The organism is Actinoplanes sp. CA-252034, from assembly GCF_050956125.1.
Lineage (GTDB): Bacteria > Actinomycetota > Actinomycetes > Mycobacteriales > Micromonosporaceae > Actinoplanes.
The window spans coordinates 7690187-7805254 of record NZ_CP191846.1; the positions used below are offsets into that span (position 1 = coordinate 7690187).

General features: G+C 71.7%; 102 protein-coding genes and 5 pseudogenes (1 of these 107 running past the window's edge). 47 read left to right on the plus strand and 60 right to left on the minus strand.

Going from position 1 to position 115068, the window contains the following annotated elements:
* The 3 genes and pseudogenes from ACQPZW_RS34940 to ACQPZW_RS34950 form a co-directional block, all read left to right on the plus strand.
* Nucleotides 1-660 (plus strand): annotated as a pseudogene (locus ACQPZW_RS34940) (ATP-binding cassette domain-containing protein); its annotated part reaches 309 nt to the left of the window's first position; the annotation flags it as partial.
* A gap of 241 nt (nt 661-901) precedes the next feature.
* The gene (locus tag ACQPZW_RS34945; RefSeq protein ID WP_433790279.1) at nt 902-1687 is read left to right on the plus strand and encodes an ABC transporter permease; all 786 of its coding nucleotides are present in this window, start codon (nt 902-904) and stop codon (nt 1685-1687) included.
* A gap of 714 nt (nt 1688-2401) precedes the next feature.
* On the plus strand, nt 2402-2929 hold the full coding sequence (locus tag ACQPZW_RS34950) for a hypothetical protein (RefSeq protein WP_433790280.1): 528 nt from the start codon (nt 2402-2404) through the stop codon (nt 2927-2929).
* Nucleotides 2930-3493: 564 nt separating this feature from the next.
* Here the strand turns inward: ACQPZW_RS34950 and ACQPZW_RS34955 are convergent.
* Entirely contained in the window at nt 3494-4135 is a 642-nt protein-coding gene (locus ACQPZW_RS34955) for a response regulator (protein ID WP_433790281.1), read from the minus strand.
* Nucleotides 4132-5370 carry a sensor domain-containing protein gene (locus ACQPZW_RS34960; protein ID WP_433790282.1) on the minus strand — a complete coding sequence of 413 codons (1239 nt, stop codon included), beginning with the start codon at nt 5368-5370 and terminating at the stop codon, nt 4132-4134. The genes ACQPZW_RS34955 and ACQPZW_RS34960 overlap by 4 nt, the downstream gene beginning before the upstream one ends.
* Before the next feature lie 109 nt (nt 5371-5479).
* On the opposite strand from ACQPZW_RS34960, the gene ACQPZW_RS34965 reads away from it, so the two are divergent.
* Together ACQPZW_RS34965 and ACQPZW_RS34970 are read left to right on the plus strand one after the other, a co-directional pair.
* Nucleotides 5480-6235 carry an ABC transporter ATP-binding protein gene (locus ACQPZW_RS34965; protein WP_433790283.1) on the plus strand — a complete coding sequence of 252 codons (756 nt, stop codon included), beginning with the start codon at nt 5480-5482 and terminating at the stop codon, nt 6233-6235.
* A complete protein-coding gene (locus tag ACQPZW_RS34970; RefSeq protein ID WP_433790284.1) occupies nt 6232-9096 on the plus strand; it encodes an FtsX-like permease family protein in 2865 nt (954 codons plus the stop codon). The genes ACQPZW_RS34965 and ACQPZW_RS34970 overlap by 4 nt, the downstream gene beginning before the upstream one ends.
* 574 nt (nt 9097-9670) lie before the next feature.
* Here the strand turns inward: ACQPZW_RS34970 and ACQPZW_RS34975 are convergent.
* Complete coding sequence (locus ACQPZW_RS34975) at nt 9671-10771, minus strand: EAL and HDOD domain-containing protein (protein WP_433790285.1); 1101 nt, start codon at nt 10769-10771, stop codon at nt 9671-9673.
* Between the two features lie 292 nt (nt 10772-11063).
* On the opposite strand from ACQPZW_RS34975, the gene ACQPZW_RS34980 reads away from it, so the two are divergent.
* The 8 genes from ACQPZW_RS34980 (at nt 11064) to ACQPZW_RS35015 (ending at nt 21665) form a co-directional block, all read left to right on the plus strand.
* Nucleotides 11064-12611 (plus strand): long-chain-fatty-acid--CoA ligase, encoded by a 1548-nt coding sequence (locus ACQPZW_RS34980; protein WP_433790286.1) that lies wholly within the window; start codon nt 11064-11066, stop codon nt 12609-12611.
* 126 nt (nt 12612-12737) lie between these two features.
* Nucleotides 12738-14015, plus strand: a complete 1278-nt coding sequence (locus tag ACQPZW_RS34985; protein ID WP_433790287.1) for a hypothetical protein — start codon at nt 12738-12740, stop codon at nt 14013-14015.
* Between the two features lie 146 nt (nt 14016-14161).
* On the plus strand, nt 14162-15097 hold the full coding sequence (locus ACQPZW_RS34990) for a glutamate ABC transporter substrate-binding protein (protein WP_433790288.1): 936 nt from the start codon (nt 14162-14164) through the stop codon (nt 15095-15097).
* Entirely contained in the window at nt 15094-16293 is a 1200-nt protein-coding gene (locus ACQPZW_RS34995) for a hypothetical protein (RefSeq protein WP_433790289.1), read from the plus strand. Before ACQPZW_RS34990 ends, ACQPZW_RS34995 begins: the two co-directional genes overlap by 4 nt.
* Nucleotides 16290-18605 (plus strand): tetratricopeptide repeat protein, encoded by a 2316-nt coding sequence (locus ACQPZW_RS35000; RefSeq protein ID WP_433790290.1) that lies wholly within the window; start codon nt 16290-16292, stop codon nt 18603-18605. Before ACQPZW_RS34995 ends, ACQPZW_RS35000 begins: the two co-directional genes overlap by 4 nt.
* Before the next feature lie 19 nt (nt 18606-18624).
* On the plus strand, nt 18625-19740 hold the full coding sequence (locus ACQPZW_RS35005) for a PP2C family protein-serine/threonine phosphatase (RefSeq protein WP_433790291.1): 1116 nt from the start codon (nt 18625-18627) through the stop codon (nt 19738-19740).
* A 12-nt stretch (nt 19741-19752) separates the two neighbouring features.
* Complete coding sequence (locus ACQPZW_RS35010) at nt 19753-21018, plus strand: VWA domain-containing protein (RefSeq protein WP_433790292.1); 1266 nt, start codon at nt 19753-19755, stop codon at nt 21016-21018.
* A 2-nt stretch (nt 21019-21020) separates the two neighbouring features.
* A complete protein-coding gene (locus tag ACQPZW_RS35015) occupies nt 21021-21665 on the plus strand; it encodes an FHA domain-containing protein (protein WP_433797704.1) in 645 nt (214 codons plus the stop codon).
* A gap of 9 nt (nt 21666-21674) precedes the next feature.
* Here ACQPZW_RS35015 and ACQPZW_RS35020 read toward each other — a convergent pair whose 3' ends face one another.
* Nucleotides 21675-22460 (minus strand): inositol monophosphatase family protein, encoded by a 786-nt coding sequence (locus ACQPZW_RS35020; protein WP_433790293.1) that lies wholly within the window; start codon nt 22458-22460, stop codon nt 21675-21677.
* Between the two features lie 131 nt (nt 22461-22591).
* On the opposite strand from ACQPZW_RS35020, the gene ACQPZW_RS35025 reads away from it, so the two are divergent.
* Together ACQPZW_RS35025 and ACQPZW_RS35030 are read left to right on the plus strand one after the other, a co-directional pair.
* The gene (locus tag ACQPZW_RS35025; RefSeq protein WP_433790294.1) at nt 22592-22981 is read left to right on the plus strand and encodes a VOC family protein; all 390 of its coding nucleotides are present in this window, start codon (nt 22592-22594) and stop codon (nt 22979-22981) included.
* A gap of 57 nt (nt 22982-23038) precedes the next feature.
* The gene (locus ACQPZW_RS35030; RefSeq protein ID WP_433790295.1) at nt 23039-23791 is read left to right on the plus strand and encodes a hypothetical protein; all 753 of its coding nucleotides are present in this window, start codon (nt 23039-23041) and stop codon (nt 23789-23791) included.
* A 209-nt stretch (nt 23792-24000) separates the two neighbouring features.
* Here ACQPZW_RS35030 and ACQPZW_RS35035 read toward each other — a convergent pair whose 3' ends face one another.
* The 3 genes and pseudogenes from ACQPZW_RS35035 to ACQPZW_RS35045 form a co-directional block, all read right to left on the minus strand.
* Nucleotides 24001-24339 carry an STAS domain-containing protein gene (locus ACQPZW_RS35035; RefSeq protein ID WP_433790296.1) on the minus strand — a complete coding sequence of 113 codons (339 nt, stop codon included), beginning with the start codon at nt 24337-24339 and terminating at the stop codon, nt 24001-24003.
* Nucleotides 24333-25160 (minus strand): ATP-binding protein, encoded by an 828-nt coding sequence (locus tag ACQPZW_RS35040; protein WP_433790297.1) that lies wholly within the window; start codon nt 25158-25160, stop codon nt 24333-24335. The genes ACQPZW_RS35035 and ACQPZW_RS35040 overlap by 7 nt, the downstream gene beginning before the upstream one ends.
* Nucleotides 25161-25559: 399 nt before the next feature.
* Nucleotides 25560-28285: pseudogene (locus tag ACQPZW_RS35045) on the minus strand (DEAD/DEAH box helicase); the annotation flags it as partial.
* 80 nt (nt 28286-28365) lie between these two features.
* Here ACQPZW_RS35045 and ACQPZW_RS35050 point away from each other — a divergent pair.
* Nucleotides 28366-29109 (plus strand): HAD family hydrolase, encoded by a 744-nt coding sequence (locus ACQPZW_RS35050; protein WP_433797706.1) that lies wholly within the window; start codon nt 28366-28368, stop codon nt 29107-29109.
* A gap of 13 nt (nt 29110-29122) precedes the next feature.
* On the opposite strand, the gene ACQPZW_RS35055 is transcribed toward ACQPZW_RS35050, so the two are convergent.
* The 7 genes from ACQPZW_RS35055 to ACQPZW_RS35085 all read right to left on the minus strand — a co-directional run bounded on the left by ACQPZW_RS35055 (nt 29123) and on the right by ACQPZW_RS35085 (nt 34006).
* Nucleotides 29123-29314, minus strand: a complete 192-nt coding sequence (locus ACQPZW_RS35055; RefSeq protein WP_433790298.1) for a hypothetical protein — start codon at nt 29312-29314, stop codon at nt 29123-29125.
* Nucleotides 29315-29355: 41 nt separating this feature from the next.
* Nucleotides 29356-30255 (minus strand): diacylglycerol kinase family protein, encoded by a 900-nt coding sequence (locus ACQPZW_RS35060; RefSeq protein WP_433797707.1) that lies wholly within the window; start codon nt 30253-30255, stop codon nt 29356-29358.
* A gap of 11 nt (nt 30256-30266) precedes the next feature.
* Nucleotides 30267-31223: a twin-arginine translocase subunit TatC gene (gene tatC / locus ACQPZW_RS35065; protein ID WP_433790299.1), complete on the minus strand. Its 957-nt coding sequence runs from the start codon at nt 31221-31223 to the stop codon at nt 30267-30269.
* A 9-nt stretch (nt 31224-31232) separates the two neighbouring features.
* A complete protein-coding gene (tatA, locus tag ACQPZW_RS35070; RefSeq protein WP_433790300.1) occupies nt 31233-31580 on the minus strand; it encodes a Sec-independent protein translocase subunit TatA in 348 nt (115 codons plus the stop codon).
* A 132-nt stretch (nt 31581-31712) separates the two neighbouring features.
* A complete protein-coding gene (locus ACQPZW_RS35075; RefSeq protein ID WP_433797708.1) occupies nt 31713-31955 on the minus strand; it encodes a hypothetical protein in 243 nt (80 codons plus the stop codon).
* A 16-nt stretch (nt 31956-31971) separates the two neighbouring features.
* Nucleotides 31972-32961, minus strand: a complete 990-nt coding sequence (locus tag ACQPZW_RS35080) for a helix-turn-helix transcriptional regulator (protein WP_433790301.1) — start codon at nt 32959-32961, stop codon at nt 31972-31974.
* A 55-nt stretch (nt 32962-33016) separates the two neighbouring features.
* Nucleotides 33017-34006: a helix-turn-helix transcriptional regulator gene (locus ACQPZW_RS35085; RefSeq protein ID WP_433790302.1), complete on the minus strand. Its 990-nt coding sequence runs from the start codon at nt 34004-34006 to the stop codon at nt 33017-33019.
* Nucleotides 34007-34178: 172 nt separating this feature from the next.
* On the opposite strand from ACQPZW_RS35085, the pseudogene ACQPZW_RS35090 reads away from it, so the two are divergent.
* Nucleotides 34179-34955 (plus strand): annotated as a pseudogene (locus tag ACQPZW_RS35090) (cation diffusion facilitator family transporter); the annotation flags it as partial.
* A 183-nt stretch (nt 34956-35138) separates the two neighbouring features.
* On the plus strand, nt 35139-36221 hold the full coding sequence (locus ACQPZW_RS35095; RefSeq protein ID WP_433797710.1) for a DUF3866 family protein: 1083 nt from the start codon (nt 35139-35141) through the stop codon (nt 36219-36221).
* On the opposite strand, the gene ACQPZW_RS35100 is transcribed toward ACQPZW_RS35095, so the two are convergent.
* The 8 genes and pseudogenes from ACQPZW_RS35100 to ACQPZW_RS35135 all read right to left on the minus strand — a co-directional run bounded on the left by ACQPZW_RS35100 (nt 36197) and on the right by ACQPZW_RS35135 (nt 42240).
* Nucleotides 36197-37675, minus strand: coding sequence for a GGDEF domain-containing protein (locus ACQPZW_RS35100; protein WP_433790303.1), 1479 nt, complete (start codon nt 37673-37675; stop codon nt 36197-36199). The genes ACQPZW_RS35095 and ACQPZW_RS35100 overlap by 25 nt on opposite strands.
* Before the next feature lie 62 nt (nt 37676-37737).
* Nucleotides 37738-38388: an O-methyltransferase gene (locus ACQPZW_RS35105; protein WP_433790304.1), complete on the minus strand. Its 651-nt coding sequence runs from the start codon at nt 38386-38388 to the stop codon at nt 37738-37740.
* 87 nt (nt 38389-38475) lie between these two features.
* Nucleotides 38476-38676, minus strand: a complete 201-nt coding sequence (locus ACQPZW_RS35110) for a hypothetical protein (protein ID WP_433790305.1) — start codon at nt 38674-38676, stop codon at nt 38476-38478.
* Nucleotides 38677-38697: 21 nt separating this feature from the next.
* Nucleotides 38698-39153, minus strand: a complete 456-nt coding sequence (locus tag ACQPZW_RS35115; protein WP_433797711.1) for a LamG domain-containing protein — start codon at nt 39151-39153, stop codon at nt 38698-38700.
* 228 nt (nt 39154-39381) lie between these two features.
* Nucleotides 39382-39729 (minus strand): annotated as a pseudogene (locus tag ACQPZW_RS35120) (LamG-like jellyroll fold domain-containing protein); the annotation flags it as partial.
* Nucleotides 39714-40985, minus strand: a complete 1272-nt coding sequence (locus tag ACQPZW_RS35125; protein WP_433790306.1) for a LamG-like jellyroll fold domain-containing protein — start codon at nt 40983-40985, stop codon at nt 39714-39716. The pseudogene ACQPZW_RS35120 and the gene ACQPZW_RS35125, both read right to left, overlap by 16 nt.
* Nucleotides 40967-41488 carry a hypothetical protein gene (locus tag ACQPZW_RS35130; RefSeq protein WP_433790307.1) on the minus strand — a complete coding sequence of 174 codons (522 nt, stop codon included), beginning with the start codon at nt 41486-41488 and terminating at the stop codon, nt 40967-40969. The genes ACQPZW_RS35125 and ACQPZW_RS35130 overlap by 19 nt, the downstream gene beginning before the upstream one ends.
* Before the next feature lie 101 nt (nt 41489-41589).
* Nucleotides 41590-42240 carry a helicase gene (locus ACQPZW_RS35135; RefSeq protein WP_433790308.1) on the minus strand — a complete coding sequence of 217 codons (651 nt, stop codon included), beginning with the start codon at nt 42238-42240 and terminating at the stop codon, nt 41590-41592.
* Between the two features lie 32 nt (nt 42241-42272).
* On the opposite strand from ACQPZW_RS35135, the gene ACQPZW_RS35140 reads away from it, so the two are divergent.
* Complete coding sequence (locus ACQPZW_RS35140) at nt 42273-42932, plus strand: signal peptidase I (RefSeq protein WP_433790309.1); 660 nt, start codon at nt 42273-42275, stop codon at nt 42930-42932.
* On the opposite strand, the gene pafA is transcribed toward ACQPZW_RS35140, so the two are convergent.
* The 7 genes from pafA to arc form a co-directional block, all read right to left on the minus strand.
* Nucleotides 42893-44251: a Pup--protein ligase gene (gene pafA / locus ACQPZW_RS35145; RefSeq protein ID WP_433790310.1), complete on the minus strand. Its 1359-nt coding sequence runs from the start codon at nt 44249-44251 to the stop codon at nt 42893-42895. The two genes, ACQPZW_RS35140 and pafA, sit on opposite strands and share 40 nt — an antisense overlap.
* A 109-nt stretch (nt 44252-44360) precedes the next feature.
* Nucleotides 44361-45155 (minus strand): proteasome subunit alpha, encoded by a 795-nt coding sequence (gene prcA / locus ACQPZW_RS35150; protein ID WP_433790311.1) that lies wholly within the window; start codon nt 45153-45155, stop codon nt 44361-44363.
* A gap of 31 nt (nt 45156-45186) precedes the next feature.
* Nucleotides 45187-46026, minus strand: coding sequence for a proteasome subunit beta (gene prcB / locus ACQPZW_RS35155; protein WP_433790312.1), 840 nt, complete (start codon nt 46024-46026; stop codon nt 45187-45189).
* 142 nt (nt 46027-46168) lie between these two features.
* Nucleotides 46169-46384, minus strand: coding sequence for a ubiquitin-like protein Pup (locus ACQPZW_RS35160; RefSeq protein WP_360292182.1), 216 nt, complete (start codon nt 46382-46384; stop codon nt 46169-46171).
* A 102-nt stretch (nt 46385-46486) separates the two neighbouring features.
* Nucleotides 46487-48004 (minus strand): depupylase/deamidase Dop, encoded by a 1518-nt coding sequence (dop, locus tag ACQPZW_RS35165; RefSeq protein ID WP_433790313.1) that lies wholly within the window; start codon nt 48002-48004, stop codon nt 46487-46489.
* Between the two features lie 47 nt (nt 48005-48051).
* Nucleotides 48052-49242 carry an acyltransferase family protein gene (locus tag ACQPZW_RS35170; RefSeq protein WP_433790314.1) on the minus strand — a complete coding sequence of 397 codons (1191 nt, stop codon included), beginning with the start codon at nt 49240-49242 and terminating at the stop codon, nt 48052-48054.
* A 56-nt stretch (nt 49243-49298) separates the two neighbouring features.
* Nucleotides 49299-51080: a proteasome ATPase gene (gene arc / locus ACQPZW_RS35175; protein WP_433790315.1), complete on the minus strand. Its 1782-nt coding sequence runs from the start codon at nt 51078-51080 to the stop codon at nt 49299-49301.
* 174 nt (nt 51081-51254) lie between these two features.
* On the opposite strand from arc, the gene ACQPZW_RS35180 reads away from it, so the two are divergent.
* The gene (locus ACQPZW_RS35180; RefSeq protein WP_433790316.1) at nt 51255-51548 is read left to right on the plus strand and encodes a ferredoxin; all 294 of its coding nucleotides are present in this window, start codon (nt 51255-51257) and stop codon (nt 51546-51548) included.
* A 2-nt stretch (nt 51549-51550) separates the two neighbouring features.
* On the opposite strand, the gene ACQPZW_RS35185 is transcribed toward ACQPZW_RS35180, so the two are convergent.
* The 3 genes from ACQPZW_RS35185 to ACQPZW_RS35195 all read right to left on the minus strand — a co-directional run bounded on the left by ACQPZW_RS35185 (nt 51551) and on the right by ACQPZW_RS35195 (nt 54291).
* Nucleotides 51551-52141: a hypothetical protein gene (locus tag ACQPZW_RS35185; RefSeq protein ID WP_093611934.1), complete on the minus strand. Its 591-nt coding sequence runs from the start codon at nt 52139-52141 to the stop codon at nt 51551-51553.
* A gap of 101 nt (nt 52142-52242) precedes the next feature.
* Nucleotides 52243-53178 (minus strand): tRNA (adenine-N1)-methyltransferase, encoded by a 936-nt coding sequence (locus tag ACQPZW_RS35190; RefSeq protein ID WP_433790317.1) that lies wholly within the window; start codon nt 53176-53178, stop codon nt 52243-52245.
* A 21-nt stretch (nt 53179-53199) separates the two neighbouring features.
* Nucleotides 53200-54291, minus strand: coding sequence for a site-2 protease family protein (locus ACQPZW_RS35195; RefSeq protein WP_433790318.1), 1092 nt, complete (start codon nt 54289-54291; stop codon nt 53200-53202).
* A 613-nt stretch (nt 54292-54904) separates the two neighbouring features.
* On the opposite strand from ACQPZW_RS35195, the gene ACQPZW_RS35200 reads away from it, so the two are divergent.
* From ACQPZW_RS35200 to ACQPZW_RS35210, 3 genes are all read left to right on the plus strand, one after another.
* Nucleotides 54905-55738 carry a RecB family exonuclease gene (locus tag ACQPZW_RS35200; protein WP_433797712.1) on the plus strand — a complete coding sequence of 278 codons (834 nt, stop codon included), beginning with the start codon at nt 54905-54907 and terminating at the stop codon, nt 55736-55738.
* On the plus strand, nt 55690-56019 hold the full coding sequence (locus ACQPZW_RS35205) for a PD-(D/E)XK nuclease family protein (protein WP_433790319.1): 330 nt from the start codon (nt 55690-55692) through the stop codon (nt 56017-56019). The genes ACQPZW_RS35200 and ACQPZW_RS35205 overlap by 49 nt, the downstream gene beginning before the upstream one ends.
* A gap of 696 nt (nt 56020-56715) precedes the next feature.
* Nucleotides 56716-57333, plus strand: a complete 618-nt coding sequence (locus ACQPZW_RS35210; RefSeq protein WP_433790320.1) for a LuxR C-terminal-related transcriptional regulator — start codon at nt 56716-56718, stop codon at nt 57331-57333.
* A gap of 313 nt (nt 57334-57646) precedes the next feature.
* Here the strand turns inward: ACQPZW_RS35210 and ACQPZW_RS35215 are convergent, their stop codons facing one another.
* The 4 genes from ACQPZW_RS35215 to ACQPZW_RS35230 all read right to left on the minus strand — a co-directional run bounded on the left by ACQPZW_RS35215 (nt 57647) and on the right by ACQPZW_RS35230 (nt 60520).
* Nucleotides 57647-58441: a DUF4097 family beta strand repeat-containing protein gene (locus ACQPZW_RS35215; protein ID WP_433790321.1), complete on the minus strand. Its 795-nt coding sequence runs from the start codon at nt 58439-58441 to the stop codon at nt 57647-57649.
* 304 nt (nt 58442-58745) lie between these two features.
* Nucleotides 58746-59213: a hypothetical protein gene (locus tag ACQPZW_RS35220; protein WP_433790322.1), complete on the minus strand. Its 468-nt coding sequence runs from the start codon at nt 59211-59213 to the stop codon at nt 58746-58748.
* 50 nt (nt 59214-59263) lie between these two features.
* Nucleotides 59264-59920: an HAD family hydrolase gene (locus ACQPZW_RS35225; RefSeq protein ID WP_433797714.1), complete on the minus strand. Its 657-nt coding sequence runs from the start codon at nt 59918-59920 to the stop codon at nt 59264-59266.
* A gap of 69 nt (nt 59921-59989) precedes the next feature.
* Nucleotides 59990-60520, minus strand: a complete 531-nt coding sequence (locus ACQPZW_RS35230) for a neutral zinc metallopeptidase (RefSeq protein ID WP_433790323.1) — start codon at nt 60518-60520, stop codon at nt 59990-59992.
* Between the two features lie 369 nt (nt 60521-60889).
* Here ACQPZW_RS35230 and ACQPZW_RS35235 point away from each other — a divergent pair, with 369 nt between their 5' ends.
* On the plus strand, nt 60890-61657 hold the full coding sequence (locus ACQPZW_RS35235) for an ABC transporter ATP-binding protein (protein ID WP_093611954.1): 768 nt from the start codon (nt 60890-60892) through the stop codon (nt 61655-61657).
* Entirely contained in the window at nt 61657-64191 is a 2535-nt protein-coding gene (locus tag ACQPZW_RS35240) for an ABC transporter permease (protein ID WP_433790324.1), read from the plus strand. The genes ACQPZW_RS35235 and ACQPZW_RS35240 overlap by 1 nt, the downstream gene beginning before the upstream one ends.
* A gap of 204 nt (nt 64192-64395) precedes the next feature.
* On the opposite strand, the gene ACQPZW_RS35245 is transcribed toward ACQPZW_RS35240, so the two are convergent.
* The 3 genes from ACQPZW_RS35245 to ACQPZW_RS35255 all read right to left on the minus strand — a co-directional run bounded on the left by ACQPZW_RS35245 (nt 64396) and on the right by ACQPZW_RS35255 (nt 65780).
* On the minus strand, nt 64396-64836 hold the full coding sequence (locus ACQPZW_RS35245) for an SRPBCC family protein (RefSeq protein ID WP_433790325.1): 441 nt from the start codon (nt 64834-64836) through the stop codon (nt 64396-64398).
* Nucleotides 64833-65162: an ArsR/SmtB family transcription factor gene (locus ACQPZW_RS35250; protein WP_433790326.1), complete on the minus strand. Its 330-nt coding sequence runs from the start codon at nt 65160-65162 to the stop codon at nt 64833-64835. Before ACQPZW_RS35250 ends, ACQPZW_RS35245 begins: the two co-directional genes overlap by 4 nt.
* Before the next feature lie 63 nt (nt 65163-65225).
* Complete coding sequence (locus ACQPZW_RS35255; RefSeq protein ID WP_433790327.1) at nt 65226-65780, minus strand: hypothetical protein; 555 nt, start codon at nt 65778-65780, stop codon at nt 65226-65228.
* A 124-nt stretch (nt 65781-65904) separates the two neighbouring features.
* Between ACQPZW_RS35255 and ACQPZW_RS35260 the strand changes: the two genes are divergently transcribed.
* Nucleotides 65905-66774 (plus strand): PAC2 family protein, encoded by an 870-nt coding sequence (locus ACQPZW_RS35260; protein ID WP_433790328.1) that lies wholly within the window; start codon nt 65905-65907, stop codon nt 66772-66774.
* 68 nt (nt 66775-66842) lie between these two features.
* Here ACQPZW_RS35260 and ACQPZW_RS35265 read toward each other — a convergent pair whose 3' ends face one another.
* From ACQPZW_RS35265 to ACQPZW_RS35275, 3 genes are all read right to left on the minus strand, one after another.
* Entirely contained in the window at nt 66843-67034 is a 192-nt protein-coding gene (locus ACQPZW_RS35265; protein WP_433790329.1) for a DUF397 domain-containing protein, read from the minus strand.
* 23 nt (nt 67035-67057) lie between these two features.
* Nucleotides 67058-67981: a helix-turn-helix domain-containing protein gene (locus ACQPZW_RS35270; protein ID WP_433790330.1), complete on the minus strand. Its 924-nt coding sequence runs from the start codon at nt 67979-67981 to the stop codon at nt 67058-67060.
* Nucleotides 67982-68096: 115 nt separating this feature from the next.
* Complete coding sequence (locus ACQPZW_RS35275) at nt 68097-68507, minus strand: DUF6232 family protein (protein WP_433790331.1); 411 nt, start codon at nt 68505-68507, stop codon at nt 68097-68099.
* Between the two features lie 303 nt (nt 68508-68810).
* Between ACQPZW_RS35275 and ACQPZW_RS35280 the strand changes: the two genes are divergently transcribed.
* The gene (locus tag ACQPZW_RS35280; RefSeq protein ID WP_433790332.1) at nt 68811-69602 is read left to right on the plus strand and encodes a GntR family transcriptional regulator; all 792 of its coding nucleotides are present in this window, start codon (nt 68811-68813) and stop codon (nt 69600-69602) included.
* Between the two features lie 197 nt (nt 69603-69799).
* On the opposite strand, the gene ACQPZW_RS35285 is transcribed toward ACQPZW_RS35280, so the two are convergent.
* Nucleotides 69800-71170 (minus strand): alpha/beta fold hydrolase, encoded by a 1371-nt coding sequence (locus ACQPZW_RS35285; RefSeq protein ID WP_433790333.1) that lies wholly within the window; start codon nt 71168-71170, stop codon nt 69800-69802.
* A gap of 110 nt (nt 71171-71280) precedes the next feature.
* Here ACQPZW_RS35285 and ACQPZW_RS35290 point away from each other — a divergent pair, with 110 nt between their 5' ends.
* A complete protein-coding gene (locus ACQPZW_RS35290) occupies nt 71281-73359 on the plus strand; it encodes a sensor histidine kinase (RefSeq protein WP_433790334.1) in 2079 nt (692 codons plus the stop codon).
* Between the two features lie 7 nt (nt 73360-73366).
* On the plus strand, nt 73367-74014 hold the full coding sequence (locus tag ACQPZW_RS35295; protein ID WP_433797715.1) for a response regulator transcription factor: 648 nt from the start codon (nt 73367-73369) through the stop codon (nt 74012-74014).
* Nucleotides 74015-75129: 1115 nt separating this feature from the next.
* On the opposite strand, the gene ACQPZW_RS35300 is transcribed toward ACQPZW_RS35295, so the two are convergent.
* The 6 genes from ACQPZW_RS35300 to ACQPZW_RS35325 all read right to left on the minus strand — a co-directional run bounded on the left by ACQPZW_RS35300 (nt 75130) and on the right by ACQPZW_RS35325 (nt 80255).
* Nucleotides 75130-75414: a hypothetical protein gene (locus ACQPZW_RS35300; RefSeq protein ID WP_433790335.1), complete on the minus strand. Its 285-nt coding sequence runs from the start codon at nt 75412-75414 to the stop codon at nt 75130-75132.
* Nucleotides 75415-75625: 211 nt separating this feature from the next.
* Nucleotides 75626-76870 (minus strand): cysteine--1-D-myo-inosityl 2-amino-2-deoxy-alpha-D-glucopyranoside ligase, encoded by a 1245-nt coding sequence (gene mshC / locus ACQPZW_RS35305; RefSeq protein WP_433790336.1) that lies wholly within the window; start codon nt 76868-76870, stop codon nt 75626-75628.
* 119 nt (nt 76871-76989) lie between these two features.
* Complete coding sequence (locus ACQPZW_RS35310; RefSeq protein WP_433790337.1) at nt 76990-77805, minus strand: SCO1664 family protein; 816 nt, start codon at nt 77803-77805, stop codon at nt 76990-76992.
* Complete coding sequence (locus tag ACQPZW_RS35315; protein ID WP_433790338.1) at nt 77802-78401, minus strand: DUF3090 domain-containing protein; 600 nt, start codon at nt 78399-78401, stop codon at nt 77802-77804. The genes ACQPZW_RS35310 and ACQPZW_RS35315 overlap by 4 nt, the downstream gene beginning before the upstream one ends.
* A gap of 109 nt (nt 78402-78510) precedes the next feature.
* A complete protein-coding gene (locus tag ACQPZW_RS35320) occupies nt 78511-79203 on the minus strand; it encodes a histidine phosphatase family protein (RefSeq protein ID WP_433790339.1) in 693 nt (230 codons plus the stop codon).
* On the minus strand, nt 79203-80255 hold the full coding sequence (locus ACQPZW_RS35325; protein ID WP_433790340.1) for an LLM class F420-dependent oxidoreductase: 1053 nt from the start codon (nt 80253-80255) through the stop codon (nt 79203-79205). Before ACQPZW_RS35325 ends, ACQPZW_RS35320 begins: the two co-directional genes overlap by 1 nt.
* 139 nt (nt 80256-80394) lie before the next feature.
* Between ACQPZW_RS35325 and ACQPZW_RS35330 the strand changes: the two genes are divergently transcribed.
* The 3 genes from ACQPZW_RS35330 (at nt 80395) to ACQPZW_RS35340 (ending at nt 81999) form a co-directional block, all read left to right on the plus strand.
* Nucleotides 80395-81393, plus strand: a complete 999-nt coding sequence (locus ACQPZW_RS35330) for an aldo/keto reductase (protein ID WP_433790341.1) — start codon at nt 80395-80397, stop codon at nt 81391-81393.
* A 109-nt stretch (nt 81394-81502) separates the two neighbouring features.
* Nucleotides 81503-81727 carry a hypothetical protein gene (locus ACQPZW_RS35335; protein ID WP_433790342.1) on the plus strand — a complete coding sequence of 75 codons (225 nt, stop codon included), beginning with the start codon at nt 81503-81505 and terminating at the stop codon, nt 81725-81727.
* A gap of 80 nt (nt 81728-81807) precedes the next feature.
* On the plus strand, nt 81808-81999 hold the full coding sequence (locus ACQPZW_RS35340) for a DUF5703 family protein (protein ID WP_433790343.1): 192 nt from the start codon (nt 81808-81810) through the stop codon (nt 81997-81999).
* Between the two features lie 45 nt (nt 82000-82044).
* On the opposite strand, the gene ACQPZW_RS35345 is transcribed toward ACQPZW_RS35340, so the two are convergent.
* Entirely contained in the window at nt 82045-82728 is a 684-nt protein-coding gene (locus ACQPZW_RS35345) for a hypothetical protein (RefSeq protein ID WP_433790344.1), read from the minus strand.
* A 22-nt stretch (nt 82729-82750) separates the two neighbouring features.
* The gene (locus ACQPZW_RS35350; RefSeq protein WP_433790345.1) at nt 82751-84058 is read right to left on the minus strand and encodes a M20/M25/M40 family metallo-hydrolase; all 1308 of its coding nucleotides are present in this window, start codon (nt 84056-84058) and stop codon (nt 82751-82753) included.
* Between the two features lie 90 nt (nt 84059-84148).
* Between ACQPZW_RS35350 and ACQPZW_RS35355 the strand changes: the two genes are divergently transcribed.
* Both ACQPZW_RS35355 and ACQPZW_RS35360 read left to right on the plus strand, forming a co-directional pair.
* The gene (locus ACQPZW_RS35355; RefSeq protein ID WP_433790346.1) at nt 84149-84721 is read left to right on the plus strand and encodes a hemerythrin domain-containing protein; all 573 of its coding nucleotides are present in this window, start codon (nt 84149-84151) and stop codon (nt 84719-84721) included.
* Between the two features lie 125 nt (nt 84722-84846).
* Nucleotides 84847-85827 (plus strand): LysR family transcriptional regulator, encoded by a 981-nt coding sequence (locus tag ACQPZW_RS35360; protein WP_433790347.1) that lies wholly within the window; start codon nt 84847-84849, stop codon nt 85825-85827.
* 41 nt (nt 85828-85868) lie between these two features.
* On the opposite strand, the gene ACQPZW_RS35365 is transcribed toward ACQPZW_RS35360, so the two are convergent.
* On the minus strand, nt 85869-88406 hold the full coding sequence (locus ACQPZW_RS35365; protein ID WP_433797716.1) for an ATP-dependent Clp protease ATP-binding subunit: 2538 nt from the start codon (nt 88404-88406) through the stop codon (nt 85869-85871).
* Nucleotides 88407-88571: 165 nt separating this feature from the next.
* Here ACQPZW_RS35365 and ACQPZW_RS35370 point away from each other — a divergent pair, with 165 nt between their 5' ends.
* The 5 genes from ACQPZW_RS35370 to ACQPZW_RS35390 all read left to right on the plus strand — a co-directional run bounded on the left by ACQPZW_RS35370 (nt 88572) and on the right by ACQPZW_RS35390 (nt 94652).
* The gene (locus ACQPZW_RS35370) at nt 88572-89207 is read left to right on the plus strand and encodes a hypothetical protein (RefSeq protein WP_433790348.1); all 636 of its coding nucleotides are present in this window, start codon (nt 88572-88574) and stop codon (nt 89205-89207) included.
* Nucleotides 89208-89867: 660 nt separating this feature from the next.
* The gene (locus ACQPZW_RS35375) at nt 89868-90128 is read left to right on the plus strand and encodes a hypothetical protein (RefSeq protein WP_093612004.1); all 261 of its coding nucleotides are present in this window, start codon (nt 89868-89870) and stop codon (nt 90126-90128) included.
* 4 nt (nt 90129-90132) lie between these two features.
* Nucleotides 90133-91053 carry a hypothetical protein gene (locus tag ACQPZW_RS35380; protein ID WP_433790349.1) on the plus strand — a complete coding sequence of 307 codons (921 nt, stop codon included), beginning with the start codon at nt 90133-90135 and terminating at the stop codon, nt 91051-91053.
* A gap of 45 nt (nt 91054-91098) precedes the next feature.
* On the plus strand, nt 91099-93942 hold the full coding sequence (locus ACQPZW_RS35385) for an FtsK/SpoIIIE domain-containing protein (protein ID WP_433790350.1): 2844 nt from the start codon (nt 91099-91101) through the stop codon (nt 93940-93942).
* A complete protein-coding gene (locus tag ACQPZW_RS35390) occupies nt 93939-94652 on the plus strand; it encodes a hypothetical protein (protein WP_433790351.1) in 714 nt (237 codons plus the stop codon). Before ACQPZW_RS35385 ends, ACQPZW_RS35390 begins: the two co-directional genes overlap by 4 nt.
* Here ACQPZW_RS35390 and ACQPZW_RS35395 read toward each other — a convergent pair.
* On the minus strand, nt 94639-94788 hold the full coding sequence (locus ACQPZW_RS35395; protein ID WP_433790352.1) for a hypothetical protein: 150 nt from the start codon (nt 94786-94788) through the stop codon (nt 94639-94641). The genes ACQPZW_RS35390 and ACQPZW_RS35395 overlap by 14 nt on opposite strands.
* Nucleotides 94789-94819: 31 nt before the next feature.
* Here ACQPZW_RS35395 and ACQPZW_RS35400 point away from each other — a divergent pair, with 31 nt between their 5' ends.
* Nucleotides 94820-95608, plus strand: coding sequence for a DUF72 domain-containing protein (locus tag ACQPZW_RS35400; RefSeq protein ID WP_433790353.1), 789 nt, complete (start codon nt 94820-94822; stop codon nt 95606-95608).
* Nucleotides 95609-95715: 107 nt separating this feature from the next.
* Here ACQPZW_RS35400 and ACQPZW_RS35405 read toward each other — a convergent pair whose 3' ends face one another.
* From ACQPZW_RS35405 to ACQPZW_RS35430, 6 genes and pseudogenes are all read right to left on the minus strand, one after another.
* A complete protein-coding gene (locus tag ACQPZW_RS35405) occupies nt 95716-96138 on the minus strand; it encodes a TraR/DksA family transcriptional regulator (protein ID WP_433790354.1) in 423 nt (140 codons plus the stop codon).
* A 198-nt stretch (nt 96139-96336) separates the two neighbouring features.
* Nucleotides 96337-96968 (minus strand): annotated as a pseudogene (locus tag ACQPZW_RS35410) (uridine kinase).
* 3 nt (nt 96969-96971) lie between these two features.
* Complete coding sequence (locus tag ACQPZW_RS35415) at nt 96972-97538, minus strand: winged helix-turn-helix domain-containing protein (protein WP_433790355.1); 567 nt, start codon at nt 97536-97538, stop codon at nt 96972-96974.
* A 276-nt stretch (nt 97539-97814) separates the two neighbouring features.
* Complete coding sequence (gene secA2 / locus ACQPZW_RS35420; protein ID WP_433790356.1) at nt 97815-100106, minus strand: accessory Sec system translocase SecA2; 2292 nt, start codon at nt 100104-100106, stop codon at nt 97815-97817.
* A gap of 57 nt (nt 100107-100163) precedes the next feature.
* On the minus strand, nt 100164-101249 hold the full coding sequence (locus ACQPZW_RS35425; RefSeq protein WP_433790357.1) for a zinc-dependent alcohol dehydrogenase: 1086 nt from the start codon (nt 101247-101249) through the stop codon (nt 100164-100166).
* Nucleotides 101242-102216 carry a Gfo/Idh/MocA family protein gene (locus ACQPZW_RS35430; RefSeq protein ID WP_433790358.1) on the minus strand — a complete coding sequence of 325 codons (975 nt, stop codon included), beginning with the start codon at nt 102214-102216 and terminating at the stop codon, nt 101242-101244. The genes ACQPZW_RS35425 and ACQPZW_RS35430 overlap by 8 nt, the downstream gene beginning before the upstream one ends.
* 149 nt (nt 102217-102365) lie before the next feature.
* On the opposite strand from ACQPZW_RS35430, the gene ACQPZW_RS35435 reads away from it, so the two are divergent.
* The 7 genes from ACQPZW_RS35435 (at nt 102366) to ACQPZW_RS35465 (ending at nt 108889) form a co-directional block, all read left to right on the plus strand.
* On the plus strand, nt 102366-103361 hold the full coding sequence (locus ACQPZW_RS35435; RefSeq protein WP_433790359.1) for a glucosyl-3-phosphoglycerate synthase: 996 nt from the start codon (nt 102366-102368) through the stop codon (nt 103359-103361).
* A complete protein-coding gene (locus tag ACQPZW_RS35440; RefSeq protein WP_433790360.1) occupies nt 103358-104458 on the plus strand; it encodes a glycosyltransferase in 1101 nt (366 codons plus the stop codon). The genes ACQPZW_RS35435 and ACQPZW_RS35440 overlap by 4 nt, the downstream gene beginning before the upstream one ends.
* Before the next feature lie 80 nt (nt 104459-104538).
* Complete coding sequence (locus tag ACQPZW_RS35445) at nt 104539-105279, plus strand: ATP-binding protein (RefSeq protein ID WP_433790361.1); 741 nt, start codon at nt 104539-104541, stop codon at nt 105277-105279.
* Nucleotides 105276-106250, plus strand: a complete 975-nt coding sequence (locus ACQPZW_RS35450) for a chemotaxis protein CheB (RefSeq protein WP_433790362.1) — start codon at nt 105276-105278, stop codon at nt 106248-106250. Before ACQPZW_RS35445 ends, ACQPZW_RS35450 begins: the two co-directional genes overlap by 4 nt.
* A gap of 21 nt (nt 106251-106271) precedes the next feature.
* The gene (locus ACQPZW_RS35455) at nt 106272-107219 is read left to right on the plus strand and encodes a CheR family methyltransferase (protein WP_433790363.1); all 948 of its coding nucleotides are present in this window, start codon (nt 106272-106274) and stop codon (nt 107217-107219) included.
* Nucleotides 107216-108109, plus strand: a complete 894-nt coding sequence (locus ACQPZW_RS35460) for a PAS domain S-box protein (RefSeq protein WP_433797717.1) — start codon at nt 107216-107218, stop codon at nt 108107-108109. The genes ACQPZW_RS35455 and ACQPZW_RS35460 overlap by 4 nt, the downstream gene beginning before the upstream one ends.
* Before the next feature lie 159 nt (nt 108110-108268).
* Nucleotides 108269-108889 (plus strand): ATP-binding protein, encoded by a 621-nt coding sequence (locus ACQPZW_RS35465; RefSeq protein ID WP_433790364.1) that lies wholly within the window; start codon nt 108269-108271, stop codon nt 108887-108889.
* A 26-nt stretch (nt 108890-108915) separates the two neighbouring features.
* On the opposite strand, the gene ACQPZW_RS35470 is transcribed toward ACQPZW_RS35465, so the two are convergent.
* Nucleotides 108916-110052 carry a SigB/SigF/SigG family RNA polymerase sigma factor gene (locus tag ACQPZW_RS35470; RefSeq protein WP_433790365.1) on the minus strand — a complete coding sequence of 379 codons (1137 nt, stop codon included), beginning with the start codon at nt 110050-110052 and terminating at the stop codon, nt 108916-108918.
* Nucleotides 110053-115068: the final 5016 nt, after the last annotated feature.

Sequence of the window (115068 nt, forward strand, 5' to 3'; positions counted from 1 at the left end):
TTCGGGCGCCTGCACCACCTGGGCGTACGCGACGCCCGTCGGCGCGCCGACGAGTTGCTCCACCGGTTCGGGCTCACCGACGCGGCCGGCCGGTCCGCGAAGGACTACTCCGGCGGCATGCGGCGGCGCCTCGACCTGGCCGCCAGCCTGATCCGGCGGCCGCGGGTGCTGTTCCTCGACGAGCCGACCACAGGCCTCGACCCGCGCAGCCGCAACGAGGTGTGGGACGCCGTCCGCGGTCTGGTCGCCGACGGGACGACGGTGCTGCTGACCACCCAGTACCTGGAGGAGGCGGACCAGCTGGCCGACCGGATCTCGGTCGTCGACGCCGGCCGGGTCGTCGCCGAGGGCACCCCCGACCAGCTGAAGTCGGCCCTCGGCGCGGACCGTCTCGAAGTCGTCATCCGCGACGCCGACCGCCTCGACGACGCTGCGGGTGTGCTGGCCCGCATCACGGGCGCGGCGCCGGACATCGACACCGACCGGCGGCGGTTGCGCGTACCCCTCCGTAAGGACCGGGTGGAGACGCTGACCGCAACCGTCCGGGCGTTGCAGGAGGCCGCGATAACCGTCGCCGACGTCGGCCTGCACCGTCCCACCCTCGACGAGGCGTTCCTCCACCTCACCGCGGGCGACTCGACCGCGTCGTCCGCCGGCATGCCGCCCTCCCGCTCGTCCTCACCGACCCCGTCGCCTCACTCACCCACCTCTCCCCCATCGCCTTCGCGCACCTCCACGTCCTCGCCTCCGGCAACCCACCACCCCTCGCCCCGGCTGGCTCCGCGTCACAATCTGCGGCGTCTTCCTCAGGGCCTTCCTCGGCGCCTTCCTCGGCGTCTTCTTCGGCGCCTTCCTCGGCGCCTTCTTCCGCGCCTTCTTCGGCGTCTTCGGAGGTGGGGGCATGAGCGCGGCCCTTGCGGATGGTCGGGTGATGGCCGGGCGTTACCTGCGGCATGTGGTGCGGGCGCCCGAGGAGATCGTCATCTATTTCAGCCTGCCGATCATGTTCGTACTGGTCTTCGGCTATGTCTTCGGCAGCGGCATGTCGGTGCCGGGCGGCGGCGGATATCGCGAGTTCCTGATCCCCGGCGTCTTCGTGATGACCATGCTGTACGGCATCGGCGCGACCGCCACCGGCATCGCCGTCGACGTGGGCCGTGGAGTGCTGGACCGCTTCCGTTCGATGCCGATGGCGAGATCCGCGTTGATCACCGGCCGGGTCACCGCGGACCTGGCCCGTGCCCTGCTGGAGACCGCCGTGCTGGTGGTGTGTGGACTACTCGTCGGCTGGCGCTGGCATCTGGGTCTCGGCAACGTCCTGGCCGCGATCGGCCTGCTCCTGCTGCTGCGCCTGGCCCTAAGCTGCGTCGGCGTGGCACTCGGCCTGGCCACCCCGAACCCGGACACCGTGTCGATGATCGTCTTCCCGCTGGCGTTCCCACTGAGCGCCGTCTCGAACGTCTTCGTAGCCCCCGAGCTGATGCCCGGCTGGCTCGGCACCGTCTCCGAATGGAACCCGATCTCCGCGACCACCACCGCCCTGCGCGACCTGTTCGGCAACCCCGGCCTCGGCTCCGACTCGTGGCCTGCCGAACACGCGCTGCTGCTGGCCGTCGCCTGGCCGATCGCGTTGATCGCCGTCTTCGGGCCGCTCTCGGTCCGCCTCTACCGCCGCGTGGGCCAGTGACGCCGCCCTTCCGCCCGGGCACGCCCTCCGCACCAACCCGAACCGCGTGGTCATCTGCGGTGCCCAACCACGCCACAGGCCACCGAGCCGGCCATGACCGGCGGATTCATTTGCGGTGCCAGCCGCACCACGGACCGACCGAGCCAACCATGACCGGCGGGCTGATCTTCGGCGCCAACCACGCCACGGACCGACCGAGCCGACCGTGATCGGCGTGAGGATCTGCGGTGGCCGGCACGTGCAGTTGTGGGTGGCCATGGAGCCGGGATGCAAAGGAGCGGCAACCGGGGCCGAAGCCGACAGGTGAAGGAACGGCAACCGGGACCGGAGCCGGGATGTCGATGAGCGGCGACAGGGCCTGGAGCAGGCGCGGTTGACACGCTGCAGGCGGGCGGACGCGGCAACGCCCCGCCCGCCCGCAGCGTTTCCGGGACACTCGGGTGGAAGCGTCCCGGTGGGACCGCACTCCGGCCAGGCGGTCCGGATCGACCACGCTCAGGGCGGTGAGCATGGCCACGCCTTTGCCAGGCAGTGTGCGCGCCCTGTGTTACGGAACGCCACCCCTATCACAGCGGACAAATAACTCAAAAACCCACGGAGTAGTCAATTCCCCTGCGAAGATCAACTCGTTGACGTGATCTACAGCGGGGGTTTGCCGTGCGCAACGAGGAGAGCCGGAGCACGCCGGTCATCAGCAGGCCGGTGCCGCGACCGGTGACGAGAGGGCCTCAACCGGCCCGCCTCCCTCGCGCCGAACCCGGCCGAACCGGCACTCTCCCCTTCGAGCTGGTCCGCCGCGACATCGCCGGAGATCACCCCGGCGTCCCGCTGATGCTGCGAATTCGCGTCCTCGACGCCTTCGACACGACCCCGGTCTCCTCAGCCGTGGTGGACCTCCGCCACCGCGAGCCCACCGGCGACGGCGAAGTCCGTGGCGCCCAGGTGACCGACACCGACGGCTACGCCGAGTTCCGCACCGTCCACCCCGGGCGCGAACCAGGAAAGCCGGTCCACATCACCACCTCGGTCCACGTAGGCGGTTACCTCGCCGGAGGCCGAACGGTGACCTACTCCGGCCCTCTCTACATCCCGGAACAGATCGCCGGCCAGGTAGCCGAAGGACTTCCCCCCGCCGAAGACCGTGAGCCCACAGCCGGAAACCTTCTCCACGTGGTCCCCCGAGACCGTTTCGACCTGTCCGCAGGCTTGCTGGCCACGATCACGGTAACCGTCGGCGACTGATCCCACTAAAGCCGAGCCGCCAGCCACCCCGGCTCCCCCGCCGCGACTCAACCGCGCTGAGCCCCAGCAGGCAGCCCGAGCACACCCACCGCGACAACGAGCTCGTGCCCAGCACCCGACAGCCGGCCCGAGCCGCCTGCCAGCTCGATCCCCACCACAGCAACGAGCCGCGCAAGGCACCCCAGCAGCCGATCCCGGACCGCCAGCCGGCTCGGCACCCACCAACAGCAGCAGACCGCCCTCAGCACCCCAACGGCCGCCCGGTCCACCACGCCAAGCCCAAGCCACCCCACCAACCACCAAGCCCCGCCCACCACCCTCACGGCAGGCGCGGACCGCGCCACCAACCACCAAGCTCGGTCCACCACGCTCACGGCAGGCGCGGACCGCGCCACCAACCACCAGGCCCAAGCCACCCCACCAATCACCAAGCCCCGTCCACCACCCTCACGGCAAGCGCGGACCGCGACACCAGCAGCGGGCCCGATCGCCGGCGGCCGGGCTCATGCGCCGCATCTGCGGCGGGTAGTCGGCCCGCCTCGTATATCGGCTGGGGCGCGACGATCAGCCGCGAAGATAGGCCAGGACGGCGCGGACCCGACGGTGATCGTCGCTGTCGGGTGGGAGCTCCAATTTGGCGAGCAGGCTGTTGATGTGCTTGGCGACCATCGCCTCGGTGACGACCAGTTCCCGGGCGATTCCGGTGTTGGAGCGCCCCTCGGCCATCAGTGCAAGGACCTCGCGCTCACGAGCGGTGAGTCGGTGCAGTGGGTCGCGACGGCGGCTCAGCAACTGGCGAACCACCTCCGAATCGACCACCGTGCGCCCGGCGGCCACGTCCTCGATCGCCTTGACGAACTCGGTGACCTCACCGATGCGGTCCTTCAGCAGATAGCCGACGCCCGCCCCGTGATCGGAGTCGATCAGCTCGGCGGCGTAGGTCTGCTCGACATACTGGCTGAGCACCAGCACGGGAAGTCTCGGGTCGGTCGTCCGCATCTCGATCGCCGCTTGAAGGCCCTCGTCGCTGAACCCCGGTGGCATCCGCACGTCGGTGACGACCACATCGGGCCGATGCTGGGCGACCGCCTCCCGTAGGGCGACTGCATCCCCGACGGCGGCGACCACGTCGTGGCCGAACCGCCGCAACATGCCGGCCACCCCCTCCCGGACGATCACACCGTCCTCCGCAATGACCACCCTCATGCGACCGCCTCCGATACCGGGATCTCCACGCGCAGCAGCGTCGGGCCACCGGCTGGGCTGGACAGGCTGACCGAGCCGTCGAGGACCGCCACCCGGTCGGCGAGCCCCATCAAGCCGGAGCCGCTCGCTGGGTCGGCCCCGCCACGGCCGTCGTCACGAATTTGCACGATCAGGCGGTCGCCCGTCAGGGACGCCTCAACGCTTGCCCGCTCCGCCCCGGCGTGTTTGGCGACGTTGGTGAGCGCTTCGGAGACCACGAAGTAGGCGGTCACCTCGACGGCCGACGGCAACCTGCCGGGCAGGCGCAGGTCCAGGTCGACGGGTAGGGGCGCGACGGAGGCGGCCTCCCCCACAGCCGCGGCCAGGCCACGGTCGGTCAGAACCTTCGGATGAACGCCCCGGATGAGCTCCCGCAGATCGGTGAGCGCCTGCTTGGCCAGCAGATGTGCGGCTTCGAGCGGCTCGGCGCCGGGCGTGCCGGCCGGCACCTCCAGTCGTGCCATGCCGAGCTGCAGGCTGAGCGCGACGAGCCGCTGCTGGGCGCCGTCGTGCAGGTCGCGCTCGATGCGCCGGCGCTCCACCTCGAAGGCGTCGACCAGCCGCGCCCGGGAACGGGCCAGCTCTCTCAGACGGGTGTCGTCGGGCGGCGTCAGCATGGCGCGGGCCATCGCCGCGCGGGCACCGGCCCAGGCGATCACCGGATAGGCCAGGATGGGGCCCAGCAGCAGCCCGGCGACGACAGCCGGAAGAGTGGCGGACAGCGGCTCGTCCGCGATGGTCCACGGCGCACCGATCGAGATCGCCAGCGTGTAGCCGACACCCACGAGGACGAGTAGATCCATCCAGCTCAGCATCGCCGCCGCGAGCGCCGCGTAGAACAGCTCCCGCCACGTCGCCTCCTCCCGCAGGCGCAGAGTGACCCACGCGCGGAGGCCCGCCCCCGGAGGCGGCAGGTGCGGGTCGGGCAGTTCCGCACGGTCGACCAGCCGGAGCCGCCGCCGCTCGACGCGGGCCACCACGATGCCGGACAGCAGACACCCCACGTAACCGGCGACGCCGACGACCACCGCGGCCAGCAGCGTGCCGACGACGAACATGACCACGACCGCCGCGATGGTGGCGGCGCCGAGCAGTGAGCCGCTCGCCAGATATGCGAGGGAACGCCATGGCCAGGACGAACGTAACAACGCGACCGGCCGCAGGGTGAGCGCCTCGAGCGCGTTGCGGGGTTGCATGTCCGGCACGCTACCGGCCGGGCGAGCCGCTGTCGGTAGTGCAGGGTTTACCTTCGAGTGTGGACTCCGCGTGACTGTGCCGGGCCCGCCGGAACGGTTTGCTGGTCGCATGACGGATCACGGAATACCAGCGGTCGAGCTGCGGGCGGCGACCAGGACGTATGGAACCGGCGAGCGCGCGGTCACGGCGTTGGACCGGGTGGACGCCCGGTTCGAGCCGGGCACCTTCACCGCGGTCATGGGCCCCTCCGGGTCGGGCAAGTCCACGCTGCTGCACTGCGCGGCCGGGCTGGATCGGCTGTCGGACGGCGAGGTCGTCATCGACGGGGTCCCCGTCCGTGGTCTGAGTGAGCGTGCTCTGACCCGGCTGCGCCGCAGCCGTGTCGGGTTCGTGTTCCAGGCGTTCAACCTGGTGCCGGCGTTGACCGCGGCGCAGAACGTGGCGTTGCCGCTGCGGCTGGCCCGCCGCCGCCCCGAGCCGGGCGCCGTGACGGCGATGCTGGCCGAGGTGGGCCTGGCCGGCCGTGAGGGGCACCGGCCGTCCGAGCTCTCCGGTGGCCAGCAGCAGCGGGTGGCGATCGCCCGGGCCCTGGTCTCCCGACCGGCGGTGCTTTTCGCTGACGAGCCGACGGGCGCGCTGGACGCAGCGTCAGGTGCCGCGGTGCTGCACCTGCTGCGTGAGGCCGTGGACCGCCATCGGCAGACGATCGTCATGGTGACCCATGACCCACTGGCCGCGGCCACCGCCGACCGGGTGCTGTTCCTGGCGGACGGCCGGGTGTTCGACGAGTTGCCCGGTGCCGCCGGCGCCGAGCGGATCGCCCTGCACATCGCCCACGCACAGCACACGGTGGTGACCCGATGACCGCGGCGTGGGCGATGGTCCGGCACCGGTTCGCGAGTTTCGCCGGCACGTTCGTAGCGGTGTTCCTGGGAGTCGCCGTCGTCGCCGGGTCCGCGGCGCTCCACCTCAGCTCTCAACCGGAGGCTCCGGCCCGTTACGACCTGGCCCCGGTGCTTGTCACCCCGCCGGATCCGGGCACCGGCGACGACCGCGACCGGCCAGCCTGGACCGCGGTGCAGGCGGCCGATCTGGCCACCCGGCTCAGACAGTTGGCCGGTGTGACCGCGGCCGTCCCGGATCCTTGGTTCTACGTGCAGCGTCTCGATGCCGGCCGGCCGGTCGGCGACTCACAGGCATCCCTGCTGGACGGGCACGCCTGGTCGTCCGCCGCTCTCGGTGGTTACCGGCTGACCAGCGGCCGCGCTCCGTCCGCCCCGGACGAGGTGGTCCTCGGCACAGCGTCGACTCCGTCCTCGCCGCCGAAAGCCTTAGCCACCACGGCTTCCGACGGCACTGCTTCCAACGGCACTGCTTCCAACGGCACTTCAGGCGGTGACGCCACAACCGTCACACCAGGCACGAAACCCACGGCGAGAGCATCGAGCTCGGAAAAGGTCACGGCAAAAGAAGCCACCACGGAAAAGGCCATACCGGAAGGGGTCACCACTGGACAGGCCACGGCGGGAGACGCCGCGGCCAGCATGACCACTGGGAGTAAGGCAACAGCGGGAGAAGCCCCTGCAGGGAAGGCCATCACGGGAAAGGTAACCCCAGGAGACGCCGCACCTGGCATCGCCACCAAGGGTAAGACCACCGCGGGGAAGGCAACCGCGGACGACGCCACAGTTGGCATCGCCACCACGAGGAAGACCACCGCGGGGAAGGCAACCGCGGACGACGCCACAGTTGGCATCGCCACCACGGGGAAGACCACCGCGGGAGACGCCGCAGCGGGCATGGCCGCCACGGGAAAGGCCACCGCCGGAGAAGCGGCCGTCGGTAAGGCGACGGCGGGAGAAAGCACGGCTCCGGGGACAGTGATGGTGCTTACCTCCGTCGGCCAGGAGGAATGGCGGGTCACGGGGACCGTCGACGGGCCCGGGTTCTACGTGACTGACAGGGCGGCCGCGCAGCGGGCGTCCGGCGTTCGGGTCATCGGTTTGACCGTGAACGGGGATGCCCAGCGAGTGGCCGATGCGGCCGCTTCCGTGGTCGGGGCGGCGGGAGTGGTGCGGTCGGGTGCGGAGCGGGACGCTCTCGAGCCGGGTTCCGTCACGCGGATCCGGTGGATCGGTGCGCAGCTGCTGATCGCGCTGGTCAGCCTGGGTGCGTTCGCGACCGTGTTCGTCGTGTCGTCGACATGCGCGCTGAGTGCGGCGCAGCGGCGGCGTGAGCTGGGATTGCTCCGGGCGGTCGGCGCGACGCCGGGACAGGTGCGGCGGATGATGTATGCCGAGACGGCACTGATCGCTGTGATCGCCGGCCTTCTCGGAGCTCCGGCCGGCATGATGACCGCGCCGTTGCTGGCCGAGCCGATGATCCGGACCGGCCTGGAGCCCGCCGGTTTCACCGTGACCTGGCAGCCGGCGGCGTTCGCGGGGGCGGTCGTGCTGGGTCTGGTCGTGGCGCTGGCCGGTGTGACCGCGGCGGCACGGCGGGCCAGCCGGATCCCACCGCTTGAAGCGCTGCGCGAGGCGGCGGCTGACCCGCGTTCGATGACTCCGGCCCGTTGGGTGGCGGGGCTGCTCTGCGGCGCTGCCGGGGCGGCGTTGCTGGTGATGATGCCGTCGCTGCCGCTGGAGACCCGCAGCACTGCCGGGTTGGGTGCGGCGATGTTCCTGTTGTCCTCGGCCGCTCTGCTGTCGCCGGTGCTGATCGTCCCGCTGGTCCGGGTGGTGGCACGGCCGTGGCAGAGCACCGCCACCGGAATGCTCGTCCGGGAAGGCACGCTGACCGGGGTTCGCCGGGTCGCGTCGACGGCGGCGCCGGTGCTGGCGACGGTCGGGCTGACGGTTCTGCTCGCGGGGACTGTCGCGACGATCGAAGTGGCCACCGGAATCGACGAGACCGCCCGGTATCCGGCGGGGAACGTGCTCGTTCCGGACGGCACGCCCGGGCTGTCGGCGGCCGCGGTCCGTGCTCAGGGCATCGAGCCGGAACTCACCACCAGGGTGCTGATCACACACGGCGACCGGACCGCGGGCAGGCCGGTGACCGGTCGCGGCGAGGCCCTCGTCCTGGACCGGATCACCGCGGCAGAGCTGGGCGCCACGGTCGGTGACACGGTCACGATCCGATTCGCCGACGGGGCCGAGACGAGACTGCCGGTCGCCGCCGTGGCCGACGAGGTGAGCATTCCGCGCGGTCTGGTCCGGGAGCATGATCCCGATGCGCTGACCAGCATGGTCGTGTTGACGAAGCAGGCGGTGGCGGTTCCCGGAGCACGCGTCCTCCCGATTCACGACTTCGTCATGGAGGAGGTCGACGAGGAGGGGCGCCTGGTCGATCTGTTCCTGCTGGTGCTGATCGGGCTAACGGCGGGATACACAGCGATCGCCGTAGGTAACACGCTGCTCATGGCCACCGCCGCGCGCCGGACCGAGTTCCAGGCGCTCCGCCTCGCCGGCGCCGGGACCGGCCAGGTGTTATGGGTGGTCACCGTGGAGGCGCTGCTCGCGGTCGTGGTGGGTGCCGTCCTCGGCGGGCTCGTCGCGGTCGTCTCCCTGGCCGGGGTTCGAGCCGCTGTGGAGGACGAGATAGGCCGAGACATTTCGCTCGTTCTACCGTGGGGCGTGACCGCGGCGGTGACCACTTTGTGCACGGTCCTGGCTTTGATCGCGGCAGCGTTCCCGATTCTCCGGCGCAGACCCACCAGCACATGACAAGCCGCGGCGAGCCGGACCGACAGGCTCGGCCGGGCCACCGGGCGGACGGACCGGCCGGCCGGGCGGGCGGGCGGGCGGACGGACGGACGGATGAGCGGGCGGACCGCATTTGAGGAGGCGGGCCGCATGCACCGAACAAGCCGGGACGACTCGGAGGACCCGAACGGTTCGGCTGGCCGGAGCGATCCGGCAAGCCGAAACGGCCCAGCAAACCGGAGGGAGCGGATACGGCCCGGCGGGTGGGGCGAGCCGGGTGAAGAGCAGACCGGACGCGGCGGGCACGACCGGCGACCGCCCTCGGACCGGGCGCGGGACGACCGCCCACAGTCAGACCGGACGAGACAATCGCCCGCAGTGAGACCGCAGACGAAGGCAACCGCCAGCCTTCGGACCGGGCACAGAGGCAGCCGCCCGAAGTCGGGCCGGACGCGAAGGCAACCGCCCGCAGCCGGGCCGGACGCGAAGGCGACCGCCCGGAGTCGGACCGGACGCGAAGGCAACCGCCCGCAGCTGGGCCGGACGCGGAGGCGACCGCCCGGAGTTGGGCCGGATGCGGAGGCGAGCCCTGAGGTCAGACCGGGCGCGGGGCCGCTGGGCCGCGGCGGCGCTTGGACGGGGTCGGGGAGAAGCGGTGGGCGGCGGTGAGGGTTCGGGTGGACCAGCGCATCGCGTCGAGGGACAGGCCGGCCAGGTCGCCGGTGCCCCACTCGCCGTTCTCGTAGGCGCGGACCGCCCGCAGCACGTCGCCGAGGCGGCCGGTGCCCACGGTCAAGGCGTCGGACACCTCGATGGTGAGGGGCAGTTGCTCGGCCATGGCGGCGGGCGTCATGGCCATCAGGCGTGCCATGCCGGTGACCAGGCCGGCCACGAAGGCGGCACCGGGGTCGGCACGGAAGCGCGGGGCCAGGCTCTCGCACAGACGGGCCTGGGCGAGCGCGGTGAGCAGCTGCTCCTCGGGGGCTTCGCCGACGTCGTCGACGACCATCAGGGTGGCCCAGCGGCGGATCCGGTTCAGGCCGACGAGCATGACGGCCTGACGGACCGAGGAGATGCGGCTGACCACGCCGGCCGCGACCGAGTTGCTGACGCGCAGCACTCGCAGGGCCAGGGCGGGGTCGCTGACGATGATCGAGGTGATCTTCTCGAGGGGGACGTCGGGGGACATGAGGGCGGCGACGAGCTCCAGGCGGCGCAGCCGGGACGGCGACAGGCTGGGGGTGCTGAGGACCTGGGGGCGGCTCAGCGCGTACCCCTGTCGCAGCTCCATGCCGTGCCGGTCGGCGATGGCGACCTGTTCCTCGGTCTCCAGACGTTCGGCGACCAGCTCGATGCCGGGGTAGGCGCGGCACGCGGCGACGATCTCGTCGAGGCGGCTCAGGTCGCCGTCGAGGAGGTCGAGTTTGACGTACGACGCCAGGCCGAGGAGTTGTTCGTGGCCGGAGCCCCAGACGAAGTCGTCGAGGGCGATCTTGTAGCCGGCCTCGCGAAGGGCGGTGAGCCCGGCGATCACCTCCTCGTCGACGAAGACCGTCTCCAGCACCTCGAGGACCACCTGTTCGGGGCCGAACGGCAACGGGAGCCGCCCGGTCACGAACTCGCGGGTGAGGTTGATGAAGCACGGTCGGGTGCCGGCCACTTCGGCGATACCGAACTCGGTGAACGCGTTCACCATGACGGCGCTGGTGGCGTATGTATCCTGCCGCCCTGACGCGACGTCATCCATACGGCCACGGAACAGCAGTTCGTAAGCCACGACGACGCCATGGACGTCGAAGATCGGCTGACGTCCCACGTGTACCGCATCCAACACCGGGATTCCCACGCCGGTGCATTCGGCAGGGAAACAGCCGACCTAAAGGAAGAGGGGCGGAAACAAAGACGAAACGGAGCCTTCCACCGGCGCGGGCACGCATGTTGGGATGAGACTGCAGTCGCAAACTCACCGGTGAGAAGGGTGTCACCACATGCTCAACCTCTCCGTGCTCCTGGAGGACAGCGCCCGTAACCATCCGGAGCGCGCCGCTGTGGTGCTCGGCCCGCAGCGCCTGACCTATGCGCAGGTGAACGCCGCGGCGAATCAGGTGGCCGGGATGCTGCGTTCGCGTGGCGTGCAGCCGGGCGACAAGGTGGCCCTGACCTGCCCCAACCTGCCGTACTTCCCGATCGTCTACTACGGCATCCTGAAGGCCGGCGCGGTCGTGGTGCCGCTGAACGTGCTGCTCAAGGGCCGGGAGATCGCCTATCACCTGCGGGATTCGGGCGCGAGGGCGTACTTCTGCTTCCAGGGCACTCCGGAGCTGCCGATGGGCGCCGAGGGGTTCGCCGGCTTCAACGAGGTCGACGCGGTTGAGCATTTCTTCCTGATCACCGCGGATCCGGCGGCGGCGTCGCCGATCGAGGGCGCGGAGACGCTCGGCGCGGGTCTGGCCGGGCAGCCGCCGGTGTTCGAGACGGTGCAGCGGGCCGAGACGGACGCCGCGGTGATCCTCTACACGAGCGGGACGACCGGCCAGGCCAAGGGTGCCGAGCTGTCACACTCGAACCTGGTGCTGAACGCGCTGACCTGCAACCGGTTGTTCGGCACGCAGCCGGCCACCGACACGCATCTGCTGGTGCTGCCGCTGTTCCACTCGTTCGGCTCGACGGTGAACATGAACGCCGGTTTCTCGACGGCGTCGACGCTGGTGCTGCTGCCCCGGTTCGACCCGGATGCCGCGGTGCAGTTGCTGCAGAGCGAGAACGTGACGTTCTTCGCGGGCGTGCCGACCATGTACTGGGGTCTGCTCAACGCCCTCAAGGAGGGCGTGGACGTCGAGCGGATCGCGGCGAACATGCGGGTCGCGGTCTCCGGCGGGTCCAGCCTGCCGGTGGAGATCATCAAGGCGGTCAAGGAACGGTTCGGCGTCACCATCCTCGAGGGGTACGGCCTGTCCGAGACGTCCCCGGTGGCCACGTTCAGCGCGCCGGGCAGCGAGCCGCGTCCCGGGTCGATCGGCATCCCGATCTGGGGTGTCGAGGTCAAGCTGATCGACGGCGACTGGAACAGCATCGACAACCCGGACGAGATCGGCGAGATCGCGATCCGTGGCCACAACATCTTCCGCGGCTACATCGGCCGGCCGGAGGCGACCGCCGAGGTGATGCGGGACGGCTGGTTCCGTACGGGTGACCTGGCCCGGCGGGACAAGGACGGCTGGTACTACATCGTCGACCGGGCCAAGGACATGATCATCCGGGGTGGCTTCAACGTCTACCCGCGGGAGATCGAGGAGGTCCTGCTCATGCACGAGGCGGTGTCGCTGAGCGCGGTGATCGGCGTGCCGCACGAGCAGCACGGCGAGGAGATCAAGGCTTTCGTGATCCTCAAGCCGGGCGCCACGGTCACCGAGGAGGAACTCGTGGCGTGGAGCCGGGAGCAGATGGCCGCCTACAAGTACCCTCGGATCGTCAAGATCGTCGAGTCCCTCCCCATGACCGCGACCGGCAAGTTGCTCAAGCGCGAACTGAGCTGATCACCCGCGTGTGAACGAGGCGCCCGGCGGTTCCCGCCGGGCGCCTCTTCGACAGCGGAGGCTTGCGCCCATGACGCACAGTGGACGTGCGGTCCCACAGCGAGAAACAGTGAGAGGCGACCCAGCGTGACAGCAGTTCAGGCGCCACCGCGCGCGGCGTTGACCCGCCTCGCGGGGCTGCGGCACACCTCGCCCGGCCGCCTCCAGCTACTGCTCGCCGTCGTGCTCGTCCTCACCGCCCTGACCGGCCTGGTCGCCGGCCTGACCGCGGGCTCGGCCGCCACCGGCACCACCGATCTGCGCGACCGCGCCCAGCCGCTGCTCGCCGAGGCCGAGACGGTCTGGTCGTCGCTGGCCGACGCCGACGCCACCGCCGCGCAGGCGTTCATCACCGGCGGTCTGGAGCCGCCGGCGCTGACCCGGCGCTACGACGAGAAGCTGGCCGCCGCCGCGACCGCCCTGACCTCGGCCGCGCGCCGGGTGCCGGAGGGCAGCGAGGGCGCCGAGGCGATCCGGGCCATCTCGACCGGTCTGGGCGACTACACGGCGCTGGTCGCCACCGCCCGGGCGCTGAACCGGCAGGGCAAGCCGGTCGGCGCCTCCTACCTGCAGGCCGCGTCGCAGCTCAACCGGGACACCCTGCAGCCGCAGGCGCAGGCGCTGTTCCAGCAGGCCCGGCGGGAGGCGGCGGCCGGCTACACCGATGCCCGCAGCTCCTGGTGGCTGGTGCTGCTGCTGGTCCTGATCATCGGCCTCGGCGTCGCCCTGGTCGTGACGCAGGCCCATCTGAGCCGCACCACCCACCGCACGTTCAACGTGCCGCTGCTGACCGCCTCGGCGCTGACGGTGCTGCTGGCGGTGCTCTGCGCCGGGTTCTTCGCGCACCAGCGGGCCCGGCTGGACAGCGCGGACCGGGACGGCTCGGCACCTGCCGAGGCGCTGGCCGAGACCCGCAACCTGGTGCTGCGGGAGCGGGCCGACGAGGCGCTCACCCTGGCCGCCCGGGCCGGGCGCGGCAAGCTGGAGGACGACTTCGCGTCGCTGCGGCAGCGGTTCTCGGTGACCGGGCCGCGGTTCGACGACGTGGCCGGGCTGATGACGACGGCCACGCGACAGCACGACGCCTACCTGGCGGCGCACGACGAGATCCGCCGGCTGGACGACAGCGGCGACTACGAGGGCGCGGTGCGCAAGGCCGTCAGCGCGGAGACGGCGACGACGTTCGACGGTCTGACCGCCGTTCTGGACGAGGCGCTGAGTGACCGGCGGGCCGCGTTCGACGACGAGATCCGCTCGGCGGGACGCGGCCTGGGCGCGCTGACGATCCTCGGCCCGTTGCTGGCACTGGCGGTCGGCGTGTCCGCGGCCCGGGGACTCCGCGTCCGGCTGGAGGAGTACCGGTGAGCGGAAAAGGCCCGGGGACCCCGCGCCCGGCTGGAGGAATACCGGTGGGCAGGCAGAGCCCGGGGACTGCGGAATCGGCTGGGGGAACACCGGTGAGCGGATTGATGAGCGGGACGGGGACTGCGCCTCGGACTGGGTGGGGGCGCGTGGCCCGTACCCCCCTTGTGGTTGCTCTGATGCTCGCCGCGGCCGGGCTGACCGCCTGCACCACCGCCGAACCGACGGCCGAGCCGACGGCGAAGCCGGAGGCGAGCGCGGCGCCCTCCGGAAGCGCCGCACCCGCAGCGGTTCCGACCTGCGACCCGCGGGCCAGCCTGCGGCCCACGACGGGCCTGCAGATCCCGGCCGGCAGCCACATGCAGAAGATCAAGGACCGGGGGCGGCTGATCCTCGGCACCAATCAGGGCACCGTCCTGTTCAGCTCCCGTGACCCGTTCACCGCCCGGATCGAGGGCTTCGACGTGGACATGGGCCGGGAGATCGCGAAGGCGATCTTCGGTGACCCCGATCGCCTGGCGATCCGGGTGATCCCGAACGCCGAGCGGATGGACCGGGTCGAGGACGGCACCGTCGACCTGGTGATCAGCACCATGACCACCAACTGCGCGCGTCTGCAGCGGGTCGACTTCTCCACCGTCTACTACGAGGCGGGGCAGCGGGTGCTGGTCGGCAAGGACTCGCCGGTGCAGCGGATCGAGGACCTGGGCGGCCGGCCGGTCTGCTCGGTCGCCGGCTCCACCTCGCTGGACAACCTGCAGAAGGTGGATCCGAAACCGGCGCTGGTCGTCCGGGCCGACTACGGCGCGTGCCTGGTCGCCTTCCAGCTGGGCGAGGCCGAGGCGGTCTCCACCGACGACACCATCCTCGCCGGGATGGCCGCGCAGGACCCGTACGCGAAGGTGGTCGGCCCGAGGTTCACCGAGGAGCCGTACGGGATCGCGATCGCCAAGACGCACCCGGAGTTCACCCGTTACGTCAACGCGGTGCTGGAGCGCATGCGTGCCGACGGCACCTGGGCGCGGATCCACGACCGCTGGCTGGGCGGTACCGCCCCGCAACCTCCCGCGGCACGGTACCGATGACGATGCATGCCGCCGAGACCGAGTTGGCGCGCCTGGAGAAGGCGGTCGCCGCGATCGCCGCGAACCTGGTCGAGCTGGATCAGAACCCGGACCGTCAGGAACTGGGCCGGATCAAGCTGACCGGCCGGACCGCGACCGCGTGGGCCGACGCCGGGGACGCTCTGGCCCGGCTCTGGCAGGGGCATCGGCAGCTCGGCGAGGTGATCGAACGCGCGCGGGCGCTGCGCTCGCAGCGGCGGATGAGCGACGCCGACCGGGCCGCCTTCCAGCAGGAGGTGCTGGGCAGCTCGATCACCCTGTCGACCGCGACGGTGCCGCTGGCCCAGCGCGGGCTGCTCGGTGCCGGCCAGGTGGTCTCGACCTGCACGCCGGCCGAGCTGCTGGCCGCGATGGAGGCGGCGTTCGCCACCGCGGTCGCGGTCGTGACCAGCGCCGGGGACGCGTGGCGGCGGGCGACGCCGGCCGCCGCCGAGGCCGCCGACGCGCTGCTGCACGTGCGCGATCTGACCCGGCAGACTGCGGTCGGGCTGGCCGCCGAGACGGATCGGCTGCTCGACGAGGCGGACCGGCTGCTCGGTGATCTCACCGGGACGCTGCTGTCGGATCCGCTGGGCGCGGACGTCTCCGGCCTGGACCGGGTGCGGGCGCTGATCGCGCGGGCGGACGCGGAGCGGACCTCCGCGGCCGAGCTGCGGGCCCATCTGTCGCAGCGGCTGCGCGACGCCCGGTCGGTCGTCGCCGAGATCGAGGCGGCACAGACGTCCGCGGACGCGGCCCGCGAGGCGGTCGCCGGGCGTTTCCCCCAAGAAAAGATCATCGTGGTACGGGGTGCCGACCCCCGCCCCGAGCTGGCCGCGATCGACGCGCTGGCCGCCGCCGGCCACTGGGCGCTGATCAGCCCGCGGCTGTCGGCGTGGAACCGGCAGGCCCGGGAGCGGCTGGCGGCGCTGCGGTCGGCCCAGGCCCACCACGCCGGGCTGCTCGCCGAGCGCAACGAGCTGCGTGGCCGCCTCGACGCCTTCCGTGCCAAGGCACTGAGCCGGGGACTCGGCGAGGACCCGGTGCTCAGCCCGCTCGCCGAGACCGCACGTGACACCCTGCACCAGGCGCCCTGTGATCTCGCCGCGGCGCGGGCCGCCGTCGAGAGATATCAGGACGCGCTCTCCGCCACCATCGCCGCCCGGGAGGCCCGATGACCTGCCAGCGCCCCAACTGCTCCGGAACGATCGAGGACGGCTACTGCGACACGTGCGGCCTGGCGCCCGCCGCGGCGCCGACACCGGTCCCGGCCACGTCCGGTCCGGCCACTCCCGTTCCGGCCGCTCCCGTCTCCGGCCGGTGTGCCCGCGGCGACTGCGGCGGGACGATCGAGGACGGGTACTGCGACACCTGCGGCCTGGCCCCGGTCGCCGGCACGCCCGCCCCGGTGCCCACGCCGCGGCCGGGCACCGCCTCCTCCTCCCGCAGCAGCGCGCTCTCCACCCGTACCCGGGGAAGCGGCCGGACCTCCGGAAGCTCCCGGACCGGCTCGGCCCGCCGCTTCGGCGGTGGCCTCGTCGAGATCGCGCCGATTCGCAGCGCCGACCCGGCGACCGCGGTGCTGCAGGTCGCCGAGGTGCCGGAGAGCAAGCGCTACTGCGCCAAGTGCGGCAACGCGGTCGGGCGGGCCCGCGGCGACCGGCCGGGACGCACGTCCGGGTTCTGCCCGAACGACGGCGTCGCGTTCAACTTCACCCCCAAGCTGGTCAAGGGCGACCTGGTGGCCGGGCAGTACGAGGTGGTCGGACCGCTGGCGCACGGCGGCCTGGGATGGGTCTACCTGGCCGTGGACAAGAACGTTTCGGACCGCTGGGTGGTGCTCAAGGGCCTGCTCAACTCGGGTGACGAGGACGCGCTGGCCGCCGCGGTCGCCGAGCGGCGGTTCCTGGCCGAGGTCGAGCACCCGAACATCGTCAAGATCTACAACTTCGTCGAGCACGACGGCGCCGGCTACATCGTGATGGAGTATGTCGGCGGCAAGTCGCTCAAGGACCTGCTCAAGGAGCGCCGCAACAACGGGGCGGCCGACCCGCTGCCGGTCGATCAGGCGCTCGCCTACGTGCTGGAGATCATGCCGGCCTTCGGCTACCTGCACGAGCGTGGCCTGATCTTCTGCGACTTCAAGCCGGACAACGTGATCCAGTCCGGCGACCAGATGAGGCTGATCGACCTGGGCGGCGTCGTGCACGTCGACGACCAGGAGGCGGCGATCTACGGCACGGTCGGCTATCAGGCGCCGGAGATGGCCACCGACGGCCCGTCGGCGCAGTCCGACCTCTACACCATCGGCCGTACGCTGGCCGTGCTCACCACCGACTTCCGCGGCTACCAGACCACGTACGCGCGGAGCCTGCCCGAGCGTGGCGAGTTCGAGGTGTACCGGAAGCACGAGAGCTTCTACCGGCTGCTGCGGCAGGCCACGCACACCGACCCGGACCAGCGGTTCGCCGACGCCGCCGAGATGGCCGAGCAGATGCTGGGCGTGCTGCGGCAGGTCCTGGCCACCGACGGCACCCCACGGCCGGCGATCTCCCGGTTCTTCACCGGCGAGCTGCGCACCGACCTGCGGGACGACCGGGCCCGCCGGCAGGACCTGCCGACCCCGCTGGTCGACCTCAGCGACCCGGCGGCCGGCATGATCGCCTCCATCACCGCGGCCGACCCGAAGACCGTGCTGTCCCAGCTCGACGCCGCCCCGCAGGACTCGGCCGAGGTGGGGCTGCGACGGATGCGGGCGCACATCGACCAGGGCGACGCCGAGGCCGCGGCCCGGGTCCGCGACGCGATGGAGCCGGACTGGCGGGTGGACTGGTACGACGGCCTGCTCGCGCTCGCCACCGAGGACTACGCGCGCGCCCGGCAGCGGTTCGACGCCGTGTGGGCGGCGCTGCCCGGCGAGCTGGCCCCGCAACTGGCGCTCGGTGTCACCGCCGAGCTGGCCGGTGACATGACCACGGCGTGCGGCTACTACGACGTGGTCAGCCGCACCGACCCGGCGTACACGACGGCGGCGGCCGGGCTGGCCCGGTGCCGGATGGAGAGCGGGGACCGGACCGGGGCGGTCGAGGCGTACAACCGGGTTCCGGGGACGTCGTCGGCGTACCCGATCTCGCAGATCGGCGCGATCCGGGCGCTGGTCCGGGCACACCAGGCCGCGGTCGTCGACGTGGGCTCGCTGACCCAGGCGGCCGGGCTGATCTCGCGGCTCGAGGTGGAGGCGGCGCAACTGGCCACCCTCCGGGCGGAACTGCTCGAGCAGGTGCTGCGTACTCTCGGCGGCGGCACCAAGATCACCGGGGGCGACCTGGCCGCGGTGATCGGCGCCGAACCGGCGGAGAAGCAGCCGGAACGAGACGTGCGGTTCGCCCTGGAGTCGGCGTACCGGGAGATGGCCCGGGCGACGCACGGCACGGAGAAGATCCGCCTGGTGGACCTGGCGAACGCGGTGCGCCCGCGGACGCGTACGTGAGAGGGGCGGAACCGCGCTCATGACCCTGACGACCGACTGTGCCTCCTGTGAGGACGAGCTGGCCTCCGGCGCTACCTTCTGCGAGGCGTGCGGGCGTAGGCTCGCCGAACCGCCCGTTCCTGACGTGGCCCCGGCCCCGGCGCCGGCCGGCAAGGACTGCACGCGGTGCGGAGCGGCGGGCTCCGTGGGCGACGACGGGTACTGCGAGGAGTGCGGCATGATGGCCGGCCGATCCCGCGATCATCTGGAGGCCGACGGCGGTGCGGTCGGCGCGGCGGTGAGCGACCGCGGGCGGCGGCATCACCGTAACGAGGACGCCATGTGGCTGGCGGTCGGCGACGACGCCGCCGACGTGGTGGTCTGCGACGGTGTGTCGGCGTCGTTCGACCCGGACGCCGCCTCCGACATCGCCGTCCGCGCGGCCGGCGAGCTGCTGGCCGGCGCGCGGCACCCGGACCTCCCGTTCGTCACCGACGGCACCGACGAGACCGTCGACCTGGAGGGTCTGGAACGGCCGGCGGGCGCGGTCGGGCTGGCCGGCGCGGTCGCGCACGCCATCACCGGCGCCGCCGCCGCGGTCGCGTCGCTGGCGCACACCGGCGATCCCCGCCGTGCCGCCGCGAACCCGGCCTGCACGATCGTGGCCGCCGCGGTGCGCGGCCCGCACGTCGGCTACGGCTGGGTCGGTGACAGCCGGGTCTACTGGATCGGACCGGAGGGCCCGGCCGAGCAGCTCACCGAGGACGACTCGTGGGCGACCCACGTCATCGCGCTCGGCGCCGACCCGATGACCGCGATGAACGATCCGAAGGCGCACGCCATCACCGCCTGGCTGGGCGCCGACGCCGGGCCGGTCCGGCCGCGGGTGCGGTCGTTCACCGCGACCGAGCCGGGGCACCTGCTGCTGTGCAGTGACGGCCTGTGGAACTACCTGGTCGACCCGGCCGAGTTCGGCGGCCTGGTACGTGAATGCCTCACCGCCGCGAACAGCCTGCTCGGAGCAGCGCGGGCGATGGTCGCGTACGCGAACGCGGCCGGCGGCGCCGACAACATCACGGTCGCGGTGATCCCGGTCCGGCCGGCGCTCACCGATCCGGAGCCCGAGACCACCGACCTCGACACCACCAACGCGTAAGGAGTCCCGAGAGTGTCCTACACCGCCGAGACCTTCCAGAACGAGTACCTCGCCCTGGGCGCGAGTGAAGTCAACGCGATCGTGACGGTCACGTCGAGCGGTGGCGAGGGCGGCCGCCGTACCGGTGGCGCGACCGAGATCATCATCGTCGACGCGTCCGGCTCGATGCAGGCCGAGGGTCGCATCGGCGCCGCCCGCCAGGCCGCCAAGGCCGCCGTCGAGTGCATCGACGACGGTGTCCATTTCGCCATCATCGCCGGGGTCAGCACCGCCCAGCAGCTCTTCCCGGACCCGGGCCAGCTGGCCGTCTCCTCGCCGCAGACCCGGGCCACGGCCGCGGCGGCCATCGACCGGCTGCAGGCCAACGGCGGCACCGCGATGGGCGCGTGGCTGCTGCTCGCGGCCCAGCTGTTCGGGCAGCGGCCGGGCGACATCAAGCACGCCATCCTGCTCACCGACGGCGACAACGGCGAGCGGTACGGCTACCTGGACAGCGTTCTGGACCAGATCAAGGAGCAGTTCACCTGCGACTGCCGGGGCGTCGGCGCGAACTGGAAGGTCGCCGAGCTCCGCAAGATCGCCGACAAGATGCTCGGCACCGTGGACATCGTGGCCAAGCCGATGGAGCTGACCGCCTCCTTCCAGCAGATGATCACAGCGGCGATGGGTAAGACCGCCGCCGACGTGCAGCTGAAGGTGTGGACGCCGGTCAACGCCTCGGTCCGGTTCGTCAAGCAGGTCGAGCCGCAGGTCGCCGACCTCACCGGCAAGCGCGTCGAGGACGGTCCGCGGGCCGGCCGCTTCCCGCTCGGCTCGTGGGGCCGGGAGAGCCGCGACTACCACCTCTGCATCGACGTGCCGGCGGGCGCGGCCGGCGACGAGATGCTGGCCGCCCGGGTGCACATCATGGAGGGCGACACCGAGCACGCCCGTGCCCTGGTCCGGGCGGTGTGGACGGACGACACGGCACTGTCCACCCGGATCAACCGGCAGGTCGCCCACTACACCGGGCAGGCCGAGCTGGCCGACGCGATCCAGGAGGGCCTGGCCGCGCGGGAGGCCGGCGACGACCGTACCGCGACGATCAAGTTCGGCCGGGCCGCGCAGCTCGCGCACGCCAGCGGCAACAAGGCGACCGAGGATCTGCTGGCCAAGGTGGTCGAGATCGAGGACGCGGTGACCGGTACGGTCCGGCTGCGGCGCAAGGTGGCGGCCGAGGACGAGATGGCCCTGGACACCCGCTCGACCAAGACCGTGCGGGTCGGGCGCGGCCAGTGACCATGTACACCTGCCCGAAGGGTCACGCCTCGGCGGAGGGTGACTTCTGCGACACGTGCGGGGCGCGCATCGACGGCGCCCCCGCCGTGCCGCTGGTGACGGCGCCGCCGACCGAGGCGATCGCCCCGGCCAAGGAGAAATGCCCGAACTGCGGCTATCCGCGCAGCGGCCCGTTCCGGTTCTGCGAGGACTGCGGGTACGACCACAGCACCGGCCGGGTCCCGCAGATCGACCCGCAGCCGGTGGCGGCGCCGGCCGGCCCGTGGACCGCCACGGTCGCCGCCGACCCGGAGTACTTCGCGCTCAACGACATCGAGGGCGTGGTGTTCCCGGCGGGATCGATCCCGCAGACCATCACGCTGGCGCCCCCGCAGGTGCGGATCGGGCGGACCAGCACGTCCAAGGGCACCACCCCGGAGATCGACCTGGGCGCCGCCCCGTCCGACCCCGGCGTGTCACACAACCACGCGCTGCTCACCTTCAGCATCGACGGGACATGGCTGGTCTCCGACGTCGGCTCGTCGAACGGCACCTGGATCAACGACGAGGACCAGCCGCTCGGCACCGGCATGCCCCGAACGCTCAAAGACGGCGACCAGGTGCACGTGGGCGCCTGGACCACCATCACCCTGCACGCGCCGAACTGACCGGCGGCCCTACCTCAGCACGGCCAGGGCGGCGTCGCCGAGCTCAGCGCTCCGGCTGTAGAGCGACGCCCCCGGGCCGGGTGTGGTCCGCCCGTCGAGGCCGCGGTAGTCGCCACCGGCCTCGGTGACGATCAGCGACGTGGCCGCGAAGTCCCAGATCTTGCCGCTGGTCTGCACCGCCACGTCCAGGTCGCCGCGGGCCACCAGCAGGCCGGGGTGCAGCGACCAGGGCCGCTCGGCGGTGGCCTCGATCAGGGCCGCGACGTCGGCCCGGTCCCAGTCGGGGACCACGCCGAGGCGGCTGATCGCCAGGTCGGGCGCGCCACCCCCGGCGACCGCGATCTTCTGCTCACCGGTGATCCGGCCGTCGTGGAACTCGGCTTCGCGGGCGCCTCCCCCGCGGACCGCCCAGAAGATCCGGCCCTGCGCCGGCAGCGCCGCGACGCCGACGGTGACCTCGCCCTTCTCCTCGAGGGCGATCAGCACCAGCCAGCGGTCGTCGCCCTCGACGAACAGGTGGGTGCCGTCGATCGGGTCGATGATCCACCGGCGGCCACCCTCACCGGCGGTCTCGCCGTGCTCCTCGCCGAGGATGGTGTCACCGGGGCGGGCGGCGGACAGGACCTCACGGATCCGGTCCTCGACGGCCCGGTCCGCGGCGGTCACCACACTGCCGTCCTGTTTCAGCTCGCGAGGCAGCCCGGCGAGCGCCGCGAAGTGCCGCAGGCCCTCGGCGGCGCCGGTGAGCGCGGCCTCCAGGGCGAGTTCCCGATCGTCAAGCGTGTAGTCGGCCACGAACCCATCCTGCCCCGGACCGCCGTACGGGGTTGTCAGGTGACCGATAAGTTCATGAGAATTCTGCTCGTCTCACCGGTGGCGATCGTCACGTGTCGCAATTGGACGATACCGGTCAGTAGGGTGTGATCATGCATCGCAGCCGCCTCTTCGGCATCTTCATCGACACCCCGTCCGCCGAGACGCCCGCCGCCGCGTCGTTCTGGGCCGGCGCCTTCGGGGCCACCGCCACGCCCGTGCCCGGCGAGGAGGAGTTCATCGCCCTGGTCGGTGCGCTGCCGGGACTGGCCGTGGACGTGCAGTCGGTCGACGACGCGCCGCGGTACCACGTCGACATGGAGACCGACGACGTGCCGGCCGAGACCGCCCGCCTGCTGGCGCTCGGCGCGACCGTGGTCGCCGACCACGGCGGCCACAAGACGCTGCGCGCGCCCGGCGGCCACCTGCTCTGCGTGGTCCCGGTCCAGAGCGACCAGCATCTGTTCGATTCCACCGCGCGCACCTGGCCGTCGATCGATTAGGCTCACCGCCGCAATCGATCATGGGGGTCCCACTTGAAGCCGTACCACCCTTTCCTGGTGGCCGTCGCCGTCCTGCTCACCGCGGGCTGCACCACCCCGTCCACACCCGCCGCACCGGCCACGGCCCCCACGGTGTCCGCCGACGCCAGCGTGGCGGCGTCACCGAGCCCGGCCGGCCCCGGCGCCCGGGAGCTGCTGCTGGCCGCGCTGGAGAAGTCGAAGAACGCGACCTACCGGTTCTCGACCAGCGGTCAGGTGCCCGACTCCAAGAAGATCACCGGGTCCGGCACCTACGACCCGAAGGCCAAGCGGATCTCGGTGAAGTACAAGGTCACCGGCGGGGGCGCGAAGACCGAGGCGACCCAGCGGATCGTGGTCGGCACCGACCTGTACTCACGGTCGAAGGACGGCGAGACCTGGGTGCATCTCAACCTGAAACGGCTCAAGAAGGACTCGCTGTACGCGTACGACATGAGCGATCCGACTGGCATGTCCCGTTTCGTCGAGTCGATCGAGAAAGTCACCAGCACCGGACCGAACACCTTCAGCGGCACCCTGGACATCGAGGGCGACCGTTTCAACGAAGGTTTCCTGCCGATCGGCACCCCGGCCATCTCGGTGCTCTTCGGCGGTAACGCCACCTTCACCGCGACCACTGACGCGGCCGGCTGGGTCACCTCGATCAAGGTGTCACTGAAGGACAGCGAGGACTCCCTGCAGATGACCACCACCCTGAGCGGTCACGGCAAGGCGTCCGGCATCAAGAAACCGTCGAACTTCGGCGAGGCGATGGACTTCTACTACGACTGACCGATCTCGTACGGCTACGCCTCACCCGTCTCGGCTCGGCCGTCTCGGCTCGGCCGTCTCGGCTCGGCCGTCTCGGCTTGGCCCTTTCGGCTCGGCCGTCTCGGCTCGGCCCTTTCGGCTCGGCTCGGCCGTCTCGGCTCGGCCCTTTCGGCTCGGCCGTCTCGGCTCGGCCGGCTCCTGCTCTCCGCTCGACCTTTTCGGTGCATCGTTCATAGGCCGTCGAAGAGGTCGGCGGCGCGGGTGGCCTGCAGCAGCCACCGCAGGTGCGGCTGCGGGTCGTGCAGATGGCAGGTGGCCCGCCGGGACTCGGCCACCCGCCGGGCCGCCACCAGCATGCGCAGCCCGGCCGCGTCGCAGAAGTCCACCCCGGCCACGTCGATGTGGATGTGCCGGACCGGCCCGGTCAGACCGAGCAGGTCGTGCAGCCGGGTCAGGTCGTAGAGCTGGCTCTGCAGGGCGTCCACCGACATCGCGTCGAGGCTGCCCCGCAGGGTGATCAGCAGGCGGTCGCCGTCACGTGCCCCGTCGATCCGGGTTGCGCTCACCACGGCGCCTCCTCCGGCCGGGAACGGACGATGGCCCACACCAGTTTGCCGCCGCGGGCCGGCAGCGCGCCCCACGACGAGGCCGCCGCGCTCACGATGCGCAGTCCCAGCCCGCGGTCGGACAGCGACGGCCCGAGCAGCCCCGGCACCGGGTCACGCACTCGCGGCAACACCGGGTCGCCGTCGTAGACGGCCAGGTGCAGGGCCGCCCCGGCGCCGCGCGACGACACGATCACCTCGACATCGGTACCCGCATGCTCGGCGGCATTCACCACCAGCTCGGAAATGACCAGCCTTGCCCGTTCACGCAGATGGCCGAGACCCCAGCCGGCGCAGGCATCGGTCACCAGCGAGCGGGCCGGCAGTGCCGCAGCCGGGTCGGGCGGCAGGGCCAGGTGCATCCGGTCCGGCAGCGGATGCCCACCCGCCATGGCGTCCCGCGCCTGCGGCACCGTCGCATACAGCACCAGCCAGTCCCGTGCGCCGAGCCGCCGCAACCGGCGGGCCAACGGCGCGGTCGCCGGCACGCAGACGGCGACGGCGATCGGCGGCTCCATGGCGGCGCCCTGCGAGCACGCGGTCAGCCACAGCGAGGCGCTCACCGCGTGCGGGTCACGCAACTGGTGCAGGTCGACGATCACGCCGGTGGGGTGCTCGGCCAGGCACTTGTCCAGCACCGTACGGGCCTGTGCGGCGAGCCGGCGATCCCAGCCGCCCCACACCGAGAGCTCGATGACCGCGGTGTCCGCGTCGATGACCGCCAGCACCGACTCCGCCACCGCGTCACCGGACCACCCGATCAGATGCGGTGAGCCCGCGCTCATGTCCCCTACTTCCGGACCTCCGGTGTCTCGCGGTGCGCCGCGACAACAGATGAACCCCGCCAATGCCGCCGCCGCAATTCTTGAATCATCCCAATGACAGCGTCAACGGAGATTCACCATCCGCGATGATCGCTCCATCACCGGCAGCCCCCAACCGGCGCGGTCCGGCGTCCCGGATCGCCACGCCCGACCCGACAGCCCGGACCCGACAAGCCCGATCCAACAGCCCCACCCGGGTGGGCGGCCTGGGTAGGCGGCCCGGGTAGGCCAGGCCAGCCAGGCGGGCGGGCCAGGCCGGGCCGGGTGAGCCCGGTGGCCCAGGTGAGCCAGCCAGCCGGGCGGCCCGGGTGACCGGGCGGCCCGGGTGACCGGATCAGATCGCGCCTTGCAAGGCCAGCACCCCCGATTCACCGCGGTGATCGCCTTACGCGCCGTCTCCTTGACGCTCGGCGAAGCCGCCGACGCCTCCCTGACCTGGCCGAGCAGATCGAGGACCTGCCGCGCCCACCGCACGAAGTCACCGGCCGGCATGTCGGCGTCGTTGTGCCCGCTGGCCAGCACCCGGGCCAACGGCTCGCCCCGGGCCCAGCGGAACATCGGCCACACGAACCCGGGATCGGGCTCGCGGGTCAGCGACAGCCCGTACTCGCTCTCGTCGGCGGCGATCTCGCCCCACAGCTTGGCGCAGGCGTCGACGGCGGCGCTGATCGGGCCCTTCGGCACCGACGCACGGTCGTCGCCCTCACGGCGCGACTCGTAGAGCACCATCGACACGGCCGCGGCCAGCTCGTCGGGCGCCAGACCGTCCCACACGCCCTGCCGCAGGCACTCGGCGACGAGCAGATCGGCTTCCGACCAGATCCGGCCGAGCATCCGGCCGGCGTCGGTCACCTCGCCGTCGCCGGAGAGATAGCCGCGGGTGGTCAGCACCGCGCACACCTGGTCGAAGGTGCGGGCCAGCGACCCGGTCCGCCCGGCCACCTTGTCGCGCAGCGCGTCGGTGTCACGCAGCAGCCGGTGCCGGCGCTCGGCCCAGCGGGCGTGATCCTCCCGCTCCGGGCAGGCGTGGCACGGGTGCTGGCGCAACTGCACCTTGAGCAGGGCGACCTCAGCGTCCTCACCGGGGTTGGCCCGGCTGCGGCCACTGCGGCGACGGTCCGGATGACGGTCCAGCCCGGTGTCGCTGATCTGGGCGGCGAGATCGCGGCGGGCACCCGGCGAGCGGTGGTTGAAGTTGCGCGGCACCCGCACGCGGGCCAGCACCTCCACCTCGCCGCCGAAGTCGCCGGGGCTGACCCGGCCGGACCACCTGTCCTGGGTGAGCACCAGCGGCCGCGGCTCGCCGAATCCGGTGGCGGCCGGCTCGAGCACGACGGCCAGCCCGGCCCGGCGGCCCTGCGGAACCCGGATCACGTCACCGATCCGCAGTTTCTCCAGGGAGGAGACGGCGGCCGAGCGGCGCTGCTGCACACCTTGGCGGGACAGTGCCTTCTCCCGGTCGGCGATGGCCACGCGGAGCCCGAAATACTCGTCGAAGTCGCCGTGGTGACAGGCGGCGTCCTGTCCATACGTCTCCATGGTCTCGACGTTGCGCTGGACCTGACGGGCCAGGCCGACCACCGACCGGTCCGCCTGGAACTGGGCGAACGACGACTCCAGCAGCTCCCGCGACTTCTCCGCGCCGACCGAGCCGACCAGGTTGACCGCCATGTTGTACGACGGGCGGAACGACGACCGCAGCGGATAGGTGCGCGTGGAGGCGAGCCCGGCCACGTGGCGCGGATCCACGTCGGGGCTCCACAGCACCACGGCGTGGCCCTCGACGTCGATGCCGCGGCGCCCGGCACGGCCGGTCAACTGGGTGTACTCCCCGGGGTGAGGTCGACGTGCGCCTCGCCGTTGAACTTGACCAGCCGCTCCAGCACCACGCAGCGGGCCGGCATGTTGATGCCCAGCGCCAGCGTCTCGGTGGCGAACACCGCTTTGACCAGGCCCTTGACGAAGCACTCCTCGACCGCCTCCTTGAAGGCGGGCAGCATGCCGGCGTGGTGGGCGGCGACCCCGCGCTCCAGCCCGTCGAGCCACTCCCAGTAGCCCAGCACCGACAGGTCGTCGGCCGGCAGGTGGGCGACCTTGGCTGACACGATGCGCCGGATCTCGGCCCGCTCGTCCGGGTCGGTGAGCCGCAGACCGGCGTTGAGGCACTGCTGGACGGCGGCGTCGCACCCGGCCCGGCTGAAGATGAACAGGATCGCCGGGAGCAGACCGGCCCGCTCCAGCCGGTCGACCACCTCGGCCCGGGGCGGCGGCTGCCAGCGCTTGCCCCGGCCGCCGCGCCAGCCGGACGCGGCCCGGTCGGTGAACTCCATCCGCCGGTCCATCTCGCGCGTGTAGCGCAGCAGCTCGGGGTGGACGTCGTGTTTCCGTGCCGCGTCGGCGTCGTGGAACAGGTCGAACATGCGCCGGCCGACCAGCATGTGCTGCCAGAGCGGGACCGGCCGGTGCTCGCTGACCACCACCTCGGTCTGGCCGCGGACCGTCACCAGCCAGTCGGCGAACTCCTCGTAGTTGCTGACCGTCGCCGACAGGGAGACCAGCGTGACCGAGGCCGGGAGGTGGATGATCACCTCTTCCCAGACCGCGCCGCGGAACCGGTCGGCGAGGTAATGCACCTCGTCCATCACCACATAGGCGAGGTTGCGCAGCTGGTCGGAGCCGGAATAGAGCATGTTGCGCAGCACCTCGGTGGTCATCACCACCACCGGGGCGTCGCCGTTGATCGCGTTGTCGCCGGTCAGCAGGCCGACCTTGTCGGCGCCGTAGCGCGACACCAGGTCGTGGTATTTCTGATTGGACAGCGCCTTGATCGGCGTGGTGTAGAAGCATTTGCGCTGCCCCGAGCGCAGCGCCAGGCTCACCGCGAACTCACCGACCACGGTCTTGCCGGCGCCGGTCGGGGCGCAGACCAGCACGCCGCTGCCCCGCTCCAGGACCTCGCAGGCCTCGCGCTGGAAGTCGTCTAGGTCGAAGCCCACGTCGAGCATGAAATCTTCGAGCGCCGGATAGGTGGCGACCCGCGCCGCCCGCCGCTTGGATGCCGAATATTTCTCGGCGGGACTCGTCATGAACACAAGGCTAGTTCGTGGGTATGACAAAACGCAGCACGGTTATGGGGCCGTCAGCGCTGCCGACACGGGTCGGTAAGGTGCACCACGTGCCGCATGCCTCGAATCCACCTGTCCCACCGGCGCGGCCCGTCGAGGCCGTCCTGTTCGACTTCCACGGCACGCTGGCTCAGGTGGAGGACGCGCTGGCCTGGGTCATCGCCGCGGCGGCCGCCTGCGGGGCCGAGCTGGACCGGGGTCGGGCGACCGTCCTGGCCGACCGGCTGACCACGGCGGGCCGGGCCGGTGGGCCGCTGCCGCACCGGGTTCCGCCGCACCTGGCCGAGCACTGGGCCGACCGCGATCTGTATGCGCACAGCCACCGGGCCGCCTACACCGGGCTGGCCGCGACCGTGCCGACCGACGTGGAGGGCCTGGCCGACGCGCTGTATGAGAGGTTGCTCGTGCCGGACGGTTGGGTCCCGTACCCGGATGCCGAGCCGACCCTGCGCAAGCTGCACGAGGCCGGGGTGAAGGTGGCCGTCGTCAGCAACATCGCGTTCGACGTCCGGCCGCTGTTCGACGCGTGGGGGCTGACCGAGCTCGTCGACGCGTTCGCGCTCAGCTACGAGGTCGGGCGGATCAAGCCGGACCCGGCGATCTTCTGGCGCGCGTGCGGCATGCTCGGCGTGGACGCGGAGCGGGCGCTGATGGTCGGTGACAGCCCCGCCGACGCGGGCGCGGTCAAGGCCGGCTGCGCCGCGTACATCGTGCCGGCCGCGGATGCCGGCAAGGCGAACAACCTGTCCGCCGTCCTGTCACTGGCGCTGCCGCCGCAGGCGTGAGACCCCGGCAGGCTCAGGCGTAACGGTCCAGCACGGTGCCGCGGCGGCCCTTCCTCGCGGCGGTCTCGGCGATGGCGGCCGGCGACTCGCCCTGCGTGTTGACGGCGGCGTCGGCCATCGCCTTGAAGGCGTCCTTGGTGCTGCCCAGCAGCGAGGTGGCGTTACCGAAGAGCGAGGCGGCGCGAGGTCCGATCGAGTTCGTCATGCCCTACCGTTCGGCCCGCCCCGGCAAATCTGACCCTCGACTCAACGGAGCAACCGAACCGCACCCGGCACACAGCTCACCTCCAGCGGCAGAGGACCGAGCCGCTCGCCGTCCGCGTACGCGACGATCCCGGCGGCCACGATGCGCACCTCGCGCGCCCGCACCACGGTGACCCGCGGATCACGCACATGGGTTCCGAGGCGCAGCCGCGGCTTGAGCCGCATCAGGTCGAGCCGCCCCAGCGGCGCCGCGAACAGCACGTCCAGCAGCCCGTCGGCCGGATCGGCGTCCGGCAGCATCCGCATCCCGCCGCCATAGCTCGCACAGTTACCCACCGCGACGATCTCGGCCGGGAAGGCGTGTTCCTCCCCGTCCAGCGTCAGGGTGTAGTGCCGGGCGCGCAGCCGGGCCAGCTCCAGAACGATCGCCAGGTCGTAGCGCCGCGGGCCACGCGGGCGGCGCATCCGGTTGGCGCGCTCGTTGACCAGCGCGTCGAACCCCGCGGCCAGGACCGCACAGAACCACCGTCGCTCCCCGTGGGCATCAACGGTTCGGGCGAGATCAAACCGGTGGGCACGGTCATCCCGCAGCGCCGCGGCGATCCCCTTCGCGGCCTCCAACGGATCAGGGGGTACGCCCACCGCGCTCGCGAAGTCGTTGCCGGTCCCGGCCGGCACCACCCCGAACCCGACCGGCTGCCCGGCGACCGACTGCAGGGCCCGGTGCACCGTGCCGTCCCCGCCGACCGCCACGACGGCCGCCGCCCCGTCCGCGACCGCCGCGTGACAGGCCTCCTCGGCCTCGATCCCGCTGCCCGCGGTGAGGATCCGAACGGCGCGCCCGGTCGTCCCGAGAGCCTCCACGACCCCCGGAAGCAGACCGCGGTGCCGGCCGCGCCCCGCTGAGGGATTGGCCAGCACCGCGATGAAGTCACTCACGATCCGGAATTAGATCAGGTCATGTCGTCGAATCTGCGCTCGATCGACCGAGGCTGTGCGACCGGCGCCGGAGCGTCGATCGCCGTGGGAGCCTCGATCGGGTCGGAGGCGCCGACCGGCACCCGCTCCTCCGGCAACTCCGAGATCTCGTCGTCGTCGAGCCCGGCGTAGATCTCCTTGCCGCGGCCCTTGCGCTTGTCGTTGACCGCCGCGACGCCGCAGGCGATGAAGTAGAGCGCCGAGAGGCAGGCTGCGAGCAGCGTCATGCCGAACGGGCCCGGATCCGGGGTGGCGACGGCAGCGAACGCGAAGGACAGGAACACCACGGTCCGCCACCAGCTCAACAACCGCTTGGCCGAGGCCACGCCGGTGAAGTTGAGCATCAGGAGCACTAGCGGGAACTCGAACGCGACCCCGAACAGCAGGATCATGCTCGTCACGAAGTCAACGTAGGCCGATGCCTCGAGTGTGGTCCCGGCACCGGTGACACCGGCATCCAGGAGGAACTCCAGGCCCTTGTCCACCACCGCGTAGGCCAGGACAGCGCCACCGGCGAACAGCGGCGCCGCGAGAGCGACGAACACATAGGCCCACTTGCGCTCGTGCCGGTGCAGGCCCGGCGCGATGAAAGCCCACAGCTGGTAAAGCCAGACCGGCGCGCTGACCACGATCCCGACCCAGAGCGCGATCTTCAACTTGATGACGAAGCCGGTCGCCGGTGACAGCTGGACGAACTGCCGACAGACGCCGTTGGCATCAGTCGCGTCCGGCAGGCTGCAATACGGCTCTTTGAGTAGGTCGAACGTCGGCTGGGACAGGACGAAACCGACGATGAGACCCGCGACCAGGCCCACCGATGCGAGGAACAGCCGGTTACGCAACTCCCGAACGTGCTCGATGAGCGTCATGGAGCCGTCGGAAGCCTGCTGGAACTTCGTAGGTCCCTTTTTCTTACGCAGGCTCAGAGCCATCGGGCTGGATCAGCGGTCGTTGGTGCGGTGCTGCACCGGGTCGACGAAGGGCTGCGCCGGCGGCGGCTGGTAACCCTGCGGCGCCTGCTGCTGGTAGCCGGCCGGCGGCGGGGGCGCCTGCTGGTAGCCCGGCTGCTGGTAGGGCTGCTGGACCTCGCCCTGCAGCGGGGTGCGGCTGTGCTGGGGCTCCGCTTTCTCCGCGATGTTGTCGTCGTCGACGAGGCCCTTGGTCTCCGCCTTGATGATCCGCAGGGAACGGCCGAGGGAGCGCGCCGCGTCCGGCAGCCGCTTCGCGCCGAAGAGCAGGATCAGCACGACAACGAGGACGATGATGTGCCATGGCTTGAGGGCGCCCATGGGATGACTCCAGTCGGTCGGATCAGTTTGCGGGGTCCATCGTACGTGTGGATCCTGACGATTTTGCCGTGCGGATCCCTCAGGTTTCTTATGATCTTGGTAAGGCCAGGACAACAGGGCGGTAACTGCCCGTCACCGGCCGCGGCCCGCCTTGATCACCTCGACCTTCGCCTGCGCGCGCTCGGCCCGCTCCTGAAGGCCCTGCACGGTCGCCTGCAGCCGCTCCGCGCTCTGCTGCAGCACCAGGGCCTCGTCACGGCGGCGCTCCAGCTTGCCCGCGGCCCGGCGCAGCGCGGGCAGCCGCCCGATCACCCGGGACGCGGCGAAGATCAGGACGAACAGCGCGATCACCACGACGGCGATCCAGACCCACATCAGCACGCGGCCCACCCTATCGGCCCGCGACCGGGTCCGCTCCGAGGCCGGTCGGCGCGGCGTACTGATCGAGGGCCGTCGCGGCCTGCGCCCGGATGCGGTCGAGCAGCTCCGGCGGGCCGATCACGGTGACGTCGCGGCCCTGGCCGGTGAGGAAGCGCTGCGCCCATCCGAGGTCGGTGACCCGCATCGTGACCAGCCACTCGGTGCTGTCCTTGACCACCTCCTCGACCGGGTAGTACTCGGTGATCCAGCGGCCGCCGCGGCCCACCCGCAGAGTGACCAGCGGCAGCTCCGGGCCGGGCCGGAAGACTCCGCCGGTGACGTCGTGCGGCACCGCCTCGACCGGGGGCGCAGCCGACTCGTCCAGCTCGGTGAACCCGTCGATCCGGTCGATCCGGAAGAGCCGGGTCGCCTCGGCCCGACGGCACCACGCCTCCAGGTAGTTGAAGCCGCCGACCATCAGCATCCGCATCGGGTCGATGACCCGGTCGGTCGTCTCGTCGCGGGCGGCCGTGTAGTAGGTGAGCCGCAGCGCGTGCCCGGAGTCGACGGCGGCGCGGACGGCGGCCAGCTTCTTCTGGTTCGCCGGGAGGCGGACCGCGACCGGAGCGTCGGCCAGGTCGCCGGCCGCGCTCTCGATCTTGGCGAGGGCCCGCTCGATGGCGTCGCGGGTGCCGATGCCGGGCGTCTCCGCGAGCATCCGCAGTGCCACCACCAGGGCCAGCGCCTCGTCGGGATTGAGGCGCAGCGGCTTGTCCATGCCGGCGTCGTGGCTGATCGTCACGTGGTCGCCGTCGATGGCCATGTCGATGAGGTCGCCGGGGCCGTAACCGGGCAGCCCGCACACCCAGAGCAGCTCCAGGTCCTCGCGCAGCTGCTTGTCGGTGACGCCCAGGTCGGCGGCCGCCTCGGAGATCAGGATGCCGGGCCGGGCCAGCAGATAGGGCACCAGATTGAGCAGGCGCCCGAGCCGGTCGCCGGACGGGGTCCGCACGGTGCTCACGCTGTGCCTCCCTGGGAACGCTCGACCGGCACCCGCCCGTGGCGGCGCCGGCGGATCATGCCGTCACCGCCGGGAGCTCGTGGCGGGTGATGAGCTCTTTGAGGTGCTGGACGACGGCGTCGCGCAGCTCGGGCGGGCCGTCGGCGCGTGCGTCCGGACCGTACCCGGCGATGCGCGAGGCCAGCCAGTCGACGTCGCCGTAGACGATGGTCAGCCGGTCGCCCTCCGGGCCGGGGACGACGTCGGCGGCGAGCCGGCGCAGCCCGGCGGCCCGGCCGTGGCGGACCGTGACGGTGGCCCGGCCGTTGCGGGCGATCGGGCCGGACGAGCGGGCCACGTGGCTGATCAGGTCGGCGCCGGCGGGCGGCTCGAAGGCGTCGCCGCGGCCGGTGGCGCGCACGTCGCCGACGATGCGGGACAGCCGGAAGCAGCGGGTGGCGTCGCGGTCGCGGTCGTGGCCCACCACATACCACCGGCCGCGCCAGCAGACCACGCCCCACGGCTCGAGACGGCGGGTGCTGGGCTCGTCGACCTCGGGAACCCGGTACTTGAAGGTGACCGCGCGGCGCTCCCGGGCGGCCGAGGTGAGCGGCCCGAACGCGGGGTCGACGGTGACGACCGGCTCCACGCCGAGGGTGGCCTGCGGGTCCACCTCGACCCCGGCGGCGCGGAGTTTGGCCAGACCGGACGATGCGGCGGCGGCGAGACCGGCGTGCTGCCACAGCCGGGCGGCGATGCCGACGGCCGCGGCCTCGTCCGGTTCGAGGAGGATGTCGGGCAGCGCGTACTCACGGTGCGCGATCCGGTAGCCGGGCTCCTGGTCGAAGATGCTGGCCGTCCCGGTCTCCAGCGGCACGCCCAGGTCACGCAGCTCGGCCTTGTCCCGCTCGAACTTGCGCTGGAACGCCTCGTGATCGCGTGGGTCGGACGGATCGTGCTCATATCCGGGCACGGTCGCGGCGATCTGCGCGGCGGTGAGGAACCGTCGTGTGGACAGGAGGCAGATCACCAGGTTCACCAGGCGCTCGGTGCGAGTGCGCGACACGGGCGCAACGCTAGCAGGCGCCCCCGGGCGACGGTTATCCGTCACTGCGCCGGGGAAGACCGCATTCGTGACCTCCACTGAACCGTCCGTGCCCGCGCCCGCGGAGCCCCCCGCCGAGTCGGAGAGTGTCGGCACCGTCCTGGTCGCCGGCGCCGCCAATCTCGCCATCTCGGTGGCCAAACTGGTCGCCGGCCTGCTGTCCGGGTCGGCCGCGATGCTGTCCGAGGCGGCCCACTCGCTCGCCGACACCGTCACCGAGGTGTTCCTCTACGTCGCGCTGCGGCGGGGTACCAAACCGGCCGACGAACAACACCCGTTCGGGTACGGCAAGGAGAGCTGGGTCTGGGCGTTCATCGCCGCGATCTTCACCTTCGTCGCCGGCGCCGGGTTCTCGATCTACCACGGCATCGTGACGGTCATCGAGGGCGAGCACACCGGGGACTACCTGGTGTCGTACATCGTGCTGGCGGTGGCGTTCGCGGCCGAGAGCGTCTCGTTCGCCAAGGCGCTGAAGCAGGTCCGCGGGGCCGCCCGCCGTTGGGAGACCACACCCGCCCGGTATCTGCGGTACACCTCCGACACCACGGTGAAGGCGGTCTTCTTCGAGGATCTCGCGGCGCTGGCCGGGCTGGTGCTGGCCGCCGCCGGACTGGGGCTGGCCCAGGTCACCGGCTCGGAGGCGTGGGACGGCGCGGCGTCGATCGTGATCGGCCTGCTCCTGCTGGTGGTGGCGATCGTGCTGGCCCGCAGCAACATGTCGCTGCTGGTCGGCCGGGCCGTGCCGCCGCGGGTGCACGACACGATCGCCGCCGAGCTGGCCGCGATCCCGGTCGTCATGGGTGTCCCGACGCTGCTGACGATGCAGATCGGGCCGGGCGAGATCCTGGTGGCCGCAAAGGTCGACTTCGCCGACGACGTGCCGGCCGGCGAGATCGAGACGGCATGCGACGAGGCCGAACGACGATTGCGGGCGGAGTTCTCCGGCATCCGCTACGTGTTCCTGGACCCGACCCGGGGAAGAACAGACCCGACCCGGGGAAGCACGGACTCGACCCGGGAAGAACAGACCCGGCCGGCGGAACGACGGACCCGACCCGGGGACGGCCCGCCGCCGGCGGATAGGGTCGCGGCCATGGTGCGATGGCGGTCCGGGACGGTGCGGAAGGTACGGCGGAGCTGGCACGGAGCCGTCGAACTCGACGTGGACACCGCCGACGGACCGGTGCGCGCCCTGGCGTACCCCGATCTGGTCGGTGTCCCCGAGCCCGGCGACCGGGTGCTGCTCAACGTGGGTGCGCTGGTGATGGGCCTGGGCACCGGCGGGTACGCCCTGGTGGTGGCGATCCCCGACCGGCTGCCCGCCGACCCGGCCGACGACGGCGCCACCCGCGACGCGGGCCATCTGGTGAAAGCGCGGTACACCCCGCTGCAGCCGATCCGTCTCGGCGTCGACGAGGAGGCCTCCCCGCATCGCGCGGTGCTGGCCGCCGCCGAGTCGATCGACGGCATGCCGGTGGTGACCGCCGACCTGCATTCGGCGCTGCCGGCGATCCTGGCCGGGATCCACGCCGACCGGCCGGGCGCGCGGGTCGCCTATCTGATGACCGATGGCGGGGCGCTGCCGGCCTGGTTCTCCCGCACGCTCGACGGGCTGCGCGGGCACCTGGCCGGGACGGTCACCACCGGTCAGGCGTTCGGCGGCGACCTGGAGGCGAGCACCGTGCACACCGGGCTGCTGGCCGCCCGGCATGTGCTGCACGCCGACGTGACGATCGTGGCGCAGGGGCCGGGCAATCTGGGGACCGGTACGACCTGGGGTTTCTCCGGGGTGGCGCTGGGCGAGGCGGTCAACGCGATCGCGGTGCTGGGCGGGCGGCCGGTCGGCTCGTTGCGGATCTCCGACGGCGACGGGCGGGAACGGCACCGCGGGGTGTCACATCACAGTCTGACGGCGTACGGCAAAGTCGCTCTCGTCCCCGCCGACCTGCCGGTGCCGGACGGCCTGCCGGAACCGCTCGCCGAGGCGGTCGACGCCGCGCTCGCGCCGCTGGCCGCACGGCACCGCATCGTCCGCGTGCCCTCGGCGGGCCTGGACCGGGCGCTGCGCGAGTGCCCGGTGCCGCTGTCGACGATGGGCCGCAAGCTGGACCAGGACCACGGCTATTTCCTGACGGCCGCGGCCGCCGGCCGTCACGCCGCAAGCCTGCTGGGCTGATCGGCGGTCTCCACCCGGTTGCGGCCGGCCGCCTTGGCCGCGTAGAGCGCCGTGTCGGCCCGCTGGAGCAGCTCGTCGGAGGTCTCGACGCCGTCCCAGACGGCAAGCCCGGCGGAGAAGGTCTGCCCGAGCGGGGTGGCCTCCAGCGCCCGGGCCATCGCGCGGCGCCCGTCGCCGGCGTCGGCGTCGGGCAACAGCACGACGAACTCCTCGCCACCGAAGCGGGCGATCACGTCGACGTCGCGCAGCGCCGCGTGCCAGGCCGCGCTGGCGGCCTTGAGCAGCTGGTCGCCGGCCGGGTGACCGTAGGTGTCGTTGTACTTCTTGAAGTGGTCGAGGTCGAGGATCGCGACGGCGACCGGCTCACTGTTACGGCGGGCGCGCTCCAGGGCGCGGGGCAGCTCGTCGTTCCAGGCGCGCCGGTTCGGCAGTCCGGTCAGCTCGTCGGAGCGGGCCAGCTCCCGCACCTGGCGGGCCTGCCGTTCGACGTGCCGCAGGAGCAGCGCCATCCGGGCGACGACCAGCAGGAACAGCACGGCCGAGCAGATCGCGATGCTCCAGCCGTCGGTCACCTCACCGGAGGCGGTCTGTGCGGCCAGCACCGCGGGGGCGATCAGCGACGCGCCGGCGAGCAGCGCCAGCAGGCCCTTGCCGAGGCCGGCCGGGCGGGCCTCGGCGGGCGCCGCCACCTCGCGGGCGCCGCGGTGCAGGCAGGCGACGCCGAACAGCACGAACGCCACGAGGAATACCGATTCCAGCGCGTGCGCGAACCAGGGGGTCTCGGCGAGGGCCTCACCGGCGTCGCCGAGGTTGCCGAGCACCACCCAGGCGCAGTCGCCGATCAGGAACGCGGCGAGCGAGCCGGTGATCCACCAGAACGGGGCGCCCCGGCTGCCTCCGCTGCGCAGCAGGCGGGTGGTCATCGCGATCAGCAGGAGGTCACCGATCGGGTAGGCGACCTGTGTCGCCCGTGCCCACCGGTCCATCAGGTCGCCCAACTGAACCGGCGAGATCACGTAGACCCAGGCGAGCAGACCGAACCCGGTGGTGATGGTGGCCGCGTCGACCAGGGCCGCCGAGTCCACCCGCCGGTCGCGGCCCCGGATCAGGACGGCCAGGCCCGCCACGGCCGCCGGGTAGAGGCCGAGGAAGAACGGGTCGGCCGGCGTCGGAAGGTCCACCAGCCCGTATTCCGCCGAGACGGCCGCGACGCCGATGCCGGTGGAGTTGGCGAGCACGCCGGCCGCGAACAGCCACCACGGCAGCCGCTCGGGGCGGGGCAGCCGGGAGGCGCCGATCAGGATCGCCGCGACCCCGGCCCAGCCGATCCCGACCTGCCAGACGGCGTGCCACCAGCCCTCCTCCGGGAGGAACTGGTATGCGGCGATGGCGGCAGCCGCCATCGCCGCGAAGACCGTCGCGGCCCGACCGGCCCGCACGCGCTGTTCCGACACGCAGTCCAGGAGACGTCATGGCGGGGGCGCCCGAGGTCGCCGGGCCGGTGCGAACGGGTTGCTCAGCTCCGCTTGCGGATCAGCGTGACCCCGTCGCGGACCGGCAGCATCACCGAGTCGACCCGCTCGTCGGTGACGATCCGGTCGTTGAGGCCGGCGACCACCCGGTCCGGCTCGTCCTGCGGAGCGAGGACCCGCCCGCCGCGCAGCACGTTGTCGAAGACCATCAGGCCGCCCGGGCGCAGCCGCGGCACCAGTTCGTCGTAGTAGTCCGGATAGCCGGTCTTGTCGGCGTCGACGAATGCGAAGTCGATCACCGGGTCGGAGGGGAGCGACCGCAGCGTGTCGAGAGCCGGGGCGATCCGCAGCTCGATCCGGTCGGTCAGCGCGGCCCGCTGCCAGTAGTCACGCGCGATCGAGGTCCACTCCTCGGAGACGTCGCAGGCCAGCAGCCGTCCCCCCGGTCGCAGCCCGCGCGCGATGCAGATCGACGAGTAGCCGGTGAACGTGCCCACCTCGACGGCGCGCTCCGCACCGGTGAGCCGCACCAGCATGGTGAGCAGCGCACCCTCGTCGTGCGAGATCTGCATCCCGGCGGCACCGGGCGGGAATTTCGCCCAGGTCTCGGCGGCCAGGTCGCGCAGCACGTCGTCGGCGGGCGTGCAATGGGTCAGCAGGTAGTCGCCGACGGCGGGATCGATGATGTCAGCCATACCGGACAGCCTGCCGCAAACCCGACGGGCTTTTCAAACCGCGGCAAGGGTACGGCCACACCTGCACCACCTGTCTCCAAGGCGTGCTCAGGCGCTGAGGATCAGGTATGCCCACCCGGCCACGAAGAGGACGAGCACAAGCGCGAGCACCCAGGTCGGAACCCGGTGGTTGCCCTCGCGGTTCTCCTCGATCTCACGCCGGATCTTGTCACGACGGCGGTCGAGCCGGTTGAGCCGCACCTCGGCCTCGGTGCGCTCGGATGGTTCAGGCAGATCAGGTGTCGTCATAGCCGGGCCAGCGTAGCCTGCCTAGTAATTGGCGTACACCCGCCACAGGTTCTCCTGGTCACTGAGCTGACGGCTGTAGGCGGCGAGCTCGTCGACCGTCCCGGTGAGGTAGGGATTCGGTGGCTCGGACGGCCAGCCGGCGAGCGGCAGGAGCGGCAGCCCGCCCCACCGCCAGTACCCTGTCGCCGACGCCGACGTGGTGATCGCGGTGTTCGCCACTCGCACGCCGTCGACGTAGAGCTTGAGCCCGTCGGCGCCCACACTGCCCATTACGTGGTGCCAGCCGCCGTCGGTCACCGTCGCCGCGCCGACCACGGTGACCGGGACGCCCCCGCTGATCACCCCGAACCGTGCCTTGCCGGCGGTGTCGACGTAGAGCATCCGGTCGGTGGAGGCGCTGCCCAGACCGCTACTGGTGTCCGCGAAGCCGGCGATCACCCCGCTGTCCCCGGCGGCCACCCGGATCAGGCACTCCACGGTGAACGCCGACGGGGCCGCGGCACCGGAGTACTTGCCGTTCCACCCGTTGGCGACGCCACCGAACGCGACCGCCGTCGAGTTGGCGTGGCCCGTCTTGGTGGTGCCGTCGAGACCGCCGAACTCCTCGACCGCGAGGCCGCCGAGCAGCTGGGTGAGGCCGGCGGTGGTCAGGGCGTACCCGTTGAGGATCCGGACGTCGTCGATCCGGCCCTGCCAGCCGGCCGCGGTGGCCCCGCCGGTGAGCCGCCGGCCGATCTGCACCGCGCCCGACGAGGTCCAGTCGGTGGTGTGCGCGGTGGCGGTGCCCGAGGACCGGCCGTTGACGTAGAGCCGGATCTCGTTGCCGGCCTGGTGGACCCCGGCGACGTGGGTCCACTGGTCGAGCACCACCGAGCCGGCCGCGCTGTAGGTGACCGTCGGGGTGGCCGCCGCCGAGTCGCTGGGCCACAGTCGCATCGCCCACCGGTTCTGGGCCTGGTCGTAGCCGATCGTGAAGGCCGTCGTGTTGGTGCCGTTCTGCGAGATGATCGTGCGGTCGGCGCTGGTGTTCGTCAGTTTCACCCAGGCTCCGGCGGAGAAGCTGCCGTTGGTGTCGACCTGCCCGGCGGGGCCCTGGAGGTATCCGTTGGAGCCGCCGTGGGGATGCTCAGACCGTTACCGGTGCGACCGGTGGCGAGCGAGGCGGCCGACCCGAGAGTCACGCCGGTCGTGGACCGGGCGCTGACCGTGCCACCGCCGGTGCCGGCGGCGCTCGCCGTGTACCCGGGGGTTCCGGACGCCTCGTCGAAGGCCCAGCGGGCGGTGGCGCGTACCGGAAGCTCGGCGACCTCGGCCGCCGACAACGCCCGCCGCCAGGTCCGCGCCTCCCCGATGATCATGCCTGTCCCGGTGTCCCGGCCACCGTAGGAGGACCACGCGTTGGCGATCCGATACCGTCCGAACCCGATGTTGCGGCCGGTCGCGGCGTTCACCGGGACGGTGTGCGCGGCGGTCGCCGCGGCCGCGGCACCGTTGACGTAGAGCGTCATCGTCCCGGTGCCGGATTTGAACACCCCGGTCAGCAGCGCCCACGTGTTGATCACGGCGGTCGGGCCGTGAACCGTGTCCCAGCCGGTGACGCCGGTCAGGGTGCTCGGGTCCTTCGCCATCGTGAAGGTCCAGCACGGCGGCGCCGCACAGGAGGCACTGTGGTCGGCGACCAGGGCGACGTCGCTGCGCGGGTACGAGCTGTTCGTCAGGTGGGCGACGGCCGCCCGCGTCCCGTTCGTGGCCGGCGCGGTGTCGCCGAGGTTGGCCCACACCGACACGGTGAAGCTGCGGTCGGCGCGGAACGGTGACAACACCGACGAGAGCGCGGCTTGGGGGAACGAGGGGTTCGAGGACGCGCCCAGCATGTACGCCCCACCGGTCGGCCCCGGGCTCGCGGTGATCGTCATGCCGCTCGCCGTGTGCTGGCCGGTGTTGGTCGCCCCCGAGGCGTCGGCGAACCTGGTGGCTCCGCTGCCGTCGTCCATCCGCCACCACATCGACGACCCGTTCGTCGGGCCGGCGTAGGTGCCGTTCTGGCTGTTGCCCGACGAGTCGGCGGCGACCGACGTGACCGCCCCGGACTGGAGGTCCTCGCCGCGGTGATAGAAGACCGGGCCGCCGCCGGTGATCACCTCGGGCACGCCGGGGAAGTTCGCCGACGCCGCCACGGTGGCCGGCGCCGACGCGGTCGCGGTCCACGCGCCGCCGGCCGTGCCCCAGAGCCACGGGCCGGCGGCCAGGAGGACGCCGGCCAGCACGATCAGCAGCATCCGGCGCACGGTCAGCTCCGGGCTTCCCATACGGCGGTGAAGGTGCTGGTCAACCCGGTGGCGGTGTCGTCGCTGGGCAGCAACAGCTCGAAACGCCAGGCCCGGGTGGCGTTCTGGGTGGCCGCCCAGGAGCCGTCGCCGGTGGCCCAATCGGTGTGCGCGGAAAGGTAGGCGTCGAGTTTCAGGGTGCCCGACGCGTTGTAGAGCACTCCGGCCGAACTGAAGTCGCCGCAGTCGGTCTGGGTCCCGGTCCCGTAGCGGACGCGGGCGATCAGCTTGGCGCCGAGACCGCCGCTCACCGCCGGAAAGAACATCCGGACCGTCGCCGGGATCGAGCCGGTGTACTGGGTGATCACGCAGGTGACCGGATTGCTGCCGGGGATGGCACCGGTCACCGCGAAGACCTTGCTGCCGGGTGCGTCGGCGGTGATCGCGACGGACCCGGCGGTGAAGCTGTTGGCGTCCGAGGACGTGGTCTTGACGAACGCGGCGTCGACCAGCGGCAGTTGTAGCCCTGCCACTGCCGCCAGCACCAGGGCATGAGGCCACCTACCTCTCGCCATGCCCCTCTGTTCGGCCGTTCCCGCGGCGGCGTTAACGTCCCGGGCGGTAGCCGCCCGCCCGGGACGTCGGGTCAGTTGACCTGTGCTTCCCAGGTGAACGTGGCCGTCGCGGACTGGCCGGACGACGCGTTGCCGGTTCCGGCGGGCATCAGCCAGGAGATGCGGTACCAGGCACTGTCGTTGCCGGTCACCGTCCACTCGGTGCCCGACGAGGAGTTGAACGTGGCCGGGAACCCGCTCAGGACACCGCCGGCCGCCGTGCCGAGGGTGTTGTAGACGTCCGCGGCGGTGGTGTAGCTCGCGCAAGCCGAGTTGGTGGCACCGGTGCCCCGGTCCACCTTCACGATCAGGGCACCCTGCAGGGCCGCGTTGCCGCCGAGGGTCGCGTACATCCGGATCTTCGCCGCCCCACCGGTGTAGACAACCTCCACACAGCGGGTTTCACCGGTGTAGACATTGTCCGGCGCGAACGGGTAGGCGATCGTCGTGTCCGTGCTGTCCGGGCGGATGTTGCTGACCGTCCAGTTCACGCCGCCGGTCATGGTGTTGGTGATGTTCGTGACCGAGCCCGAGTTCCAGGTGTTCACCGCGCTGTTCGTGGTGGCCGAGTAGGCGGCTTGCGACGACTGCCAGACCAGCAACGAACCCAGCAGGATGCTCAGCGGCACCGCCACACCGGTGACACGGCGCCGTCGACGGCGTCCGTCGGCAGATTCGGTCATGTCTTGACTCCTCGTGGGTACCGATGACTCCGATGACCACGATCGGTAGCGACCAGGGCACTTTAAGCGAACGCCGGACGGGACACAGTGAGTGGCACGCCTGGGCCAGGCTCGTCTCGATCCTCGCCGCCCGGATCATCATCGGCACCGCGGCGGTGGGCGTGTTGTGGTCGATCCTCCCGGTCGCGTTCGGCTGGACCAGCGTGGTCGTGACGTCCGGTTCGATGGGCCCGCGGATCCGCACCGGTGACGTGGCCATCGCCAGCCCGGCGACCAGCGCCCAGATGGTCCCCGGGCAGCCCGTACTGGCCGACAATCCGGTGCGCGCCGGAAACCTGCTGCTGCACCGGGTGATCCGCCGCAACGCCGACGGCGCGCTCGTGACCAAGGGCGACGCGAACCCGGCCGAGGACTCGACACCCGTGCCGCCGAGCTCGGTCGTCGGGCGGCCCCGGTTGCTGGTCCGCTACATCGGGCTGCCGGCCTACTGGCACGGCATCGGCGAACATCGCAAGGTGGCCGCCACCGCCGTTGTGGGGGCGTTGCTCCTCCTCGTCGCCATGCGTCGCACCGACGAGGAGGAGCTCACCCCGGAGCATGTGCCGGCCCGGCACCGGCGCCGGTCACCCGCGCACCGGCGCCGCCGGGGTCCCTACATACTGGCGATCAGGCGCTCCACCCGCTCGTCGTAGGCACGGAACGGGTCCTTGCAGAGCACGGTCCGCTGTGCCTGGTCGTTGAGCTTCAGGTGCACCCAGTCGACGGTGAAGTCGCGCCGCTTCTCCTGGGCGTGCTTGATGAACTCGCCGCGCAGCCGGGCCCGGGTGGTCTGCGGCGGCGTCTCCTTGGCCTCGAAGATCTGCAGGTCGTTGGCGATCCGGTCGACCTGCTTGCGCTTCTCCATCAGGGCGTAGAGGCCGCGGCCCCGGCGCACGTCGTGATAGGCCAGGTCGAGCTGGGCGATCCGCGGATGCGACATCGGGATCTCGTGCTTGGCCTGGTAGCGCTCGATCAGCTTGTATTTCGACACCCAGTCGATCTCACGGGAGACGGTGTCGAGGTTGTCGCTCTCGACCGCGTTGAGGACCCGGCCCCACAGCTCGACGACCCGCTTGGCGACCGGGTCGCCCCCGCGCCGCTCGACGAACTCCGTCGCCTTCGCCAGATACTCCTGCTGGATCTCCAGCGCGGAGACCTCCTTGTTGTTGGCCAGCCGGATCTTGCGGCGGCCGGTGACGTCGTGACTGACCTCGCGGATCGCCCGGATCGGGTTTTCCAGGGTCAGGTCACGCATCACCACGCCCGCCTCGATCATGCGCAGCACGATGTCGGCGGACCCCACCTTCAGCAGGGTGGTGACCTCGTTCATGTTCGAGTCGCCGACGATCACGTGCAGCCGCCTGTACCGCTCGGCGTCGGCGTGCGGCTCGTCGCGGGTGTTGATGATCGGCCGGGAGCGGGTCGTCGCGCTGGAGACGCCCTCCCAGATGTGCTCGGCACGCTGCGACAGGCAGAACACCGCGCCCCGCGGCGTCTGCAGCACCTTGCCTGCGCCGCAGATCAGCTGGCGGGTCACCAGGAACGGGATGAGCACATCGGCGAGCCGGCCGAACTCGCCGTGGCGGCTCACCAGATAGTTCTCGTGACAGCCGTACGAGTTGCCGGCGGAGTCGGTGTTGTTCTTGAAGAGGTAGATCTCCCCGGCGATGCCCTCGTCGTGCAGGCGCTTCTCTGCGTCGACGAGAAGGCCCTCCAGGATCCGCTCCCCCGCCCGGTCATGGGCGACCAGATCGGTGACGGAGTCGCACTCGGGCGTCGCGTACTCGGGGTGGGAACCGACATCGAGGTAGAGGCGGGCGCCGTTACGAAGGAACACGTTGCTGCTGCGTCCCCAGGAGACCACTCGGCGGAACAGGTAGCGGGCCACCTCGTCGGGCGACAGCCGCCGCTGTCCCCGATAGGTGCACGTGACTCCGTACTCGGTCTCGAGGCCGAAAATTCGCCGTTCCATGTCAGAACACTACCGGCAGAAACCGGTTCAGCGGCACCCACAACCGGCCCTTTCCATGATTGCGGGGCGTGGTCACCCTGACCACGCCCCGCAATCGTCACGCAAATCGCTACTCGGTGTCCTCCGAGGCGGCCGATTCGGTCGGCTTGCCCTCGGACGGCGCGGGCGGGGCCGCGTCGACCTCGCCGAGCTCCGCGTCCGCCACCGCCTCGTGCCCGAGCAGGGTGGTCAGCGCCGCCCCGGTGAGCCGCCGGAACGCCCTGCCCGGCCGGCGCCGGTCCAGCACCGCCACCTCGAGCTGCTTGTCGGTGAGCTGGCGGGGCTGCCCGTTCTCGCCGCCGACGCTGCCGAGCGCCTCCGACGCGAGGGCCAGCGCGACGGTCAGCTCGGCCGTCGCGTCGTGCCGGTCGCGCAGGACGTTGCCGATCGCCTCGGCCTGCCCGCCCATCGCCATGAAGCCCGGCTCGTCCATGACCGAGCCGTCGTAGGTGATCCGGTACAGCTCGTCGGACTCGGGCGAGGCGCCGACCTGCGCGACGCAGATCTCCACCTCGTACGGTTTCTGCGTCTCGGAGAAGATCGCACCGAGCGTCTGGGTGTACGTGTTGGCCAGCGACCGGGCGGTCACGTCGCGCCGGTCGTAGCTCAGGCCGACCATGTCGGCCATCCGCACCCCGCCGCGGCGCAGCGCCTCGAACTCGTTGTACCGCCCGACGGCAGCGAACGCGATCTTGTCGTAGATCTCGCTGATCTTCCGCAGGGTGGTGATGTTCTCGGCGACCAGCAGGATGCCGCCCTCGTAGGTGAGCACCACGGCCGACCGGCCGCGGGCGATGCCCTTGCGGGCATACTCCGAACGGTCGCGCTGGACCTGCTCGGGTGATGCGTAGAACTGCATGGCCACAGGTGGCTACCTCTCTTCCTCGAAGTGCGGGTCAGCCGCCCGGGTTCTCGTTACGCCCCGCGACGACCCGCTCGGCCACCGTGGTGATCTCTTCGTCGCTGAGCCGGTGCGTGCCGGCCGCCGTGGCGGTCATCACCACCGGGTAGATCTTGCGGATCACGTCCGGCCCGCCGGTCGCGGTGTCGTCGTCGGCCGCGTCATACAGCGCCTCGACCGCCAGCGTGATCGCGTCCTCGGTGCTGACGCCGGGACGGAAGCGCTTCTTCAGCGCCGCCTTGGCGAACAGCGAGCCCGAGCCGATCGACTCGTAGCCGGTCTCCTCGTAGATGCCGCCGGCCACGTCGAAGCTCCAGATCCGGCCGGGGCCCACACCCTCGGCCGGCGCCAGGTCGAACCCGGCGAACAGCGGCACCACGGCCAGGCCCTGCATGGCCGCGCCCAGGTTGCCACGCACCATCGCGGCCAGGCGGTTCGCCTTGCCGTCGAGGGAGAGCATGGCGCCCTCGATCTTCTCGTAGTGCTCCAGCTCGACCTGGAACAGGCGGATCAGCTCGATGCCGATGCCCGCCGTCCCGGCGATGCCGATCAGCGAATACGCGTCGGCGGGGTGCACCTTCTTGATGTCCCGGCTGGCGATGAGGTTGCCCATGGTGGCCCGGCGGTCACCGGCCATCACCACACCGTCGGCCGTCGCGATCGCGACGATCGTGGTGCCGTGCGGCGCGATGTCGGCGGACAGACCCGGCGGCAGCGGCCGGCGGCCCGGAAGAAGCTCCGGGGCGGCCTGACTCAGGAACTGCGTGAAGGAGGACGTCGAAGTGCTGGTGAAGAAATCCGGTAGACGCCCGGATGGATCAAAGCCCGTCGCCACGTGGTTCCTTTCAGGTACGTGCAGTTGAGGCACACTATCCCGCCGGAGCGTGCGGGGCGCTCAACATCATCGACATGTCTTGGGGAAATGGCGGACGCCGCCGAAGCGGCGGCGCCCGGTCATTCAGAAACGGACAAAACCCTTACTGGCCGCCCTTTTGGACATAGCCTCGGACGAACTCCTCAGCGTTCTCCTCCAGGACGGAGTCGATCTCGTCCAGGAGGTCGTCGACGTCCTCGGTGATCTCGGCGTGCCGTTCCGCTACCTCGGGATTGGCCTCGACGGTGACGTCCTCGATCTCCTGGTCGCTGGAGCCCTTACTGCTCTGCGACTGACCACCTGTGTCTCGGGTTGCCATGGATGTCCCCCTTCTCAGCCGTCCCCGAAGTCCTGCAACATCGGGTTGGGAAAAACCTACCTCGCGCCTATGACGAAACGGCCCGCCGGAACGGGTGTTTTATTACCGGCTCGTGATCACCTCGAGCAGATCCTTCGCGCTCTCACACTTGTCGAACAGCGCGCCGACATGCTTCCTGGTACCGCGTTCCGGCTCCATCATGGGCACCCGGACCAGAGACTCCCGGCCCACGTCGAAGATCACCGAGTCCCAGCTGGCGGCGACCACCTCGGAGGCATACTGCGCGAGGCAGCGGCCCCGGAAGTAGGCGCGGGTGTCCTCCGGCGGCTCATACATGGCGCGGTGGGTCGCCTCCGGGTCGAGCAGGGTCTTCATCGATCCCCGCGCCACCAGGCGGTGGTAGAGGCCCTTCTCCGGCCGCACGTCGGAATACTGCAGGTCGACGAGCTGCAGTTTCGGCGACGACCAGCCGAGGCTCTCCCGCTCCCGGTAGCCCTCGAGCAGGCGCAGCTTGGCCACCCAGTCCAGGCTGTCGGAGAGCAGCATCGGGTCGCGGCCCAGCTTGTCGAGCGCGTCCTCCCACCGGTCGAGCACGTCGGCGGTCTGCTCGTCGACGTCGGCGCCGAGCCGGTCGTCGACGAACTGGCGGGCCCGCTCGAAATACGCCCACTGCAGGTCCAGAGCGGTGAGGCGGCGGCCGTCGCGCAGCCGCATGAGGTGCTTGAGCGCCGGGTCGTGGCTGACCGCCTTGAGCTCGCTGACCGGGTCGGCGATGCCCAGCTCGCCGGTGAACACCTTCTCCTCGATCATGTTGAGGATCAGAGCGGTCGTGCCCACCTTGAGGTAGGTGGAGATCTCCGACAGGTTCGCGTCGCCGATGATCACGTGCAGGCGGCGGTACTTGTCGGCGTCGGCGTGCGGCTCGTCGCGGGTGTTGATGATCGGCCGCTTGAGGGTCGTCTCCAGACCCACCTCGACCTCGAAGAAGTCGGCGCGGGAGGAGATCTGGAAACCGGCGCCGCTGCCGTCCTGGCCGATGCCCACGCGACCGGCGCCGCAGAAGATCTGCCGGGTCACGAAAAACGGCGTGAGGTGGGCGACGATGTCGGCGAACGCGGTCTGCCGGCGCATCAGGTAGTTCTCGTGCGCCCCGTACGACGCGCCCTTGTTGTCGGTGTTGTTCTTGTAGAGCTGGATCCGGTGGGCGCCCGGGATGGTGGCGGCGCGGCGGGAGGCCTCGGCCATGACGCGCTCGCCGGCCTTGTCCCACTTGACGATGTCGAGCGGGTTGGTCACCTCGGGCGTGCTGTACTCCGGGTGGGCGTGGTCGACGTAGAGGCGGGCACCGTTGGTCAGTATCACGTTGGCCAGGCCGAGATCCTCGTCGGCGAGCGCCTCGGCCGGATCGTAGGCGGCCCCGGAGTAGGTGAAACCGCGAGCGTCACGCAGCGGCGACTCCTCCTCGTAGTCCCAGCGGGCGCGGCCTTTGCTGCTGAGCTCGGGGCGGGCGCCGTAGGCGTTGACCACCTGGGAGGACGTGACCATCGGATTGGCACCGGGCTGACCGGGAACCGAAATGCCGTACTCGACCTCGGTCCCCATAATCCGTCGAACGCTCATGCGACCACCCTGTCCGCCACGAAGCTGCGCCTGCTCATGCATCGAGCCTAGACGCTTTCGTATCGCTTTCCGAAGCTCCCCGTACGCGCGTCTGTACCTTGCGTGGCGATGTTGATCACGATGTCCCGGCGGGCGAGAGCCTGAGCGGGCCGTTCGACCCAGCGATGACCTGCCCAGGCCACGGCCGGTGCGCCGATCAGAAAAGCGACCGCGGAGATCATCGGGTCCGGCGTGCCCCAGCGGATCACCGCCAGGACGGGGAGGTGGAGCAGATAGAGCGAATAGCTGATCGCGCCGAGCCGGACGAGGCCCCCCGGCACCCACCGCTCCCGCAGGAGGAACGCGATCGCGAACGTCGCACCCACCGCGACCGCGACGCTCGGCGAGGTCCGCATCGCCACACCCACGGCGACCAGGGCGAGAACGGGGATCGCCACCCGGCTCGAGCTCTCGCGGTGCTGCGCCCGGTAGATCACCGTCCCGGCGAACATGACCGCGAGCATCTGCGTGGCCTGCGCCGACGACGCGCTGGTCACCATGTCGGTGGCATGGCCATTGAGCAGCGGCAGGGCGATGGCGGCGAGCCCGGCGGTCCCGGCCGCCAGGGCGAGACGTCGCTTCCCGGAGAGGTACGCCCAGAGCACCGCCCCCAACAGCACCGCCGCAGCCACCGCGGTGATCCGGCGGGCCGCCGGGCTCCCGCCGAGCAGATCGCTGGGCGGCCCGATCACCGCCGCCAGGGTGAGCCCGGCAGCCCACCAGGCGCTGTCGCGGTGCCGCCCCCACACGAAGAGCCCGGCCACGACGAGGTAGAAGACCATCTCGAAGGAGAGCGTCCAGAACGGCCGGAGCACGCCGCGGGTGCCGATCAGGTCCTGGAGCATGGTCAGGTGCCCGAGGACGCTGGCCGTCGTCTCACCGGCCAACTGATCGGGCATGCGCACGATGCCGGCCGCCGCGAGACCGATCGTGACGAGGACGGCGAAGAGGTAGGCCGGGTAGATCCGCAGCAGCCGGCCGGTCCAGAACCGGCGCAGGTCGCCGTGCCGCTCCAGCGACATCGGGATGACGTAGCCGCTGACCAGGAAGAACAGCAGGACGCCGTACTTGCCGAGGTCGATGATCGCGAAGATCCGCAGGTGCAGGTCGCGACCGAGGACCACGGGGCTGAGGTGGAACACGGCGACGACGGCAGCGGCCCAGCCGCGAAGAGCGTCGAGCCAGGCCAGACGGGTCATACGGGATGAACGAGAGCGGGGCCGGAGGGAAACCCCCGGCCCCGTTCGTGGAGCTGTTACAGGTACTGGCCGGTGTTGGACGCGGTCTCGATGGACCGGCCGGCCTCGGCGCCCTTGCCACCGGAGACGAGCGTGCGGATGTAGACGATCCGCTCACCCTTCTTGCCGGAGATACGGGCCCAGTCGTCCGGGTTGGTGGTGTTCGGCAGGTCCTCGTTCTCCCGGAACTCGTCGACGCAGCTGTCGAGCAGGTGCTGCAGGCGCAGCCCCTTCTTGCCGGAGGTGAGGAACTCCTTGATCGCCATCTTCTTGCCGCGGTCGACGATGTTCTGGATCATCGCGCCGGAGTTGAAGTCCTTGAAGTACAGGACCTCCTTGTCACCGTTGGCGTAGGTGACCTCCAGGAAGCGGTTCTCCTCCGTCTCCGTGTACATCCGCAGCACGACCGCCTCGATCATCGCGGCGACCGTCGCGTCCCGGTTACCGCCGTGCTCGGTGAGGTCGTCCCCACTGAGCGGCAGCTCCGACAGGATGTACTTGGCGAAGATGTCCTTCGCCGCCTCCGCGTCCGGACGCTCGATCTTGATCTTCACGTCGAGCCGGCCGGGCCGCAGGATGGCCGGGTCGATCATGTCCTCCCGGTTGGAGGCGCCGATCACGATCACGTTCTCCAGGCCCTCGACACCGTCGATCTCGCTGAGCAGCTGGGGAACGATGGTGTTCTCCACGTCACTGGAGACACCCGAGCCACGGGTCCGGAAGATCGAGTCCATCTCGTCGAAGAACACGATCACCGGGGTGCCCTCGCCGGCCTTCTCACGAGCCCGCTGGAAGACCAGGCGGATGTGCCGCTCGGTCTCACCCACGTACTTGTTGAGCAGCTCCGGGCCCTTGATGTTGAGGAAGTAGCTGGTGTGCTTCTCCTCGCCACGCCGCTCGGCGATCTTCTTGGCCAGCGAGTTGGCCACCGCCTTGGCGATCAGGGTCTTGCCACAGCCGGGCGGGCCGTAGAGCAGGATGCCCTTCGGCGGGCGCAGCTGGTGCTCCCGGAACAGGTCGGCGTGCAGGAACGGCAGCTCGACCGCGTCGCGGATCTGCTCGATCTGCGAGTGCAGGCCACCGATGTCGCTGTAGTCGACGTCGGGAACCTCCTCCAGGACGAGCTCCTCGACCTCGCTCTTCGGGATCCGCTCATAGGCGTACGCCGAGCGGGGCTCGATCATGAGCGAGTCACCGGCGCGCAGCTTGTCGACGTCGAGCGAGTCGGCGAGGAACACGATGCGCTCCTCGTCGGCGTGCGACATCACCAGCGCCCGGTCGCGGGGGCCGCCGGACGGGTTGTCCAGCACCTCCTTGAGCGAGACGACCTCGCCGGTGCGCTCGAACCCGAACGCGTCGACGACGTTGAGAGCATCGTTCAGCAGGACTTCCTGTCCCCGCTGAAGCTCGTCGGCCGCGAGCGACGGCGAGACCGCCACCCGCAGCTTGCGGCCACCGGTGAACACGTCCACCGTGCCGTCCTCGTGCGCTGCCAGAAAAACGCCGTAGCCGCTGGGCGGCTGGGCGAGCCGGTCAATCTCTTCCTTGAGAGTGACGATCTGGGCTCTGGCTTCCTTGAGGGTCGCCACGAGCCTCTCGTTGTTCTCGGTCACTCGGGAGAGCTGCGCCTGCGTCGCCGCAAGCCGTTCCTCGAGCTGCCGGACGTGTCGGGGGCTCTCCGTCAACTTCCGCCGAACCAGAGCGAGTTCTTCTTGCAAGAACGCGACCTGACTGGAGAGATCGTTGACTTCCTTCTCCGCTCGCGCGGCGCGGGAGTCCGCTTCGTCGCTACGTGCCACGTCCCACCTCCCCGGGGGGCTCGAACGTTATGGCTCAACACTAGCCGTTCAGAAACCGTTTTTGACCCATGCAACACCCTCGTCACCGACTCTTGATCGATTGGTGCGACCGCGGCTGAGCCGGTCGGTCAGAGTTCGGGTACCGTCGGCCCCGACGGGTTGCGGGAGGTAGATGTGTCGGCTGACACTGATGAGCTGCGGGTCTGGATCGATCAGGATCTCTGTACCGGTGACGGACTCTGCGTTCAGTACGCCCCGGAAGTGTTCGAACTGGACATCGACGGCCTCGCCTATGTAAAAGACCACACCGGCGAGTTGCTGCAGGCTCCAGGCCTGCGCGCGGACGTGCCGCGGCAGTTGCTGCTGGAGGTCATCGACTCCGCCAAGGAGTGCCCCGGCGACTGCATCCACGTGGAGCGGGCCGCCGACGGCATGGCCGTCGCCGGCCCCTTGAGTGAATCGGACTGAGCTCAGAGAGTGGGACGGCCGACCAGCGAGGCGACCACCCGGGAGAACTCCTCGAGCCGGGCGATCTGACCGGCGCCACCGTCGTCCAGCGTCTTGCCGAAGCGCAGCGCGTCGTGCCGCAGCGGCGCCCGGCCCTCGTCCTCACCCACCCCGGGCGGCGGGACGGCGTCGTCGACCGAGCTGAGCAGCAGGTAGACGTCGATACTGTCGACCCGCGCCTGCCCGTTCGGTGTGCGGGTCAGCCGCCGCCGGCAGCCCACCTCGGTCACCGTCGACAGCGGCACCACCCGTAGCGACGACGTCATCGCCCCGACCGGGCCGTCGCCGGGCGCCACGTCCTCGCCGTGCCACAGGACCAGGCGGCTGCCGTCACACACGACGACCTCCTGCCACACCCCGTTCACCTCGTTGACGAAACGCTCCAGCGTGAAACACAGCACCTGGGCGCCCCGCAGGACCCCGAAGAGCGCCTCCAGGGCCACCTCGGGGTCACGCAGATAGGCGCGGGCGGCCGAGTCCAGGTCCGGGTACGGCGACCAGTCCGGGAAGACCGCCGGCATCTCGTTGCTACCGCCGAACGGTGGAGAACTCATCGCGCCGCCTTCGGTTCGCTCGCGAGCTCGCTCAACGCGCCCACTCCTGTCCTCCCGAGGCCTGGGCCCCCAAGGAACCTACCGGACGAAAGATACGGCGGTCACTCCCCCGCCGCTTCGACGGCCTGCACCGCCAGCGCCGCCTGGGTCGCCTTGCGAATCGCGTACGCCTCCGCGCCCTTGCTGGGTTTGCGCCGCCGCGGCGGCGCGGTGACGCCCGGGGCGAGCTTGCGGGCCGACACCAGGAAGGCGGTGTGCGCGATCATCCGGTGATCCGGCCGGACCGCGAGCCCGTCGGCGTGCCAGTCGCGGACCAGCGACTCCCAGGCCCGCGGCTCGGTCCAGCCGCCGCGCTCACGCAGCGCCTCGACCAGCTCGGACAGCTGCGGGGTGGTCGCCACGTAGCCGATGAACACGCCACCCGGGATCAGTGCCTTCTCGACCATGTCGAGGGCCTCCCACGGGGTCAGCATGTCCAGGATGATCCGGTCGAAACCGGTGATGTCGTTGCCCGCCACGTCACCGTTGTGCAGATGCCACGCCGGGTGCGGACCGCCGAAGAAAGCCTCCACGTTCTTCCGGGCGATCGCCGCGAAGTCGTCGCGCAGCTCGTAGCTGTGCACCTCACCGGAACTGCCGACGGCCCGCAGCAGCGAACAGGTCAGCGCACCCGAGCCGGCACCCGCCTCCAGCACCTTCGCGCCCGGGAAGACGTCGCCCATCGCGACGATCTGCGCCGCGTCCTTCGGGTAGATCACCTGCGCGCCGCGCGGCATCGACAGCACGTAGTCCGACAGCAGCGGGCGCAGCGCCAGATAGGCGGTGCCGCTGGCCGCGGTGATGACGCTGCCGTCGGGCAGGCCGATCAGCTCGTCGTGCGACATGGCGCCGCGGTGCGTGTGGAACGCCTTACCGGGCTCCAGCACGATCGTGTGCATCCGGCCCTTCGGGTCGGTGAGCTGAACGCGGTCGCCCACCCGGAACGGCCCACGGTGCGCGGGGACGTCGTCGACGGCGGGGGCTGGGGTTGTGGTCACTGCTCTTCTCTCAGGAGGTCGCTAATTTCGGCTCGCGCGCCGGGGTTCCAGCACGGCGGCCACGTCGGCGACCCGCAGGACGCCCACGACATCCTCGCCTGCGGTCACCAGGTACTGCGCGCCAGGGTGGGCCTGAAGCGCGCGAACCACCTGCTCACCGGTGAGCCCGAGCGGCAGCGTGGTCAGCGCGTCACGGGACCGGGCCACGCTCTCCACGCTCACCCAGGGCCGCCGGTCGACCGGAATCCGCTCGGCGGCGACCGGATCGACCAGTGCGGTGAGGCTACCCGCCGAGTCGGCGACCGCCAGCACCACGTCCGGCCGCGGGTCCTCCGAGCGGCGCCGCTGCGCCTCACCCAGCGGCGTCCCCGCCGGGACCGCGAGCACCGGCCGGACCAGCGCACCCAGATCCACCAGCGGGAACCGCCCGGTCATCCGCCCCAGCCGGATCGACTGGCCCGCGCCCTGCCAGAGGGTCAGCACCACCAGCAGCACGAACACCAGACCCAGCCCGGTGATCACGTCGACCCGGTACAGCACCATCGCCCCCGCCGCGGTCAGCAGAGCCAGCGCCCGACCCGACCAGCCGGCCACCACGGTCGCCCGGTTCCGGTCCTTCAACACCGCCCACAGCAGCGCCCGCAACGCCCGGCCCCCGTCCAGCGGCAGGCCCGGCAGCACGTTGAAGAACGCCACCAGCACATTGCTCAACGCCAACTGGAAGGCGATCTCCCCGGCCAGCGTGTGATCGGGCAGCACCACCGCGGCCACCGTCGCCGCCCCGCCCAGCAGCAGCGACACCGCCGGGCCGGCCAGCGACACCAGAGCGTCCACCCGGGGAGCCGGCGCGTCCCGGTCCATCTCCGTCCAGCCGCTCAAGAGCTCCAGAGTGATCCGCCGCACGCCGATGCCGAACCGGCGGGCGGTCAGCGCGTGCCCCAGCTCGTGCAAGAGCACCGACCCGAGCAGACACCCCACAAAGCCCAGGCCGACGAGGTACGCCCACGGCTGCGCCAGGTCGAGCTCGGTGCGCGCGTAGTTGCCATACACCACCGTGACCAGCACCGCTAGCAGCAGCATCGACCCGTTCGCATGCACCGGGATGCCCGCCACGTGCCCCACCGGCCGCCCGGCCCCGGCAGGCGGCCCGGTCGCGGCCCACCCTGCGGCCCCTGCGCTGCTCGGCTCTGCTCCACGCGATCGATGCTACGGACACGCCCGCGCGGGACCCACCCCGCGTTTTTCGTCGTACCCCTGGCCTAGCCTCTGTGACATGACGGCGCTCTCTCCCATGGCGGCCCAGCCGGTGTCCCCGACCCCGCAGGCGGTCCCCCCGCAGTCCGGCGGCCGGGCCGCGGCCGAGGGCCGGACCACTCCGGCGCCCTCCGCCGTGGACCAGACCACCGACCCGGCCTCCCCCGCCGCGAGCCACACCACCGCCTCGGCCTCTCCCGCCCCGGCCTCTCCCGCCGCGGGCCGGACCGCCGCCGCGGGCCACACCACCCCGACCTCCTCCGCCACGGGTCAGGCCGCCGACCCTGCCTCTTCCGCCACGGGTCAGGCCGCCGACCCTGCCTCTTCCGCCGCGAGCCAGGCCGCCGACCCTGCCTCTTCCGCCGCGGGCCAGGCCGCCGACCCTGCCTCTTCCGCCGCGAGCCAGGCCGCCGACCCTGCCTCTTCCGCTGCGGGCCGGGCCCGTCGCCCGGAGACCCCGGCCGGCCCCTCGCTGTCGCCTTCGCGGGCGGCCGACTTCAAGACCTGCCCGTTGCTGTTCCGCTTCCGCACGGTGGACAAGCTGCCCGAGACGCCGTCGGCCGACCAGATCCGCGGCACGCTGGTCCACGCCGTCCTTGAGCGCTTGTTCGACCTGCCCGCCGCCGACCGCACCCCGGACGCCGCGGCCGCCCTGGTCACTCCCGAGTGGGAGCGCCTGGTCACGCAGGAGCCCGAGCTCGCGGCCGTCTTCGCCACCGACCCACCAGTCAGGGGCCGGCCGGCCCCCACCCCACTCTCCGGTGCCGCCACCGGCGGCCCGTCCACCCCGCTCGGACCTGCCACGGCCGACGGCACCGCCGCCACCCCGGCTCCCATGGACGGCTCATCTGCCGCCGGCGGCTCGATCGCGGCGACCGGCTCGCCCACCGCGAGTGGGCTGGTGCGTGATCCGGCCGCGGTCGAGGCGGAGATCGACGCGACCGGGCAGGCCGCGCTGATCGACCTACCGGACGGTGCCGCCGAGGCAGCCCGGATCGCCGCCTTCCTGGCCGGCGCCCGCGACCTGCTCGCCGGTTACTTCGCCGTGGAGGACCCCCGTCGCCTGCAGCCGGCCGAACGAGAGACCCTGATCTCCACCACGATCGGCGACGACCTGCTGTTGCGCGGCTACATCGACCGTCTGGACGTCTCCCCCGCCGGTGACCTGCGGGTGGTCGACTACAAGACCGGTGGCGCTCCCCGTGAGGCGTTCGAGGGCCGGGCGCTGTTCCAGCTCAAGTTCTACGCTCTGGTCCTGTGGCGTGCCCGGGGTGTGGTCCCCGTGCCTTACGACTGCTCTACCTGAAAGATGCCGAGGCTCTCGACTACAGCCCCGAGGCGGGCGAGCTCGAGCGCTTCGAGCGGACCCTGATCGCCCTGTCCGCCGCGATCGAGCGAGCCAAACGCGACCGCGACTTCCGGCCCAAGCCCAGCCGTCTGTGCGGTTGGTGCAGTTACCAGGCCCTGTGCCCCCAGTTCGGCGGCACCCCACCGCCGTTCCCGGAGTCGCCCTCCACCAGCACGTTCGTCGCCGACACCGAGCCCGACCGGGTGGGTGCCCTCCTCCGGGACGACCCCGTTGGCTGATCCCGGCCGACCTCGGTCGCGCACTCCGGGTCTTCGCCCGGCGGCGAGGACCGGATCGGCGTGCCCGCTGGAGGTGGCGCCATGACCGGACCGATCCGTGTCCTGCTGGCGGACGCGGCTCCCCTGCAGCGGGCCGGCCTCCGAGCGGTGCTCACCGGCGGTGGAGCCGCGCGGCCGGGTAGGGACGGCTCGGCGGACCGGTCCACCCCGCTGAGCGAGCACAGTCAGGCGAGCCCGACCGCTCACCCTGTCGAGGGTGATCATTTGAGCCGGACCACTCCGCAGACCGGGGACGGCCAGGTGAACCGGACGGCTCCCCATGCCCGGGACGGCCAGGTGAGCCGAGCGGCTTCACACGGCCGAGATGGCCAGGTGAGCCGCACCGCTCCACACGGCCAGGACGGTCAAATAAGTCGAGCGGCTCCCACTGGTCGGGACGGCCAGGTGAGTCGTACCGCCCCCCACCGCCAGGACGGTCAAGTGAGCCGGACGGCTCCTAATGGCCGGGATGGCCAGGTAAGCCGCACCGCTCCACACGGCCAGGACGGTCAAGTAAGCCGGACGGCTCCCGATGGCGGGGACGGCCAGGTAAGCCGGAACGCCCCATATGGGCAGGACTATCAGACGAGCGGGACCGCCACACCCGGCCGCGACGGTCGGGCCACCCGTGTCGACCCATACGGCGAGAACGGTGCGATGGATGGGGACGGTCGGACGGGCGGCCGGGAGATTGTCGTCGCCGGGGAGGCCGGTGATGGTGTCGAGGCGGTCGACCTGGCTCGGCGGCTGCTCCCGGACGTCCTGATCGCTGATGTGACGCTGCCCCGCATGGACGGTCTCGCCGTGGCCCGGGCCGTCACCGAGGCTCGCCTCGCCGTGCGTGTCCTGCTGTTGACCGGTCACGACACCGACGAGGAAGTGGTCGCCGCGGTCGGCGCCGGAGCCGCCGGGTACCTCTGCAAGGACGCCCCACAGGCGGAACTCGTCGCCGCGGTGCATGCCGTGGCCTCCGGAGGTGCGGTGATCACCCCGCCGGTCCTGGCGCGAATGCTGACCCGGCTCGCCGGGACCCTGCCCACCACCCCGGACGGGGCCGCGACCGCCAAACTGTCCCCGCTGACCGGCCGTGAACGCGAGGTCCTGGTGCACGTGGCCCGAGGCCGCAGCAACAGCGAGATCGCCGCCATCCTCGGCGTCAGCGAGACCACCGTGAAAACCCACGTCGGCCACGTTCTCACCAAGCTTCGTCTCCGCGACCGAACCCAGGCTGTCGTCCTCGCCTACGAGACGGGCCTGGTCCGCCCCGGCGTCTGACACCAGCCTCCATCGGGCCACCGTCTCCGTCAGCGGTGGGGAGCTCTCCCACCATGGATCTTCCGGAGTCAAGGTCTCCAGGCCCGGACGATCGCGCCCTCCGCAAGCCGCCGAGGACCACAAGCCGCCGAGGAGCGCAAGCCGCCGGGGAGCGCAAGCCGTTCTCGTTGCAGCTCATGGCTTGAACGGCGCCACGCCGGCCCTCAGCATCCTTCCGTGGCACGTCCGCAGGCATTCAGGCCCAGATGCTTGTCCGGCCGGGGCATGGCCGAGTCGCCGCGCGAGCGCGATGCGGGCTCAGCGGGACTGCCGGTCAGGCGGCGCGTTCGACGCGGATGTCGCCGGAGGAGGTGCGGACCTTCAGTTCGAGGGTGGCGCCGGTCGACGGGGGGTTGTCGGCGGGGGCGGCCAGGCTGTTGACGTTACGGCCGGACGAGGTGTTGAGGTCGAGCCAGACGCCGGTGCCCGGCGCCACGCCGACACGGACGTCGCCGGAGGAGGTTCGGATCCTGGCATGGCCCTGGTGCAGGCGGCCCACCTTGATCTCACCGCTGGCGCTGGTGGCGTCCAGGGAGGCGCCGACCGAGCCGAGACGGATGTCGCCGCTTGACGTGTCCGCGGTGACGTCACCGATGACGTCGCCGATGGTCAGGTGGCCGGAACTGGTTTTCAAGGTGACCGCGCCGCCGGCCCGGCCGAGGGTGAGGTGGCCGCTGGAGGCGGTGATGCTCGCGTCGCCGTCGACGTTCTCGACCTCGGAGTGGCCGGAGGAGAGTTTCAGTCCGACCTGGGCGTAGCGGCCGGTGGCGCGGATCGCGGCGGAGGCACTGCGACCGGTCAGGGTGCTGCCCTCGGGGACCCTGATGCTGATGGCGAGGCTGTGTCCTCGCCGCCAGAGGGCGCCGCGGCGTTCGGGGACGTGAACCACCAGGGTGTCGCCTTCGAGGGCCACGGTGACTTCGGCGGCCAGCTCACGGGCGGCGCTGCTGTCGCCGATCGGGGTGATGTCGACCTGGATCGTCTCGTGCCGGCCGGCTTCGACGTCGACCCGGCCGCTGAGGGCGCGGAGCGAGACGGTCACGGGTTCGGTGCGCGCGTACTCGTACATCTGAGGTCTCCTCGAAAGACGAAGGGTGCGGGACTCGAAAACCGAAAGGCAACGCCCAGCCGATCGCCGGACGAGAAGCGTGAGACTCGGAAACCGAAAGGAACCCCTGCCGGTCAAAGCGCACGGTGAGGAAGAAGAACGCCAGGCCAGCGGGCCGGCGAACGGCGGCCGGAAGGGCGAACCCAGCCGGATCACGAACTCGGTGAACGAGAAGGTGAAGCCAGACGGCGGGTCCCGATGAAGAGGACGAACGACCGGACGGTGAGGCGTAGACGAAAAGTGATCGACGGTCGAAAGGAGAGGCTCAGGCTTGGAAGAAGCCGGTGACCCGGCGACCCCCCGAGCCTCCCGAGTCGCCGGGTTTGACGGCGGTGGCGACGGCCCGGACGAGCCACGCGTTGACGGAGACGCCTTCGGTGGCCGCGGTCTGCTCGACCAGGGTTTTGAGGCTCTCCGGCATGCGCAGGGTGAGCCGGGCCAGGTCGCCGCCGGTCTCGGTGACGGCGGGCGCCGGGGCCGGTGGCTCGGGCGCGGCGCCGGTGACGACGAGGTCGGCTTCGCGCCCGCGGAGCCTGACCTCCACGGCGGGCCCGTTGAGCCGGGTGGTGATCTCGGCGGCGGCGTCGGAGAGGGCTTCGAGCAGGGCGAGCCGTGCGGATGACTCGAGGGCGCCGCCGAGGAGGTCGGCGGCACGGACGGTGTCCGGTCCGGCGGGCGCGGCGACGGCGGCGAGGTCGGCGCGGAGCCCTTCGAGGTACGGCGTCAGGTCCATGCCTCCACTATGACGTCATCATGACGTCAGATGCAAGGATCGATGGAAACTCATGACGTCGTCTCGGGCAGAGGAGCGAGGAGTCCCGCCAGAAACGCCGGGTCCACGCCGGCGAGTGTCGACCGCAGATGAACACCGTCGACCGGGGCCAGCTCCAGCTCGGCCGGCACCGCGAGCACCACCGCCCCGGCCGCGGCCGCGCTGGCCACACCGCTCGGCGAGTCCTCGATCGCCACGCACGCGTTGATCGGCACGCCCAGCAGCGTGGCCGCCGTCCGGTAGGGCTCCGGGTCCGGTTTGGGCCGCTGCACCTCGTCACCGCAGACGACGACGTCGAAGTTCTCCACCCCGAGCGTCCGGAGGGCGACCTCGACGAGCCGCCGTCCCGTGGACGTCACCAGCGCCGTCGGAATGCCTGCCGCGCGAACCGCGTGCAGCAGCTCCATCGCCCCGGGCCGCCACACCAGGCCGTCGGCGAACATCTCCTGGACGCGCGCCGTCAGCCACTCCGCGTCGGCCGCCTCGGGCCGGTCCGGCTGCCCCAGCTCGTCGCGGAAGATCTCCATGCTGCGGGCCATGCTGGTGCCGACCATGGCGAGGCGGGCGGATTCGGACAGGGAGCCACCGGCCTGGACGGCGAGCTCGGCCAGGGCAACGCCCCAGAGCCGCTCGCTGTCGACCAGTGTCCCGTCCATGTCGAAGAGCACGGCGGCAGGATTCACCGGCCCATTCTGGTGCGCCGCCGGGTCCGCCGCCGAGCGGATGTGACCCTGCCCTCAGAGCCCGCACGGCTCCAGGGATTCCTCGTAGCCGTTGGCGAACGACTGGAACCGCTGCTGGGGCGAGCCGTGCGCACCCGGCGCGAACCACGGCTGGTCGGGGTCGTCGCCGACCGCTTCGAGGCCGTCGGAGAGCTCCGTGGTGTCGTTGTCGTCCATGGTCAGGTTCCCCTCCCGGACCTGGTCGCCGATGTACGCCCCGGCCATGCAGTCTGCCTGGAGCTCCTGGTCGATGGTGAACTCCTTGCGGATGCCGAGCCGCGCCTGGACGGCGTGCGCGTACTCGTGGCCGAGCAGGTAGTAGACGAAGGCGTCGCCGAGCTGCTGGAACGCGGCGAACGCCCAGTTGACGTCGTAGGCGATGAAGTCTCCGGCGGAGCAGTAGACGGCGTTGTTGAGCGGCAGGGGCTGCCCGCCACAGGACACCTCGCCCTCCCGCTCGTACGCGACGACCTCGGCGACCGGCTGGAAGCCGCCGCCGATCCGCTGTGACCAGTAGTGCTCGGCCACCGACTGGGCGGCCCGCATGTCCCGGGCGAACTCCTCGGGGGTGTCGGTGCCCTCGGGCCCAGGTCGGCGCTGCGGGTGGCTTTCGGCGCGGGGGGTCTCCCGCCGTCGGACGGCGGCTCCTGCACGGGCAGGCAGCCGGTGGTCAGCAGCAGGGCGAGAAGGGCCAGAAGCGATGCCGGGCGTACGCGCATGCGGTCCTCCAGGACGGGGTTACCACGTTAGACCGGATTCAGGAACATCAACGTTGTCAGGGAAGTCCCTGAGAAGTTCCTCAGTGCTCTCCTCAGGGATTTCTCCGCGTCGGCATCACCCGTCGGGCGGACGCCGCGAGCCCGGCCCGCCGCGACACTGAGCCGGACGGAACTTCGGACCACAGGGGGAGACACGGTGGCAGCGACGAATGCCGGCGGGCCGGTAGCGGCGCGCGCGGACGGTATCTGGAAGGTCTACGGCTCGGGCGAAGCCCGGGTGGCGGCGCTCCGGGGCGTCAGCGCGGAGTTCGGCCGGGGCCGGTTCACGGCCATCATGGGGCCGTCCGGCAGCGGCAAGTCGACTCTGATGCACTGTCTCGCCGGGCTGGACACGGTCAGCGAGGGCACCGTGCACATCGGCGGCACGGAGATCAGCACCCTCGGCGACAAGGCACTGACCCGCCTGCGCCGGGACCGGATCGGCTTCATCTTCCAGCAGTTCAACCTGCTGCCGACGCTGAGCGCGGCGGAGAACATCAGGCTCCCGCTGGACATCGCGGGGCGCAAGGCCGACCCCCAGTGGTGGGACACCGTGATCGGCACGGTCGGCCTGAAGGACCGGCTGTCGCACCGGCCCAGCCAGCTCTCCGGCGGCCAGCAGCAGCGGGTGGCGTGCGCGCGGGCGCTGATGGGCCGCCCCGACGTGATCTTCGCCGACGAGCCGACCGGCAACCTCGACTCGCGGTCCGGGGCCGAGGTGCTGTCGTTCCTGCGGTCCAGCGTGCGCGAGCACGGGCAGACGATCGTGATGGTCACCCACGACCCGGTGGCGGCGAGCTACGCCGACCGGGTGGTGTTCCTGGCCGACGGCTCGATCGTCGACGAGCTGGCCGACCCGACGGCCGAGACGGTGCTCGACACCATGAAGCGGCTGGACGCACCGTCCGACTCGGTGATGCTCTGATGCTTCGCGCGACCCTGAAGAGCCTGCTCGCCCGGAAACTGCGGCTGGTCCTCTCCGGCCTCGCAGTGATCCTGGGTGTGATGTTCGTGTCCGGGGCGCTGGTGCTCACCGACACGCTCAACCGCACCTTCGACTCGATCTTCTCCGACGTCTACGCCGCGACCGACGTGTCGGTCACCGCGAAACCCAAGGTCGAGGTCGGCGAGATGGACGGTGAGGAGGTCTCCACGCCGCTTCCGGCGTCCGTCGTGGAGACGATCAAGACCCAGGAGGGGGTACGGTCGGCGACCGGCCGTGTCGACGCTGACGGGGCCCGCGTGATCGGTACCGACGGCAAGGTGCTCACCTCGTTCGGCCCGCCGCGGATCGGCTCGAACTGGACCGGCACGGACGACATGATGGAGATCCGCTCCGGCCGTGGCCCCGAGTCGCCGGGCGAGATCGCGATGAACGCGACCACCGCGAAACTGGCCGGCTACTCCGTCGGCGACCGTGTGCCGGTCCTCACCCAGCAGCCGAAACGTGAGTTCACCCTGGTCGGCGTCTGGGGCTACACCGGCGGCCGGGACAGCATCAGCGGCGTCCAGGAGGTCGCGTTCACCACCCCGGTCGCGCAGGAGCTGATGCTCGGCGAGAAGGACGTGTTCACCTCGGTGATCGTGGCCGCCGCCGACGGCGTCACCCCGGACCAGCTGCGTGACCGGCTGACCCCGGTGCTCGGCGGCGCCTACGACGTGAAGACCGGCGATCAGCTGTCCGCGGAGAGCTCGGCGGACCTGAAGGAGGGCATGGGCTTCTTCAACCAGATCCTGCTGGGCTTCGCCGGGATCGCGCTGTTCGTCGGCATCTTCCTCATTCTCAACACGTTCTCGATCGTCGTCGCCCAGCGCACCCGCGAGCTGGCGCTGCTGCGGGCGATCGGTGCCTCCCGCCGGCAGGTGATCAACTCGGTGCTGGCCGAGGCGGTGGTGGTCGGCGTGATCGCCTCGGTCCTCGGCCTGCTTGCCGGGGTCGGGGCGGGCGCCGGGCTGGGCGCGCTGTTCAGCAGCATGAGCGGCGGGATGGACCTCGCCCCCATCGGGGTGCCGCTGTCCGCGGTGATCAGCTCGTTCGCGGTCGGCATCCTGGTCACCGTGGTCGCCGCGGTGATGCCGGCGCTGCGCGCGTCGCGGATCGCCCCGGTCGCCGCCATGCAGGACGTGGCCACCCCGGACCGCCCACTCACCAGGCTCACCGTCGCCGGGACGGTCGTCACCGCGGCCGGCGCGGCCGGCCTCGGCACCGGCCTGTTCGTGGCGACCGGCGACACCGCGCTCTACCTGATCCTCGGCGGAGTGCTGGTCACGTTCATCGGGGTCGCCCTGCTCACCCCGCTGATCAGCCGTCCCGTGGTGGCGCTGCTCGGCCGCTTGTTCTCGTGGTCGGTGCCGGGACGGCTCGGCCGGCTCAACTCGGGCCGTAACCCGCGCCGCACCGCGATCACGGCGGCCGCCCTGATGGTCGGTATCGCCCTGGTCACCGGTGTGACCGTGGTGATGGACTCGGCGAAGAGCAGCCTCACCGCGGAGGTGGCGCGCATCCTCAAGGCCCAGATCATGATCAGTGGCGATCAGGGTGGGCCGCGGCCGCCGACCTACGATCCGGGCGTCATCGACGAGGCCGCGGCGATCCCCGGGGTCCGAGCGGCAGCAGGTCTCTACAACGACCTGGTCGCGGTCGGGGACGACCGGGCGTATGCGGCGGCCACCGAGGACCTGTCCCGGCTCGCCGAGGCGTACGGCACGACGGCCCCTCGTCTGACTGCCGACCAGATCGCGGTGAGCGAGGCCGACGCGAAGGAGAAAGGCTGGCAGACCGGGTCGCGGGTGCCGATCCAGACGTCGCGGGGCGAGGCCCACACGTACACGGTCGTGCTGGTGTTCCCGGAGAACGCGCTGCCCGGCAACCTCATCCTCCCGGCCGAGGCGATCAAGGGCTTCGGCATCACCCAGCCGGTCCTCGGGTTCATCCGTCTCGACGACGGTGTCGCGGTGTCGGCGGTGCTTCCGCAGGTGAAGGCACTGGTCGCGGACAGTCCCGAGGTGTCGGCCACCGACCAGCAGACGTTCGTCGACAGCCAGGCCGCGGTCTTCGACCAGATCATCACGATGATCCAGATCCTGCTGGGCCTGGCCATCCTGATCGCCGTCCTCGGTGTGGTGAACACGCTGGCCCTGTCCGTCCTGGAGCGCACCCGCGAGCTCGGCCTGCTCCGCGCCGTCGGCCTGGGCCGCGCCCAGACCATGCGGATGATCACCGTCGAGGCCGTGGTCATCGCGGTGTTCGGCGCCCTGCTGGGCGTCACGGTCGGCGCCGGCATGGGCAGCGCGGTGGCCCGGGCCCTGAAGGACGACGGCATCACCCAGATCGTCCTGCCCTGGGACCGGATGGCCACCTACCTGGCCCTGGCCGCCCTGGTCGGCGTCATCGCGGCGGTCGTCCCGGCGATCCGGGCCGCCCGCCTCAACATCCTGAACGCCATCGCCCACGACTGATCGGCAGCCCGCTGCAAAACCGGCCGCGCCCACTGGGGGCGCGGCCGGTAAGGGACGCATACGCCCCGGCGGTCGCGCTGTCGGGCGGGACGGGCCGCCTACCTCGCGGGTCGGCACGAGCGGGGCGCGTCGTCCGTACCGCATGATGGTGTGGCCGGGCCGCTCGAACCGGATGCCCCCCACCCACCGTGAGGGAACGCCCCGTCAGGAAAGGATCTTGTCGAGCTTGGTGAAGCTGGAGCCCCAGCCCTCGCGCGCGCCGTCGGCCATCTCGGTGGGGAACGGGCTCTGCGTGACGACCAGGCGGGTGCGGCCGCCCTCCTCGTCGTGGAACTCGACGGTCAGGCGCAGCTTGTCGGCGCCGAAGTCGGGGATGTGGCTGACGTCCTCCTCGCCGACCAGCAGCTCGTTCTCGACGACCTCGACGAACGTCGCGTTCACCGGTGACGACATCGACGGGTCGTCGTCGTTGACCATGGTGAAGACCTGTTTGCCGCCGGGGCGCACGTCGAGGTCGACGGTGTCGCGCGGCACCGACCAGCCGACCGGGCCGAACCACGCGGCCAGCTGATCGGGGTCGGTGAAAGCCCGGTACACCAGGTGGCGCGGCGCGTCAAAGATGCGGGTGATGACGAGATCGGTCATTTGTCGTCCTCCTGGAGGCGTTTGAGGTGGGCGTCGAGGCGGGTGAGGTTCTCGTCCCAGAAGCGGCGATACCGCTCCATCCACGCGGTGGCCTCACCCAGCGGCGCCGCCTCGAGACGGCTGGACCGCCACTGCGCGGTCCGGCTGCGCGAGATCAGACCCGCGCTCTCCAACACCTTCAGGTGGCGGGAGATCGCCGGGAGGCTGATGTCGAACGGCTCGGCGAGCTCGGTCACGGTGGCCTCGCCCTCGGCGAGGCGGGTCAGGATCGCGCGGCGGGTGGGATCGGCCAGCGCCGAGAAGATCACGCTGAGCCGGTCGGTCACTTCACTTAACCCCTTCGTTAATTAACGAGTAGGTTAAGAAGCTAGCCGCGCCGACGGCGCCTGTCAAACCTTGCTGGGGACCCGGCGGTGCAGCTCGGCGAGGAGGACCTCCGGTCCGGGCGACATCAGACCGACATCGATGATGTACGCGAACTCGCCGCCCCGCCGACGCACCCGAGGCGGGCCGCCCTTACCGGCGAGCTCGGTGGCGTAGTCGTCGGCGATCGGGGTGATCACCAGCTCGGTGAACGGCCCACGGCCGTGCAGTGCCACCGCGGCGATGCCGGACCACGGCAGGTGGATCGGGCGCCGGCCGGTCGCCGCGAAGTCGAGCCCGTGCACCGACGTGTGCAGCCAGCCGAGACGGCGCCAGACGGCGAGCATCAGGACGGCCGCGACCACGGCCGGGACGATCAGGGTGTACTCGACGAGGACCACGATGTCGGTGGGGCGTGGCCGATATCCGGCGGCCACCCGGACCCCGAGGGTGATCAGCAGCATCGGCAGCCAGGCGGCGGCCAGGACCCAGAGCGCCGTCACATAGAACATGCCGCGGGCCTGGAAGAAGCTGACGGTGTCGTCGGTGGGCCCGAGCACCTGATCCACATGATCGGCCATATGCCGATTATGCACGGATAAATACGACTTCGTGGGTCGTATCGACGGTGAGCCTGATCGATGCCTCAGGTGGCCCGGCGCGGCCACCGGGTAGGTTCCCGCAGCCGCACGTAGGCTGTGTTCCATGACTGAGTTCGACGGCCTTCCGCTGCTCCGCTCCCCCGTGGCCATCGCCGCCTTCGAGGGCTGGAACGATGCTGCGGACGCTTCGACCGCGGCCGTGGAACACCTCGAGCAGGTCTGGGAGTCCCGCGAGGTCACCAGCATCGACCCCGAGGACTTCTACGACTTCCAGGTCAGCCGGCCCACCATCACCATGGCCGAGGGCGAGACGCGGAAGATCGAATGGCCCACCACCCGGTTCACCGTGGCCAGCCCGCCCGGCGCCGACCGTGACGTCGTCCTGATCCGCGGCATCGAGCCGAGCATGCGGTGGCGCACCTTCTGCGAGAATGTGCTGGAGATCTGCCACAGCCTCGAGGTCAACCGGATCGTGTTGCTCGGGGCACTGCTCGCCGACGTGCCCTACACCCGGCCGCTTCCGATCAGCGGCACCGCCAGCGACCGCGACACCGCCGAGAAGTACAAGGTCGTGCCGACCCGCTACGACGGCCCGACCGGCATCGTCGGGGTGCTGCAGGAGGCGGCCACCCGCGCTGAGCTGGACGCGCTGTCGTTCTGGGTGCACGTGCCCCACTACGCCAACAACCCGCCCTGCCCCAAGGCGACGCTGTCGCTGCTCAGCCGCATCGAGGACGTCCTCGACCTGCCCGTTCCGATGGCCGACCTCGCCGAGCAGGCCGACGAGTGGGAGAAGCGGGTGCGCGCCGCCGCCGAGCAGGACGCGGAGCTCGGGGAGTATGTGCGGGAGCTGGAGGAGCGGGTCGGCGACGCCGGCATCCAGCCGCTGACCGGCGACGAGATCGCCAGCGAGTTCGAGAAGTACCTGCGGCGGCGCGGCGGCTCGGCGGGCCCGACGGCCGGCTCCTGGTAAAAGCGCGAACGGATCAGCCACGCGAACGGGTCGGGCGCCCCGCCGGGACGCCCGATCCGGACGAACCGCTAGGACGACTTCCCGATTGCCAGAACACGTTCCTGGAAACCGGTCCACTCGCGAAGAGTGAAGACGACCGGCGGCAGTTCGGGGTTCTTGCCGTCACGCAATCTGATGGTGCCGTCGACGTGCGCGATCTCCACACATGATCCCGAAGCACAGAAGGTGCTCCGCCGCCACGCCGTTGTGGTGTCTTCCATCTCAACCTCTCTCAACGACAACCTCAGGACTCCTTGCCCTGATCTTGGCCGAGGGTCTTGGCCATCCGTGCTCTGAGGTCGAAAACCCGCGCCAGAACCAGAGTTCTGCTGGCTTCCTCGTCGAGCGCCCGGCGCCAGAAACGGTCGAAGACGTCACGGTGATAGGCCACCTGACCCGTGTCCTCGACGATCTCGTCATGCAGGTACGTCTCTCGATAGAGCACGGCGTCGTCAGGCTGATCGCTCAAATCGAGCACGACGAAGGCGCCGAACGTCCCCATCAGGGTGCCGTTGTCCATCGGCAACACACGAATGTGCACGTTCGGCCGGAGCGCCACCTCGGCGAGATCCTCGAACTGGTCGGCCGTGATCGCCGGATCGCCGACCATGCGCCACAGCGCCGACTCGTCGAGCAGCAGGAGATAGTCCGGCCCGCCGGACCGCGTGATCATGCGCTCGCGCCGGCTCAGCCGCACGTCGCGCAGCACCCGGCGCGCATCGTCGCTGAGCATCCGGTCGAACCACGCCAGCGTCGCGTCGACCACCGCCGAGGTCTGCAGGTGCCCGGGCAGCAGCGTGGATTGGTACTCCCGGATGGTGGTGGCCGCCCGCTCGAACTGCAGGAGCTGCAACAGCCCCGGCGGAAGATGGTCGCGGTGCTCGGGAGCCGTCCAGTAGCGCTCACGGCGGGCGACCCGCGCCTGCTCGACCAGCTCGGCGATCCGTGCCTGGTCGGTGAGCTGGTAGATGTCGACCAGGACGGCGCGCAGGTCGGTGGGCGAGATGGTGACCTCGCCCAGCTCGATGCGCTGCACCTTGGAGAGCGACCAGCCCAGTTTCTTGGCGACCTCGCTCTGACTCAGGCCGGTGCGCTCCCGGGCCGCGCGCAACGCCAACCGCACCCGCCGCCGCGACACTGCGGGAAGGTCGTCACGCGCGACCGACATTCAGCCCCCACCAAACCTTCAAAAGCCGCTAATCGCCCTTGATTGCGACACTGCAGACTGCGGTTCTGCTCAAAGACCGCCGAAATATACCGCAGACCGCATGGCGAACCACTCGTCAAGCCTCCGCGTATTCGAGCGATCTCACCAGACCCCGGCAGAACTCGGCGAACTCCCTCTCGTCGCGGGACGAGAAGATCTCGACCACGGCGCCCCGGTAGCCGGCCCGCAACTGCCACCAGCGGGCGTTGCGCGGACGCAGGCAGACCACCGCGCCGGCGCTCAGGGCCCCGGCGACGACGACCGTCAGGAGCATCGACGCGGGGCCCACCACGGGCACCGCGATCACGGCCGCCACCAGCGCCGAAACGCCGGCGATGTGCCGTCCGGCGTCGTCCGCGCCGGGATCGAACCGGACGATGTGGACGTCGCTCATCTCGGCCACCATGAACAGCCTTCGGTGCTCCTTCGACACCTCGACGACGTGGTGGGTGATGAGGGCGCGTGGACCTCGGTAGAAGACCGGCAATTCCCATCCCTCCTCTCGGCTTGCATGCCGGAGGAGGGCTGCATGAAGATGACGGTTGACACGGCTCTCCTCCTCCATGGACGAGAGGCCTGGGCGGCGGCCAGCGGCTACTGGTCGCCGCCTCTTCGTGTGACCCCACATCCCTTAACGTCGATTCAGTATGCGGTCGAAGCCTGCTGTCCGCCAGATGCCTGACAGCCGTATAGCTGATAGGCGAATTCATTCACGGCATCCCGGGCGTGTCGACTCGCTGACCTCGCCCTTTCTGGCCCATCCTAGGAACCTAGCTGGAAGGAGCCGGTCATGAGCATCAATCCGGGCGCCGCCGAGTTCCCGCATCGGCAGATCGCGGCCCAGCTGCGGGAACGCATCCGCCGCGGTGACTGGCAGCCGGGCGAGCGGCTGCCGTCCATCCCCGCCATGGCGGAGATGTTCGGCGTGGCCAAACAGACCGTGCAGCGCAGCGTCGACCAACTGCGGGTCGAGGGCATCCTGATCACCAAACCCGGATCGGGTACGTACGTCCGCGGCACCCGCCGTCGCCTCAACCGCCTCTCCCGGGGCAGGTACGGCGCCCACCGTGGCTACCACGCCGATCTCGCCGCCCGGTACCGCCAGCAGCTCACCGGCGTCGGCCGGGAAGCCGCGCCGGCCGAGGTGGCCGACGCCTTCGGGGTCCGCGACGGGACCGAGCTGCTGGTCCGGCGACATGTGGTGCGCACCGACGACGCCACCGTCGAGGTGGGCGCGTCGTGGTTCCGCGTGACCGACGCCGGCGGCACCTCGCTGGAACGGCTCGAAGCCTTCGGGCGGCCCCTCTACCAGGAGGTGGAGGAGGTGCTCAGCCGCCGGTACACGTCGGCCACCGACACGATCAGCGCGCGGCAGCCGAGCCGGGAGGAGGCCGAGATCCTGCAGATCCGGCCGGACACGCCGGTGCTGCACCTGCTCCATGTCGCCTTCGACGAGACCCGGAAGCCGATCGAGGTGGCACAGGCGACCTGGCCGGGACCGATGACCACGCTCACCGAGGAGTACCGGATCCCGGGGCCGGCGCCCGAACCCGATCCGGACCCGGGACTGGCCCTGGCCTGACCGCCTTCTCCCCCACAGGCCTGGGGCCACCCATTTCTCCCCGCGGCCGGGTCACGCCGTTGTCCCCGCGCCCGAGTCGTGCCGTTGTCCCCGCGCCCGGGTCGTGCCGTTGTCCCTGCGCCCGAGTCACGCCGTTCGCCCGCGCCCGAGTCACGCCGTCCCCGGGCTTGGGTCACGCCGTTGTCCCCGCGCCCGGGTCACGCCGGGATGAGGGCGGCCAGAGTGTCGGCGAAGCGGTCCGGCTCCTCGGCCATCGGGCGGTGGCCCGACTCCGGGAACGTCACCAGGCGCTTGTCCGGCGACCGCAACGCCGCATACCAGGACGCGAACGGCACGGCCAGGCCGCGCATCTCCCGGCCGCCCTGCACGAACCAGGCGGGGATCGGCAGGTCCGGCACGTCACGGTGCAGGTCCACCTCCTGCAGCCGTGGGTAGAGGGCGTCCCAGGTGTCGAGCATCGTGGTCATGAAGTGCGCCTTCTGCAGGAGCGTGTACTCCTCGACGAACAGGTCGAACGGCGGATCCGGCAGTCCGTACGCCGCGGTGGCGTACAGCAGGAACGGCTCGTAGTCGTAGGCGTCCGGCCACGGCGGTGGGCCCTGCCGCTCCAGCCGCGCCACCAGGTCGGCACGGTTGCCGGCTCGCGCCCAGGCCAGCATGTCGGCGTGGAACATCCGGTCCGAGTCGCGCAGGTTCACGGCCTGGCCGGTGCCGATGTAGGCCCGATACCACTCCGGGTGCCGCCGGGCGGCCAGGACCGCCGGGATCGAGCCGCCGGAGTGGCCGACCAGGACGATCCGGTCCCGGCCGAACCGCTGCCGCAGATGATCGGTGACGGCGAGGACGTCGGCGACCTCGGTGTCCAGCGTGACCGCGGCGGCCCGGCCCAGCGCGCCCGCCGACCCGCCCCCACCACGCCGGTCCAGTGTGGCCACCACGAAATGCTCCTCGAGCGCGCCCAGACGGGTCCGCATGGTTCCGATCTCCGAGCCGCCCGGCGGCCCCGGCACATACAGCAGGACCGGCAGAGCCGGAGAGCGGCCGCGGATCATCACCGCGAGGTCGCCCACGCGGCTCAACTCGGCGATCCCACCGGGCACGGATTCGGTACGGGCGGGCACGGCCACGGCCACGGCCAACGCCGCCACCAGAGCCGTGGCGAGTCCGGTCACCACCCGCCCGGCGACCCGGCGCGCCCTGCTCCGGGCTGGGCGGCGATGCCCGAACGCGGCGCCCACCACCATCGGGAGCAGCGCGAGCAGGCCGTGCACGCCCCGGCCGGTGACCAGCACGACGATCCCGACCGGGGTCGCGTGTGGCAGATCCACGGAAGGGCCGGACACCGTCGCCCTGGCCAGTTCGAGCGCTGTCGCGTACGCCAGCGGGGTCAGAAGGATCGCCCACCGGGACCGCGCCGCCCGCCCGGCCAGAACGCCGACGCCGGCGCTGATCACGACCGACCACAGAGCCTGGGCGCCGGTCAGCGGGCCGCGTGGCGTCCACAGTGCGGCGATCACTCCCCACACGGCGGCGGGCAGGAGAAGCACGGCGATCCGGATCGGTGTCATGCCCGGAAGCTTCCGTCGCCGGAGGTCGATGCCGCAGCGGCCGAAAGAATCGATCAGGAACATACTTTGGTAGCTGCCGGAGATACTTTCGTCAGCCCTAGTCTTGCGGCATGTTGTTCGCGCTCCTGGTGCCCGATCCCGGCGCTCGCCGGGCCGCCGCCCGGGACCGGCTCGCCGACACTGTCGCCGTCGTTCTCGCGCTGGCCTACGGCTTGGTGATGATGCTGCTCGGCGACGCCACCCGGCCGGGCGCGGCACTCGTGGGGCAGGCCGACCTGGCTATCGGCGCCGCCGGCGCGGCCGCCCTGCTCGTCCGCCGCCGGCACCCCCTGGCCGTCACCGTCACGCTGCTGCCGCTCGGCGCCGTCTCGGTGGCCGTCACCGGCCCGGTCATCGTGGCGCTGTTCACGCTCGCCGTCCGGCGCCGGCCATCGGTGCTGCTGCCGGCCGCCGTGGCCAACGTCGCCACCGGCGCCGTCTACTTCCTACTGCACGACAGTCCGGCCCACGGCATGTGGATGGATCTGGTGGTGCGGTCGGTGATCACCGTGGCGGCGGTCGGCTGGGGCCTGTTCGTGCAGGCCCACCGGCGGCTGACCACTTCGTTGCGGGAGCACGCGGCCCGTTTGGAGGCCGAGCAGGCGCTCCGCGAGGAGCAGGCCCGGCTCACCGAGCGCGCCCGCATCGCCCGCGAGACCCATGACGTGCTGGCTCACCGGATGTCCCTGATCAGCCTGCACGCGGGGGCGCTGGAGGTGCGGGCCGGGGTCTCGCCGGAGGAGCTGTCGATCGCCGCCGGGGCGATCCGCAGCAGCGCCCACGACGCTCTCGAGGAGTTGCGGTCGGTGATCGGCGTGCCGAGTTCACGACCGGAGCCGCCCCAGCCCGGCCTGGCCGAGATGGACGACCTGATCGGCAACGCCCGCGCCGCGGGCATGACGGTCGACTACGTCAACGGCGTGCCCGCGGCGGACCTGCCGGCCCAGCTCGGCCGCACCGCGTATCGCATCGTCCAGGAGGGCCTGACGAACGCCCACCGCCACGGCTCTGGCCCGGCCGCCAGCGTGCGCGTGACCGGCGAGGCCGGCCGGGTCCTGCGCATCACGATCATCAACCCCCTTGCCGGTACGGTCCACGCACGGTCCCCGGGGGTGGCGCCTCCGGCGGCCGCGGCCTGGTCGGCATCGGCGAGCGGGTCACCCTCGCCGGGGGCCACGTCACCCACGGCCCGATCCGAGACACGTTCCACCTCGAAGCGGAGCTGCCATGGCCGCCCTGATCCCACCCCTCGACACCACGCCGCCCGCCGGCCCGCGCCTCGTCCCGCCTCCCCGCAACACACCACCCGCCAGGCCCGGCCCGGTCCGGCCTCTCCGCGCCTCTCCGCGCCTCTCCGCGCCGCCCGCCGGCCCGCGCCCCGTCCCGCCTCCCCGCAACACACCACCCGCCATGCCCGGCCCGATCCCATCTCTCCGCGCCGCGCCGCGTACCGCGCCCGCTCAACGCCTGCGTCCGGCGCCGCCGGTCTCATTCGGTCCACGCTCGCATCGGGGCCTCGCCTGGTTCGCGACCTGCGGCCCGGCATCGAACGCCGGGTCGCCAGCCCCGGCCGGACCGGACGCACGCCCGAACTCCGCACACATCTCCACCTACCACCCACATGCCGCGCCACCCGTGTCAGCCGGACCCGACACACGCCCGGACGCCCCACACCCACATACCGCGCCACCCGCGCCGGCCGGACCCGACGCACGGCCGGACGCTGCACACACCCCCGCCTACCACCAACATGCCGCGCCGACCGGGCTGGCCGGACCGGACGCCGCACACACCTCTACCTCACCCCCACATGCCGGGCCGCCCGTGTCAGCCGGACCCGACACACGCCCGGACGCCCCACACCCACATACCGCGCCACCCGCGCCGGCCGGACCCGACGCACGGCCGGACGCTGCACACACCCCCGCCTACCACCAACATGCCGCGCCGACCGGGCTGGCCGGACCGGACGCCGCACACACCTCTACCTCACCCCCACATGCCGGGCCGCCCGCGTCGGCCGGACCCGACGCACGCCCGGGCGCTGCACACACCCCCACCTCACCCCCGCACGCCCCGCCGCCAACCACAGCCGGGCCGGGCACGTGGCCGGGCGCCGGGGAGCCGGGGCACGGTGGCGCCGGGGGTGAGCGGCCGATCCGGCTGGCGATCGTCGATGACGATCCGCTGGTGCGGGCGGGGTTGCGGATCCTGGTGGGCGGGTCGCCGGACATCGAGGTGGTGGCAGAGGCCGGCGACGGTGCGGAAGCGGTCGTGGTCGCTGACGCGCACTGGCCCGACGTGGTGCTCATGGACATCCGGATGCCGCGGGTCGACGGGCTGGTCGCGACTCGCCGGATCCGCAGTCGGGTCGGTGCGCCGCAGGTCATCGTGCTCACCACGTTCGACGCCGACGAGTATGTCCTCGAGGCGCTGCGCGGCGGGGCGAGCGGGTTCCTGCTGAAGGACACACCGCCGCGGGAGATCCTGGCGGCCGTCCGGTCCGTCGCGGCCGGGGCCGGCACCCTGTCTCCCGGTGTCATCCGCCGGCTGATCGACCACGTCGCCGATCCCGCCGCCGGTACACGGCGTGCCCGCGCCCGGGCCCGCCTGGCCGAGCTCACCGAGCGGGAACGTGAGGTCGCTGTCATGGTCGGCCGGGGCCGGTCCAACGCGGAGATCGCCACCGACCTCTGCATGAGCCTGCCCACGGTCAAGGGCCACGTGTCGCGGCTGCTGAGCAAACTCGACCTCAACAACCGCGTCCAGATAGCCCTGCTGGTCCACGACGCCGAGCTGCTGTGACCGTCTCCCGCGGACCGCGGCCGAGCCCGCCTGACACGCCCCTACCGGCCCACGCCGCCGAGCCGTTGTGACCGTCACGCGCGGACCGCAGCCGAACTCACCTGACACGCCCCCACCGGCCCACGCCGCCGAGCCGTTGTGACCGTCTCCCGCGGACCGCGATCGAACTCACCTGACACACCCCGACCGGCCCACGCCGCCGAAAAGCTGCGACCGTCTTCCACGGGCCGCGACCGAACTCACCTGACACGCCCCCACCGGCCAACGACGCCGAGCCGCTGTGACCGTCTCCCGCGTGTCGCGGTGGGGTTCGCCTTGACGCGCCGGCCCACGACGCCGAGCCGCTGTGAACCCACTTCCCACGGTGGCAGCCGTATTACCCCTGGGCGCCGGGCCGGCGAAATGTCCTGGGGCGAGCTGTAGAGTCTTCATCGCCCGGCGCTCAGCCACCGAGTCCCGCCCCATGACCGTGCTGGGGTGCGGCCGGCGAACCAGGCGGTACCCCGGCACGGTCATGCGGGTGCCGAAAGGCGCCTGAGCGACGGAACAGCCCGGAACCCGTTTCCGGGAACTCTCCGAGGTCCGACAGAAACGGCCGCAGTCGGGGTGAGCGGACTCCGCAGATCGATGGACCACGGGCTCCGGAATCAATGAAATCGCGGCGGACGCGATCGCCTATCCATCCGGTGACCTATCGGCTTGCGCCCGGCTCGCGGTGACCGATGGAGGAGATGCAGGGGATTCTCGGAACGGGGGGCAAAGAAAACGGAAAGCCCGAAGACAAAGGCGCGGGGAAGCCGGGGCTGGAAGACGGGAGCACCCAGAGGAGGAAGAGTCCGGACCACGAATGTGAGGGGAAAGGCCCGGGCTCACCGGATGAGCGGCGGAGAACCCGAGGGTGTGCGGCGGAGAACCCGAGGGTATGCGGCGGGAAGCCCGAGGGTATGCGGCGGGAAGCCCGAAGGTGTGCGGCGGGAAGCCCGAAGGTGTGCGGCGGGGAACCCGAGGATGTGCGGCGGGCGGAGAAGTGAGGGAAGCCCGGGGCACCTGGTGGCGCCTCGGGCTTCAGTCGTTCATGGCGTCGGGTTCGCTGGTGAGCGGCCTGACCGATGTCCTCAGATGAAATTGATCGGGCTGTCGATCAGGCCGAGGTTGAACAGGCCGTTCTGCTGGATGATCTCGGTCGAGGAGCTCGAGTGGTACGAGCCGCCGTTGTCGCAGTAGTAGTCGTAGTCGTGGCCGCAGTCACCGGGCACGACGGCTACGTGCCGCTCCTGGGTGTAGCCGGCGACTACGTAGTCCTCCTGCCAGGTGCCCTCGGCGGCTTGGGCGGGGGCGGCCATGGCGATGGCTGCGCCGGTGGCCAGGAAGATGCCGCCGAGGTACAGAACGCGACGCATGATGAATCCCTTCAACGGTTGGTTGCTTGGGAAAAATTCTGGACCCCCAGAATCCATTCCGCGTGCATTTGCCCGAATAAGCCGTTGCTTTTCATCATTTCGTGGTTTCATGCCAAAGGGTCCCGTAGCCGAGCTAAGGTCGCGCGGGGCCCTTCGCGCTCAATGCAGAAAACCCCCGCCCGAAACGTCGGGCGGGGGCACTGCGAACCTCTTACAAACGCACGCCGAGCAAGGCGTCCACCGTTCTCACCAGAACATCGGGGGCCCCGGCGTCGTCGCCGGCGCCGGACAGGGCGGCTTCCGCCCACGCGTCCACGACTGCCAGCGCCGCCGGTGTGTCCAGGTCGGCGGCGAGCGCCTCGCGCACTGCGCCGAGCAGGGCCGTGCCGGACGGGCCGGCCGGAGCAGCCGCCGCCTCACGCCAGCGGGCGAGCCGCTGGTGACCGGCTTTGAGCACGTCGTCGGTCCAGTCGCGGTCGGCACGGTAGTGGGTGGTCAGCAGCCCGAGGCGCACCGCCATCGGATCCACACCGTCGCCACGCAGGCGGGACACGAAGACCAGGTTGCCGCGGGACTTGGACATCTTCTCGCCGTCCAGCCCGATCATCCCGGCGTGCACGTAGTGCGAGGCGAACGGCTCGGCGCCGGTCAGGACCTCGGCGTGAGCGGCCGAGCACTCGTGATGCGGGTAGAGCAGGTCGCTGCCACCGCCCTGGACGTCGATCGTGTCGCCGAGCAGGTTCAGTGCGATGGTGGCGCACTCGATGTGCCAGCCGGGACGGCCGGGCCCGAGGTCAATGCCGTCCCAGACCGGCTCGCCGTCCCGGGCGCCGCGCCACAGCAGCGGGTCGAGCGGGTCGCGTTTGCCCGCGCGGTCCGGGTCGCCGCCCCGCTCGGCGGACAGGACGAGCATCTCCTCGCGGGACAGGTGTGACTCGTACCCGAATCGCGGAGCGGCCGACAGGTCGAAGTAGACGTCGCCGGTGCCGTCGCCGAGCTGGTACGCCGCGCCGCGCTCGACCAGGTCCTGGACGTGGGTGACGATCGACGGGATGGACTCGACCGCGCCGACGTAGTGGGCGGGCGGGATGATCCGCAACGCCTCCATGTCCTCCCGGAAGAGTGCGGTCTCGCGCATGGCCAGGACCAGCCAGTCCTCGCCGTCGCGCTGGGCACGCTCCAGCAGCGGGTCGTCGATGTCTGTCACATTCTGCACATACCGAACGTCGAGGCCCTGGTCGCGCCACATCCGGTTGACCAGGTCGAACGTGATCATCGTGGCGGCGTGGCCGAGGTGCGTCGCGTCATACGGCGTGATGCCGCAGACATACATCGAGGCGCTGCCGGACGGGGCACTGGGCTGCACCGACGCCCGCGCCGTGTCGTAGAGCCGCAGCGGGCCACGCCCCGGAGTGTCCGGGAGGGCGGGTACGTCGTGACCGGTCCAAGCATCCATGCTTCGGAGCCTAAACGGCGCCCCGGACCTGGAAGCCGGGGCGTGAGCTAAACCTCAAGCATCCGCCCGGCGTGACTGACAACGCAGAGGGGGCCACGCGGAACCGGGACGGGGCGCGGCTAGATCGGGGGCCAGGGGATGGCGGGCCAGTCGGTCGGCGGCTTCGGGAAGCGGGCGGCGCGCAGCAACCGTTTCACCCGGAGGCCGACGTGCTGGACCTCGGAGACGGTGAGGTGCTCCTCCAACCCGGCGCCGAGCGGTCCGGTCAGCTGCTCGCGCAAGCGGGTGAGGACCTCGCACGCCTCGGGGGGCAGCGGCTTGCCCGTCCAGCCCCACAGGACCGTGCGCAGCTTGGGCTCCACGTGGAAGCTGACGCCGTGGTCGACGCCGTGGACGCCGCCGGTCGCCGGGTAGAGCACGTGGCCGCCCTTGCGGTCGGCATTGTTGATCACGGCGTCGAAGACGGCGAGGCGGGCCAGGCGCGGATCGTCGGCGTGGGCCAGGGCGTAGGCGTCGCCGTCGTCGTCGCGGGCCGCGGCCACCGGGAACCAGCCGGGCGGCACGTCGTAGGCCGGGACGAAGCCGATCAGCGCGCCCACCTGCTCGGGCTCGTCGATCCACAGCTGCAGGGCGCCCGGGCCGAGCGGGCCGTCACGCAGGATGGTCGGGGGCACCACGTCCCAGCCTGTCGCGCGGGACACCAGGTAGGCGGACACCTCACGGCCGGCGAGCGTGCCGTCCGGGAAGTCCCACAGCGGGCGCTCGCCGCGGACCGGCTTGTAGACGCAGCGCCGGGTCAGCCCGTCCAGGGTGATCTCGGCGCGCAGGGTGGTGTTGGAGGCGTCGGCCAGCCGGCCCTCGATCTCGATGTGCCCCCGCTCGAGCAGGGCGAGCGCATCCGCCTCGGCCAGCACGTGCGTGGGCTCCGCCGTCACCGGTGGTAGCCGTTGTGCCGGGGGCAGAGGTGACCGGCCGGGTCGAGCGGCTGGCCGCAGAGCGGGCACGGCGGGCGGCCGGCGGCCACCACGCGGCGGGCGCGGTCGATGAACGCGCGGGTCGCGTCAGGGGTCAGCCGGACCCGCAGCCGGTCGAGGTCGTCGTCGGGCTCGTCGTCCTCGTCGTCGTCATCATCGTCCTCGGGGTCCTCGTCGCCGAGGGACTCGCCGATCAGATCGGGCTCCGGCTCGCCGGCCTCGATCGCCTCGATCACGACGGTGCTGGTGTCGACGTCGAACGCCAGACCCAGCGTGCCGACCCGGAACTCCTCGTCGACCGGGGAGTCGAGGGGCTCGTTGTCGTGCACGGCCGGCAACGGCTCCTCGGGCAGCGAGACACCGAACCGCTTACTGGCCTCGAGCAGGAGCTCCTCGAGCTTCTCGGCGAGCAGCGACACCTGGACCTTCTCCAGTGCCACGCTGATCACCCGGCCTCCACCGCGGGCCTGGAGGTAGAAAGTGCGGTCCCCCGGCTCGCCCACCGTCCCGGCGACGAACCGGTCCGGTGGCTCGAAGGCATGCACTTGGTGGGTCATGCCGACAACCCTAACCATCCAAGCGGACGAGCGCGCGGGCCAAGGTGCCGGGTTCGCCGAGGGCGCAAAGGGGTACACGCTGCGGCGATACACCGATCACGGAGCGTCGTCAGACACCGGCTCCGGCGCCACCGCCCACGGCCGCGTCACTGTCCGCGGCCTTCTCCCGGCCGTCCGATTTCGGGGGTACGAGCGATCCCAGCTCGCCCGTCTCGTTGACGCGCACCACGAACGGCCGCCCCGGCGTGTAACGAATCACGGTGATCGATGCCGGGTCGGCCACGATCCGCTGGAACTGGTCCAGGTGCAGACCGAGCGCGTCGGCCACGATGGCCTTGATCACATCGCCGTGGCTGCACGCCAGCCAGATCGCCTCCGGCCCGTGCTCCTCGGTCACCCGGGCGTCCCAGGACCGGACCGCCGCCACCGCGCGCGCCGACATCGCGGCCATCGCCTCGCCGTTCGGGAAGACCACGGCGCTCGGGTGGTGCTGGACGACCGGCCAGAGCGGCTCCTTGGCCAGCTCCTTGAGGGGGCGGCCCTCCCAGTCGCCGTAGCCGCACTCGATCAGCCCCTCCTCCAGGACCGGCTCGGCGCCCGGGGTGGCCAGCTCCAGGGTCTGCCGGCAGCGGATCAGCGGGCTGCTCACCACCGCGGCCAGTGGCAGCTCCTTCAGCCGCTCGCCGGCGCGGGCGGCCTGGTCACGGCCGGTGTCGTCGAGCTCGACCGGCTGCCGGCCGGCCAGTCCGCCGGACGCGTTCGCGGTGGTCCGGCCGTGCCGGAGCAGCAGGACGGTGGCCACTAGCCCACCACCCCCGACTCGGCGTACGCCTCGGCGACGACCCGCAGCGTGTCCAGGCCGCTCTGCAGGTCACCGACATACGGACTGATCGACAGGGTCCCGACGCCCGCCGCCGCGTACTCCCGGATGCGTTTGATCACGTGCTCCCGCGTACCGATGATGGAGGTTCTCTCGATGAAGTCCCGCGGCACCGCCGCGGCCGCCTCGACCGGCTGCCGGCTCAGATAGAGGTCCTGGATCAGCTTCGCCTCGTCGGCGTAGCCCATCCGGACCGCGATGCCGTTGTAGAAGTTCTGCTCGCGGCTGCCCATGCCGCCGACGTAGAGCGCCGCGTACGGCCGGATCACGTCGGCACAGGCGTCCAGGTCGTCGCCGATCACCACCGGCACCGACGCGACCACGTCGAACCCGGTCAGGTCCTTGCCCACCGCCGCCCGGCCGGTGGCGATGTGGCCCAGTTGGTCGCCGGCCGCGTCGGGCGCGAGGAAGATGGCCAGCCAGCCGTCGGCGATCTCACCGGCCAGCTCCAGATTCTTCGGGCCGACCGCGGCCAGGTAGACCGGGATGTCCGAGCGCAACGGGCGGAAACCGAGCTTGAGGGCCTTCCCCGCGCCGCCGGGCAGCGGCAGCTGGTGATGCTCGCCCTGGTACGACACACGTTCGCGGGCCAGCGCCAACCTCACCACGTCGACGTACTCCCGCGTACGCCCGAGGGGTTTGGCGAAACGCACACCGTGCCACCCCTCGGAGACCTGGGGCCCCGAGACGCCGAGGCCCAGCCGGAACCGGCCGCCGGAGAGCGTGTCGAGGGTCGCCGCGGTCATCGCGGTCATCGCCGGTGTGCGCGCCGGGATCTGCATGACGGCGGCGCCCAGATCGATCCGCTCGGTCTGGCCGGCGATCCAGCCGAGCATGCTGACCGTGTCCGAGCCGTACGCCTCGGCGACCCACAGCACGGAGTAGCCGAGCCGGTCCGCCTCCCGTGCCATCGCGAGGTGATCGGCGGGCGTGCTCCACGCCGCCTGGTATCCGAGGTTGAGTCCGAGCCGCACGACGGTGCCCTCCCGCAGATCATGAGCTGTCGACGGCAAGCCTACTGATCGGTTCCATGACCGTTTCGGTCCGGTAACCGACCCACCCGGCTGAGGCAGTGGCATTTCGCTGAGCAGGGAGTCTGAATAAGGTTCACTCATGCATCAGCGACCGCTCGGCCGAAGCGGGCTAGCGGTCTCGCGGCTCGCGCTCGGCACCATGACCTGGGGCCGGGACACCGACCCCGACGACGCGGCGGACCAGTTGAAGATCTTCCTGGAGGCCGGCGGCACGCTGATCGACACCGCCGACGTGTACGGCGACGGCGACGCCGAGGCGGTGATCGGCTCCCTGCTCGACCACCTGGCGCCCCGTGACGAGATAGTCATCGCCACCAAGGCCGGGCTCACCCCGCACCGCTACCGTCCGCGCGACGCCTCCCGCGGCAACCTGCTGCGCTCCCTCGACGCGTCGCTGCGGCGGCTCGGCACCGACTACGTCGACCTGTGGCAGGTCCACGGCTACGACGCGCAGACCCCGTTCGAGGAGACCCTGGCCGCCCTCGATCAGGCGGTCGCGAGCGGCCGGGCCCGTTACGTCGGCGTGTCCAACTTCGCGGCGTGGCAGACCGCGCGGGCCGCGACCTGGCAGTCGGCGTACCCCGGACGGGCCCCGATCGTCGCCGCCCAGATGGAGTACTCACTGCTCGAGCGCGGCATCGAGCGGGAGATACTGCCGGCCGCCGCGGCGCTCGGCTTCGGGGTGCTGGCCTGGTCGCCGCTGGGCCGGGGCGTGCTCACCGGCAAATACCGCAACGGGCGGCCACTCGACTCCCGGGCCGCCTCCGAGCACATGGCGTCGTTCGTCCAGGCGTACCTGGAGCCGCGCAGCTCCAGCATCGTCGAGGCGGTCGTCACGGCGGCGGCCGGGCTCGGCGTGTCCCCGCTCGAGGTGGCGCTGGCGTGGATCCGTGACCGGCCGGGCATCTCCTCGGTGATCCTCGGCGCCCGTACGTCGGGGCAGTTGCAGGGCGCGCTGCGCAGCGAGCAGCTGACGTTGCCGGCCGAGATCGCCTTCGCCCTCGACGACGTGTCGGCCATCGAGGTCGGCTACCCGGAGCGTGAGGGAGCCGGCTACCCCGACACCTACTTCGGCTGACCTGAGCCCACCACGCCCGCCGTGTGTGCAGCCCGGTGACGGAGCGGGCGCAGGACGGGGAACGGGCCGTGGCCGGTGAGCTGTTCCGGGGCTGTTCCCGGCGGCGACGGTGGGAGGGGCGTACATCACCTGGCCGGTCGTCGACAGTGCCGCGTGGCGGGCGCTCACGGTGTTCCTGTGCCTGATGCACGCCATCGGCACCGGGATCGGCGTCTCGATCGGGCTGGACCGTGACCTGGAGAGTTTCCCCTGGCGCCGGATGGGGACGGTGGTGCTGTTCATCGTCCTCAGCCTCGGCGTGTACTGGGTCCGCGAGACGGTGCAGTTCGCCTGACCAGCCGAAATCCTCTACGGAATGAATACGCACTGGTCACACAGCTTGTCGCCGGTTGGACCGGAGGGCATATTGGTTCGATGGACTACGAATATGCGCCCTTGCGGTTGCCTTCGAATGTCGATCGCCTGACCGCGGCGGCGCAGCTCGCCATTGCGGCCGAGTTCTCCGGATGGGAGCTGGCCCGCGTGCAGCTCTTCGCCGACGGCACGCGGAAGGTGATGCTCCGCCGCCGGCTTCAGGGGACGCCCCAGCCCGGACTCAGCTACTGAGAAGGCCCGCCCGCACCCCGCGGACGGGCCTTCACGTTTCGCCGGTCAGTGGTGGTGGTTGTGGCCGGCGTGATCGTGGTCGTGCTCGTCCTCGTCGGGCAGGAACGGGTGCTCGTCCAGGCGGCCGACCAGCATGTCGGTCTCGACGGGTGCGAACGGGCCGGAGCCGTCGGCGTCGTCGAACTCCTCCAGGTCGAGCGGCTCGGCGACCTCGGTCACCGTGAGCAGGCCGTCGAGCGGCTCCAGCTCGGGCACGTCCAGCGACGCCAGCGAGCCGTCGCCGGCCTGCAGCAGCTCCAGCACGGCCTCACCGACCGACTCGACCGGGCCGGCGTCCTCGTCCTCCGGCACCGAGCTGCGGCGGGCGGTCTCGGCGACGCGCAGCAGCGCGGACACGCTCGGCACCCGGTAGTCACGGCGCTGCCGAACCGACACGATCTGCGGGTACGGGTCGGCGCCGCCCGCACCACCGGCCTCGGTGAGCTGACCGAACCGGCGGTCCGCCTCGTCGGGGTCGATCGACTCGACGTCCCACGGCGTGACCTCGCCGAAAGCGTCGAGGAGCTGCTCGTCGTACGCGAACGACGCGTTGTTGAGGTCGACGTACGCCTGCCAGACGTCGTCGTCGTCGATGCGACCCGCGGCCGCCTTGACGGCCGTGAGGTGCGCTCGCGCCGCCTCGATCACCCGGTCGAGGGCGACGTCGAGTTCGGCGTTCTGGTCAGTCATGGGATTGGGGGTCCTTCCGATTTCAGCTGTTTCGAAGCAAGCGGTCGAGCACACGCACGCCGAACTTTAGTCCCTCCACCGGAACTCGCTCGTCGATGCCGTGGAAGAGCGCACTGAAGTTGAGGTCGGGCGGGAGACGCAGCGGCGCGAAGCCGAAGCACCGGATGCCGAGGGTGGAGAACGCCTTGGCGTCGGTGCCACCGGACATCAGGTACGGCACGGTACGCGCCCCCGGGTCCTCGGCACGCAGCGCGGCCCCCATCGCGTCGACCAGGTCCCCGTCGAAGGTGGTCTCGACGGCCGACTGCTGGTGCACGTGCTCGATCTCGATGTCCGGCCCGATCACGTCGCGCAACTCGCGCAGGAACGCGTCGGCGTGCCCCGGCAGGGTGCGGCAGTCGATGGTGGCCGACGCCTTGCCGGGGATGACGTTGTCCTTGTACCCCGCTGCGAGCCGGGTCGGGTTGGCGGTGTTGCGCAGGGTCGCGCCGATCAGGTTGGCGATCGGGCCGAGCTTGGAGACCGCGAGCTCCGGCTCGTCCGGGTCGAGCTCGATCTCGAGGGCGTCGCTGACCTGCTCGAGGAAGGCGCGCACGGTCGGGGTGAGGACGGTCGGGAAGCGGTGCCGGCCGACCCGCGCGACGGCCTCGGCCAGGTTGGTGACCGCGTTGTCGTCGTGGATGAAAGAGCCGTGGCCGGGCCGCCCGGTGGCGTGCAGGCGCAGCCAGTCGAGCCCCTTCTCGGCGGTCTGGACGAGATAGAGGCGAAGATCATCATTGACGGTGTACGAGTAACCGCCGACCTCGCCGATCGCCTCCGTGCAGCCGTCGAACGCGTCCGGGTGGTTCTGCACCAGCCACTGGGAGCCGTACTCCATGCCGGCCTCCTCGTCGGCGGTGTACGCCAGGACGATGTCGCGCGGCGGGACGTAGCCGGTGCGCCGCCACTCGCGGACGACGGCCAGCACCATGGCGTCGAAGTCCTTCATGTCGACGGCGCCGCGGCCCCACAGGTAGCCGTCCTTGATCTCGCCCGCGAACGGGTCGACCGACCACTCGCTCGCGTCGGCCGGGACCACGTCGAGGTGGCCGTGGACGAGCAGCGCCCCGCGGGAGGGGTCGGCGCCGGGGATCCGGGCGACCAGGTTGGCCCGTTTCGGCGCGGACTCCAGGAGACGGCTCTCGACGCCGACCTCGGCCAGGCGCTCGGCGACGTATTCGGCGGCGGCCCGCTCCCCCACGGTGGTCCGTGGGTCGCCGGTGTTGGTGGTGTCGATGCGGAGCAGGTCGCGGCACAGGTCCACTACCTCGCTCTCGGCGGTGTTCTCCATCCGCCCTTCTTATCAGCCGTATGTAAAGGCCGGTGGTGGGCGGGTGTTTGATCGCATCGTGCCGTTGGGTACCTCGGGGCCGTGTCTGACGTGAATCTCCCCCCGCTGCCGCCGACCGGCGGCGAGATCCCTGGGCGCAGCATCGTCGATGTGGTCGCCGCCCAGCATCGTGAGCTGCTCGGCCTGACCGAGCGCCTGTCCGAGTCGCCGGAGAACCGTGACGTCGCGTCGGTCCTGGTGGCCACGCTGTCCCGGCACCTGGCCGCCGAGGAGCAGTACCTGTACCCCGCGATCCGGACCGCGGTGCCGGGCGGCGAGCAGATCGCCGACCGGGAGCTGGCCGAGGATCAGGCCATCCTGGAGCGGCTGCGTGATCTGGAGCGCACCGGCGACGGGCGGGAGGAACTGGCCGAGGCGGTACGCCGGCACGTGGCCGCCGACGCCGAGGAGCTGCTCCCGCTGCTGGAGCAGATGGTGCCGTCGGAGGACCTGGTCCGGCTGGGCAACCGCTTCGAGACCGCCGAGGAGGCCGCGCCGACCCGGCCGCACCCGTCCACGCCGTCCACACCGCCCTGGAACAAGGTGGTGGATCCGCTGGTCGGAGTGGCCGACAAGATTCGTGACGTGATCAGTTCGCGTGCCACATACGTACGAGATCTGTGACTAACAGCAGGTTACAGCCAGTAAGCGACGAACGTCCTGTTCGTTCATACGTTTGTCACAGGTTGCCGATCATTCCACGGCTTGCGGACTAGCGTTCGATCCCTTTCTAGTCCTAACGTCACGCTATGAACCTCGAGCTGCGGCATCTGAAGGTGGTCTGCGCCATCGCGGAGACCGGCAGCGTGACCAAGGCCGCGTCACAACTCGGCCTTGCCCAGCCTGCACTCACCGCCCAACTTCAGCGGATAGAGCGCACACTGGGTGGCCCGCTGTTCGACCGTGACCGCCGGGGCGCACGTCCCACGGCCCTGGGAGAGCTGGTGCTGTCCCGCGCCAGAGTGCTGCTGCCCGCGATGAAGGGCCTGCAGGACGAAGCGGCCCGGCTCGCCGCCGGCGGCGATCACGACACGATGAGCAGGTACCGGATCGGAGCGGTCGGCGGACCCGTCGTCGCCCATCTGGTGCACCGCCTGTCGGCTGCCCAGCCGGAGGCGCAGATCTCCACCCACGCGTCCTACTACATCTCCGAGCTGTCCAGCATGGTGATGGCCGGCAAGCTGGACTACGCCCAGGTCGGCGTCTGCGGCGACGCGCTGCCGTCGGCGGAGTACGGGCTGGTCTGGCAGACCATCGGGATGGACGCCGTCTGTGTGCTCATGCCGGACGACCACCCGCAGGCCAAGAACCTGTCGGTCGACCTGGCGGAGCTGGCCGACGAGCAGTGGGTGGCCGGCGCCGGCGACGGCTGTTTCGGCGACTGCTTCGCCGCCGCGTGCGCCCGGGCCGGTTTCGCGCCACGCCGGGTCCTGGAGTCGGACGTGCGCAACTGTGTCGACATGGTGGAGCTGGGCCTGGCCATCGGCCTGTGCCAGCCCACGTTCCGCCCACCGGCGGGACTGACCAGCCGGCCGTTGCGCGGCGCCCCGCTGCGCTGGCGGCTGGTGCTCGGCTGGCATCCTGACTCCCCGGCCGCCCGCAGCGCGTCCAAGCTGATGGATCACGCGCAGGAGGCGTACCAGGACATCCTGGCCCGCAACGAGCACTACACGCAGTGGGCGCAGAGCCTCCCCGGCGCCGGCGGCAACAGCCACCTCGCCGCGGCCTGAGACTCGCGGAGGGGGCGCCCGGCGCCCCCTCCACAAAATGATCACCGCGCCGCGGCGGTCATCTCCACGTCGAACACGAGCGCGCCGTCCTGTGCGTCCACCCGGACCGTCCGGCCCGGCGCCAGATCGGCGGCGAGCAGCATCGTGGACAGCCGGTTGTCCAGCTCCCGCTGGATGGTCCGGCGCAACGGCCGCGCCCCGAACTCGGGCTGGTAACCACGCTCGGCCAGCCAGTCCACCGCGGCCGGCGTGACGTCGAGGGACACGTCCTGCGCGTGCAGCCGGCGGCGGGTCTCCTCCAGCATCATCTCGGTGATCCGGTGCAGCTGGTCGTCCTCCAGCTGGCGGAAGATGATGATCTCGTCGATCCGGTTGATGAACTCGGGCCGCAGCTGCTCCTTGAGCCGCCGGTCGAGCCGGTCACGCAGGTCCGCGTCCGGTGAGCGCCCGTTCTCCGCCCCGGCGAACCCGACGCTGCGGGTGCTGCCGTTGATCAGGTCGGAGCCCAGGTTGCTCGTCATGATCAGCACGGTGTTCTTGAAACTGACCGTACGCCCCTGACTGTCGGTGAGCCGCCCATCGTCGAGCACCTGCAGCAGCAGGTTGAAGACGTCCGGGTGCGCCTTCTCGATCTCGTCGAGCAGCACCACGCTGTACGGCCGACGCCGCACCGCCTCGGTGAGCTGCCCCGCCTCGTCGTAGCCGACGTACCCGGGAGGCGCGCCGACCAGCCGGGACACGGTGTGCCGCTCCTGGAGCTCACTCATGTCGAGCCGGATCATCCGGTCCGCCTCGCCGAACAGCGCCTGCGCCAGCGACCGGGCCAGCTCGGTCTTGCCGACCCCGGTCGGGCCGAGGAACAGGAAGCTGCCGACCGGCCGGTCCGGGTCACCGAGCCCCGCACGGGCCCGGCGCACCGCCTCGGCGACCGCGCTCACCGCGTCCTCCTGGCCGATCACGTGCCCGTGCAGGTGCTGCTCGAGCCGGAGCAGACGGTCCCGCTCGGCCTCGGTCAGCTGCGCCACCGGGATGCCGGTGGTCCGGGAAACCACCGCGGCGACCTCCTCCTCGGTCACCTGCGGCACCCCGTCGGCGGCCGAACCCGACCTCGCCAGCTGCGCCCGCAACGTGTTGATCTCGTCGCGCAGCGCCGACGCCTGCTCGTAGTGCTCCGCGGCGACGGCCTGGTCACGGTCGCGGGTCAGCTGCTCCAGGCGGCGCTCCCGCTCACGGCGGTCGGCGTCCGGCGTCTTCGTGCGCAGCCGGACCCGCGCCCCCGCCTGGTCGATCAGGTCGATCGCCTTGTCCGGCAGATACCGGTCGGTGATGTAGCGATCGGACAGCACCGCCGCCGCGTCCAGGGCCTCGTCGGTGATCCGTACCTGATGGTGGGCCTCGTAGTTGTCGCGGAGCCCCCGCAGGATCGCCACCGTGTCCTCGACGCTGGGCTCCCCCACCAGGACCGGCTGGAACCGACGGGCCAGGGCCGCGTCCTTCTCGATGTTCCGGCGATACTCGTCGAGGGTGGTCGCGCCGATCACCCGCAGCCGCCCGCGGGCCAGCGCCGGTTTGAGCATGTTGCCGGCGTCCAGGCCGCCGCCCTCGCCACCGCCTCCCGCGCCGACCAGGGTGTGGATCTCGTCGAGGAAGACGATCAGGCCGTCACCGGACGCCTGGATCTCCTCGATCACCTTCTTCAGGCGCTCCTCGAAGTCGCCGCGATACTTGGTGCCGGCCACCAGAGCGGCCAGGTCGAGCTGGATCACCCGCTTGTCCTGCAGGGTCATCGGCACCTCGCCGTCGACGATCCGCTGGGCAAGGCCCTCGACGACGGCCGTCTTGCCGACCCCGGCCTCGCCGATCAGCACCGGGTTGTTCTTGGTTCGCCGGGACAGGATCTCGATCGCCTGCTCGATCTCGTCGGCCCGCCCGATCACCGGATCGATCTCACCGCGCCGCGCCGTCTCGGTCAGGTCGACGCCGAACTGCTCCAGCGTGGGCGTCGGGGCACTGTTGGGACGCGGCCCCGCCTGCGCGCCACTGTTCGGCTTCGGCAGCTCACTGTGGTGCGGGATGCTGCGCGGGTCGACGATCCGGCCGGCCAGCAGCCGCCCGGCCGCGGAGTCGGTGTTCATCCCCAGCGCCATCAGGATGTGCTCCGGCCCGATGTACGAGGCGCCGACCGCACGGGAGATCTGCAGACTGTCCAGCAGCGCGCGCTTGGCCGCCGGCGTCATCGCGATGCTCTCCGGCAGATCCGGGGACGCCGCCGCGGGACGGCCCAACTCGGTCAGCAGCCGCTCCGGGTCGGCGCCGGCACGGCGTACCGTCTCCTTCATCGCCTCCTGCTGGAGCACCGCCCACAGCAGATGATCGGTGTCCAGGTCGGCCAGTGGCCGATCGCCGCCGGCGACCTCGGCGGCCCGGCGCGCCGCATCCGCCAGCACCTGGCGGGCATCGTTGCTCATGTATCTCGCGATGTCGAAACGCTGCGCCTGCCGGCGCGGCTCGGCCGCACCGAAGAAGCGCGCGAACAGGTCGTCCCACTGGCCGGGCCCTGCCGGCCCGAACGGTCCGATGCTCATCTGTCTCTCTTCTCCTGGTACCTCGGGCCGGAGCCACCCACCAGGGGCCTACCCGGCCGGATGGGCGGCAAACGCGAGCCCTCCGGGTGTCAACAGCGTTTGCCGGCACCCACCGATTCCCGAAATCGCGGCGAAGTTGATACGCCTACACTCAACTTCATGGCCGCGCCTTCCGATCCACCCTCCCTCACGCCGCTCTTTCTGGAGCCGGAACCGCCCGAGCCGATCCCGCAGCACCCCTCCGGCCCGTCACCCGCGGGCCCGCCCGCTCCCGCATCCGCCGACCGGCCCGACACCACGCCCGCACCCCCCGACCGGCTTCCCGCCACGCCCGCACCCCCCGACCGGCCTGCCGCGCCGCCCGCGCCGCCCGCGCCGCCCGGCCTGTCGGCCCTCGCGCCCTCCGACCCCGCGGCCTCGGCGATTCCGTTGGTGGTCGTCGACGGCGCCAACGTGGTCGGTTCGGTCCCGGACGGATGGTGGCGGGACCGGGCGGGTGCGGCGGTCCGGCTCCGCGACCGCCTGGCCGAGGTTTCCACCGCCGGGCTTCCCGACGTTCCGGGGCCGGTCGAGGTCACTCTGGTGGTCGAGGGCAAGGCCCGCGACATTCCGCAGGATCCCGGGGGCGTGCGGGTGGAGCGCGCGTCCGGCTCCGGCGACGACAAGATCGTTGATCTGGTACGGGAGACCGCCGCGACCCGCCGAACCATCGTCGTCACCGCCGATCGCGGCCTCCGCAACCGCGTCATCGCGCTGGGAGCCGAGGTCCGCGGCCCGTCCTCGGTCCCCCGCTGACGCCTCGCAAGATCCCAGACACCTTCCCGCGCCGCTCCTCCCGCCTGTCGCCGCCTGCCGCCGCCCGGCCGCCTGCCGCCTGCCGCCGCCTGGCCGCCTCGCCGCCTGCCGCCGCCTTGTCGCCTGTCGCCGCCCTGTCGCCTGTCGCCTGTCGCCTGTCGCCGACCCTCGCCGAGGTCGAATTGGACCACCAGGCCGACACCCGCGCCCCTGACCCCGTCAGCCGACACCCGTAGTCCCGACCCGCCCAGCGGCGAGCAGGCGCGGCGATTAGAGCGGGCGCGGCGAGACGGCGACGCGGTGAGAGAGCAGGCCGGCGAGAGGGCGCGGTGGAGGGATGCGGTGAGAGGGCAGCGCGATGACGGGGTGGTTGGGTAGGCGGGGGTTCGGGGTGGGGCTGACTCGGCGGGCTGACCCCGGGCGAGGGCGTGTCGGTACCCCCGGCGGTGACCCGCGAATGACCCCGGGAGGCCCTTATGATCCACTGTGGACGGGCTTCGGATAGGATCTCACCAGGGAGATCTTCGGTCGTCGTGGGTGAAACCATGTCGTGCCGTGCCTGGCAGGCTCTGATAAAACGGGGCATGCGAGGAGGGCCCGGCGTGAACCAGACGCTAGGCTGGAGACGCAATGTAGACCCCCGTTCAGGAGGCTGCCCGGGTGGCCAGTGTCGCCGAGCTCAGAGCTGCCGTGGAGGCCGCGCTTCAGCAGGTCACCGAGGGACAGCAGGCGATACAGGCGGCGCGGGAGAAGATCGGCGAGGCGCAGCAGAGCCTGGCCGCCGCGCTCGACGGCAGCGCCAACGACGCGGTCGGGGCCGCTCACGCCTCGCTGTCGCAGGCAGACCAGCAGCTCGAGGATTCGATGAGCGCCACCCTCGCCGCGGTCGAGCAGGCCCACACCTACACGGCGAGCCTCTGACGCGATGTCGCTGCTGCAGGAACTCGGTGCCCAGCTTCGCGCCACCTCCGACGACCTTCCCACGGGGCTGGTCGCCGTGGCGATGGACAAGCTGCGCAGCGCCACCGACCTGCTCCGGTGGGTGCAGGAGGAGTCCAGCAAGGATCTCGGGGTGCAGCGTCTCGGGCACGCGACGGAGCACGCCGAGACGGCCGCCGCGGCGCTCCGGGCCACACAGGACGCCGTCGAGGCGTACCTCATGGTCCTCGGTCTCTCCGGCACGCCCGGCGCCGCGCCGGGCCAGGAGTGGCGGACCGAGATGCGCCGGGAGGAGCGGCCGGAGCGCGCAGCGCGACCGGACGAGGAGCCCCGGGAGAGAGTGGAGAGTCTCGGCCCCTGGTGGCAGCAGCGGGTGGCGCAGCTGACCGGGGAGTCGCCGCCGGGCGGCCCGGACCGGCCGGAGATGGGTGAGCAGGCCGACCCGTCGGATCTGCTGCGGCGGATCGCGGCCGGGGTGCGCGCCGGTGACCGGGCGCGGCTCGGCCGGGAGCTGCACGGTGTCAACGCCTCGACCGGGCTGGGTCTGTCCGCGGTGACCCCGCAGCTGCTGCACCGGCTCGCCGGCGACCTGCTCGGGCACGAGCCCCGCCCGGAGGACGTGCCGCGCCTGCGCACGGCCGCGGAGGGCCGGGTCAAGGCGCTGCTGCCGGGCACCCAGCCGGACGTGCTGGAGACGCTGCTCGACCGGATCTGCCGGGTTCCGCTGCGCCAGCAGCAGGAGAAGCGCGGCGACCGCCCGGCCGGGCATCCCGCGGACACCGCGGTCACCGCGAGCGTGCTGACCGGGGTGCTGCTGGCCCGGCTGGGGCGTGACGCCGGCTCGCTGGACCCGGAGGCCCCGGAGCCGGTGCGCCCGCGCCCCGAGACCGCGGAGGAGCGCCGGTGAGACGGGGCGGGAGCTCGATGACAACTGCGACGATGCCGGCGGGTCATGGCTGAATCCACCAAACACCGGGTCATGGAGGTCCGGGCCGGGCTGTCGCACGCGCTCGGCGCCGCGCAGGTCGCTCTGCAGCGGGCTCGCGAGGCCCGGGAGGCGGCCGAGGCACGGTACCAACGGATCGTGGCGGCGGCGACGGCCCGGCGACGGAAGCTGGCCGCGGCCCGGGACGAGCGGATCCGCGAGATCGACTCGTGGCACGACGCCGAGCTGGCGGCGCTGGCCGGGGCGGCTGCGGGGGCGGCCGACCGGGCGGCGCCGGGTGCGGCCGGCGAGCCGTGGCACAGCTGGGAGCCGACCCCTCTGGACCGGGCGGCCGAGCTGCGGGTCGGGCGGCTGATGCTGCCGGAGGCGCCGCTGCCCGCGCCGGCCCGGGCCGAACGGCACCCCGCGACCGGCAGGACCGGTGACGACAGCGGCAGGGACGGGACCGACGGCGACAGGGCGAGTTGGGGCGGCGGGGCCTGGGCCGGTGCGCCGGGCGAGGTGACCGAGGCCTGGGCCGGGCCGGACAGCGAGCCGCCGGAGAGCACGGCGGGGCCGGTCGTGGACGAGGCGCCGTCGGAGGTTCCGGCGCTGGTGCGACTGCTCGACCACGGGCACATCGTGGTCGAGGGCGACCGGCGGGCCGGTGACGACGTGGTGGCCGGGCTGCTGTTGCGGGCGCTCGGCACGAGCGTGCCGGGGCAGGTGCAGATCATCGGGTACGACCCGGAGGGCCTCGGTGGCGGGCTGGCCGGGTTCGCGCCGCTGGCGACCGCGGGGGTGCTCACCTTCGTCGGGCCGGGAGGGCTGGACAAGCTGCTCGACGAGCTGGTCGGGCACGTCCGGCGGATCAACGAGACGGTGCTGGCCGGCGAGTACTCCTCGGTGCGCGAGCTGCACGCGGCCACGAGGCGGCGGCCGGAGCCGTGGCGGGTGGCGGTGCTGCTCGGCGGCGGGGAGATGTCCCGGCATCAGCGCACCCAGCTGGACCGGCTGCTGCGGACCGGGGCGGCGTGCGGGGTGCACCTGGTGATCCGGGGGCAGTCGGTGGAGCCGGGGCCGGGGATCGAGTTCGTGGTGGCGGCGCCGGGTGACGGGGCCCGTATCGAGGGTGCCGGTGATCTGCCCGTACGGCTGGATCCCGCTCCGACGTCCCTGCTGCTGACCGCGACGTGCCGGCAGATCGCCGAGGCGGTGGCCGCCGGGCCGGCGCCGGTGGCGCTGGACAGTCTCCTGCCGGAGGCGGGCGCCGAGTGGCGGGAGAGCTCCGCGGCGGGATTGACGGCGCCGCTCGGCGACAGCCCGCAGGGCCCGCGCGTGCAGGTGACGTTGAGTGACTATCCGCCGCATGCGTTGATCGCGGGGCCGTCCGGGACCGGCAAGACCAACTTCATCTACGCCTGGATGGGAGCGCTCGCCGCCCGCTACTCCCCCGACGAGCTGGCGTTCTACCTGCTCGACTTCAAGGAGGGGGTGTCGTTCGCCCGGTTCGCGCCGGGCCGCCGGGACCCGAGCTGGCTGCCGCACGTCCGGCTGGTCGGGGTGAATGTCAACACGGACCGTGAGTTCGGGCTGGCGCTGCTGCGGTTCCTGAGCGCCGAGTTGAAGCGCCGGGCCGACGCAGCGAAACAGCATGAGGTGACGAACCTGGCCGAGTTGCGCGCCGAGGATCCGGAGGGCTCGTGGCCGCGGATCGTGGCCGTGGTCGACGAGTTCCAGGTGCTGCTGGGCGGGCGTGACTCGGTCACCGGCGAGGCCGTGGACCTGCTCGAGGACCTGGCCCGGCGCGGCCGTTCGCAGGGCATCCACCTGGTGCTGGCCAGCCAGGACGTGTCCGGCATCGAGGCGCTGTGGGGTCGTCCGGCGCTGGTGGCCCAGTTCAGTCTGCGGATCGCCCTGCCGAAGGCGCGGCGGGTGCTGGCCGAGACGAACCCGGCGGCCGACTCGCTGCCCCGCTATCACGCGGTCGTCAACGCCGACTCGGGCGCGCCGGAGGCGAACCGGGTCGTCCGGGTCCCGGCCGCCGGGGACCGGGAGCAGTGGAGCTCGCTGCAGCACCGGCTGTGGCGGCGGCGCCCGCCGGAGCTGGGCCCGCCGCGGCTGTTCGACGGTGACGTCATCCCCCGGCTCGCGGACAGCCCCGACTACCGGGATCTACGGGTCGGTGACTCGGGCACGGCGCCGGTGATGCTGCTGGGGCAGACCATCGACGTGGCGGCGAGGTCGGCGCAGACGGTGCTGCGGCGGGCGCCGGGGCGGAACCTGGCGGTGCTGGGCACCCGGACCGAGGAGGCGTGCGCGATCCTGGCGACGGCGGGCCGGTCGCTGGCGGCGCAGTTCACCCCGGCCGGCGCCCGGTTCTCGGTGGTCTGCCTGGACACCGACGCCCGGGCGGCGGCGGAGGCGCTGCACGCGCGTATCCCGGGTTCCGGGTTCTACCTGCCGGACGACGTGTACTGGCTGCTGGAGGACGCCGCCGCGGAGGCGACCGCGTCGTGGCCGGCGGACCGGCCGCACTTCATCATGATCTACGCGGCGGACGCGCTGCCCGGCGGCAAGGAGGCGGCCGACCAGTTGCGGACAGTGCTGCGGCAGGGGCCGGAGCGGCGGCTGCACGTGCTGGGCTGGTGGCGCGGGGCGGGGCTGCTGCGTGACTCGCTCGGCGGGCACGCGTCGCGGACCGATCCGATCGGGGCGTGGGTGGCTCTGGACGTGCACGGCAGCGAACTGTCGCCGTACTACCCGGGGCAGGGGGCGCCGAACTGGTATCCGCGTCCGTGGCGTGCCCTGCATTTCGACCGCTCGGTCCATCGGGGCGCCGAGGTCATCATCCCCTACGGAACAACATGAGCGAGTTGCAACCGGCTGACTTCGAGCGCGCCGACTACCGTACCGTCCTGCGCCGGCTGACCAGTCTGGACGAGAAGGCGACCGGGCTGCGGGAGGAGGCGCGCCGCTGGTATGCGGACCGGCTCACCAACGCCGACGTAGCCGTCCAGGAGGCGGCCGGGCGGCTGGAGGCGGCCGAACGGTCGGTCCGGGCCGCGCAGCGTGGGCTGGAGGAGGTCGACGCGCGGGCGGCGGGCCTGTGGTCGGACTTCGTGCACCGGGTCGGCCCGGCGGCGGAGCGGTTCGGGCGGACCCTGCCGCCGGCCAGCATCCCCCGGCAGCGCGGCGACGACGGGCCGGACCGGGATGCCGAGGACTATCTCAAAGAGGTGGAGAACCGGGTGCGGTACACCCCACCGGCCCGGCCGATCACGCTCGGCACGAAGATGCTCTTCGGCATGCTGGGCGTGGCCGGCGGAGTGTTCGGGGTGATCGGCAACCTGATGGTCCGGCGGACCGGCGTGGCCGCGGGCGGGGACTGGCAGCAGGCGGCGCCGGTGGTGGCACTGCTGGTGATGCTGCTGTTCCCGGTGCTGGCGGTGGTGACGGCGAAACTCATCGCCGACCGCCGGGATGCCCCGCTGGACACCTCGGCGGTCGTCACGGTGCTGGCGACCGGCCTGGTCACGGCCGGCGTGCTCTTCTCGGCGGTCCTGGTCAGTGGCGGCTGAGGTCCCTCATCCGTTGGGCCTCGTCCTCGAGGGCGGCCGGGACGTCGGGACCGGTGTCACCGGCACCGTGCGCCTCGTCGTACTCGTAGTCGTCGCCCCGCTCGTCCTCGCGAGGTTCGTCCGCTGCGTCGGTCATGGAATCGGTTGTACCCGGGTATGGCGTCGGAATGCTGAGAATCGGCACATCGGGGTGGCAGTACCGCGACTGGCGACCGGACCGGGGCGCCGACGACACCGGATACCTGTATCCGGCCGGTCTGCCGCAGCGGGCCTGGCTGGAGCACTATGCGGCCCGGTTCGGCGTGGTGGAGGTCAACAACGCCTTCTACCGGCTGCCGGAGCGGGACACGTTCGCCCGGTGGCGGGACCGGACACCGGACGGGTTCCGGTTCGCGGTGAAGATGAGCCGCTATCTCACGCACATCAAGCGGCTGCGCGAGCCGGCCGAGCCGGTGGCCCGCTTCCTGGGCCGCGCCGAGGCGCTCGGCGACAAGCTGGGCCCGGTGCTGCTGCAGCTCCCGCCGACGATGCGCGCCGACCTGGCGGCGCTCGACGCGACACTGCGGGAGTTCCCGGAGACGGTACGGGTGGCGGTCGAGCCCCGGCACGCCAGCTGGTTCACCCCCGACTGCGAGGAGCTGCTGCGCCGGCATCGGGTGGCGCTCTGCTGGGCCGACCGTTGCGGGCGACCGGTGACCCCACTGTGGCGGACCACCGATTTCGGTTACCTGCGTCTGCACGAAGGGGCCGCGAAACCGTGGCCGCGCTATGGAAGGGCGGCGCTGAGATCGTGGCTCGATCGCAGTGACCCGCCGGAAATGCTTGTCTTCTTCAACAATGATCCGGGTGGCGCCGCCGTGATCGACGCCGGCGTGATGGCGGCGGAGGCCGGCCGTCGCGGGATCGCGATGGGGCCGGTCCCCGGATTCGGCCCCGGCGGAATTCGCCGCCGGTGACCGCCGGATAAACAATTGTTCAGTAATGAATATGTGGCGCGCGTCTCGCCGCACGCGCGCGCAATTGGATTAACCGGGCCCGTCCGGCGCGGCGGGCCCGGCGGGCGTCAGCTGGCCCGGCGCTCGCGCACCTGCTTGCAGTTCACACACGTGGTGGCCGACGGGAACACTTCGAGCCGCTCCACCGGGATCGGCTTGGAGCAACCCTCACAGTTGCCGTACGTCCCGTCGTCGAGGCGCTGGAGCGCGTGCTCCGCCTGCGTGCGCCTGTCCAGCAGCGTCCTCAGTAGCGAGGTCGCGGCGTCGCGCTCAGCCGTCTTCGACCCGCTGTCGGCCTGGTCGTCGCCGGCGGCGTCGCCGATCTCGACCAGCCGCAGCCGGGTGTTCTGGGCGACGGCCTCTTCGTACTCGCGGTCGAGCTCCTCGAACCGGCCCTGCAGGATCACCCGGATCTGCTCGAACTCCTCGGCCGAGCGCCCCTTGACCGTGCTCGCGCCCTTACCCGCAACAACCGCTCCGTTGACGAGCATGCAGTCCCCCTGCCCTTCACTCAGCCCCGACCGGTGGCCATCCCCGGGTCACCCTCGTCCCGGCCGGCTCGGCATGTGGAGCCGGACGATACCCACCGCCGGAGATCCCAAACGGGACCCCCGCGAAAAAGTAACCGGAGCATAACTGTCGGTGTTCAAATCCGCCACGGACTCGGCACGCGGGTCTTGTGCCGAGCGTCACGGGGCGGTTTCGACAACCGCCGGACGGCGGGGGTCGTCGAGACGAACGACCACGTCAGCAAGGGTTTCCGGGGCCACCTCGTCGGCGTAGCGGCGGTACGCCGGAAGGGTCCAGGCGAGATCATCCGGGGTCCGCCGGGCCAGAGCGGCCGGAGACAGCTCAAGGTGGACGGAGAAGTCGAACGGCAGCCCGGAACCGAGCAGCAAAGGCCCACTGACCAGCACTATCGCCCCGGCGGCAACGACGTGTACGGCGCACGCGCGGCCCGGTCGACGCGCGCGTCCCACAACCGCTCGACAATGCGCCCGGAGCCATTCGGACCCGCCGGGGACAGAACCTCGCGGATCAGCCCCGCCTCGTCGAACCAGCCGGTGTAGAAAGAGTCCGGATTGGTGCGCCCGAACTCCAGCCGCAACGACGCCGGGCGCAGGAAGTCGCTGGTGTCGACGCGGACGGCGGGGCGGCCACGCACCCGCAACGGCCCGGCGAGAGCGTCCGCCAGACGGCCCGGATCAGCCGCGTCGGCACCGTCCACGGCCACCCGCAGCCGGATGTCGGATTCCCGACTCGCCAGCCGATCGGCGAGGTCCTCGACGAGCAGGGAAAAGGAGACCGGTCGTACCCGCATGGATCAATCGTGCGGCAGGATGCTGATCCGTGCGTCGTCGGCCAGCCGGTAGCCCACTCCGTAGACGGTGGTGATGAGCGGCAGGTGGCCGCCGAGCTTGAGCCGCAGGCGGCGGACGTGGACGTCGACGGTGCGCTCCCCGGCCCGCTCGTAGCCCCAGACGGCGGCCAGCAGCTGGGCCCGGGTGAAGACCCGTCGCGGGCGCTCGGCGAGGTATTGCAGGAGGTCGAACTCCAGCCGCGTCAGCGGCAGCGCCTCGCCCTCCAGCAGCGCCTGGCGCGACGAGGTGAGCAGACGCACCTCCGGGCCCTCCAGCGCCGCCTCGGAGGGCTCCCCGACCGTCTCCGGATCGGCGGCGGGGGCCTGCTCGACGGTGACCGTGCCCCGGCTCAGCTCGACCAGCTCGCGAACCGCGGCCAACAACCGGTGAGCCTGTGGAGACACCACGTCTCCGGTGAGCGGAATGGCGAGTGTCACGGTCAGCGCGGGCTCGGCGGGCCGGCGGGTGGAACTCCGGCCCGGTCCGGCGGAACGACGATCGGCACGCGGCGACAATGCGCTGACCGGCATTGATTCATCTCCCAGAATTTGCTGACGCAAGCGAATACGATTTTTCACTCTGCGTAAAGGCCCGACCGATATTTCCGGGCTGCCGGTGAGCGGGTCAAGTCGCCAACCACAGTGTGGGAAAGACGTTCCATATTGTCGTGCGCCCCTCTAATTAATTCCGGGAACGTTTTCTGTCAGCCTCATTAAGCATTGCCGAACGTCATGGGCCGAGAAGACAACCGGGGGTGCCGCCGTCAAGGCGACACCCCCGGAGGGAACGATATTTCGAGTGTGAGATCAGCCGCCCGACGTGAGGCGGCGACCGACGGCCGCGATGAGGCGGTCGAGCTCGGAGCCGAACGGGTTGTCGTGCACCAGGTAGGTCCAGGTGGCGCTGGGACGGACGATCTCGGCCCGCTCCGGCCGCCAGCCGTCCTCCAGGTCGACCTCCTCGAAGGCCTCGATCGTCTTGGCCTCGACCTGGGTGAGCATCTCCTGGAAGGCCGGCACGGCCGAGCGGTGGAACTCGTCCAGCGGGTCCAGCTTGCCCAGGGCACGCAGGTGCACACCCTCACGGACCTCGGAGAGGTACGCCAGGTGGTCCGCCCAGAGCTTGTCGAGGTGGTACAGGGCGATCGCCCGGGCCGCGTCGGACAGCACGTCCTCGTCGGTCGCCTTGGCCTTCTCCGCCGACTTCTCCAGCAGCATGATCGCCGCGACCTCGGAGGTCAGCAGACGCTCGCGCCGCTCGGCCAGCAGCAGGCGCTGCTGCTCGATGACGACGCTGTAGCGCCAGGTGTTCTTGTGGATCTCGTGGTTGACGCCCTCGGCGACCCGCTGGGCGTGCTCCACCGCATACTCCACCTGGGCGTCGTGCACGACACCGTCGATGTCCATCCGGGGGGAGGCCGGGATGATGTCGCCGGCGTGCCGCTGGACCAGCTCGTCCTCGAGGCTGACGAAGAACACCGAGCGACCCGGGTCGCCCTGGCGGCCGGCACGGCCACGGAGCTGGTCGTCGACGCGGCGGCTGTCGTGCCGGCCGGAGCCGATCACGTAGAGGCCACCCAGCTCGACCACGGCGTCGCGGTCCTTCTCGTCGCTGCCGCCGAGGCGGATGTCGACACCGCGCCCGGCCATCTGGGTCGAGACGGTGACCGCGCCGAGCGCGCCCGCCTCGGCGATGATCGAGGCCTCCTCGGCGTCGTTCTTCGCGTTCAGCACGTTGGAGGGGACACCCGCGTCGGCGAGCTGGCGGGCCAGGCGCTCGGACGCCTTCACGTCCAGGGTGCCGATCAGCACCGGACGGCCCGACTCGTGGGCGATCTTGATCTCCTCGACCAGGGCCTCGTCGCGCATGTCGTGCGCCGAGTAGATCCGGTCGACGTCGTCCTCACGGATGTTCGGCGTGTTCGGCGGGATGACCGCCACCTCGAGCTTGAAGTACTCCCGGAGCTGCTCGCCGACGTGCACGGCGGTCGCCGTCATGCCGCAGACCGTCCGGTAGAGGGCGATGAACGCCTGCACGGTGATGGTGTCGAGCACCTCGCCCTCGGCGGTGGCGGACAGGCCCTCCTTGGCCTCCACCGCCGCCTGCAGACCGTCCGGCCAGCGGCGGCGCTGGGCGACCCGGCCGCGCATCTCGTCGATCAGCTCCACACCGCCGTTACGGACGATGTAGTCGACGTCGCGGCGCAGCAGGGCGTGCGCGTGCAGCGCCACGTTGACCGCGGACAGCTTCTCGACCTGGTCGTCGGCGTACAGGTCGATGCCGCCGAGCTGCTCCTCGATGTTCTTCAGGCCGTCCTCGGTGAAGGCCACCGAGCGGCCGTCCTCGGCGACCTCGTAGTCCTTGCCCTTGCGCAGGGTGCGCATCAGGGCGGCGGCCTCGTGCACCGGGTCGCTCTCCACCGAGGTGCTGCCGGCCAGGACCATCGGCACGCGGGCCTCGTCGATCAGGATCGAGTCGGCCTCGTCGACGATGCACGTGGCCAGGTCACGCTGGACCCGGTCGGCGACGTCGGTGACGAGCTGGTCGCGCAGGTAGTCGAAGCCGGCCTCGCTCACCGAGACGTAGGTGACGTCCGCCGCGTACGCCTCGCGGCGCTCCTCCGGCGTCATCAGCTCGGTCACCGAGGAGACGGTCAGGCCGAGGAGCGTGAAGATCGGCTCCATCCACTCGGCGTCGCGCTTGGCGAGATAGTCGTTGACGGTGAGGACGTGCACCGGGCCGTTGCCGAGGCGGGTGTGCCCGTATGCCGCGATGGTCGCGGTGAGCGTCTTTCCCTCACCGGTGGCCATCTCGGCGACCCGCTTGTCGAGCAGCGCCATCGCGCCGAGGAGCTGCACGTCATACGGTCGCTGGCTGAGCGCGCGGCGCGACGCCTCACGGCCGATCGCGCAGATCTCGACATAGTCGGTCGCCTCGCGGGCGGCGTCGGTCAGCGCCGCGTCGTCCAGCTCCCGCAGAGCCTCCTCGCGCGCCTCGATCGCGCCGAGCCGCTTCGACAACGGGCCGAGGTCCACCGTCGTGCCCGGACGCTGGAGAAACTTCTGGAACCGGCTCTTCAGCCGCTGAGACACACCCATGGCGCGCAACGGTACTTCATTTCGCCGCATCTCAGGCGCCGGACTCCCGGCGGACCGTCAGAACGTGATGACCGCCTGCAACTCCTGCCGCCGGCGCTGTGCCAGATCGGTGAGCAGCGCGGGCGCCTCATCGAACGGGACCAGTGCGGTGACCAGGTGTTTCCGGACGGCGTCACCGTCGACACGGAGCAGGTCGAGAGTGGCCGCCGAGAGACGCTCCCGGTCCCACGCGTGGGCCAGGCCGCGCGGCACCCGGCCGATCTGCGCGCAGCGTACCCCCAGGCCGTTGTGGTGGAACTCCTCGCCGAGCCGCACCGCGTCCGCACCGCCGGGGTAGAAGGCCAGGTCGATCACCGTGCCCTGGGGGCGCAGCAGACGCAGCGCCAGGTGCAGGGCGGCGGCCTGGCCGCGGCACTGGAAGACCACGTCGGCGCCGCGGTCGGCGTCGGCGTGCCGCCAGCGGGTCTTCAGGACCACCGCCGGATCGTCCGCCTCCGGGTCGAGGGTCTCCAGGCCCAGCGCCTCGGCGACCGCGCGTCGGGCCGGGGTGGGGTCGACGACGACCACCGAGGCGGCGCCGTGCCGCCGGGCGAACAGTGCGGTGAGCAGGCCGACCACGCCGGCGCCGACGACCGCGACCCGCAGGCCCGCGACACCGTCGGCGAGCGAGCGGACGGCCGGGCCGAACCGGTCGGCGGCCGCGTGCAGCAGGCCGTTGGCGCAGATCGGGCCCATGTGCGCGACGTAGACGCCGAGCACCGGGTCCAGGTCGGGCGGCAGCGGCACCACCCGGTCGCGCAGCGGGTCGGCCGGATAGCCGGTGCGGTGCCCGTAGGTCATCGCGACGACCGTACCGTCCGGGAAAGCGCTCGTGCGGCTGTCCTCGACCCGGGCCACCTCCATGTAGCCGAGGCGGGTCACCGGCCAGGCCTGCTCGGGCGGGGCGCCGAACAGCCCCAGCACCGGGTCGAAGCCGGCGTGCAGGGCCGGGTTTACACCCTTGACAAAGGTCAGCTCGGTGCCGGCGGACACCCCGCTGAACAGGGTGCGGGCGTGGAAGCCGGCCTCCGGCACGTCGCCGTCGGCGATGTGGGCGATCTCGACCCGGCCGGGGGCGGCGACGATCAGGTTGCGGTCAGGCACGGACCGCTCCGGGGGTCACCGCACGGCCCTCGGCCGCGGAGAGCGCGACGGCCAGAGCGAGCTCATGGGTACGGAGCGCCTCAGCGTACGGCACCCGGATGTCGTCCTCCTCGCCCCGGACCGCACGGACGAACGCCCGGTCCACCCCGACGTGCCCGTCGGTGGGCTCGCAGCGGACCGTCTCGACGCCGTCGCCGTCGCGGATCACCAGCTCGGTCTCGGTCAGCGACAGGGCCAGCCCGTCGGCGTAGACCTCCAGCCCGGCCCGGTGCTTCCAGCCGAGCACGCAGGTGGCGGCCAGGGTGCCGACCGCGCCGCTCGCGAACCGCAGGATCGCCGTGGTCGCCCCGTCGACGTCGGCGCCCTCGACCGCGGGCGGGGTGCCGTTGCCGTAGGCGGCCACCTCGTCGACCTCGCCGGCCAGGTGCCGGGCCAGGTCGAGGACATGTGCGGCCTGCTCGACGACCGGGCCGCCGGAGCGACCACCGATCGGCCACCACGCGACCGGTGGCGTCTTGTCCAGCCAGGAACCGGTGATCAGCCGGACCGGACGGCCGGCCAGCACCTCGCGGGCCCTCTCCACGACCGGGAGGTAGCGCCAGTGGTGGCCGACGGCGGTGAGGACCTTCCCCGTCTCGACCAGTGCGGCGATCTCAGCGGCCGTGCCGTGGTCGACGGCGATGGGCTTCTCCACGAACATCGGCAGGCCGGCCGCGATCACGGCCCGCTCGGTGTCGCCGTGGGCGAACGGCGGGACACACAGGTAGACCGCGTCGGGGGCCGAGTCGAGCAGGGCTGCCGTGTCGGCGTACACCTGCGCCCCGTGCTCGTCGGCGAGTCGCCGTGCCGCCTCAGGCACCACGTCGGTCACGCCGCTGACCTGGACACCCGGCAGCCCGGAGAGCACCCGGGCGTGCCGGGCCGCCACCCCGCCCGCACCGATCAGGCCGATCTTCGTCGTACTCATCCGCTCCCCTGTCGCCGCATTTGTCGGCAGTCCTGTAACCGGCTCTCCGCACCGCAAACATGGCCTACGTCACGTTCGGGCCAGATTGATCGGCGCCTCTGAGGGAATGCAGCCCGCGCAGACAAGATCGTGAAAATGGGGGTAAGCCGATGTGGCCTTCGCACACGACCGTCTCGCCGGTCGTCGAGGCGTGGACGACCTACCGCACCGGCCATGCCGGCCGATGGAGCGCCGAGGGGCTGGCCGCCGCAAAGGGCCGGACCACGGTGAGCGTGGTCATCCCGGCCCGCAACGAGGAGGCGACCATCGGCGCGATCGTCGCGACGATCCGCCGTGAGCTGATCGAGCGGGTGCCTCTGGTCGACGAGATCGTGGTGGTGGACTCCCGCTCGTCCGACGCCACGCCGCTGGTCGCCCGACGGGCCGGCGCCCGGGTGGTCAGCCAGGACCAGGTCACCCGGGGACTGCCGCGGATGGAGGGCAAGGGCGACGCGCTCTGGGCCGGGCTCGCGGCCAGCACCGGAGACGTGGTCGCCTTCGTCGACGGCGACCTGCACGACTTCTCCGCCCACTTCGTCACCGGGCTGCTCGGGCCGCTGCTCACCGACCCGTCCGTCGAGTTCGTCAAGGGCTTCTACCACCGGCCGCTGACCGGGACGGCGAGCGTGGAGACCGACGGCGGCGGCCGGGTCACCGAGCTGGCCGCCCGCCCGCTGATCAACCTGTTCTTCCCGGAGCTGGCCGGATTCGTGCAGCCGCTGGCCGGCGAGTACGCGGGACGCCGCCGCACCCTGGAGAGCATCCCGTTCGTCTCCGGCTACGGCGTCGAGATCGGCATGCTGATCGACCTGGTCGACCACGTCGGCCTGGACGCCCTGGCCCAGGTCGACCTGGGCGAGCGCAAGCACCGGCACCAGGGCACCGAGGCACTGGGCCGGATGGCCGCGCAGATCATGGTGACCGCCTGGTCGCGGATGCACCGCCGCGGGCTGGTCCCCGAGGCGCTGCCACCGTCGACGCTGCTCACCCAGTTCCGCCGGGGCGGGGAGGCGCTGCCCAACCTGGAACGGCAGATCGCCGTCACCGACACCGCCGTCACCGAGCGGCCGCCGCTGGCCACCCTCGAGCGGGCGGTGGCCGCATGAGGGTTCTGATGAACGCGGGCCCCTGGCTGCCGGTGCCGCCCGCGGGGTACGGCGGGATCGAGAACGTCATCGCCACCCTCGTTCCCGAGCTGCGCAAGCTCGGTGTCGAGGTGGTCCTGGCGAGTGTCGGGGAGAGCACGATCGAGGCCGACGGCCGGGTGTCGGTGTTCGAGCGCGGGCAGTTCGGGCAGATCCAGCGGCCCTACAACCAGGCGGTCGGAGTGGTCCAGGCGCACCAGCACGCGGTGACCCGGGCGATCGCCGGCGGCGGCATCGACCTGATCCACGACCACGTCGAGGCGGCCGGGCTGGTCACCGCCGCGGCCCTCGGCGACGGCGCGCCACCGGTGCTCCATACGCTGCACTGGGACCTGCACAAACATCCCGAGCTGTACGCGACGTTCGACGGCGGCGACCGGGTACGGGTGAACGGCGTCTCGGCGTCGCAGCTGGCCCGGGCCCCGGAGGCGCTGCGCCGGCACGCGATCGGGCACGTCCACCTGGCCACGCAGCTGGCCGCACAGCCCGCCCCGGAGGTGAGCCGCGGATCGTACGCCGTGGTCCTGGGCCGGATCTTCCCCGGCAAGGGGCAGGACCTGGCGGCACGGCTGGCGCACGAGCACGGGTTCGACCTGGTGCTGGCGGGGCCCGTCGGGCCGTACCGCAATGCCGCCGAGCTCGCCCTCGCCGACCGGGAGAATCCGGACGTGCGCTTCTGGGAGGAGAAGGTGGCGCCGCACGTCGACGGCGTGCGGGTGCGGTGGGTCGGCACGGTGACCGGCCGTGACCGTGACCTGCTGGTGGCCGGGGCCCGCGCCGCGCTGTTCCCGCTGCGCTGGGAGGAGCCCGGCGGCACCGCCGTGGTCGAGTCGCTGGCCCTGGGCACACCGGTGGTCGGCATCGCCCGCGGCTGCCTGCCCGAACTGGTAGAGGACGGGCGGACCGGCCTGCTCACCGACGACGAACAGGCGCTGGGCGAGCTGGTCGCCAAGGCGGGAGCCCTCGACCCGGCGGACTGCCGGGCGGAGGCGGAACGCCGGTTCACCCCGGCCGTGATGGCATCGGAGTACCTGCGTCTCTACGAACGGCTGCTCTGACGTTTGCCCCGGCCGGGCACCGGGCAGTTGTCTGCCTGACGCCCGGCCGGGCGTCGCCCGGACCGGCGGAGGGGGCGCAATTGCCCAGCCAACTCGTCTGCCGGCCGGAGCGGAGCCTCCCGGTGGCCGTCCTGCGGGTCAGCGGCACGCTGGACCGCGAGACCGGCGGGGCCCTCGGCGCCGCGGTGCGCCGCAGCCTGGCCGTGCAACCGGTGAAGGTCCTCCTCGACATGAGCCGGTTGAACGTCGGCGACCCGGTGGCCGTGTCCGGGCTGGGCGCCGTGATCTGCCAGGCCGAGGAGTTCCCGGCGGTCCCGATCGTGATCTGCGGCGCCGACCCGCGGACCCGCGACGCCCTCGCCGGTGACCGGGACTGCGCCGGGCTGGAATATGCCGACGACTGCGACAAGGCGCTCGCCACCGCCGAAACCGAACCGGGCGGGCCGACCGTGCGCGTGCGGCTGCGGCCGGTCCCGGAGTCCTGCCGCCAGGTCCGGCACCTGGTCGTCCAGGCCTGCGCCGCGTGGCAGCGCGCCGATGTGACGGCCACCGCCACCCTGATCGCCACCGAGCTGGTGGCCAATGTCGTCCGGCACGCGCACACCACCATGGAGTTCACCCTGGGCCTGCGCGGCGACCGGCTCGTCCTGGCGGTCCGGGACGGTAGCCGCCTGATGCCCCGCGCTCTCGACCCGGCCGTCACCGACGCGGGCGGGCGCGGGTTGCACCTGGTCCGCGACCTCACCGACGCATGGGGCGTTCTTCCGGTCACCGACGGTAAGGTGGTGTGGACGCAGTTCACCACCGGAGCGGCCATGTGACGACCGAGCACCGCGACCTGATCGCCGTCGGCGCGTCCGCCGGCGGTGTGGAGGCCCTGCGTGCCCTGGTCAGGGGTCTGCCACCGGACTATCCCGGCGCGCTGCTCGTGGTGCTGCACGTGCCCCGCTCCGCGCCGAGCGCCCTGCCCGGCATCCTGTCCCGCAGCGGCCCACTCCCGGCCGGCCCGGCCCGCGACGGCGAGCCCGTGCAGGCCGGCCACGTCTACGTCGCCCCGGCCGACCACCATCTGCTGCTGCACGACGGGCATCTGCGGCTGAGCCGCGGGCCCGCCGAGAACGGTCATCGCCCGGCCGTCGACCCGCTGTTCCGCTCGGTGGCCCGGGTCGCCGGACGGCGGGCGATCGGCGTGGTGCTCTCCGGCGCCCGCGACGACGGCGCGTCCGGGCTCGCGGCGATCGCCTCCCGCGGCGGGACGACCGTGGTGCAGGAGCCCGCGGACGCCCTGCAGCCGTGGATGCCGCGGGCCGCGCTGGAGGCGGTGACACCCGACCACGTGGTCCCAGCGGCCGAGATCGGTCCGCTGCTGGCCGCCCTCACCGCGACGCCACTGGCGCCCTCCCCGGCCTCCAGGCCGGATCCGTTGCTCGATGCGGAGGTCGCCATGTCCGAGCTGTTCCCGATGACCAGCGACCAGATCGCGGCGCCCGCGGGGTTCGGCTGTCCCAGCTGCGGTGGCAGTCTCTTCCAGATCGACGGCAGGCCCGTGCCCCGGTTCCGCTGCCGGGTCGGTCACGCCTGGTCCCCGGAGACCCTTCTGGACGAACAGGCCGAGGTTCTCGAGAGCGCGCTCTGGATGGCGTTACGGGCCCTCAAGGAGAAGGCGGAGCTGAGCCGCCGGATGGCCGTCCGGGGCCGTGAGCACTATCTGAGCGCCGCGGAGGACGCGGAGGCGGCGGCCGGCACACTCCGCGAGCTGATCGCCCGTCTCGGTGCCATGGCCGCGAGCTGAGATGCGGTAGCGTTCCGGTTCGTGCAAGAGACCGACCCGCACTTCGAGGCCCTCCTGGTCTACCTCAAGGAGTCCCGCGGCTTCGACTTCACCGGCTACAAGCGGTCCAGCCTCATGCGACGGGTCAACCGGCGGATGACCCAGGTGGATGCGGCCGGCTACCAGGATTATCTGGACCATCTCCAGGTCCACCCGGACGAGTTCACGGCGCTCTTCAACACCATCCTGATCAACGTGACGGCGTTCTTCCGCGACGCCGACGCCTGGGACTATCTGCGGGCCGAGGTGCTGCGGCCGATGATCGAGGCCAAGCCCGCCGACTCGATGATCCGGATCTGGTCGGCCGGGTGCGCGTCCGGCGAGGAGGCGTACACGCTGGCCATCTTGCTGGCCGAGATGCTCGGCTTCGACCAGTTCAAGGATCGGGTCAAGATCTACGCGACGGACGTCGACGAGGAGCAGCTCAACGAGGCCCGCCAGGCGTCGTACGGTGAGCGCGAGATCCAGGACCTGGACCCCGAGCTGGTCGAGCGCTACTTCGAGCAGATCAACGGGCGGTACACGTTCCGTAAGGACCTGCGCCGCTCGGTCATCTTCGGCCGCAACGACCTGGTGCAGGACGCCCCGATCTCCCGGATCGACCTGCTCACCTGCCGCAACACGCTGATGTACTTCAACGCCGAGACGCAGGCGAAGATCCTCGGCCGGTTCCACTTCGCGCTCGCCGAGACCGGTGTGCTGTTCCTCGGCAAGGCGGAGATGCTGCTCAGCCACAGCAGCCTGTTCACCCCGATCGACCTGAAACGGCGGGTCTTCCGCCGGGTCCCGCGGCTGTACGCTCCGCCCGGCGTGGTGTTCGCCGATCCGCCCCGGCCGGCGCCGGCGGCGTCACCGGCCTCGACGAGCTGCGCAACGAGGCGTTCGCGGCCAGCCCGCTGGCCCAGCTCGTCCTCACCTCAGACGGGCTGATCGCGTGCTCGAACCGGCACCTGGAGAAGATGTTCGGGGTGTCCTCGCGCGACATCGGCCGTCCGTTCCGCGACCTGGACCTGTCCTACCGGCCGGTCGAGCTGCGCCGCTACATCGAGCAGACCCAGCTGGAGCGCCGCACGCTGCGGGTCACCGACGTGGAGTACCCCCGCGGTTCCGACGTCGTCCACCTGATGGTGCAGATCAGCCCGCTCAGCGGCGCCGACGGCAGCCTCCTCGGCGTCAATCTGATCTTCCACGACGTGACCGCGTCCCGGCGCCTGCAGGACGATCTCGAACACGCCAACCAGCAGCTCGAGGCGGCGTACGAGGAGCTCCAGTCCACGAACGAGGAGCTGGAGACCACCAACGAGGAGCTCCAGTCGACCGTCGAGGAGCTGGAGACCACCAACGAGGAGCTCCAGTCCACGAACGAGGAGCTGGAGACCATGAACGAGGAGCTCCAGTCCACCAACGACGAGCTCCAGAGCATCAACGACCAGCTGCGGGTCAGCACCAGCCGGCTCGACGAGGCCAACGCCTTCCTCGAGACGGTCCTCACCAGCCTCCAGGCGGGCGTCGCCGTGGTCGACCCCGACCTGCGGATCCGCATGTGGAACCGGCACGCCGAGGACCTGTGGGGACTGCGCCCCGCCGAGGTCATCGGGCAGCACTTCCTCAACCTCGACATCGGGCTGCCCATCGACATGGTCCGGCCGCTGCTGCGCGGCGCCCTCGACGCCGACGGTGAGTCCGGGGAGATCCGGCTCGAAGCGGTCAACCGCCGTGGGCGCGCGATCACCGTGCGGGTGGCGTGCACGCCGCTGCGCAGCCGCGACGGTGACCCGGGCGGGGGCGACGGGGCCATCATCGTGATGGAGACGGCCTGACGTTTGCCAGCCGGCCGGCGGGGAAACCGCCAGTCCTCGGGAAGGCGGTGCCATGACGGTCCGGTGTGAGGTGAGCGGCGACGGCGGAAACCTGGTGGCCACACTGTCCGGCGAGCTCCGGCTGACCGACAGCGCCCGCCTCCGCGAGCAACTGCTCAAGTGCCTCGCCGAGCAACCCGACGCGCTGCTCGTCGACGTGTCCGGACTGCGGGTCGTCCAGCCGCTCGCGCTCTCCCTCTTCCGGGTGGTGCTGCGGCAGGCCGCCCGCTGGCCCGGGACGCCGATCCTGATCTGCGCGCCCGGCCCGAGACCCGGGAGCTGCTGTCCACCGCGGCCGGTCACACCCTGCCGCTCTACGACAGCGTCGCCGCGGCCCGCACCCATCTGCACGACGATCGCCGGACCGTGCCGTCGATCAGCGAGGTACTACTGCCCGTCGCCGGATCCACCCGCCACGGCCGCGACGTCGTCACCGAGGCGTGCGCCCGCTGGGACCTGCCCGACCTCGTCGCGCCCGCCAGCATCATCGTCACCGAGCTGATCGCCAACGTCGTCGACCATGTGGGCAGCATGATGACGCTGCGGCTGTCGCTGCGGCGGCGCTACCTCAACATGGCGGTCCGGGACGGCTCGCCGCAGCCGCCGGTCCCGGCGCTCGGCATGTCACCACAGGCCGCCGGCGGGCGCGGACTGCTGCTGGTCAACGAGCTCACGTACAGCTGGGGCTACCTACCGTCGACCGGCGGCAAGGTGGTCTGGGCGGCGCTGCGCCGGACCTAGACGACGCGGTCCGTCACCGTCCGCGATCAGGGCCGCCGCAGCACACCGGCGAGACCCGACACGGCCAAGATCCTCGCGACGTACGGCTGAGCGCCCGTCACACCGAACTCGACCCGCGCCGTGGCAGCGGCCTGAACGGCGTCCAGCAGCACCGACACGCCCGCCGCGTCCACCAGCGGAACAGCCGTCAGATCCACCACCACCGCCGGCACGCCCTTCCCGGTGATCGCGTGCCGCAGCCCGATCCGCAGCCGGTCCGCGGTGTCCCGGTCGACCTCGCCGCGCACCCGCACCACCAGAACGTCGCCCTCGCGGGCCACCGACACCTGCATGCCCGACCGGGTGCCCCGCGACTCGCCCTCCCAGTGCGGCGAATCGTCGCTGAGCATCGCCTGCCGCAGCCACGTCAGCGCCCGGCTCAGCAGCCGCGACACGTGCATCTGCGAGATGCCCAGTTCGTCGGCGATCTCCGCCTGCGTGCGGTTGCCGTAGAAGCGCATCGCCAGCATCCGGCGCTCCCGGGCCGGCATGCGCATCAGCAGGTCGGTGACGGTCAGCTTGTCGGTCACCGACTCCAGATCGGTGTCCACCCCGCCCAGCAGGTCACCGAACTCCATCGCCCCGTCCTCGGCGACCGGCGCGTTCAACGACGCCGGCGAATAACCGGCGGCCGACTCCACGGCCTCCAGCACCGCGGCCTCCGGCACACCGAGACGCTCGGCCAGCTCACGGGTCGTCGGCGTACGGGCCAGGGTGCTCGTCAACAGCATCGAGGCGTGACCGACCTCCAGGCTCAGATCCTGCACCCGGCGCGGCACGTGCACGCCCCAGGTGCGATCCCGGAAGTGACGCTTCAACTCGCCCGAGATGGTGATCACCGCGTAGGCCGTGAACGAGCCGCGCTCCGGATCGTACCGATCGATGGCCTTGACCAGTCCCAGCCGGGCGACCTGCTCGAGATCCTCCAGATACTCGCCCCGGCCACGGTAGCGACGGGCGAGCCGCCCGGCGAACGGCAGACAGTAACGGATCATCTCCTCGCGCAACGCCTCAGCCTGTGTGGGTATGGCGCCCTCCCGGCGATCCGCGTAGGCGATCGCGGCCGCGTCGAGATCCTCCAGCACGTTCTCGGCCGAATCCCCGACCTGACCTCGCGAGGGCATGTCACCCCTTCCGGAAGCGATCCGGGGCGATACCGGCCTTCCCGACACCCGCCCCGCCATCGGAACCTACTGCCCGTTCCCCACCCATCCCAAACCCGTCCACCCGAACCCGGCCGCCTCTCCCCGGTCCCGTCCACCGCCACCCGGCACCGCGCCCGTACCCGCCGTCACGCCTTCGACCAGGAGCGATGCGGATGGGCGAGTGGTCGTACGGCTCCCGTCCAGGGTCTCCCGCCGGCACCCGCCGGACGTGCCGGACATCCGCGACTTCAGCCCAAAGCGCGACACCCTCCCGCCCGTTCCCCGCCGTCGGCGGACTAGGGAGCTTCAGCCGCCACAGGGTTCGGGGCGGCTCGGCTGCTGAGCCGTCACGGCTGTGGGCGACGGCCCGGAAGGCCACTGGGTGCGGACGATGGATCTTCCAGGACCTCCGGTGCGGGGGCGGACGAGGACGGGCGGGCCACGGCCGCTGGGCGGGACGGGAGCCCGGACGGGGCGTTCTGTTCGTCCGACGGGGCGCCGTCGGCAGAGCGGGCGGGCGGCTGACCGCCGGTCGGAGACGGTGCGTTGTGCTGGCCCATGTCCGGAGCCTGCAGCGGTGAGCGGGCCGCGGCGGGACGCCCGCCGGCGTCAGTCGGCGGCAAGGGCGCGTTGTGCTGACCCATGTCCGGAGCCTGCAACGGTGAGCGCGTCGCCGCCGGCGGACCGGGATTGTGCTGACCCATGTCGGGCGCCTGCAACGGCGACCTCGCCGCCTGCTGGCCCCCCTCAGAGGCCTGCGGGGAACGCGGCGCGTTGTGCTGACCCATGTCCGGAGCCTGCAACGGCGACCGCGCGGGCGGCTGACCCGCACCGGAGGCCGGGGAGGGACGCGGCGCGTTGTGCTGACCCATGTCCGGAGCCTGCAACGGCGACCGCGCGGGCGGCTGACCCGCACCGGAGGCCGGGGAGGGACGCGGCGCGCTGTGCTGGCCCATGTCCGGGGCCTGAAGTGGCGACCGGGCAGCCTGCTGGCCCATGTCGGACGCCGGCGCGCTGTGCTGGCCCATGTCCGGAGCCTGCAACGGAGAACGGGCGCCGGGCTGCTGACCGCCGGCGGGTGGCGACGTCGGAGCGTTGTGATGACCCGGTTCCGGGGACTGCGGTGACGGCAGGGACGGTGGCTGACCCCCGAGGGCCGCGGATCGGGCGTCCGCGGAGGGCGCGCCGGAGTGCGGGGCCGGCATGCCCGGCGGAGGCAGGGCTCCCGCCTGGTCCCGGGGGGCGGGCGATGGGGGCGCTCCGAACGTTCCCGGCATCGGCGGCAGGGCGGGCGGCTGGGGCGGCCGGGCCGAACGCGTGAAGCGGGGCGCGTCGAGTGGGCTGTTCTGCTGGCTGTAGAGCGGCGGCCGCCGCATCAACTCGTCCACGTCGTCGGAGGGTGGTGCGCCCGGGGTGGGCATGCCACCGAACGGTCCGGTGGGCGGCGGAGCTCCCGGCCCGGGTGTCACCGGCACGGACGGCATCAATCCGGTGGCGTCGAGACCGCCCGGCACACCCGGAGAAGCCCCGGCCGCAGCGGATCCGCCGGGGAAACCGCCGCCGGGGACAGTGCCGTTCCGGCCGCCGGCCTGGTCCGGAGGGCTCTGCCCGAAGCCGCCCTGAGCGGCCGCGCCCGGACCGAAACCCTGGCCCGCCGAATCCTGACCCGATCCACCCTGCCCGCCGAACCCACCTGAACCGGGCCCGCCCTGACCGTGAAGGCCCGATCCACTCGACCCACCGAACCCGCCCGAACCAGGCACACCCTGACCGGGAAGGCCGGAACCGCTCGGCTCAGCGAACCCGCCGGAACCCGGCACGCCCGAACCGGGAAGGCCTGAACCGTAACCGCCCTGGCCCGCCGCGCCCTGACCTGCTCCCCCGGTGCCGTAACCGCCCTGGCCCGCCGCGCCCTGACCTGCTCCCCCGGTGCCGTAACCGCCCTGGCCCGGAGCACCTTGGTATGAAGCACCCGGCGCGCTCGCGCCATGATCCCCTTCGCCCTGACCATGCGCGTGCTGGCCCGAAGCGCCCGGAATGCTTGAAGTGCCCGCTCCGTAACCTCCTTCGCCCTGGCCTGATGGGCTCGGGCCCGGGGCGACCCACCCGTGAGCGCCTGGAGCTGGCGTGCCGTAGCCGCCTGTACCGGCATCGCCCGGCATGGCGGCGTCCGGCCGCATGCCGGCCTGACCGAACGGAGGACCGACACCAGGGCCGGACGCAACCCCGCCGGGAGCGAAACCACCCGAGGAGATGCCACCCGGAGCGGATCCGGGCGGAAGACCACTGCCGGGGAATTGATCGCCGCCGCCGGCGGGGTCGCCGCCCGGGAACTGTCCGCCGGAGAAGGCGCCGCCCTGGGCGCTTCCGGGGAGGCTGCCGCTGCCGGAACCCGGGAAAGCGGGCCTCGCACCCGGGCCGTCCTGCTGGCCGCCACCCGGATAGGCACCGGGGACGGACGCGAACCCGGCAGCGCTACCGGGAACCGAGGCGGTTCCCGAGACGGAGCCGGTTCCGGGAGCACCCGGGAACGAGGCCGCGCCAGAGGGAGCGCCCGGGAACGGGCCGCCGCTTTCGGAGGGAGCGCCTGGGAACGGGCCGCTCCCGGAAGGAGCGCCGGGGAACGGACCGCCGCTTCCGGAAGGAGCACCCGAAAACGGGCCGCCGCTTCCGGAAGGAGCACCCGAAAACGGGCCGCCGCTTCCGGAAGGAGCACCTGAAAACGGGCCGCCGGTTCCGGAAGGAGCGCCTGGGAACGGGGCGCCGCTTTCGGAGGGAGCGCCCGGGAACGCGGCCGGCCCGGGCGCGAACGATGCACCGGAGCCTGGTGCGCCCTGCTGACCAGCGTCGCGGGGCGGGAAACCGGTGGGACCGCCGGAGGACGGGGTGGCGGGGGCCTCGATACCGGGACCGGTGAGCCCCGCGCGGGACGCGAGGCTGGTCCGGGGCGGGGCCGTCCCCTGGAAGTGCTCGCCCCCCGATGTCGGTCCGCCACCAGCGGAAACTCCGCCGGGACCACCATGACCCGCGCCTGGCCGACCGTAGGCGGCGCCCGAGTCACCAGTGCCCGGCCCGCCCTGAACGGTGCCCGGCCCTCCGTAATTGGAACCACCGTAGGCAGCAGCCGGACCGGCCTGCCCGGCATCCGAACCCGTGTAATCGCGACCACCGTAGGCGGCCTGGCCGGCATCCGAGCCTATGTGACCGGAGCTGAAATCATCGTGCCCGGCGGATCCGCCCGGGCTGACGCCGGGAACAGCGTGTCCACCGCCGGGACCGCTCGGGGCCGCGCCGAAACCACCGAAACCACCGCCGTAATCGAGCGGAGCGGTGCCGGGACCACCATGCCCACCGCCAAAACCACCCGGGACCGCGGCCTGACCACCATGCCCACCGCCGGGACCACCCGGCGCCGCGCCCGGACCACCATGCCCACCACCGGGAGCACCCGGGACCGCGCCGAAACCACTCGGAGCGCCCGGGACCGCCCCGGGACCGCGCGGGGTTGACGCGTCAGCGGATGACTGACCGGGCTCACCGGTTCCGGGTGGTGGGGGCGGGGCGCTCCTGCCCTGCGAGTTCAGCCCGAACGGCCCCGCCGGGATCCCTGGTGGTGTGCCGTCCGAGTGTCCGGAGGCCGCGTAGCCGGCACCGGGCTGGGACATGCCGGCATTGCCCGCCTGGGCGCCGCCCGGGGTGTCCTCGCCGATCAGCCACGGCGGGCGGGAGCCCGGGGCCGGTCCGGGGCCACCCGTCTGCCAGGCGCCGGTCTCCTCGGTCGCCCAACTCGGCGCGGACGGTTCGGCGGCTGAGGGACGCAGGCCGGACGGGTCGGACGACGGCCAGGGTCGGCGGCCCTCGGCGGCGCCTCCCTGGTTGTCGGCGGGGCTGCCGGCTGCGGGCGACGGCCATCCGTCAGAGGATCGATAGCCCTGGTTAGGGCTGTCATTCGGCGTCGGCATCGGGCCGGGCGGCGGGGGCATCGGGAAAGCCCCTCGCGCGGGTCCGCCTGGGCCGATCCCGGAAGAGCCCGGCCCGAATTCGGTAGATCCGCCGGGAACGGCCCCGAAGCCGGTTCCCGACGGAGCCTGCCCGGCCCCGAAGGCGGCCGAACCCGGCTCGAGAACAGCAGAACCCGGCTCGGAGACGGCCGGACCCGGCCCGTGGACAGCAGAACCCGGCTCGAAGGCGGCCGAACCCGGCCCGTGGACACCTGAACCCAGCTCGAAGGCGGCCGGACCCGGCCCGAAGGCAGCCGGACGTTGACCGGCGTCCGCCACTGGACCCGGCCCGAAGGATGCAGGGCCGGATGAGGACGTTCCGGAGGAGGCCGCCCCGAAGGGCGGGCTCTCCGTGCGGTAGCCGGGTCCGGGAGCGGCTCCGCCCGAGGGCGATCCGAACGGCTGCTCACCCGGCGTCGACCCGTAGGCGGCTCCCCCGGGCCGGCTCCGGAGCCCGGCTCCCCCGGCGCCGCCCAACCAGGTGCCGCGCCGTGGCTACCACCGGCACCGGCACCCGAGAATCGTCCGGGCTCCCGATCAGAGGCGGATCCCCCGGCCGTAAGACCCCCCGGCTCCGCACCGAACGAGGTCGCTGACGCGTCGAACGTCGATCCGCCGGACGAGTCCGAGCCGAGAGGCCGACCACCGAGCGGATCGCCACCGAAAGAGCCGCCACCAAGCGGACCGCCACCGAAAGAGCCGCCACCGAGCGGACCGCCACCGAAGGACACAGCGCCGAGCGGGTCGGCCCCGGCGTGGAGCGGACCGCCACCGAGCGGACCGGCACCGAGGGAGCCGCGGTCGAGGGGCCCTTCCGATACTGCGGGACCGGGAACAGGCCTCTCGCTGTGATGGGCACCGGTAGCCGTACCGGAAGAAGAGTGGTAAGCCGCCGCCGGACCGGATGTGGTGAGCCCGGAGCCGCCGGGCGGGGCCAGGCCAGGAGGCGGAGGAGCAGGTACAGCAGGTGTTTCGCCATATGAGGACTCCTCGA

Coding starts and splice junctions, on each gene's coding strand:
- ACQPZW_RS34945 (WP_433790279.1), top strand. CDS start 902: ATGAGCGCGGCCCTTGCGGATGGTCGGGTGATGGCCGGGCGTTACCTG.
- ACQPZW_RS34955 (WP_433790281.1), bottom strand. CDS start 4,135: ATGAGGGTGGTCATTGCGGAGGACGGTGTGATCGTCCGGGAGGGGGTG.
- ACQPZW_RS34960 (WP_433790282.1), bottom strand. CDS start 5,370: ATGCAACCCCGCAACGCGCTCGAGGCGCTCACCCTGCGGCCGGTCGCG.
- ACQPZW_RS34965 (WP_433790283.1), top strand. CDS start 5,480: ATGACGGATCACGGAATACCAGCGGTCGAGCTGCGGGCGGCGACCAGG.
- ACQPZW_RS34970 (WP_433790284.1), top strand. CDS start 6,232: ATGACCGCGGCGTGGGCGATGGTCCGGCACCGGTTCGCGAGTTTCGCC.
- ACQPZW_RS34975 (WP_433790285.1), bottom strand. CDS start 10,771: ATGGTGAACGCGTTCACCGAGTTCGGTATCGCCGAAGTGGCCGGCACC.
- ACQPZW_RS34980 (WP_433790286.1), top strand. CDS start 11,064: ATGCTCAACCTCTCCGTGCTCCTGGAGGACAGCGCCCGTAACCATCCG.
- ACQPZW_RS34995 (WP_433790289.1), top strand. CDS start 15,094: ATGACGATGCATGCCGCCGAGACCGAGTTGGCGCGCCTGGAGAAGGCG.
- ACQPZW_RS35000 (WP_433790290.1), top strand. CDS start 16,290: ATGACCTGCCAGCGCCCCAACTGCTCCGGAACGATCGAGGACGGCTAC.
- ACQPZW_RS35005 (WP_433790291.1), top strand. CDS start 18,625: ATGACCCTGACGACCGACTGTGCCTCCTGTGAGGACGAGCTGGCCTCC.
- ACQPZW_RS35015 (WP_433797704.1), top strand. CDS start 21,021: ATGTACACCTGCCCGAAGGGTCACGCCTCGGCGGAGGGTGACTTCTGC.
- ACQPZW_RS35025 (WP_433790294.1), top strand. CDS start 22,592: ATGCATCGCAGCCGCCTCTTCGGCATCTTCATCGACACCCCGTCCGCC.
- ACQPZW_RS35040 (WP_433790297.1), bottom strand. CDS start 25,160: ATGAGCGCGGGCTCACCGCATCTGATCGGGTGGTCCGGTGACGCGGTG.
- ACQPZW_RS35055 (WP_433790298.1), bottom strand. CDS start 29,314: ATGACGAACTCGATCGGACCTCGCGCCGCCTCGCTCTTCGGTAACGCC.
- tatC (WP_433790299.1), bottom strand. CDS start 31,223: ATGGCTCTGAGCCTGCGTAAGAAAAAGGGACCTACGAAGTTCCAGCAG.
- tatA (WP_433790300.1), bottom strand. CDS start 31,580: ATGGGCGCCCTCAAGCCATGGCACATCATCGTCCTCGTTGTCGTGCTG.
- ACQPZW_RS35075 (WP_433797708.1), bottom strand. CDS start 31,955: ATGTGGGTCTGGATCGCCGTCGTGGTGATCGCGCTGTTCGTCCTGATC.
- ACQPZW_RS35095 (WP_433797710.1), top strand. CDS start 35,139: ATGGTGCGATGGCGGTCCGGGACGGTGCGGAAGGTACGGCGGAGCTGG.
- ACQPZW_RS35105 (WP_433790304.1), bottom strand. CDS start 38,388: ATGGCTGACATCATCGATCCCGCCGTCGGCGACTACCTGCTGACCCAT.
- ACQPZW_RS35110 (WP_433790305.1), bottom strand. CDS start 38,676: ATGACGACACCTGATCTGCCTGAACCATCCGAGCGCACCGAGGCCGAG.
- ACQPZW_RS35125 (WP_433790306.1), bottom strand. CDS start 40,985: ATGGGAAGCCCGGAGCTGACCGTGCGCCGGATGCTGCTGATCGTGCTG.
- ACQPZW_RS35135 (WP_433790308.1), bottom strand. CDS start 42,240: ATGACCGAATCTGCCGACGGACGCCGTCGACGGCGCCGTGTCACCGGT.
- ACQPZW_RS35140 (WP_433790309.1), top strand. CDS start 42,273: ATGACCACGATCGGTAGCGACCAGGGCACTTTAAGCGAACGCCGGACG.
- pafA (WP_433790310.1), bottom strand. CDS start 44,251: ATGGAACGGCGAATTTTCGGCCTCGAGACCGAGTACGGAGTCACGTGC.
- ACQPZW_RS35160 (WP_360292182.1), bottom strand. CDS start 46,384: ATGGCAACCCGAGACACAGGTGGTCAGTCGCAGAGCAGTAAGGGCTCC.
- dop (WP_433790313.1), bottom strand. CDS start 48,004: ATGAGCGTTCGACGGATTATGGGGACCGAGGTCGAGTACGGCATTTCG.
- ACQPZW_RS35170 (WP_433790314.1), bottom strand. CDS start 49,242: ATGACCCGTCTGGCCTGGCTCGACGCTCTTCGCGGCTGGGCCGCTGCC.
- ACQPZW_RS35185 (WP_093611934.1), bottom strand. CDS start 52,141: ATGAGTTCTCCACCGTTCGGCGGTAGCAACGAGATGCCGGCGGTCTTC.
- ACQPZW_RS35210 (WP_433790320.1), top strand. CDS start 56,716: ATGGATGGGGACGGTCGGACGGGCGGCCGGGAGATTGTCGTCGCCGGG.
- ACQPZW_RS35215 (WP_433790321.1), bottom strand. CDS start 58,441: ATGTACGAGTACGCGCGCACCGAACCCGTGACCGTCTCGCTCCGCGCC.
- ACQPZW_RS35220 (WP_433790322.1), bottom strand. CDS start 59,213: ATGGACCTGACGCCGTACCTCGAAGGGCTCCGCGCCGACCTCGCCGCC.
- ACQPZW_RS35230 (WP_433790323.1), bottom strand. CDS start 60,520: ATGCGGGCCGCCCAGTCGGTGGCCGAGCACTACTGGTCACAGCGGATC.
- ACQPZW_RS35240 (WP_433790324.1), top strand. CDS start 61,657: ATGCTTCGCGCGACCCTGAAGAGCCTGCTCGCCCGGAAACTGCGGCTG.
- ACQPZW_RS35245 (WP_433790325.1), bottom strand. CDS start 64,836: ATGACCGATCTCGTCATCACCCGCATCTTTGACGCGCCGCGCCACCTG.
- ACQPZW_RS35255 (WP_433790327.1), bottom strand. CDS start 65,780: ATGGCCGATCATGTGGATCAGGTGCTCGGGCCCACCGACGACACCGTC.
- ACQPZW_RS35260 (WP_433790328.1), top strand. CDS start 65,905: ATGACTGAGTTCGACGGCCTTCCGCTGCTCCGCTCCCCCGTGGCCATC.
- ACQPZW_RS35265 (WP_433790329.1), bottom strand. CDS start 67,034: ATGGAAGACACCACAACGGCGTGGCGGCGGAGCACCTTCTGTGCTTCG.
- ACQPZW_RS35270 (WP_433790330.1), bottom strand. CDS start 67,981: ATGTCGGTCGCGCGTGACGACCTTCCCGCAGTGTCGCGGCGGCGGGTG.
- ACQPZW_RS35280 (WP_433790332.1), top strand. CDS start 68,811: ATGAGCATCAATCCGGGCGCCGCCGAGTTCCCGCATCGGCAGATCGCG.
- ACQPZW_RS35285 (WP_433790333.1), bottom strand. CDS start 71,170: ATGACACCGATCCGGATCGCCGTGCTTCTCCTGCCCGCCGCCGTGTGG.
- ACQPZW_RS35290 (WP_433790334.1), top strand. CDS start 71,281: ATGTTGTTCGCGCTCCTGGTGCCCGATCCCGGCGCTCGCCGGGCCGCC.
- ACQPZW_RS35300 (WP_433790335.1), bottom strand. CDS start 75,414: ATGCGTCGCGTTCTGTACCTCGGCGGCATCTTCCTGGCCACCGGCGCA.
- mshC (WP_433790336.1), bottom strand. CDS start 76,870: ATGGATGCTTGGACCGGTCACGACGTACCCGCCCTCCCGGACACTCCG.
- ACQPZW_RS35315 (WP_433790338.1), bottom strand. CDS start 78,401: ATGACCCACCAAGTGCATGCCTTCGAGCCACCGGACCGGTTCGTCGCC.
- ACQPZW_RS35330 (WP_433790341.1), top strand. CDS start 80,395: ATGCATCAGCGACCGCTCGGCCGAAGCGGGCTAGCGGTCTCGCGGCTC.
- ACQPZW_RS35340 (WP_433790343.1), top strand. CDS start 81,808: ATGGACTACGAATATGCGCCCTTGCGGTTGCCTTCGAATGTCGATCGC.
- ACQPZW_RS35345 (WP_433790344.1), bottom strand. CDS start 82,728: ATGACTGACCAGAACGCCGAACTCGACGTCGCCCTCGACCGGGTGATC.
- ACQPZW_RS35350 (WP_433790345.1), bottom strand. CDS start 84,058: ATGGAGAACACCGCCGAGAGCGAGGTAGTGGACCTGTGCCGCGACCTG.
- ACQPZW_RS35360 (WP_433790347.1), top strand. CDS start 84,847: ATGAACCTCGAGCTGCGGCATCTGAAGGTGGTCTGCGCCATCGCGGAG.
- ACQPZW_RS35370 (WP_433790348.1), top strand. CDS start 88,572: ATGGCCGCGCCTTCCGATCCACCCTCCCTCACGCCGCTCTTTCTGGAG.
- ACQPZW_RS35380 (WP_433790349.1), top strand. CDS start 90,133: ATGTCGCTGCTGCAGGAACTCGGTGCCCAGCTTCGCGCCACCTCCGAC.
- ACQPZW_RS35385 (WP_433790350.1), top strand. CDS start 91,099: ATGGCTGAATCCACCAAACACCGGGTCATGGAGGTCCGGGCCGGGCTG.
- ACQPZW_RS35390 (WP_433790351.1), top strand. CDS start 93,939: ATGAGCGAGTTGCAACCGGCTGACTTCGAGCGCGCCGACTACCGTACC.
- ACQPZW_RS35395 (WP_433790352.1), bottom strand. CDS start 94,788: ATGACCGACGCAGCGGACGAACCTCGCGAGGACGAGCGGGGCGACGAC.
- ACQPZW_RS35400 (WP_433790353.1), top strand. CDS start 94,820: ATGCTGAGAATCGGCACATCGGGGTGGCAGTACCGCGACTGGCGACCG.
- ACQPZW_RS35405 (WP_433790354.1), bottom strand. CDS start 96,138: ATGCTCGTCAACGGAGCGGTTGTTGCGGGTAAGGGCGCGAGCACGGTC.
- ACQPZW_RS35415 (WP_433790355.1), bottom strand. CDS start 97,538: ATGCCGGTCAGCGCATTGTCGCCGCGTGCCGATCGTCGTTCCGCCGGA.
- secA2 (WP_433790356.1), bottom strand. CDS start 100,106: ATGGGTGTGTCTCAGCGGCTGAAGAGCCGGTTCCAGAAGTTTCTCCAG.
- ACQPZW_RS35430 (WP_433790358.1), bottom strand. CDS start 102,216: ATGAGTACGACGAAGATCGGCCTGATCGGTGCGGGCGGGGTGGCGGCC.
- ACQPZW_RS35435 (WP_433790359.1), top strand. CDS start 102,366: ATGTGGCCTTCGCACACGACCGTCTCGCCGGTCGTCGAGGCGTGGACG.
- ACQPZW_RS35440 (WP_433790360.1), top strand. CDS start 103,358: ATGAGGGTTCTGATGAACGCGGGCCCCTGGCTGCCGGTGCCGCCCGCG.
- ACQPZW_RS35470 (WP_433790365.1), bottom strand. CDS start 110,052: ATGCCCTCGCGAGGTCAGGTCGGGGATTCGGCCGAGAACGTGCTGGAG.